General features: G+C 62.0%; 99 protein-coding genes and 1 pseudogene (2 of these 100 running past the window's edge). 56 read left to right on the plus strand and 44 right to left on the minus strand.

Annotation, left to right across the window (positions count from 1 at the left end; genetic code table 11):
- The 4 genes in view from HX814_RS12095 to HX814_RS12110 are tightly spaced (at most 52 nt apart) and all read right to left on the minus strand, a layout consistent with a single transcriptional unit that may run on beyond the window.
- Positions 1 to 269: the start of an ABC transporter substrate-binding protein gene (locus tag HX814_RS12095; RefSeq protein ID WP_010171568.1), read on the minus strand. The gene continues 931 nt to the left of window position 1, outside the view; the window shows 269 of its 1,200 coding nt (coding positions 1–269); the start codon lies at positions 267 to 269; the stop codon falls past the left edge of the window.
- Positions 256 to 1,059 carry an ABC transporter ATP-binding protein gene (locus tag HX814_RS12100; RefSeq protein ID WP_102605551.1) on the minus strand — a complete coding sequence of 268 codons (804 nt, stop codon included), beginning with the start codon at positions 1,057 to 1,059 and terminating at the stop codon, positions 256 to 258. Before HX814_RS12100 ends, HX814_RS12095 begins: the two co-directional genes overlap by 14 nt.
- Entirely contained in the window at positions 1,056 to 2,117 is a 1,062-nt protein-coding gene (locus HX814_RS12105; RefSeq protein WP_003207563.1) for an acyl-CoA dehydrogenase family protein, read from the minus strand. Before HX814_RS12105 ends, HX814_RS12100 begins: the two co-directional genes overlap by 4 nt.
- Positions 2,118 to 2,169: 52 nt before the next feature.
- Positions 2,170 to 2,730: a carboxymuconolactone decarboxylase family protein gene (locus HX814_RS12110; protein ID WP_003207562.1), complete on the minus strand. Its 561-nt coding sequence runs from the start codon at positions 2,728 to 2,730 to the stop codon at positions 2,170 to 2,172.
- Between the two features lie 102 nt (positions 2,731 to 2,832).
- Here HX814_RS12110 and HX814_RS12115 point away from each other — a divergent pair, with 102 nt between their 5' ends.
- Positions 2,833 to 3,738, plus strand: a complete 906-nt coding sequence (locus HX814_RS12115) for an AraC family transcriptional regulator (protein WP_177008552.1) — start codon at positions 2,833 to 2,835, stop codon at positions 3,736 to 3,738.
- Here the strand turns inward: HX814_RS12115 and HX814_RS12120 are convergent.
- Positions 3,729 to 4,646 carry a LysR family transcriptional regulator gene (locus HX814_RS12120; protein ID WP_177015419.1) on the minus strand — a complete coding sequence of 306 codons (918 nt, stop codon included), beginning with the start codon at positions 4,644 to 4,646 and terminating at the stop codon, positions 3,729 to 3,731. The genes HX814_RS12115 and HX814_RS12120 overlap by 10 nt on opposite strands.
- A 118-nt stretch (positions 4,647 to 4,764) precedes the next feature.
- Here HX814_RS12120 and HX814_RS12125 point away from each other — a divergent pair, with 118 nt between their 5' ends.
- From HX814_RS12125 to HX814_RS12215, 19 genes are all read left to right on the plus strand, one after another.
- Positions 4,765 to 5,760, plus strand: a complete 996-nt coding sequence (locus HX814_RS12125) for an aldo/keto reductase (protein WP_177008553.1) — start codon at positions 4,765 to 4,767, stop codon at positions 5,758 to 5,760.
- Between the two features lie 165 nt (positions 5,761 to 5,925).
- Complete coding sequence (locus tag HX814_RS12130) at positions 5,926 to 7,920, plus strand: methyl-accepting chemotaxis protein (protein ID WP_087692367.1); 1,995 nt, start codon at positions 5,926 to 5,928, stop codon at positions 7,918 to 7,920.
- An 81-nt stretch (positions 7,921 to 8,001) separates the two neighbouring features.
- Positions 8,002 to 8,457: an SRPBCC family protein gene (locus HX814_RS12135; protein WP_003207553.1), complete on the plus strand. Its 456-nt coding sequence runs from the start codon at positions 8,002 to 8,004 to the stop codon at positions 8,455 to 8,457.
- A gap of 154 nt (positions 8,458 to 8,611) precedes the next feature.
- Positions 8,612 to 9,058, plus strand: a complete 447-nt coding sequence (locus tag HX814_RS12140; RefSeq protein WP_177008554.1) for a DUF411 domain-containing protein — start codon at positions 8,612 to 8,614, stop codon at positions 9,056 to 9,058.
- A 3-nt stretch (positions 9,059 to 9,061) separates the two neighbouring features.
- The gene (locus HX814_RS12145; RefSeq protein ID WP_177008555.1) at positions 9,062 to 9,493 is read left to right on the plus strand and encodes a YqaA family protein; all 432 of its coding nucleotides are present in this window, start codon (positions 9,062 to 9,064) and stop codon (positions 9,491 to 9,493) included.
- 55 nt (positions 9,494 to 9,548) lie between these two features.
- Positions 9,549 to 10,562 carry an alpha/beta hydrolase gene (locus HX814_RS12150; RefSeq protein ID WP_177008556.1) on the plus strand — a complete coding sequence of 338 codons (1,014 nt, stop codon included), beginning with the start codon at positions 9,549 to 9,551 and terminating at the stop codon, positions 10,560 to 10,562.
- A 26-nt stretch (positions 10,563 to 10,588) separates the two neighbouring features.
- Positions 10,589 to 11,542, plus strand: coding sequence for a D-2-hydroxyacid dehydrogenase family protein (locus HX814_RS12155; protein ID WP_177008557.1), 954 nt, complete (start codon positions 10,589 to 10,591; stop codon positions 11,540 to 11,542).
- A 439-nt stretch (positions 11,543 to 11,981) separates the two neighbouring features.
- A complete protein-coding gene (gene glgA, locus HX814_RS12160; RefSeq protein ID WP_087692372.1) occupies positions 11,982 to 13,541 on the plus strand; it encodes a glycogen synthase GlgA in 1,560 nt (519 codons plus the stop codon).
- Between the two features lie 16 nt (positions 13,542 to 13,557).
- Positions 13,558 to 15,309: a malto-oligosyltrehalose trehalohydrolase gene (gene treZ / locus HX814_RS12165; RefSeq protein WP_087692373.1), complete on the plus strand. Its 1,752-nt coding sequence runs from the start codon at positions 13,558 to 13,560 to the stop codon at positions 15,307 to 15,309.
- On the plus strand, positions 15,306 to 17,390 hold the full coding sequence (malQ, locus tag HX814_RS12170; protein WP_087692374.1) for a 4-alpha-glucanotransferase: 2,085 nt from the start codon (positions 15,306 to 15,308) through the stop codon (positions 17,388 to 17,390). Before treZ ends, malQ begins: the two co-directional genes overlap by 4 nt.
- On the plus strand, positions 17,387 to 20,143 hold the full coding sequence (locus HX814_RS12175) for a malto-oligosyltrehalose synthase (RefSeq protein ID WP_177008558.1): 2,757 nt from the start codon (positions 17,387 to 17,389) through the stop codon (positions 20,141 to 20,143). Before malQ ends, HX814_RS12175 begins: the two co-directional genes overlap by 4 nt.
- Before the next feature lie 23 nt (positions 20,144 to 20,166).
- The gene (locus HX814_RS12180; RefSeq protein ID WP_003207537.1) at positions 20,167 to 20,433 is read left to right on the plus strand and encodes a DUF2934 domain-containing protein; all 267 of its coding nucleotides are present in this window, start codon (positions 20,167 to 20,169) and stop codon (positions 20,431 to 20,433) included.
- Between the two features lie 123 nt (positions 20,434 to 20,556).
- Positions 20,557 to 22,716 (plus strand): glycogen debranching protein GlgX, encoded by a 2,160-nt coding sequence (glgX, locus tag HX814_RS12185; RefSeq protein WP_003207536.1) that lies wholly within the window; start codon positions 20,557 to 20,559, stop codon positions 22,714 to 22,716.
- A gap of 1 nt (position 22,717) precedes the next feature.
- Positions 22,718 to 23,716 carry an acyl-CoA dehydrogenase family protein gene (locus HX814_RS12190; protein ID WP_102368888.1) on the plus strand — a complete coding sequence of 333 codons (999 nt, stop codon included), beginning with the start codon at positions 22,718 to 22,720 and terminating at the stop codon, positions 23,714 to 23,716.
- Positions 23,713 to 24,471 carry a PIG-L deacetylase family protein gene (locus HX814_RS12195; protein WP_177008559.1) on the plus strand — a complete coding sequence of 253 codons (759 nt, stop codon included), beginning with the start codon at positions 23,713 to 23,715 and terminating at the stop codon, positions 24,469 to 24,471. Before HX814_RS12190 ends, HX814_RS12195 begins: the two co-directional genes overlap by 4 nt.
- A complete protein-coding gene (locus tag HX814_RS12200; protein WP_177008560.1) occupies positions 24,468 to 25,067 on the plus strand; it encodes an SAM-dependent methyltransferase in 600 nt (199 codons plus the stop codon). The genes HX814_RS12195 and HX814_RS12200 overlap by 4 nt, the downstream gene beginning before the upstream one ends.
- Entirely contained in the window at positions 25,064 to 25,723 is a 660-nt protein-coding gene (locus HX814_RS12205; protein WP_177008561.1) for a glycosyltransferase family 2 protein, read from the plus strand. Before HX814_RS12200 ends, HX814_RS12205 begins: the two co-directional genes overlap by 4 nt.
- Positions 25,724 to 25,910: 187 nt before the next feature.
- The gene (locus HX814_RS12210) at positions 25,911 to 26,672 is read left to right on the plus strand and encodes a PIG-L deacetylase family protein (RefSeq protein ID WP_087692380.1); all 762 of its coding nucleotides are present in this window, start codon (positions 25,911 to 25,913) and stop codon (positions 26,670 to 26,672) included.
- A 95-nt stretch (positions 26,673 to 26,767) separates the two neighbouring features.
- On the plus strand, positions 26,768 to 29,353 hold the full coding sequence (locus HX814_RS12215) for an autotransporter outer membrane beta-barrel domain-containing protein (RefSeq protein WP_177008562.1): 2,586 nt from the start codon (positions 26,768 to 26,770) through the stop codon (positions 29,351 to 29,353).
- Between the two features lie 129 nt (positions 29,354 to 29,482).
- Here HX814_RS12215 and glgB read toward each other — a convergent pair whose 3' ends face one another.
- From glgB to HX814_RS12230, 3 genes are all read right to left on the minus strand, one after another.
- Complete coding sequence (gene glgB, locus HX814_RS12220; RefSeq protein ID WP_003207521.1) at positions 29,483 to 31,717, minus strand: 1,4-alpha-glucan branching protein GlgB; 2,235 nt, start codon at positions 31,715 to 31,717, stop codon at positions 29,483 to 29,485.
- The gene (gene treS / locus HX814_RS12225; protein WP_177008563.1) at positions 31,714 to 35,061 is read right to left on the minus strand and encodes a maltose alpha-D-glucosyltransferase; all 3,348 of its coding nucleotides are present in this window, start codon (positions 35,059 to 35,061) and stop codon (positions 31,714 to 31,716) included. The genes glgB and treS overlap by 4 nt, the downstream gene beginning before the upstream one ends.
- Positions 35,062 to 35,234: 173 nt before the next feature.
- On the minus strand, positions 35,235 to 37,232 hold the full coding sequence (locus HX814_RS12230; protein WP_177008564.1) for an alpha-1,4-glucan--maltose-1-phosphate maltosyltransferase: 1,998 nt from the start codon (positions 37,230 to 37,232) through the stop codon (positions 35,235 to 35,237).
- A gap of 205 nt (positions 37,233 to 37,437) precedes the next feature.
- Between HX814_RS12230 and HX814_RS12235 the strand changes: the two genes are divergently transcribed.
- Positions 37,438 to 37,596: a hypothetical protein gene (locus HX814_RS12235; protein ID WP_166742161.1), complete on the plus strand. Its 159-nt coding sequence runs from the start codon at positions 37,438 to 37,440 to the stop codon at positions 37,594 to 37,596.
- A 194-nt stretch (positions 37,597 to 37,790) separates the two neighbouring features.
- A complete protein-coding gene (locus HX814_RS12240; protein ID WP_177008565.1) occupies positions 37,791 to 38,627 on the plus strand; it encodes a hypothetical protein in 837 nt (278 codons plus the stop codon).
- An 86-nt stretch (positions 38,628 to 38,713) separates the two neighbouring features.
- Here the strand turns inward: HX814_RS12240 and HX814_RS12245 are convergent, their stop codons facing one another.
- Positions 38,714 to 39,208, minus strand: coding sequence for an MgtC/SapB family protein (locus tag HX814_RS12245; protein WP_087692384.1), 495 nt, complete (start codon positions 39,206 to 39,208; stop codon positions 38,714 to 38,716).
- 120 nt (positions 39,209 to 39,328) lie between these two features.
- Between HX814_RS12245 and HX814_RS12250 the strand changes: the two genes are divergently transcribed.
- From HX814_RS12250 to HX814_RS12265, 4 genes are all read left to right on the plus strand, one after another.
- Complete coding sequence (locus HX814_RS12250; RefSeq protein ID WP_003207514.1) at positions 39,329 to 39,568, plus strand: DUF3203 family protein; 240 nt, start codon at positions 39,329 to 39,331, stop codon at positions 39,566 to 39,568.
- Positions 39,569 to 39,752: 184 nt separating this feature from the next.
- The gene (gene ccoG / locus HX814_RS12255) at positions 39,753 to 41,168 is read left to right on the plus strand and encodes a cytochrome c oxidase accessory protein CcoG (protein WP_023658783.1); all 1,416 of its coding nucleotides are present in this window, start codon (positions 39,753 to 39,755) and stop codon (positions 41,166 to 41,168) included.
- A gap of 170 nt (positions 41,169 to 41,338) precedes the next feature.
- Positions 41,339 to 42,748, plus strand: a complete 1,410-nt coding sequence (mapR, locus tag HX814_RS12260) for a GntR family transcriptional regulator MpaR (protein WP_003207510.1) — start codon at positions 41,339 to 41,341, stop codon at positions 42,746 to 42,748.
- 188 nt (positions 42,749 to 42,936) lie between these two features.
- Entirely contained in the window at positions 42,937 to 43,308 is a 372-nt protein-coding gene (locus tag HX814_RS12265) for a hypothetical protein (protein ID WP_177008566.1), read from the plus strand.
- 49 nt (positions 43,309 to 43,357) lie between these two features.
- Here the strand turns inward: HX814_RS12265 and HX814_RS12270 are convergent, their stop codons facing one another.
- The 17 genes from HX814_RS12270 to HX814_RS12350 all read right to left on the minus strand — a co-directional run bounded on the left by HX814_RS12270 (position 43,358) and on the right by HX814_RS12350 (position 67,000).
- Positions 43,358 to 44,104 (minus strand): SDR family oxidoreductase, encoded by a 747-nt coding sequence (locus HX814_RS12270; RefSeq protein ID WP_008435175.1) that lies wholly within the window; start codon positions 44,102 to 44,104, stop codon positions 43,358 to 43,360.
- Between the two features lie 72 nt (positions 44,105 to 44,176).
- Positions 44,177 to 46,270: a bifunctional diguanylate cyclase/phosphodiesterase gene (locus tag HX814_RS12275; RefSeq protein ID WP_003207505.1), complete on the minus strand. Its 2,094-nt coding sequence runs from the start codon at positions 46,268 to 46,270 to the stop codon at positions 44,177 to 44,179.
- Between the two features lie 274 nt (positions 46,271 to 46,544).
- Positions 46,545 to 48,023 (minus strand): efflux transporter outer membrane subunit, encoded by a 1,479-nt coding sequence (locus tag HX814_RS12280; protein WP_003207503.1) that lies wholly within the window; start codon positions 48,021 to 48,023, stop codon positions 46,545 to 46,547.
- On the minus strand, positions 48,020 to 51,127 hold the full coding sequence (locus HX814_RS12285; protein WP_003207502.1) for an efflux RND transporter permease subunit: 3,108 nt from the start codon (positions 51,125 to 51,127) through the stop codon (positions 48,020 to 48,022). Before HX814_RS12285 ends, HX814_RS12280 begins: the two co-directional genes overlap by 4 nt.
- Positions 51,124 to 54,225, minus strand: a complete 3,102-nt coding sequence (locus HX814_RS12290) for an MdtB/MuxB family multidrug efflux RND transporter permease subunit (protein WP_087692387.1) — start codon at positions 54,223 to 54,225, stop codon at positions 51,124 to 51,126. Before HX814_RS12290 ends, HX814_RS12285 begins: the two co-directional genes overlap by 4 nt.
- Complete coding sequence (locus tag HX814_RS12295) at positions 54,222 to 55,532, minus strand: MdtA/MuxA family multidrug efflux RND transporter periplasmic adaptor subunit (RefSeq protein WP_177008567.1); 1,311 nt, start codon at positions 55,530 to 55,532, stop codon at positions 54,222 to 54,224. Before HX814_RS12295 ends, HX814_RS12290 begins: the two co-directional genes overlap by 4 nt.
- A gap of 230 nt (positions 55,533 to 55,762) precedes the next feature.
- Positions 55,763 to 56,263, minus strand: a complete 501-nt coding sequence (gene tpx, locus HX814_RS12300) for a thiol peroxidase (protein ID WP_003207496.1) — start codon at positions 56,261 to 56,263, stop codon at positions 55,763 to 55,765.
- Between the two features lie 108 nt (positions 56,264 to 56,371).
- Entirely contained in the window at positions 56,372 to 59,086 is a 2,715-nt protein-coding gene (gene metC / locus HX814_RS12305; RefSeq protein WP_177008568.1) for a cystathionine beta-lyase, read from the minus strand.
- Between the two features lie 25 nt (positions 59,087 to 59,111).
- On the minus strand, positions 59,112 to 59,759 hold the full coding sequence (locus tag HX814_RS12310; RefSeq protein WP_177008569.1) for a glutathione S-transferase family protein: 648 nt from the start codon (positions 59,757 to 59,759) through the stop codon (positions 59,112 to 59,114).
- Between the two features lie 135 nt (positions 59,760 to 59,894).
- Positions 59,895 to 60,491, minus strand: a complete 597-nt coding sequence (locus HX814_RS12315; protein ID WP_008435185.1) for a cysteine dioxygenase — start codon at positions 60,489 to 60,491, stop codon at positions 59,895 to 59,897.
- A 16-nt stretch (positions 60,492 to 60,507) separates the two neighbouring features.
- Entirely contained in the window at positions 60,508 to 61,332 is an 825-nt protein-coding gene (locus HX814_RS12320; protein WP_003207489.1) for an amino acid ABC transporter ATP-binding protein, read from the minus strand.
- Positions 61,319 to 62,011, minus strand: coding sequence for an amino acid ABC transporter permease (locus HX814_RS12325; protein ID WP_003207487.1), 693 nt, complete (start codon positions 62,009 to 62,011; stop codon positions 61,319 to 61,321). Before HX814_RS12325 ends, HX814_RS12320 begins: the two co-directional genes overlap by 14 nt.
- Positions 62,001 to 62,735: an amino acid ABC transporter permease gene (locus HX814_RS12330; RefSeq protein WP_003207485.1), complete on the minus strand. Its 735-nt coding sequence runs from the start codon at positions 62,733 to 62,735 to the stop codon at positions 62,001 to 62,003. The genes HX814_RS12325 and HX814_RS12330 overlap by 11 nt, the downstream gene beginning before the upstream one ends.
- A complete protein-coding gene (locus HX814_RS12335; RefSeq protein ID WP_087692389.1) occupies positions 62,732 to 63,943 on the minus strand; it encodes an aminotransferase class I/II-fold pyridoxal phosphate-dependent enzyme in 1,212 nt (403 codons plus the stop codon). Before HX814_RS12335 ends, HX814_RS12330 begins: the two co-directional genes overlap by 4 nt.
- Entirely contained in the window at positions 63,940 to 65,361 is a 1,422-nt protein-coding gene (locus HX814_RS12340; RefSeq protein ID WP_177008570.1) for an FAD-binding oxidoreductase, read from the minus strand. The genes HX814_RS12335 and HX814_RS12340 overlap by 4 nt, the downstream gene beginning before the upstream one ends.
- The gene (locus HX814_RS12345; RefSeq protein WP_102368875.1) at positions 65,354 to 66,160 is read right to left on the minus strand and encodes a transporter substrate-binding domain-containing protein; all 807 of its coding nucleotides are present in this window, start codon (positions 66,158 to 66,160) and stop codon (positions 65,354 to 65,356) included. The genes HX814_RS12340 and HX814_RS12345 overlap by 8 nt, the downstream gene beginning before the upstream one ends.
- 3 nt (positions 66,161 to 66,163) lie before the next feature.
- Entirely contained in the window at positions 66,164 to 67,000 is an 837-nt protein-coding gene (locus tag HX814_RS12350; protein WP_177008571.1) for a transporter substrate-binding domain-containing protein, read from the minus strand.
- Positions 67,001 to 67,239: 239 nt separating this feature from the next.
- Here HX814_RS12350 and HX814_RS12355 point away from each other — a divergent pair, with 239 nt between their 5' ends.
- Positions 67,240 to 68,100, plus strand: a complete 861-nt coding sequence (locus HX814_RS12355; RefSeq protein ID WP_371318519.1) for a LysR substrate-binding domain-containing protein — start codon at positions 67,240 to 67,242, stop codon at positions 68,098 to 68,100.
- 3 nt (positions 68,101 to 68,103) lie between these two features.
- Here HX814_RS12355 and dnaQ read toward each other — a convergent pair whose 3' ends face one another.
- The 3 genes from dnaQ to HX814_RS12370 form a co-directional block, all read right to left on the minus strand.
- Entirely contained in the window at positions 68,104 to 68,844 is a 741-nt protein-coding gene (dnaQ, locus tag HX814_RS12360) for a DNA polymerase III subunit epsilon (protein WP_177008697.1), read from the minus strand.
- Between the two features lie 70 nt (positions 68,845 to 68,914).
- Positions 68,915 to 69,367, minus strand: coding sequence for a ribonuclease HI (gene rnhA, locus HX814_RS12365; RefSeq protein WP_003207474.1), 453 nt, complete (start codon positions 69,365 to 69,367; stop codon positions 68,915 to 68,917).
- Positions 69,368 to 69,468: 101 nt separating this feature from the next.
- Positions 69,469 to 70,227, minus strand: a complete 759-nt coding sequence (locus tag HX814_RS12370) for a class I SAM-dependent methyltransferase (protein WP_008435200.1) — start codon at positions 70,225 to 70,227, stop codon at positions 69,469 to 69,471.
- Between the two features lie 65 nt (positions 70,228 to 70,292).
- On the opposite strand from HX814_RS12370, the gene gloB reads away from it, so the two are divergent.
- The 7 genes from gloB (at position 70,293) to HX814_RS12405 (ending at position 80,106) form a co-directional block, all read left to right on the plus strand.
- Positions 70,293 to 71,060, plus strand: a complete 768-nt coding sequence (gene gloB, locus HX814_RS12375; protein ID WP_003207471.1) for a hydroxyacylglutathione hydrolase — start codon at positions 70,293 to 70,295, stop codon at positions 71,058 to 71,060.
- 98 nt (positions 71,061 to 71,158) lie between these two features.
- Complete coding sequence (locus tag HX814_RS12380; protein ID WP_008435202.1) at positions 71,159 to 72,571, plus strand: lytic transglycosylase domain-containing protein; 1,413 nt, start codon at positions 71,159 to 71,161, stop codon at positions 72,569 to 72,571.
- Between the two features lie 168 nt (positions 72,572 to 72,739).
- A complete protein-coding gene (locus HX814_RS12385) occupies positions 72,740 to 74,569 on the plus strand; it encodes an extracellular solute-binding protein (RefSeq protein ID WP_008435204.1) in 1,830 nt (609 codons plus the stop codon).
- A complete protein-coding gene (locus tag HX814_RS12390; RefSeq protein WP_177008573.1) occupies positions 74,566 to 76,404 on the plus strand; it encodes an extracellular solute-binding protein in 1,839 nt (612 codons plus the stop codon). The genes HX814_RS12385 and HX814_RS12390 overlap by 4 nt, the downstream gene beginning before the upstream one ends.
- Position 76,405: 1 nt before the next feature.
- The gene (locus tag HX814_RS12395) at positions 76,406 to 77,479 is read left to right on the plus strand and encodes a microcin C ABC transporter permease YejB (protein WP_177008574.1); all 1,074 of its coding nucleotides are present in this window, start codon (positions 76,406 to 76,408) and stop codon (positions 77,477 to 77,479) included.
- A gap of 1 nt (position 77,480) precedes the next feature.
- Positions 77,481 to 78,500 carry an ABC transporter permease gene (locus HX814_RS12400; RefSeq protein WP_003207460.1) on the plus strand — a complete coding sequence of 340 codons (1,020 nt, stop codon included), beginning with the start codon at positions 77,481 to 77,483 and terminating at the stop codon, positions 78,498 to 78,500.
- Position 78,501: 1 nt separating this feature from the next.
- Positions 78,502 to 80,106, plus strand: coding sequence for an ABC transporter ATP-binding protein (locus tag HX814_RS12405; protein ID WP_177008575.1), 1,605 nt, complete (start codon positions 78,502 to 78,504; stop codon positions 80,104 to 80,106).
- Between the two features lie 71 nt (positions 80,107 to 80,177).
- On the opposite strand, the gene HX814_RS12410 is transcribed toward HX814_RS12405, so the two are convergent.
- The gene (locus HX814_RS12410) at positions 80,178 to 81,023 is read right to left on the minus strand and encodes an oxidoreductase (RefSeq protein WP_008435212.1); all 846 of its coding nucleotides are present in this window, start codon (positions 81,021 to 81,023) and stop codon (positions 80,178 to 80,180) included.
- A gap of 110 nt (positions 81,024 to 81,133) precedes the next feature.
- Here HX814_RS12410 and HX814_RS12415 point away from each other — a divergent pair, with 110 nt between their 5' ends.
- The 6 genes from HX814_RS12415 to HX814_RS12440 all read left to right on the plus strand — a co-directional run bounded on the left by HX814_RS12415 (position 81,134) and on the right by HX814_RS12440 (position 90,681).
- A complete protein-coding gene (locus HX814_RS12415; RefSeq protein ID WP_177008576.1) occupies positions 81,134 to 82,045 on the plus strand; it encodes a LysR family transcriptional regulator in 912 nt (303 codons plus the stop codon).
- 96 nt (positions 82,046 to 82,141) lie between these two features.
- Positions 82,142 to 82,672, plus strand: coding sequence for a sigma-70 family RNA polymerase sigma factor (locus HX814_RS12420; RefSeq protein ID WP_177008577.1), 531 nt, complete (start codon positions 82,142 to 82,144; stop codon positions 82,670 to 82,672).
- On the plus strand, positions 82,669 to 83,628 hold the full coding sequence (locus HX814_RS12425; RefSeq protein WP_177008578.1) for a FecR domain-containing protein: 960 nt from the start codon (positions 82,669 to 82,671) through the stop codon (positions 83,626 to 83,628). The genes HX814_RS12420 and HX814_RS12425 overlap by 4 nt, the downstream gene beginning before the upstream one ends.
- A 96-nt stretch (positions 83,629 to 83,724) precedes the next feature.
- A complete protein-coding gene (locus HX814_RS12430; RefSeq protein WP_371318520.1) occupies positions 83,725 to 86,193 on the plus strand; it encodes a TonB-dependent siderophore receptor in 2,469 nt (822 codons plus the stop codon).
- A 156-nt stretch (positions 86,194 to 86,349) separates the two neighbouring features.
- Positions 86,350 to 89,793 (plus strand): hypothetical protein, encoded by a 3,444-nt coding sequence (locus HX814_RS12435; RefSeq protein WP_177008580.1) that lies wholly within the window; start codon positions 86,350 to 86,352, stop codon positions 89,791 to 89,793.
- Between the two features lie 63 nt (positions 89,794 to 89,856).
- Entirely contained in the window at positions 89,857 to 90,681 is an 825-nt protein-coding gene (locus tag HX814_RS12440) for an AraC family transcriptional regulator (protein WP_177008698.1), read from the plus strand.
- Position 90,682: 1 nt separating this feature from the next.
- Here the strand turns inward: HX814_RS12440 and HX814_RS12445 are convergent, their stop codons facing one another.
- Complete coding sequence (locus HX814_RS12445; protein WP_003207442.1) at positions 90,683 to 91,270, minus strand: LysE family translocator; 588 nt, start codon at positions 91,268 to 91,270, stop codon at positions 90,683 to 90,685.
- A 288-nt stretch (positions 91,271 to 91,558) separates the two neighbouring features.
- On the opposite strand from HX814_RS12445, the gene HX814_RS12450 reads away from it, so the two are divergent.
- Positions 91,559 to 92,401, plus strand: a complete 843-nt coding sequence (locus tag HX814_RS12450) for an alpha/beta fold hydrolase (protein ID WP_177008581.1) — start codon at positions 91,559 to 91,561, stop codon at positions 92,399 to 92,401.
- A gap of 6 nt (positions 92,402 to 92,407) precedes the next feature.
- Here the strand turns inward: HX814_RS12450 and HX814_RS12455 are convergent, their stop codons facing one another.
- Entirely contained in the window at positions 92,408 to 93,118 is a 711-nt protein-coding gene (locus HX814_RS12455; RefSeq protein ID WP_008435219.1) for a FadR/GntR family transcriptional regulator, read from the minus strand.
- A 287-nt stretch (positions 93,119 to 93,405) separates the two neighbouring features.
- On the opposite strand from HX814_RS12455, the gene HX814_RS12460 reads away from it, so the two are divergent.
- Together HX814_RS12460 and gudD are read left to right on the plus strand one after the other, a co-directional pair.
- Positions 93,406 to 94,755, plus strand: coding sequence for an MFS transporter (locus HX814_RS12460; protein ID WP_008435222.1), 1,350 nt, complete (start codon positions 93,406 to 93,408; stop codon positions 94,753 to 94,755).
- Between the two features lie 10 nt (positions 94,756 to 94,765).
- Positions 94,766 to 96,115: a glucarate dehydratase gene (gene gudD / locus HX814_RS12465; protein ID WP_003207434.1), complete on the plus strand. Its 1,350-nt coding sequence runs from the start codon at positions 94,766 to 94,768 to the stop codon at positions 96,113 to 96,115.
- A gap of 2 nt (positions 96,116 to 96,117) precedes the next feature.
- On the opposite strand, the gene HX814_RS12470 is transcribed toward gudD, so the two are convergent.
- Positions 96,118 to 97,005, minus strand: coding sequence for an NAD(P)/FAD-dependent oxidoreductase (locus HX814_RS12470; protein WP_177008582.1), 888 nt, complete (start codon positions 97,003 to 97,005; stop codon positions 96,118 to 96,120).
- A gap of 144 nt (positions 97,006 to 97,149) precedes the next feature.
- Between HX814_RS12470 and HX814_RS12475 the strand changes: the two genes are divergently transcribed.
- Positions 97,150 to 97,599, plus strand: coding sequence for an Rrf2 family transcriptional regulator (locus HX814_RS12475; protein ID WP_008435227.1), 450 nt, complete (start codon positions 97,150 to 97,152; stop codon positions 97,597 to 97,599).
- 13 nt (positions 97,600 to 97,612) lie between these two features.
- Here HX814_RS12475 and HX814_RS12480 read toward each other — a convergent pair whose 3' ends face one another.
- Positions 97,613 to 98,230, minus strand: a complete 618-nt coding sequence (locus HX814_RS12480; protein WP_087692405.1) for a TetR/AcrR family transcriptional regulator — start codon at positions 98,228 to 98,230, stop codon at positions 97,613 to 97,615.
- Positions 98,231 to 98,375: 145 nt separating this feature from the next.
- On the opposite strand from HX814_RS12480, the gene HX814_RS12485 reads away from it, so the two are divergent.
- Positions 98,376 to 98,816: a hotdog fold domain-containing protein gene (locus tag HX814_RS12485; RefSeq protein WP_008435232.1), complete on the plus strand. Its 441-nt coding sequence runs from the start codon at positions 98,376 to 98,378 to the stop codon at positions 98,814 to 98,816.
- 357 nt (positions 98,817 to 99,173) lie between these two features.
- Here the strand turns inward: HX814_RS12485 and HX814_RS12490 are convergent, their stop codons facing one another.
- The gene (locus HX814_RS12490; RefSeq protein WP_177008583.1) at positions 99,174 to 100,376 is read right to left on the minus strand and encodes a lipase family protein; all 1,203 of its coding nucleotides are present in this window, start codon (positions 100,374 to 100,376) and stop codon (positions 99,174 to 99,176) included.
- Positions 100,376 to 100,963 carry a GDP-mannose pyrophosphatase NudK gene (nudK, locus tag HX814_RS12495; protein WP_087692406.1) on the minus strand — a complete coding sequence of 196 codons (588 nt, stop codon included), beginning with the start codon at positions 100,961 to 100,963 and terminating at the stop codon, positions 100,376 to 100,378. The genes HX814_RS12490 and nudK overlap by 1 nt, the downstream gene beginning before the upstream one ends.
- An 82-nt stretch (positions 100,964 to 101,045) precedes the next feature.
- Between nudK and HX814_RS12500 the strand changes: the two genes are divergently transcribed.
- Positions 101,046 to 101,801 (plus strand): DeoR/GlpR family DNA-binding transcription regulator, encoded by a 756-nt coding sequence (locus HX814_RS12500; RefSeq protein ID WP_003207418.1) that lies wholly within the window; start codon positions 101,046 to 101,048, stop codon positions 101,799 to 101,801.
- A 3-nt stretch (positions 101,802 to 101,804) separates the two neighbouring features.
- On the opposite strand, the gene HX814_RS12505 is transcribed toward HX814_RS12500, so the two are convergent.
- The gene (locus HX814_RS12505; protein ID WP_177008584.1) at positions 101,805 to 102,650 is read right to left on the minus strand and encodes an SDR family NAD(P)-dependent oxidoreductase; all 846 of its coding nucleotides are present in this window, start codon (positions 102,648 to 102,650) and stop codon (positions 101,805 to 101,807) included.
- Positions 102,651 to 102,781: 131 nt separating this feature from the next.
- Between HX814_RS12505 and HX814_RS12510 the strand changes: the two genes are divergently transcribed.
- The 3 genes from HX814_RS12510 (at position 102,782) to HX814_RS12520 (ending at position 105,897) form a co-directional block, all read left to right on the plus strand.
- Positions 102,782 to 103,669 (plus strand): LysR family transcriptional regulator, encoded by an 888-nt coding sequence (locus tag HX814_RS12510; RefSeq protein ID WP_177008585.1) that lies wholly within the window; start codon positions 102,782 to 102,784, stop codon positions 103,667 to 103,669.
- 98 nt (positions 103,670 to 103,767) lie between these two features.
- A complete protein-coding gene (locus tag HX814_RS12515; RefSeq protein WP_177008586.1) occupies positions 103,768 to 104,709 on the plus strand; it encodes an alpha/beta hydrolase in 942 nt (313 codons plus the stop codon).
- Between the two features lie 399 nt (positions 104,710 to 105,108).
- Positions 105,109 to 105,897 (plus strand): DeoR/GlpR family DNA-binding transcription regulator, encoded by a 789-nt coding sequence (locus tag HX814_RS12520; RefSeq protein ID WP_102368864.1) that lies wholly within the window; start codon positions 105,109 to 105,111, stop codon positions 105,895 to 105,897.
- On the opposite strand, the gene HX814_RS12525 is transcribed toward HX814_RS12520, so the two are convergent.
- From HX814_RS12525 to HX814_RS12535, 3 genes are read right to left on the minus strand one after another with little or no spacing between them, the layout of a single operon-like run.
- Complete coding sequence (locus tag HX814_RS12525; protein ID WP_087692411.1) at positions 105,855 to 106,613, minus strand: DUF72 domain-containing protein; 759 nt, start codon at positions 106,611 to 106,613, stop codon at positions 105,855 to 105,857. The genes HX814_RS12520 and HX814_RS12525 overlap by 43 nt on opposite strands.
- Complete coding sequence (locus HX814_RS12530) at positions 106,613 to 107,044, minus strand: hypothetical protein (protein ID WP_003207407.1); 432 nt, start codon at positions 107,042 to 107,044, stop codon at positions 106,613 to 106,615. Before HX814_RS12530 ends, HX814_RS12525 begins: the two co-directional genes overlap by 1 nt.
- A gap of 15 nt (positions 107,045 to 107,059) precedes the next feature.
- Positions 107,060 to 107,284 carry a hypothetical protein gene (locus HX814_RS12535; RefSeq protein ID WP_003207405.1) on the minus strand — a complete coding sequence of 75 codons (225 nt, stop codon included), beginning with the start codon at positions 107,282 to 107,284 and terminating at the stop codon, positions 107,060 to 107,062.
- A gap of 197 nt (positions 107,285 to 107,481) precedes the next feature.
- On the opposite strand from HX814_RS12535, the gene HX814_RS12540 reads away from it, so the two are divergent.
- Together HX814_RS12540 and HX814_RS12545 are read left to right on the plus strand one after the other, a co-directional pair.
- Positions 107,482 to 107,985 carry a DUF4142 domain-containing protein gene (locus tag HX814_RS12540; RefSeq protein WP_003207404.1) on the plus strand — a complete coding sequence of 168 codons (504 nt, stop codon included), beginning with the start codon at positions 107,482 to 107,484 and terminating at the stop codon, positions 107,983 to 107,985.
- 29 nt (positions 107,986 to 108,014) lie between these two features.
- Entirely contained in the window at positions 108,015 to 108,575 is a 561-nt protein-coding gene (locus tag HX814_RS12545) for a type 1 glutamine amidotransferase domain-containing protein (protein WP_003207402.1), read from the plus strand.
- A gap of 54 nt (positions 108,576 to 108,629) precedes the next feature.
- On the opposite strand, the gene HX814_RS12550 is transcribed toward HX814_RS12545, so the two are convergent.
- Positions 108,630 to 108,851, minus strand: coding sequence for a PLD nuclease N-terminal domain-containing protein (locus tag HX814_RS12550; protein WP_003207401.1), 222 nt, complete (start codon positions 108,849 to 108,851; stop codon positions 108,630 to 108,632).
- 156 nt (positions 108,852 to 109,007) lie between these two features.
- Here HX814_RS12550 and HX814_RS12555 point away from each other — a divergent pair, with 156 nt between their 5' ends.
- The 4 genes and pseudogenes from HX814_RS12555 to HX814_RS12570 all read left to right on the plus strand — a co-directional run bounded on the left by HX814_RS12555 (position 109,008) and on the right by HX814_RS12570 (position 110,900).
- Complete coding sequence (locus HX814_RS12555; RefSeq protein ID WP_008435011.1) at positions 109,008 to 109,565, plus strand: ATP-dependent Clp protease proteolytic subunit; 558 nt, start codon at positions 109,008 to 109,010, stop codon at positions 109,563 to 109,565.
- A 190-nt stretch (positions 109,566 to 109,755) separates the two neighbouring features.
- On the plus strand, positions 109,756 to 110,232 hold the full coding sequence (locus tag HX814_RS12560) for a hemerythrin domain-containing protein (RefSeq protein ID WP_003207398.1): 477 nt from the start codon (positions 109,756 to 109,758) through the stop codon (positions 110,230 to 110,232).
- Positions 110,233 to 110,402: 170 nt separating this feature from the next.
- Positions 110,403 to 110,513: pseudogene (locus HX814_RS31680) on the plus strand (general stress protein); the annotation flags it as partial.
- A gap of 66 nt (positions 110,514 to 110,579) precedes the next feature.
- On the plus strand, positions 110,580 to 110,900 hold the full coding sequence (locus HX814_RS12570) for a hypothetical protein (protein ID WP_177008588.1): 321 nt from the start codon (positions 110,580 to 110,582) through the stop codon (positions 110,898 to 110,900).
- Between the two features lie 235 nt (positions 110,901 to 111,135).
- On the opposite strand, the gene HX814_RS12575 is transcribed toward HX814_RS12570, so the two are convergent.
- Positions 111,136 to 112,104, minus strand: coding sequence for a lysozyme inhibitor LprI family protein (locus HX814_RS12575; RefSeq protein ID WP_256343955.1), 969 nt, complete (start codon positions 112,102 to 112,104; stop codon positions 111,136 to 111,138).
- A gap of 78 nt (positions 112,105 to 112,182) precedes the next feature.
- Positions 112,183 to 113,241, minus strand: a complete 1,059-nt coding sequence (locus HX814_RS12580) for a YhcG family protein (RefSeq protein ID WP_177008589.1) — start codon at positions 113,239 to 113,241, stop codon at positions 112,183 to 112,185.
- 181 nt (positions 113,242 to 113,422) lie between these two features.
- On the opposite strand from HX814_RS12580, the gene HX814_RS12585 reads away from it, so the two are divergent.
- A complete protein-coding gene (locus HX814_RS12585; RefSeq protein ID WP_003207391.1) occupies positions 113,423 to 114,079 on the plus strand; it encodes a metalloregulator ArsR/SmtB family transcription factor in 657 nt (218 codons plus the stop codon).
- A gap of 261 nt (positions 114,080 to 114,340) precedes the next feature.
- Here the strand turns inward: HX814_RS12585 and HX814_RS12590 are convergent, their stop codons facing one another.
- On the minus strand, positions 114,341 to 115,343 hold the 3' portion of the coding sequence (locus tag HX814_RS12590; protein ID WP_177008590.1) for a hypothetical protein. The gene runs 14 nt beyond the window's last position; only the last 1,003 of its 1,017 coding nucleotides appear in the window; its start codon lies off the right edge, out of view — the gene reads right to left on this strand; its stop codon occupies positions 114,341 to 114,343.

Below are 115,343 nucleotides of genomic sequence, written 5' to 3' on the forward strand. Positions count from 1 at the left end.
ATGAACGCCTCGATCACCTGGGCCCAACTGCGCAGCAGCACCGGGCGCTCGGCCTTGATGCCTTCGGCCTCGAACAGGCCATTGTTGTGGGCCACCAGCAACGGCGTGGCGTCGGTGATCGGCAAATAGCCGATGCGTACCGGTGCGTCCGGCTCACTGGCCGCCCGGGCCTGCAAGCTGCTCAGCAATGGCAAGGCTCCGGCGGCACTGAGCACGGCCGAGAGTTTGAGAAAGTCACGGCGCGAGTGAGTGAGGTCATCCAGACACATGGCAAGGCTCCAGCAGTTCAGGGGGTTGGGGGTCAGTGCGGCTCGCCCGCCGTAGGGTTTTGAGAATTTCGATGCGCAGGGTGCCAATGGCTTCCACCTGTTCTTCCCGCGGTTGCGGCAAGTCGATGCGCCATTCGCCGAGGGTCCGCGCCGGGCGGTTACCCAGTAGCAGAATCCGGTCGGACAACAGCAGCGCTTCGTCGATATCGTGGGTGATCAGCACCGCCGCCGAACCTTGCTCGCGATTGACCTTGAGCAGCAGGTGCTGCATGTCGGCACGGGTCACTTCATCCAGGGCACCGAAGGGCTCGTCCAGCAGCAATACCTGCGGCTGGCGTGCCAGGCAACGCGCCAGCGCCGTGCGCTGGGCCATGCCGCCGGACAGCGCCGCCGGGAACTGCTGGCGGGCGTGTTCCAGGCCTACGGCGTGGATCGCATGGTCGACGCGGCTGCGACGCTCTTCAGGGCTGAGGTGCGGCTGGCGGGCAAAGTCCAGGCCGAAGGCGACGTTCTTTTCCAGGCTCAGCCACGGCAGCAGGCTGGGGTCCTGGAACGCCACCGCCACCCGCGGGTGCGGGCCATTCAACGGCTCGCCCAGCAGGCGGATGCTGCCACCCTGGGGCGCTTGCAAACCGGCGAGCACCCGCAGCAGGCTGGACTTGCCAACGCCGCTGGGGCCGAGGATCGACACCACTTCGCCGGGCTGCAATTGCAGGTCGAAACCTTCCAGCACCGAGTTGCCCCCATAGCCCAGGCAAATTCCCTGGGCGTGCAATACCGCCTGGCTCATAGATTGGCCTGACGGTTCAACTCGGTGCGCAACTGCACCAGGCTCGGGGTCACGATCGGCACAAACGCCGACTCGCGCCAGCGCCGGGCAAAACCGCTGCCGTGGGCCGTCAGGTAGGCCTTGCCGCCGCTGGCTTGCAGCTCCAGTTGCACAGCGCTGGCAGCGATTTCCGCAAGGGCGATGCGCAGGCGGAACAACGGTACCGGCTCAGTGCCGAAGCGGCCGGCCAGCAGGCCTTTCTTCAGGTCGTTGACCGCCTGTTCCAAGGAGGTACGCAACACTTCCAGCTCTTCACGCAATACGGTGCGGCTGGAGCCCAGGTGATTGGCCACCTCCGCCAGCGAGCGCCGCGCCAGGCCGATGGACATGCCGCATTGCAAGCCCAGAAACGCCGGGCGCACGGCCGGCAGGAACTTGCGTGCATCCTCATGCAACAACCAGTCGCGGCTCAGCTCCACGGCTTCAAAGCCGAGGGCTGCGGTATTGCTCGATTGCAGACCCAACAGTTCCAGGTCGCGGGAACGTTGCAGCCCGGACACCGAGTCCGGGATCGCCAGGATAAACGGCGCGCCGCCCTGGGCATGCTCGATGGCGGCAGCCACCACAAACCCGTTCTTGCGCAGGTTGGTCACCCAGTGCAGGCGGCCATTGAGGTTCCAGCCGTCGTCGGTCGGCTCGGCGCTGATTTGCAGCGACTCGATGCCAGACAAAAACTTCATCGCGTTGGACAGCCCGGTCGCCCCGGCCAGCTTGCCGCTCAGCAGGTCCGGCAGCAGTTGCTCGCGCAGGCGCTGGTTCGGGCTTTGCAGCAGGTATTCGATAAACGAGCGTTGGCCCCAGCATACAAATGCCGACGCCAGGGAATGGCTCGCCACATCGGCGATAGCTTCCACCGCGCCGGTGACATCGCCGCCCAGGCCACCGAGGTCCTTGGGCACACCGATACGTAATACATTGGCCTCTGCCAGCCGTGGCAGCACTTCCTGCGGATCGCAACTGCCCACATCCAGGGCCTGCGCTTGAACATCGAGCCAACGGCTCAAGATTGGGTCAAGCATTCATGTTTCTCCTTGTTGCAGCATGTTTACCATCGCGAACGCTTGCGCGCCTTCAGCTAGCCGGTTTTTCCCAACGGTATTGCGCCAGTTCCGGGTTCAACGGGGTACGGGCAAACACGTTGGCGAAGTTGCACAGGGTGGCCAGGCTCACACCCAGAATAACCTCAAGGGCATGACCGTCGGTGTAGCCTGCCTCACGGAACGCGGTGTAGCCGGCGTCGCTGACATCACCGCGGGTAGCGATCACTTCACGGGTGAACGCGGCCAGTGTCTCATAACGCTCGTTGGGCAGTTCACCGCGCTGGCGCAGGGCGTCGATCACGTCTTCCGGCAGCTTGGCCTTGTTGCGCGCTACGGCAGTGTGCCCGGCGACGCAGAAATCGCAACCGTGATTGGTGGCGGCAATCAGTTGCACCACTTCGCGGTCGGCCAGGCTCAGGTCAGACTTGGCGTTCAGGCCCGACACGGTGATGTAGGTTTCCAGGGCTGCCGGGGCGTTGGCCAGCACCGCCAACAGATTGGGGATGAACCCGGAACCCTTCAGGGCATTTTCCAGAAAGGGCTTGGCCGCCTCAGGAGCGGTTTCCAGGGTTAGCATCGGTACGCGGGACATGGAGTGGTCTCCTCATGGATTCGTGTACCAAGTCTGTTGGTTATAAAAAATCCGCTCAATAGTCTAAAGTAGCGATTACTTGCTCTAGAGTCTTTCCGTTAGATGAATTCGTCCAGTTCACTCGTCGATTGGTTATTAGATAGCCTTGAACTCAACACCAGCCTGTTTCACGTCGGGCGTTACTGCGGCGACTGGCACGCCAGCACCCACGGCCTGGCAAGCGCGAGTTTTCATCTGGTGGTGCAAGGGCAGTGCTGGATGCACATTGACGGCGACTCGACCCCTTACCCATTGAACAACGGCGATGCAGTCTTCCTGCTGCGGGACCTGGCGTACCGCTTGTCCAGCGATGGCACTGCCGCCGGCGCCCAGGAATGCCCGCGCAAACCGATGCTGCCACTGGACAGCCAGGCCAGTGACGGCGTGGGCCTGGTGTGCGGGTTCTTTCACTTCCAGTCCGGGCTGTCGGCGATGATTGTCGACACCCTGCCCGCCTGGATCATCCTGCGGGCCGGTGATCCATCGCTGACCGCCGCGCGCAACCTGTTCGAACTGATCCTGCACGAATGCGAGCGCACGCCGGCGCCCTCGCCCGCCCTGCTGGAGCGCCTGTGCCACCTGCTGTTCCTGTATGTGCTGCGCCAACAGGTGCTGGACAACACCGACCTCGGCGGCCTGGCGGCGCTGGCTCGGCAACCGGCATTTGCCAACCTGCTGGAGCAGTTGATCGCACGCCCGGCCGAGCCCTGGACCCTGGAAAGCATGGCCGCCTGCACCGGCCTGTCGCGCTCGGCGTTCTTCAAGCGCTTCAATGAACTGTGCGGGCAGTCGCCGGGGCAAGTGCTGCTGATGATGCGTGTGCGCCACGCCTGCCAACTGTTCAAGCAGGACCAGACCGTAGCGGACGTGTCCCTCGCCGTGGGTTATCAATCGGTGGCGGCGTTTACCCGGGCCTTCCATAAGGTCACCGGCTTCCAGCCCGGCGCCTACCGCAAGGCTCAAGGTTGACGCTGCAACCCATTGCCCGGCCGGGCACACAACTCCACCAGCCAATCGACAAACACCCGCACCCGTTGCGACAGCTGGCGATGCGGCGGGTACAGCGCCGTCAGCGGTAACCTGGGCGGCGGCTGATGCGCCAGCACCTCCACCAGCGTGCCCGCTTCCAACTGGCGAACGGCGTGGTAGTACGGCGTCTGTACCAGGCCGTAACCCGCCTCACAGGCCGCCAGGTAACCATCGGCACTGTTGACCGCCACTTGCTTGGGCAGGTCGACCAAGCGGATGTCGCTGCCGATCTGAAACTCCAGGCCATAGCGTTTGCCGCTGGTGCTGGAGAAATACTCCACCACTTGATGGCCGGCCAACTCATCCAGCGTCGATGGCACGCCGAACCGCTGCAAGTAGCCGGGGCTGGCGCAGGTCACCTGATCCATCATCGCCAGCGGCCGTGCCACCAGCGACTCATCCAGCGCCAGGCCGCCGCGCAACACGCAGTCAACGCCTTCGCGGATCAGGTCCACCGGGCGGTCGTTGAGGCCGATTTCCAGATCAATCTGCGGGTAACGTGTGGTGAACTCGGGCATTGCCGGAATCACCAGGAAACGCCCGATCCCGGGCGGCATATCGATACGCAACGTGCCGCGCGGGTTTCGTCGGCTGGTGGAGAATACCGCCTCGGTTTCCTCAAGGTCCGCCAGCAGGCTCACGCAACGCTGGTAGTAGGCGGCACCGTCCAGGGTCGGGCTGACCTGGCGTGTGGTGCGCTGCAACAGTTGCACCCCCAGGTGCGCCTCCAGTTGCTTGATCAGGATGGTCACCGAGGCACGCGGCAGTTGCAGGCTGTCGGCCGCCCTGGCAAAGCCGCCCAACTCGACAATCCGCACAAACACGCGCATGGCGTTGAAACGGTCCACTGGCTGGTTTCCTTCAGGGATTATTTAGAATTTCATAATAGTGATAGTGGTTTTAGCCAGTTTATCCCGCTTTTGTCGAGGGCAACAATGGAGCCCTTCCCACACAGGAGCTGGACCCATGCACACACGTCAACTCGGCAAAAACGGCCCTCAGGTTTCCGCCATCGGCCTCGGCTGCATGGGCATGACCGATTTCTACACCACCGGCACCGACACCACTGAAGCCATATACACCCTGCACCGCGCCCTGGAGTTGGGGATCAACCTGCTCGACACCGCCGACATGTATGGCCCCCACACCAACGAAGCGCTGATCGGCAAGGCCATCGCCGGCAGGCGCGACCAGGTGTTCCTCGCCAGCAAGTTCGGCATCGTGCGCGACCCGGCGAACCCGGCACTGCGTGGCGTCAACGGCCGCCCGGAATACATTCGCGAGGCCATCGACGGCACCTTGAAGCGCCTGGGCGTGGAAACCCTGGACCTGTATTACCAGCACCGCATCGACCCCGAAGTGGCGATTGAAGAAACCGTTGGCGCCATGGCCGAATTGGTCAAGCAAGGCAAGGTGCGTTATCTGGGCTTGAGTGAAGCGTCGGCGGCTACCCTGGAGCGCGCCCACAAGGTGCATCCCATCAGCGCCCTGCAAAGCGAATATTCGTTATGGAGCCGCGACCAGGAAGACAACGGTTGCCTCGCGGCCTGCCAACGCCTAGGAATCGCGTTTGTGCCCTACAGCCCACTGGGCCGCGGCTTCCTGACCGGCGCACTGAAAAGCCCGGATGACTTTGCGGCGGATGACTATCGCCGGTTCAGCCCGCGTTTCCAGGGTGAAAACTTTGCGAAGAACCTGCTGCTGGTGGACCAGGTACAAGCCCTGGCCGCCGACAAGGGCGTGACCGCCGGGCAACTGGCGTTGGCCTGGGTGCTGGCGCAAGGGGATTACCTGATCCCGATCCCGGGGACCAAGCAACGCAAATACCTGGAAGAGAACGTCGCGGCACTGGAGGTCAAGCTGAGCCCGACCGAGTTGGCGGCGCTGGAGGCCATCTTCCCGGCCAACGCCACAGCCGGGCTGCGCTACCCGGAAGCGGTCATGCAGATGCTGGACAAATAATCCTGCCACGCCGGATCGGGGCTGGCTCGCCAGCTCCGCGCCTTAAATCCCTGCCCTGGGTTTTCTTGCACGATAGTGCCTCAAGCTCGCCCGTCCCAAGCCGATAGCCCTTCGAAGCTCTAACAAAGCCGCGTCGCACAATAAACGCTTCGTAAGGACGACCCCATGCCCTCATTGCGCTCTATCCAAGCCCGCTACACCCTGTTCCTGGTGCTGTTCGTCCTGTTGTTATTCGTCTTGACGGTGGTGGGCATCGGACAGTTGGTGGCCCCCAAGCTGCGCCACACCGAAGAACAGGTGGCCCTCAATCGCATTGCCGAAGTGGCCGAGCAGATCCAGGGCGAACTGAACAAGGTTCAGGCCCAGCAACGCAGCATCACCCAAACCATCCCGCTGCTGGACAGCGACGCCATCGACAAGGTGCTGCCAGGCCTGGTGGACCAGTACGGCGAATTGAAAGTGTTTGGCGGCGGCATCTGGCCCCTGCCCAACCAACGCACCCCGGGACGCAACAAGCACAGCACCTTCTGGCACCGCGATGCCTCGGGCAAGCTGGCGGTGAATACCTTCTGGAACAGCGACGCGGCCCCCAACTACTACGACCAGAGCTGGTACAAGGGCGGCCTCGCTTCGCCCCGCGGCCAGTGCGCCTGGGCGGCGGCCTACAAGGATGACGCCAGCCAGGAGCCACGCACCAACTGCGCGATGGCGATCCAGCGTGACGGCGCAGCCTATGGCGTCGCCACCATCGACGTGACCCTGGGCTTCTTCAACGACCTGGTGGCCAGCAAGGAAAAAGACCTCGGCGGGCAAATGCTGATCGTCGAAGGCGACGGCAAGATAATCAGCAACAGCACGCGCATCAGCGGCCCCGTGGTGTTGAAGAACATCAGCGAATTGGCCGGCACCTCGGCCTTTGCCGCCCAGGTCAGCGCCGGCCTGGCCCATCGTGATCAAACCCTGCAACGCAGCGAGTTCGACAACCAGGGCGTGGCCAGCACGTTCTTCATGCGCCCGATCGAAGGCACCCCGTGGTTCCTCGCCACTGCGCTGCCGACTTCGCTGATCACCGCCCAACGTGATGACGTACTGGGCACATTGGCGATGCTGCAAATCCCGATGATCCTGCTGTTGGTGCTGTTGGCGGTGTACGCCATCCGCCAGCTGGTGCACCGGATGACCGCGCTGAAGACCAATATCGACGCACTGTCCAACGGCGATGCCGACCTGACCCGGCGCATCACCATCCGCGCCGAGGATGAACTGGGGGCGATTGGCCATTCGGTGAACCGCTTTATCGTCTACCTGCAAAACATGATTGGAGAAGTGACCCTGGCCACCGGCGCCATGTCGTCGAGCCTGGCGCAATTGCAGCAGACGTCGGCCCAGACCAACCAGATCCTGGTCCGCCATGCCTCGGAAACCGACCAGACCGTCACGGCCATCACCGAGATGAGTTCCACCGCCGACACCGTGGCCGAGAACGCCGCCGAAACGGCTGCGTTCACCCAGCGCGCCAACGAGCACGCCGACCGTTCGCGGGTGGTGGTCGGCGAAGCTTCCCGCAGCGTCAGCGCGTTGATCGGCGAGGTCTCCAGCGCCACCCACACCGTGGAAAACATGCGCCAGGATGCCGCCCGCATCACCGAAACCCTCGGCGTGATCGGCGCCATCGCCGGCCAGACCAACCTGCTGGCACTCAACGCGGCCATCGAAGCCGCCCGGGCCGGCGAACAAGGCCGGGGTTTTGCGGTGGTGGCCGACGAAGTCCGCGCCCTCGCCGCCCGCACCCAGGCCAGCACCTCGCAGATCAATGAGATGCTGGCGCGCCTGACCACGGGCGTGAGTTCCTCGGTGACGGCCATGGAAGCCACCCAGGCCAGCTGCCAGTCTGCGGCTGACGCCACGGCCCGGGTGAACACGGGATTGGACGAGATGGCCGGCTCCGTCAGCCATATCAACAACCTCAGCACCCAGATCGCCACCGCCGCCGAACAGCAAAGCGCAGTGACCGAGGAAATCAACCGCAGCATGGTGCACATCCGCCACATGGTCGAAGAGCTGGTGCAAAGCGGCCACGCCACGGAGCACAACACCCAGAGCCTGCTGGATGCCAATGGCCGGGTTATTGCATTGATGGGTCGCTTCAAGGTGCGTTGAAAAAATAGCCTGAAAGCTCCCGTGCAATGCGCGGGAGCCGGACTATTCTGACAGTTCGCTCCGCCACACAGGAGGTGTGTCATGCACGCAGTTGAGCACCCGATCCGTCTGGAGCGGATCAGTCAGGAACGCTATATACAAGCCTCTATCGACGATGTTTACGACTACGTTACCCAACCGGATCGCTGGCATGAATGGCATCCGACATCCCTGGGCGCCGACACCGGTATCGCCGGCTCATTGCCTGCCGGTCATCGTTTCACTGAAACCATCGACCTGCTGGGTGTGCGGGTTCCCATGAGCTATCGCGTGCAGATTGCGCAGCGACCGCGGGAGTTCAAGACCGCGTTCACCTCATTGGCGGTCGATGGCTGTATTCATTATCTGCTGCAAGTACAGGGCAACGGCACGCTGTTCAAGCGCATCCTCACCTATGAAACCGAACTGCAACTGACCACCCTGCATGAGCGCATGATCGCACTGTCCAACCAGGCCCTTGATCAGCTCAAGCAGCGCCTGGAATCCCCGCCAGCCTGACAAAACCGTCATATCCCTCTCAGTTTTCCGACAGCACCAGGCGGTTATTCTGGTGCTGTCGGTTTTTCGTAAAACCTCGTAACAATCCCGGGAAACCCTTTTCCAAAAAGCAGGGAGAATGCCCCGCTGTTGCCCTTTATCCGATGAGATGACGATGAAAACCACCCTGCGACTGGCCGCACTGTCGGCCCTGCTCATGAGCACCCTGGCCCAGGCTGCCGAGCTGATCCCGATTGACGTGCACCGTGATGCCAACTGCGGTTGCTGCAAAAAGTGGATTGCCCACCTGGAGAGCAACGGGTTCAAGGTCAACGACCATGTGGAAAGCAACATGAGCGAGGTCAAGCAACGCCTGGGCGTGGCGCCGCGCCTGGCGTCTTGCCATACCGGCGTGATCGACGGCAAGTTCGTCGAAGGCCATGTGCCAGCCGACCAGGTCTTGGCCCTGCGCAAGCGCGACGACTTGCTGGGCATGGCGGCACCGGGCATGCCCATGGGCTCGCCTGGCATGGAGATGGACGGCAGCAGCGATGCCTATCAGGTCATCGGCCTGACTCGCGATGGCAAAGACGTGGTGGTGGCTGACTATCCGGCACGCTGATTGATGCTTGCCGGTTACCTGGGACTGTTTTTCGCCGCCTTCGGCGCCGCCACGCTGTTGCCGATGCAATCGGAGGCGGTGCTGGTGGGGCTGTTGATCAGCGGGCACTACAGCCTGTGGTTGCTGCTCGGGGTTGCAACGGCCGGCAACGTAGTGGGCTCGGTGGTGAACTGGCTGCTGGGCCGCTCGGTCGAGCGCTTCAAGGATCGACGCTGGTTTCCGGTCAGCCCCAGGCACCTGGAAAAGGCCCGTACTCATTACCAGCGCTGGGGCCATTGGTCGTTGCTGCTCAGTTGGGTGCCGATCATTGGTGACCCGCTGACCCTGGTGGCCGGGGTCATGCGCGAACCGTTCTGGCGGTTCCTGGTGCTGGTGACCCTTGCAAAAGGGGCGCGCTACGGGGTACTGGCCATGCTCACCCTGCACTGGATTTAATCTCCCGTTAATCCCCTCGCCACAGCATCCGGGCACTGTTCCCGGAGCTCTAACCATGTCCAAGATCCGCTCTCTGTGCGTCGCCAGCCTGTTGCTCGGCAGCGCCCTGCCCGCCTTCGCCGCCGAAGAAGGTCCGACCTACGGCCCCGAGCTGCAAGGCTTCCAATACCCGTACCCGGTAGAGCACTTCACCTTCCAGTCCCAGGGCAAATCCCTGCAGATGGGCTACATGGACGTGCCGGCCAAGGGCAAGGCCAACGGGCGCAGCATCGTGCTGATGCACGGCAAGAACTTCTGCGGCGCCACCTGGGATGAATCGATCAAGGCCCTGAGCGACGCCGGCTACCGGGTGATCGCTCCCGACCAGATCGGTTTCTGCACCTCCAGCAAGCCGGACAATTACCAGTACAGCTTCCAGCAACTGGCGATCAACACCCATCAACTCCTGGAAAAACTTGGTATTCAGAAGGCTACCCTGCTCGGCCATTCCACCGGCGGCATGCTTGCCACACGCTACGCCCTGCTCTATCCGCAGCAAACCGAACAACTTGCACTGGTAAACCCTATTGGCCTGGAAGACTGGAAGGCCATCGGCGTGCCCTACCGCAGCGTTGACCAATGGTACGAGCGCGAGTTGAAACTGACCGCCGAAGGCATCCGCCAATACGAGCTCGACACCTACTACGTCGGCCGCTGGAAGCCTGAATACGACCGCTGGGTCGATATGCTCGCCGGCATGAACAAAGGCCCCGGCCACACCCAGGTGGCGTGGAACTCGGCGCTGATTTACGACATGATCTTCACCCAGCCGGTGTACTACGAGTTCAAGGACCTGCAGATGCCCACCCTGCTGCTGATCGGCACCTCCGACAACACCGCCATTGGCAAGGACCTGGCGCCACCGGCGGTCAAGGCGAAGCTCGGCAACTACGCGGTGCTGGGCAAGCAAGTGGCCAAGCTGATTCCCCACGCCACCCTGGTGGAATTCCCGGGCCTGGGCCATGCACCGCAAATGGAAGAGCCGGCACAGTTTCACAAGGCACTGTTGCAAGGGCTGAACGCCCTTTAATCCAACCTTTTTCGAGGCATGCGTGAATGTCGGTACAGATCGCAGTGATTGATGATTGGCAGAATGTGGCCAGTGGCGTGGTGGACTGGTCAGTCCTGGCGTCGGTCGGCCAGGTGCACTTCCTCCACGATTACCCGGCGGACACCGCCACGTTGATCGAGCGTTTGCAGGGGTTCGAGGTGATCTGCGTGATGCGCGAACGCACCACCTTCGACCAGGCTCTGTTGCAAGGCTTGCCCAGGCTCAAGTTGCTGGTGACCGGCGGCATGCGCAACGCCGCCATCGACATTCCTGCGGCCAAGGCCCTGGGTATCCAGGTAGGCGGCACTGACAGTTACAAGCACGCCGCCCCGGAACTGACCTGGGCACTGATCATGGCGTCCACCCGCAACCTGCTGGCCGAAGCCAATTCCCTGCGCGCCGGGGGTTGGCAAGTGGGCCTGGGCGGCGATTTGTACGGCAAGACCCTGGGGATTCTCGGACTGGGCAGCATTGGCCAGAAGGTCGCCAAATTTGGCCAGGCTTTCGGCATGCGCGTAATTGCCTGGAGCGAAAACCTTACCCCAGAGCGCGCTGCCGAAAGCGGCGTGACCTGGGTCAGCAAGCGCGAGTTGTTTGAACAGGCGGACGTGTTGTCGATTCACCTGGTGCTCAGCGACCGCAGCCGCGGGCTGGTGGACGCCGAAGCGTTGGGCTGGATGAAACCTACGGCGCATCTGGTGAACACGGCACGCGGGCCGATTGTCGATGAGGCCGCCTTGATTGACGCCCTGGCCAATGGCCGGCTGGCGGGCGCGGCACTGGACGTGTACGCCCAGGAGCCGCTGCCAGCCGGGCATCCATTCCGCCAGTTGCCCAACGTATTGGCCACCCCTCATGTGGGGTACGTCAGCGAGCAGAACTACCGCCAGTTCTACCAGCAAATGATCGAAGACATCCAAGCCTGGGCCAAAGGAGTGCCCCTTCGCGCACTAAGCTAGTGCACACATTTCACCTCCCACTCCCCCCCGTAGCAGCTGTCGAGCCTCAGCGAGGCTGCGTCGGGCGCACTGCCGATCCTGAACCGGAGCGCGCTCGACAGCTGCTACCGGGCTCATGAAAAAAATTTGTCCTACAAAAATACCCCACAGACCCCACAGGCTCTGGGATCTGTCCTAGACTCATGACCGATGGGTCCGATCCAAAACAAAAACCCCGCAAAAAATCGAAACTTTCCAACTCTGCCACAGGTCAGGTTTAAGGTAAGGCGAGTGCTGACGGTTCATACCGAACGCCCGTCCATCCACTCTATTTAAGACTCCAGCACAACTGGCATAAGGCTTGCCAGTCTGTGTAGCGCTTGTGCGCCTGGCCGCAGGACGCGGTCAACCTTCGCTGATTGCCATATGCCATCAGCCGACCAGAACTCGGGAGAGAACTATGATCAGTGCCGCTGTAGATACTCAGGGAGAGCGTTTTAGTCAGCCGGTTGGCGGGCCGACCTCATTGGCCGACCTTCCCAACACGGTGCGGCCGGTCCCACGTGTGAATCCCAATCGCAAAAAAGTGCTGTTTGTCACTTCCGAACTGGCCGACCTGGTGAAAACCGGCGGCCTGGGCGACGTTTCCGCCGCACTGCCCCGCGCCATGGCGCACCTGCACGATGTGCGCGTGCTGATCCCCGGCTACCCGCAGGTGCTGGACAGCGACAACCCGATTCATATCATCGGTGAGCTGGGGGGCCACGCCGCGCTGCCACCGTGCAAGATCGGGCGCATGGACCTCAAGGACGGCCTGGTTATCTACGTGCTGATCTGCCCCGAGCTTTACGAGCGCGAAGGCACGCCCTACGGCGCCAACAACGGCCGCGACTGGCCCGACAACCATATCCGCTTCGCCCGCCTGGGCCTGGCCGCCGCCGATATTGCCGCCAACCTGGCGCAGATCCACTGGTGTCCGGACCTGGTGCACGCCCATGACTGGCCAGCAGGCCTGGCGCCAGCCTATATGCACTGGCGTGGGTCACGCACTCCAACGCTATTCACCATTCATAACCTCGCCTACCAGGGCGTGGTCAGCCTGGCCTCGTGCCCGGAACTGGGGATTCCCGAACACGCCTTGCAGCAAGAAGGCATGGAGTTCTACGGCAAGCTGTCATTCCTGAAGGCCGGCATGGCGTATTCCAGCCATATCACCACGGTCAGCGCCACCTACGCCCAGGAAATCACCACCCCCGAATTTGGCTGCGGTCTGGATGGCTTTCTCGCCAGCAAGACCCAGCAAGGCTTGCTCAGCGGCATTCCCAACGGCATTGATGAAAGCTGGGAGTCGTCCACCGACCCGCACCTGACCCACCCTTTCAACATTGGTGACTGGGAAGGCAAGGCACAGAACGCCGCCCATGTGCGCAACCTGTTTGGCTTGCACGACTCCACCGGCCCGCTGTTCGCCGTGGTATCGCGCCTGGTCTACCAGAAAGGCCTGGACCTGACCGAGGCGGTCGCCAGTTTCATCGTCGAAAATGGCGGCCAGATCGCGATCATCGGTCGCGGCGAGCCGGAAGAAGAGCAAGCCATGCGTGCCCTGGCCCTGCGCTTTCCCGGCCAGATCGGCGTGCGCATCGGCTTCAACGAGACCGACGCGCGCCGCATGTTCGCCGGCAGCGACTTCCTGTTGATGCCATCCCGTTACGAACCCTGCGGCCTGAGCCAGATGTACGCCCAGCGCTTCGGCTCGTTGCCGGTTGCACGCAACACCGGCGGCCTGGCCGACACCATCGAGGATGGCGTCACCGGCTTCCTGTTCAACGAATCCACTGTCGAAAGCTACGAAGCGGCCCTGAGCCGCGCGTTCAAGGTCTTCGCCTTCCCAGGCTTGCTCAACGCCATGCGTTGCCGGGCTATGGCCGCACCGTTCAACTGGTGCCAGGCAGTGGAACCCTATGCCGAACTTTATGAGCAACTGGTAGCGAAAGCGCTGGGAAGATCGGGGAAACAGTAAAAAGAGGTCTTCATAGATGCCGTCACGGACTCTGGAAACCTGGCCCCACGGCGCGATCATGCTGGATGCGGAACACACCCGCTTCGCGTTATGGGCGCCAGACGCGTTTTATGTCAGCGTTGAATTTGAGGAAGGAAAATCGGTAGCGATGCTGCCCCAGGCCGATGGCTGGTTTGTGGTGCAGCTGCAATGCCCGCCGGGCACCCGCTACCGCTACAACATCGACGGCGAACAGGACGTTCCCGACCCGGCTTCCCGGGCACAGGCCACGGACGTTCACGGCTTCAGCGTGGTGGTCGACCCCCTGGCCTATCAGTGGCGCCAAAGCCACTGGCAAGGCCGGCCGTGGCACGAAGCGGTGATCTACGAGATACACGTGGGCGTACTGGGGGGCTACGCCGAGGTCGAGAAACAACTGCCGCGCCTCGCCGAACTGGGGGTCACCGCCATTGAGCTGATGCCCATCGCGCAATTCCCCGGCGAACGCAACTGGGGTTACGACGGTGTCCTGCCCTACGCTCCCCAATCCTCCTACGGTTCGCCCGAGCAGCTCAAACAGCTGATCGACAGTGCGCACCACTATGGCCTCGCGGTAATCCTCGATGTGGTCTACAACCACTTCGGCCCCGACGGCAACTACCTCGGCACCTACGCCAAGGGTTTCTTTCGCGAAGACGTGCACACGCCCTGGGGCGCGGGCATCGACTTTGATCGCCGGGAGGTCCGGGATTTCTTCATCGACAACGCCCTGATGTGGCTGCTGGAATACCGCTTCGACGGCCTGCGCCTGGACGCCGTGCACGCCATCAACGATCCCGAATTTCTGCAGGAGCTGGCGCAAAAAGTACGCCAGCAAGTCGACACGGGGCGGCATGTGTGGCTGGTGCTGGAAAACGAATTCAACCAGGCCAGCCTGCTGGAAAGCGGTTTCGACGCCCAGTGGAACGATGACGGCCACAACGCCCTGCACGTGCTGCTCACCGGCGAAACCGACGCCTACTACAGCGATTTCGCCCAGGACCCCACGGGAAAACTGGCGCGCTGCCTGAGCGAAGGATTTATCTACCAGGGCCACACCACGCGCCACGGCCACACGCGCGGCGAGCCCAGCGGGCACCTGCCGCCCAGCGCCTTTGTGCTGTTCCTGCAGAACCACGACCAGATCGGTAACCGCGCCCTGGGCGAACGCCTGCATCAACTGTGTTCGCCCCAGGCCCTGAGCGCCGCGACGACCTTGCTGCTGATGTCGCCGATGATCCCGCTGATGTTCATGGGCGATGAAGTCAACGCCGAGGAGCCGTTCCTGTTCTTCACCGACCATCACGGCGAACTGGCCGAGGCGGTACGTGAAGGCCGGCGCAATGAGTTTGCCGACTTCGCCGCGTTCAGCGACCCCGAACGCCGCGAACGCATTCCCGACCCCAACTCCCTGCAGACCTTTCGCCGCTCGGCACCCGCCCTCGCCGACTGCGGCGACTCGCAGCTCTACCGGCACCTGCTGAGCCTGCGCCACCAACATATCGTGCCGCACCTGCCCGGCAGCATGGCCCTGGGTGCGCACGTGCTGGCAGAGGGCGCGGTCACGGCGCGCTGGCGCCTGGGCAATGGCAGCCTGTTGCAGATCGACCTCAACCTGAGCGCCGATTCTCTGAACTACCCGGCTGCCGAGCACCTCCTATTTGTGACGCAGGCCAGCGGGGCCGAACAATTGGCTCCCCTCAGCGCCCGCGTCAGCCTCACCCATTCCCCTGTTGGAGAGCACCCTTGAGCGACGCGCAATTGGAAATACTCGCCAGCCGAGCGGGCCTGGCCGTCGATTGGATCGACGCGAATGGCCGCCCGCAACATGTAAAGCCTGACGCCCTGCGCGCCGTGCTCAAAGGCCTGGGCCACCCGGCCGACAGCGACGCCGAGATCGAAGCCAGCCTGCTGGACCTCGAACGCGTGCAACAAGACAAGCACCTGCCGCCCCTGATGACCGTCGACAGCGGCGCCGGCCTGGACCTGGCGCGCTACTTCGCCCCCGGTACGCCGTGCCAGATTCACCTCGAAGACTCCAGCGTGCTGGACCTGAGCCTGGACGAGAACGCGGTGTTGCCCGGCTCGATTCCGGTCGGCTACCAACAAGTGCATATTGCCGACCAGCATTTCACCCTGGCCGTGGCACCGACGCATTGCTACACCGTCGCAGAAGCGGTCGACACCCAGACCGCCCGCGCCTGGGGCCTGAGCGCCCAGCTGTATTCCCTGCGCCGCAGCGGCGACGGCGGCTTTGGCGATACCCAGGCACTGGAACAACTGGCCCGCGCCGCCGCCGAACGCGGCGCCGACGCCCTGGCGATCAGCCCGATGCACGCGATGTTCAGCGCCGACACCGAGCGCTTCAGCCCCTATTCCCCGTCCAGCCGCCTGTTCCTCAACAGTTTGTACGCCTCCCCCGGCTGCATCCTCGGCGAACGTGCGGTGCAAACCGCCATCGAAGCCAGCGGGCTGGCCGACGAATTGAATGACCTTGAGCAACAAAGCCTGATCGACTGGCCGGCCGCGGCCAAAGCCAAGCAGCGCCTGTTGCGCACCCTGTATGACGACTTCCGCCAGGGCGACCACCCGCAACATGCCGACTTCCTGAGCTTCCGCCAGGCTGGCGGTGAAGCCCTGGAAAACCACTGCCGCTTCGAAGCCGTACAAGCCGAACGCGCGGCCAACGGCGAGAGCCTCGACTGGCGCCACTGGCCAGAGGACTGGCACAGCCCGCAAAGCCCGGCCCTGGTGCAGTTTGCCGAAGCCAATCGGGACGAAATCGGCTTCTACGCCTTCAGCCAATGGCTGATTGCCCGGTGCCTGGAACGCGCGCAACAAGCGGCGCGCGGCAGCGGCATGGGTGTCGGCCTAATCGCCGATCTCGCAGTGGGCGCCGACGGCGGCGGCAGCCAGGCCTGGAGCCGCCAGGATGAACTGTTGGCGGAACTGACCGTGGGTGCGCCACCTGACATCCTCAACCGTGCCGGCCAGGGCTGGGGTATTTCCGCGTTTTCCCCCGAAGGCCTCAAGCGCAACGGCTTTCGCGCGTTTATCGAAATGCTGCGGGCCAACTTCGCCCACGCCGGCGGCTTGCGCATCGACCATGTGATGGGCCTGCAACGCCTGTGGGTGATCCCGATGGACGCCTCGCCACGGGACGGCGCCTACCTGTATTACCCGGTGGATGACCTGCTGCGGCTGTTGGCCCTGGAGTCGAGCCGCCACCAGGCGATCGTCCTCGGTGAAGACCTCGGCACCGTACCCGACGGCCTGCGGGAAAAACTCATCGCGCGCTCAATCCTTGGGATGCGCGTGCTGCTGTTCGAACAAGACCACGGCGGCCAGTTCAAGCCGATCCTCGATTGGCCGGACAACGCGCTGGCCACCACCAGCACCCACGACCTGCCGACCCTCAACGGTTGGTGGCACAGCCGCGATATCGACTGGAATGTCCAGCTGGGCCTGATCGATGCACCCACCGTAGAGCAATGGAGCGAACACCGCCTGCGGGAACGCCAGGCGCTGCGCCAGGCCTTGAGCCAGGACCCGCAGAACTTCATCGACGAAGTGCGCAACGAAACCGACCACGTCATCGACGCCAGCGTGCGCTACCTGGGCCACACCCGTGCACCCTTGGTATTGCTGCCGCTGGAGGACGCCCTGGGGGTCGAGGAACAATCCAACCTGCCCGGCACCACCGACACCCACCCGAACTGGCGCCGCCGCCTGCCGGGCGATGCCGCCACCCTGCTCGATGACGACAATGCCGCCCGCCGCCTTGAGCTGCTGGCCGTGGCGCGCATCCAGGCCCAAGAGCGTGACCGATGAAAGCATTGACGCTTCGGGCTACCCAGCGCCTGCAATTTCATAAGGGCTTCACCCTCGACGACGCCGTGCCGCTGGTGCCGTACTTCGCCGAGCTGGGCATCAGCCACCTCTACGCCTCGCCATTGCTGAGCGCCCGCGCCGGCTCGATGCACGGCTATGACGTGGTCGATCCCACCACCGTCAATCCCGAGCTGGGCGGCGAACCGGCGCTGCGGCGATTGGTTGCGGCGTTGCGCGAACATGACATGGGGCTGATCCTCGATATCGTGTCCAACCACATGGCCGTCGGCGGTGCCGATAATCTGTGGTGGCTGGACTTGCTGGAATGGGGTCGCCTGAGTCCCTACAGCGAATTCTTCGACATTCAATGGCACTCGCCAGACCCGCTGCTCAAGGGCCAACTGCTGATGCCGTTCCTGGGCAGCGACTACGGCGAAGCCCTGCAGTCGGGTGCCCTGCCGCTGCGCTTCGACCCGCAGCACGGCAGCTTCTACGTCGAGCATTACGAACATCGCTTCCCGATCTGCCCGCGGGAATACGGCGAGCTGGTGCCCGTCAAGTCACTGGCCGATCGCTTCAGCAGCCTGGCCTACCAGCCGGACGCCTATCCCCAGGCCGCCGCGCTGAAACAGGAACTGATCGAGGCCGCCCGCGACCCCGAAACCCTGAAGGCCATCGAAGCGAACCTCGACCTCTACGACGCCCGCCAGCCCGAAGGTTTCGCCCGCCTGCACCACCTGCTGGAACAACAAAGCTATCGCCTGGCCAGCTGGCGCACGGCAGCGGACGATATCAACTGGCGGCGGTTCTTCGACGTCAACGAGCTGGGCGGCCTGCGGGTCGAACGCAGCGCGGTGTTCGAAGCGACCCACGGCAAGATCTTCCAGCTGATCAGCGAAGGCCTGATCGACGGCCTGCGCATCGACCACATCGACGGCCTCGCCGACCCGCGCGGTTACTGCCGCAAGCTGCGCCGCCGGGTGGACTCGCTGGCGAGTGGGCGGCACTTGCCGATCTTCGTCGAGAAGATCCTCGGCGAAGGCGAAACCTTGCGTGAAGACTGGCGCGTGGACGGCACCACCGGCTACGAATTCATGAACCAGCTGTCATTGCTGCAACATGACCCGAAGGGTTTCGAACCCCTGGCCGAGTTATGGACCCGCCACACCGAGCGCCCGTCTTCATTTATCGAAGAAGCCTGGCTGGCCCGGCAGCAGATCCTCAACGGTTCCCTGGCCGGGGATTTTGAAAGTGTGGCCCAGGCCCTGCTGCAAGTGGCTCGGGACGATGTGATGAGCCGCGACCTGACCCTGGGTGCAATTCGCCGCGCGTTGCAGGAATTGATCGTGCATTTCCCGGTGTACCGCACCTACATCAGCGCCCGGGGCCGCAGCGAACTGGATGACGTGTTTTTCCTGCAAGCCCTGGCCGGTGCCCGCAGCACCTTGAGCGAAGGCGACTGGCCGGTGCTCGACTACCTGGAAAAATGGCTCGGCGGCCAACCCTGGCGCGACCGCCCCCTGGGCCGCAAACGCAAGATGCTCAAGCACGCCTGCGTACGCTTCCAGCAACTGACCTCGCCGGCGGCGGCCAAGGCCGTGGAAGACACTGCGTTCTACCGCTCGGGTGTGTTGTTGTCGCGCAATGACGTGGGTTTCAGCACCGAACAATTCAGCGCCCCGCTGGAAGACTTCCACGCGGTCAACCAGCAACGACTGCGCACCTTCCCCGACAACCTGCTGGCCACCGCCACCCACGACCACAAGCGCGGCGAAGATACCCGTGCGCGCCTGGCGGTGCTCAGCGAGGCCGCCGACTGGTATGCCGAGCAGGTGGAGCAATGGCGCCCCCTCGCCGCCCGCCTGCGCAGCGATGCCAACACGCCGTCCGCGGGTGACGAACTGATCCTCTATCAGGTGCTGCTGGGCAGTTGGCCGCTGGACCTGCACCGCGACGATACCGAGGGCCTGGCGGACTATCACCAGCGCCTGTGGCAGTGGCAGCAGAAAGCCCTGCGTGAAGCCAAGCTCAACAGCAGCTGGAGCGCACCCAACGAGTTGTACGAGCAAGGTGTCGAAGCGTTCCTGTCACGGCTGCTGCTGGAGGACGCCGGCAAGACCCTGCGCGATGCCATCGGCGAGGCCGCCCAGGCCATCGCCCCGGCCGGCGCGCTCAACGGGCTGGCGCAATCCTTGCTTCGCCTCACCGTGCCGGGCGTGCCGGACCTGTACCAGGGCGATGAGTTCTGGGACTTCACATTGGTAGACCCTGACAACCGCCGCCCGGTGGACTACCCCGCACGGCAACAGGGGCTGCACACGCCGCCGGACATCGGCGAGCTGATGTTCAACTGGCATGACGGGCGTATAAAACAGGCGTTGATCAGCCAGGTCCTGGGGTTGCGCAAGGCGCATCCGCAACTGTTTCGCCAGGGCACGTACGAGCCTCTGGAAGTGGTGGGCGAACACGCCGAGCGGGTGGTCGCTTTCTACCGCGAATACCAGGGCAAACAGCTGCTGGTGGTGGTGCCACGCTGGCCTCACCGGCTGCTTGAAAACGGTGTGTATCCCCTGATCAACGCGCAGATTTGGGGCGATACCCGGGTCCGATTACCGTTCGCCGCTCCAACCCAAAATTGGAAGGGACTTTTCCGAACAGGCGCAGTCACACCAAACAAGGAGCTCATGATCAGCGCTGCCCTGGGGGATTTCCCGGTCAATGTCTTTATCAATCCTGATGATCAAGAAAGCTGAAATTTTCTGTGAGGAGCATTGCGATGAGTACTGAAGACAAACGCATCCGCGAACTGGCACATCAGATCTGGGAATCTGAAGGTAAACCCCATGGCGAGGACGCACGACACTGGGAAATGGCGCGCAAACTGGCGGAAGCCGAAGCGCTGACGCCATCCAAGGCACCGAAGGCCGCCGCCAAGGCCAAGCCAAAAGCCAAGCCCGCAGCGGCAGCGCCGAAACCGGCAGCCAAGCCGAGCGCAGTGCCGGCGGCGAAGAAGCCTGCTGCGAAGAAGCCCAAGGCCCCCTGACCCAAAGATCCTCCTGCAGGTGCGCCCGCACCGCAGGAGGCTATCCAACTACCGATATCTACCCGGCATCACGCCGGAATGGCCCCGTTCGGCCCGGAAAAACCCTTTTGCAGGAGCATCTCAATGAGCAAACCCAACAAGCCCAACTCGACGCCGGAAAACGAGCCGTCGCGGATTCGTGAAGGTTTGCCCTTCCCTCTCGGCGCGACCTGGGACGGTCTGGGGGTCAACTTTGCGCTGTTCTCGGCCAACGCCACCAAAGTCGAACTGTGCATCTTCGACGACAGCGGCGAAGTCGAGCTGGAGCGCATCGAACTGCCGGAATACACCGACGAGACCTTCCACGGCTACCTGCCCGACGCCCACCCCGGGCTGATCTACGGCTACCGCGTGTACGGTCCCTATGACCCGGCCAACGGTCATCGCTTCAATCACAACAAATTGCTGATCGACCCCTACGCCAAACAGCTGGTGGGCGAGCTCAAATGGTCCGAGGCCCTGTTTGGCTACACCATCGGTCATCCGGACGCCGACCTCAGTTTCGACGAGCGCGACAGCGCGCCCTTCGTGCCCAAGTGCAAAGTCATCGACCCGGCCCACACCTGGGGCAACGACCAGCCAGTGCGCACGCCGTGGGATCGCACGATCATTTATGAAACCCACCTGCGCGGCATCACCATGCGCCACCCTTCGGTGCCTGAGGAAGTGCGCGGCACCTGCGCCGGGCTGATGGTCGACGATGTGCTCAAGCACATTCGCCAGTTGGGTGTGTCATCGGTCGAGTTGCTGCCGGTGCACGCCTTCGTCAACGACCAGCACCTGCTGCAAAAAGGCATGACCAACTACTGGGGCTACAACAGCATCGCCTTCTTCGCCCCGGACCCGCGCTACCTGGCCAGCGGCAAGATCGCCGAGTTCAAGGAAATGGTCGCGCACCTGCACGAAGCCAAGCTGGAAGTGATCCTGGACGTGGTCTACAACCACACCGCCGAAGGCAACGAGCAAGGCCCGACGCTGTCCATGCGCGGCATCGACAACGCCTCGTACTACCGCCTGATGCCCGATGACAAGCGCTTCTACATCAACGATTCCGGCACCGGCAACACCCTCGACCTGAGCCACCCGTGCGTGCTGCAAATGGTCACCGACTCGTTGCGCTACTGGGCGACCGAGATGCATGTCGACGGCTTCCGCTTCGACCTGGCAACCATCCTTGGCCGCTACCGCGACGGTTTCGACGAGCGCCACAGCTTCCTCGTGGCCTGCCGCCAGGACCCGGTGCTGCGCCAGGTGAAAATGATTGCCGAGCCGTGGGACTGCGGCCCCGGTGGCTATCAGGTCGGCGGCTTCCCGCCGGGCTGGGTGGAATGGAACGACCGTTTCCGCGACACCGTGCGCTCGTTCTGGAAAGGTGACGACGGCCAACTGGCCGACTTCGCCGGACGCATGACCGCCTCGGGCGAGATGTTCAACCAGCGCGGCCGCCGGCCGTACAGCTCGGTGAACTTCATCACCGCCCACGACGGTTTCACCCTGCACGACCTGGTGTCCTACAACGACAAACACAACGAAGCCAACGACGAGAACAACCAGGACGGCAGCAACAACAACCTGTCGTGGAACCACGGTGTCGAAGGCCCTACCGACGACCCGGAAATCAACGCGCTGCGCCTGCGCCAGATGCGCAATTTCTTCGCCACCCTGCTGCTGGCCCAGGGCACGCCAATGCTGGTAGCCGGTGACGAGTTCGCCCGGACCCAGCACGGCAACAACAACGCCTACTGCCAGGACAGCGAGATCGGCTGGATCAATTGGGAACTGGATGAAGACGGCAAGGCCCTGCTCAAGTTCGTCAAGCGCCTGATCAAGTTGCGCCTGGCGTACCCGATCCTGCGTCGCGGGCGCTTCCTGGTGGGCGACTACAACGAAGATATCGGGGTCAAGGACGTCACCTGGCTCGCGCCGAGCGGCGATGAAATGACCATCGAGCAATGGCAGGACAGCCATGGCCGTTGCCTGGGCATGCTGATGGATGGCCGCGCCCAGGAAACCGGGATTCGCCGCCCGGGGGCCGATGCCACGTTGTTGCTGGTGGTCAATGCACACCACGACATGGTCAATTTCCGCCTGCCACCGGTGCCGGATGGCGGCTTCTGGACCTGCATGCTCGACACCAACCAGCCGGCAGTGCGTGGCCAGGAACGCTTCGATTTCGATCACGAATACGCGGTCACCGGGCGTTCGCTGCTGCTGTTTGAATTGCAGCATGAGGACGAGGTGTGACATGGCCTTGCATGAGTTTCTTCGCGGCTACCGGGATTACCCGGACACCCAGGCCCTTGGCGCTGCGCTGAGGGCTTTGGTGGAGGAAGGCCTGGACCAGTTGCCCTTGCCGGGCAGCGGGCAAACGTTGGAACGCTTCAGCCGGCTGGCGCAAGTCGCCGGCCATGACCTGCGGTTGTGCAAGTTGTTTGAAGGCCACACGGACGCCCTGGCGATCATCGCTGAACTCGACAGCCCCTTGCCGCCGGTTGGCAGCACGTGGGGCATGTGGGCGGCCGAGCCGCCCACCGCCAAGGTGCGGATCCGGCGTGACGGCCAACGTGTGCGGCTGGAGGGCCGCAAGGCCTGGTGCTCGGGCGCGGCGGTGGTCAGCCACGGGTTGCTCACGGCGTGGGATGAAGAGGATCGCCAGCAACTGGTTGCAGTGCAAATGCACCAGCCCGGCGTAACCGTCACCGATGAGGGCTGGGCCGCCGTGGGCATGGCCGCTACGGGCAGCGTTGAAGTGCTTTTCCACGACGCCGTTGGCCTGGCCATCGGCAAGCCTGGGGACTATTTGGCGCGCCCAGGCTTCTGGCAAGGCGGCATCGGCATCGCCGCCTGCTGGTACGGCGCGGCACAACGCTTGGCGGAGGCCTTGCGCGAGCAGTGCGCAAAACGCCCGGAGCCCCACGCCCTGGCGCACCTTGGCAGCGTCGACAGTGCCTTGCACAGCGCGGCCTGTGTGCTGCGCGACAGCGCCACCCATATCGACCGGCAGCCCAAGGCAGATGCCCGGCTGTTGGCACAACAGGCACGGGCCTGTATCGAAGAAACCGTCGACCAGGTGATTCACCATGTCGGCCGAGCACTGGGCGCCGGGCCGTATTGCAAGGACCCGCATTTTGCCCAGTTGATGGCCGACTTGCCGGTGTACCTGCGGCAAAGTCATGCCGAGCGCGACCTGGCCGCCCTTGGTCAACAAGTCGCCGATGAGCGCCCAGGGAGATGGGAACTATGAAGATCAATCCAATCGTCGGCCAGGGCACGCCCTTGCATGTGTGGCAAGGCTCGTCGCGACTGGCCGAGCTGCCTTGCGTAGACATTGCCGAACTGGTGCCTGAAGGCAGCCGCGCCGTGATCATCGCGCCACACCCGGATGACGAAGTCCTGGGCTGCGGCGGCCTGCTGCAAGGCCTTGCCGCGCTGGATCGCCCTATCCTGCTGATCTCCGTCACCGACGGCAGCGCCAGTCACCCCGGCTCCCGCCGCTGGCCGGTGGAACGCCTGAGCGTGGTGCGGCCGCAAGAGTCGGCGCAGGCCCTGCACCGGCTGGGATTGCCGTTGCACAGCCTGAAATGGTTGCGGGCCGGGTTCAGCGACAGCCACGTCGCCGCAGGTGAAGAAGACCTGAGCCGCTTCATCGAGCGTTACCTCAAGCCCGGCGACGTGGTCTTCACCACCTGGCGCGAAGACGGTCATTGCGACCACGAGGCCGTGGGCCGTGCCAGTGCCAAGGCGACCCGGGCGGTGGGCGCAACCTTGCTCGAGCTGCCCGTGTGGACCTGGCATTGGGCAACCCCGGAAGACAGCCAGGTGCCCTGGGATCGCGCTCGTAAAATCCCCCTGACACCTGAAGCCGTGGCCCGTAAACGGCACGCCATCCATGCCTTCGCCAGCCAGTTGGAAGGCGACCCGCAGATCGGCCTGCCGCCGGTGCTCGCGCCCTATGTGCTGGAGCGCCTGCTGCAACCTTTTGAAGTGGTGTTCGTATGAGTGTCGCCACGCCCTATTTCGACGAGCTGTTTGCCGGCAACGACGACCCTTGGGCCTTTCGGCAACGCTGGTATGAACAGCGCAAGCGGGCCCTGACCCTGGCGCTGCTGACCCGGCCGCGCTATGCCTCGATCTTTGAACCCGGCTGCGCCAATGGCGAACTGAGCTTCGAGCTGGCCCCGCGCTGTGACCGCCTGCTCTGCTGTGACACGGCACAAGCGGCGGTCAGCCTCGCACAGGCGCGGCTGCGGGGTTTCAGCCATGCCACCGTGCAGCAGAGCCGCCTGCCGCAGCAATGGCCCAGCGAAACCTTCGAGCTGATCGTGCTCAGCGAGCTTTGCTACTACCTGGACCCGAAGGATTTCGATGGGCTGATCGATCGCGCGCTCGCCTCCCTGACGCCTGACGGACAAATCCTCGCCTGCCACTGGCGCCCGATCATCGAAGGCTGCCCGCAGACCGCCGAACAGGTGCATGTGCGCCTCGGCCAGCGCCTGGGCATGCCACATCTGGCGCAGCATCACGAAAGCGATTTTCTACTGGATTTGTGGAGCCGCGACGGCACCACGGTTGCGACCCTGGAGGGACTGCGATGATCGGCATCCTGATACCCGTGCATAACGAAGAAAAACTGCTGCCCGAATGCCTGAAAGCTGCGATGGTCGCCGCCAGTCATCCGGGCCTGCTGGGTGAAGAGGTGCAGATTCTGACAGTGCTCGACAGCTGCAGCGACCGCAGCGCCATGATCGCCCGCGAATACCAGGTGCACAGCCTGGAAGTGCAGGCGCGAAACGTGGGCCACGTGCGCGGCGTGGGTGCGCGGCACCTGCTTAATAACGGCGCGCGCTGGATTTCCTGCACCGACGCCGACAGCCGCGTCGCTCCCGATTGGCTGGTGGCGCAACTGGCCCTGGGCGTGGATGCGGTGTGCGGCACGGTGACGGTGGACGCCTGGAGCGACGGCTTCGACCCGGCGGCGCAGATCCGCTATCACCAGGCCTACACCGCCCGTGACGGGCATCGGCATATCCACGGCGCCAACCTGGGCGTCAGTGCCGGCGCCTACGTGCGGGCCGGCGGTTTCGAGCCCCTGCCCTGCCATGAAGACGTGGAGCTGGTGCGCCAACTGGAGCGCTGCGGGGCCTCCATTGCCTGGAGCCACTCGCCCCAGGTGATTACCAGTGCCCGCCTGGATTGTCGCGCCCAGGGCGGCTTCGGTGATTACCTGAAGAGCCTGATGCAGGCCTCGTGAAAAAATTGCGACACCCGGCGGTGTTAAAGCGGCGATTCATAACTATCATCACTATTCCTTGCACGGCAATCCAGGGTTGGAACGCCGTCGCGCCGCGAGCGTGCAGTACCTGACGCTCGCGTACCACAAGAGCCGTCCCGTCAACGGGGTACGGCCTGCACCACCGATAAACAAGGACGTGACACCCATGAAGCCTGCACTGTTAAGTGACAACCGCCGGGGCCCCGCGCAAATCTGGAACAGCGCCCCGCAACTCGCGCAAATCCCTGCCATCAACCCCGCAACCCTGGTGCCCAAGGGCGCCCGCGTGGTGATCATCGCCCCGCATCCCGGCGATGAAGTGATCGCCTGCGGCGGTCTGCTGCAATTGCTCAGCACCCTTGAATACTCCCTGCAACTGATCTCCATCACCGACGGCAGCGCCAGCCATCCGGGGTCTACCGTGTGGCCGGCCAAACGCTTGAGCGTGGTGCGGCCCCAGGAAAGTGTCGAAGCCTTGCGCCGCCTGGGCGTGCCCCTGCACAGCCTGAAATGGATCCGCGGCGGTTTCGCCGACAACGCCCTGGCCGCGCGGGAACAGCAAATGAGCCAGTTCATTGCGCGCTACCTGCAACCCGGCGACGTGGTGTTCACCACCTGGCGCAACGACGGCAATGACGACCACGACGCCGTCGGCCGTGCCGCTGCCAAAGCCTGCGCAGTCAAGGGCGTGCGCTTGCACGAACTGCCGATCTGGGCGTGGCACTGGCCGCTTCGGGAAACCGCCGCCATCCCCTGGCAGCGCGCGCGCAAGGTGCGGCTCGACACCTGGAGCGTCGCCCGCAAGCTGCACGCCGCCCACGCCTATGCCAGCCAACTGGCAGGCGACCCGGAAATCGGCCTGGCGCCGATCTTGGCGCAGGTGCTGCTGGAGCGCATGCGCGAGCCCTATGAGATTGTATTTTTGTAGGCGCACCCACTCGTCTACACCTGTTACTTCTGACAGTAGCGAACGCTCTCTCTGTGTGGCTAGCTTGGAACACCGGCTTGCAGGGAGGGCGAATCATGAGCACGCGGTTTTCATCAGTGACGTATCTGAGCGTCTGCAGCGTGACGACGCTGTTGCTCAATTGGCCTCTCCCCGCGCAGGCCGCCTGTACGTTGGTCATAACCGCAGGCAACGACACCACCCTGTGCAGCGATGGCAGTGCTGGCGCGCTGACGGATTTACAAGGAAGCAACATCCTGGAGTTCCCCGTCGGCGGCACCGGCATCATCGTCGGCAACGTGACTTATGGCGCGGGAGATGATCGGGTCACGATGGATTCCGGCGCGATCAATGGCGCGATCAACCAAGGTGACGGAAGAAATATTTTCCAGCTGTTCAATGGCAATATCTCCGGCACGGTGACGCAAGGCGCGGGCGGTGATATTGCGCAAATCAGCGGCGGCAGCTCCGGTGCAATCTCCCAGGGTGACGGGGTTGACCAGTACTTCCAGAGCGGTGGCACCGTCGCCTCACTGGCTCAGGGCGACGGCCGTGACGAGTTCACCATGAGCAGTGGCAGGATTGTCGGCGCCTTTGAAGATGGAGATGTAGCGCTGATGACCGGTGGCAGCATCGGACGGGTCGACATGAAGCTCGACAACAACCTGTTTGACCTGCAGGGTGGAGCGATCATCGGCAACCTCGTTACTGGCTTCGGAAACGACACCATCCTGGTGTCCGGAGGAACGGTTGGTGGCAACATCAGCGTCAGCGGCGGCGACGACATCATCAACGTCAGCGGAGGGGAAATAAGTGGGCAGATCCTCGCCAGCTTTGGCAACGATGAGTTCACTTGGGAAGGCGGCGGTCTGATCCATAAGGAAATCCTCATGGGTGATGGCGCTGACAGGGGTTTCCTGTTCAACCTGACCGAAACCACCCTGGCCTCCACACCACTTCTGGATGGTGGTTTGGGTAACGACACCCTGACCTTCGACAACACCCGATCCGCCACGCCAACCCGCTATGTCAACTGGGAAACCGTCAACCTGGACAACAATTCGCGCCTGACCCTGGGCGGCGACTTCAAGCTCGGTGACAGCGCTACGGCCACCGGTACCCTGAATATTTTTGGCAGCGCCGCCCTGCAGGTAACACAGGGCAGCATCAGCCCCTTCACGGCCGGGCAACCAGCCAACCTGAAAAACGGCGGCCTGATCGACATGACCACCGGCAGTTCCAGCGCCACCGACAGCCTGACGGTCAACGGCAACTACACCGGCAATGGTGGCGAACTGGCGCTGCAATCGGTACTCGGCGCCGACGGCTCGGCCAGTGACAAGCTGGTAGTCAGCCAGGGCACGCTGCAAGGCGGCACTACCATCACCGTCACCAACCTTGCCGGCCCCGGCGCCATGACCCTGCAGAACGGCATCCAGGTGGTTGAAGCGCTTAACGGTGCCACGAGCAGCGACCTGGCGTTTACCCTGCGCGGTGGATCCGTTTCCGCAGGCGCCTATGAGTACTACCTGTTCAAAGGAGGCGTAACGCCGGGCACCGGGCAAAACTGGTTCCTGCGGTCCTCGGTGGTGGCGCCGCCGCTGCCCAACCCTGAGGATCCTGACGACCCAGTGGGCATTCTCCCCCCCGTCCCCGCCGATGGCACGCCGGACCTCCCGGGGATTTTCCCGGGAGAAGAACCCATACCCATCTATCGCCCGGAAGTCCCGGTGTATGCCGTACTGTTTCCCGCCGTGCAGCAGATGGTCCAGGGCATGCTGGGCACCTACCACGAACGCATGGGCGACCAAAGCCTGCAACGCCAACCTGGTGCACTAGCGGCCGGTTGGGGCCGGGTGTATGGCAGCAGCACGCGGCAATCATTCGCCGGCACCGTCAGCCCGTCGCTGGACAGCTCCCTGTCCGGTTTCCAGGTTGGCACTGACCTGTATGCCTGGACCAACGACGCTGGCCTGACCCAACGCTTCGGCTTCTTTGTCGGCCACAGCCGCCTGACCGGCAATGTGGCGGGCTTCAATGGCGGTTTTCAGGGCAAGGACGCCGGCAACACCACCCTGCGCGGTGACAGCCTGGGCGCGTATTGGACGCTCATCGGCGCCAACCGCGCCTATATCGATGTCGTGCTGATGGGCACGCGGTTCGATGGCCACAGTGAATCCGACCGGGGCGTCAAACTCCCAACCAAGGGCCACAACGTGCTGGGGTCTGTGGAGGTGGGAATGCCGTTTGCGGTGTCTGAACAGTGGGAGGTTGAGCCGCAGGCCCAGGTGATTGTCGATAGAAGCTATGTGGACAGCCAGAACGACGGAATCTCGGATGTCTCATTCCGCGCCGACACTAACGTCGTCACCCGTCTCGGTGTCCGCCTCAAGGGCAGCTACAGCGTGAGCGGCATGCCCCTGCAGCCTTACGTGCGTACCAACGTGTGGCACGCCAGCGCCGGGAATAACACTGTCAGGTTCAATGACAGCACGGACATCAACACCGAACAGAAGTCCACCACGCTGGACGTCAGCACCGGGGCAACGCTGCAGGTATCGAGTACGGTCAGTGTGTATGGCGAGGTGGGGTACAACAGCAATCTGGACAGTAATCAGCTGAATGGGCGAAAAGGCACGATTGGCATAAGGGTCGACTTCTAAGCCACAACACATCCCCACTGTGGGAGCGGGCTTGCTCGCGAATGCAGTGTGTCAGCCAAAAAATCTGGCACTGGTACTGCGCATTCGCGAGCAAGCCCGCTCCCACATGGGGTCTTCATCGGCTGGAAGTCAGGCGTCCGGTCGCAGGATCAGCACGCCCAATGGCGGCAGGTTCAACGACAGCGACAACGGCTGCCCATGCCTGGGCTCCTCCTCCGTAAACGCCCCGCCACCGTTGCCGAAGTTGGAACCGGCATAGGTGTCGGCATCGCTGTTGATCACCTCGCTCCAGCGCCCGGCAAACGGCACGCCGACCTTGTAGGCCTCACGCGGCACCGGCGTGAAGTTGGCCACCACCAGCACCGGCCTGCCATCCTTGCTCCAGCGCAACCAGGCGTAGACGCTGTTGATCGCATCATCCCCAATCAACCACTGGAAGCCCTGTGGTGCGTCGTCCTGGTCGTGCAGCGCGGGTTCTTCGCGATACAGGCGGTTGAGGTCGCCCACCAGTTTCTGCACGCCCCGGTGTTCGGGGTATTGCAGCAGGTACCAGTCCAGTTGCTGATCGTGGTTCCACTCGCGCCATTGGCCGAACTCGCAGCCCATGAACAGCAGCTTCTTGCCCGGGTGCATCCACATGAAGCTAAGGTACGCCCGCAGGTTGGCAAATTTCTGCCAGCGGTCGCCGGGCATCTTGTCGATCAACGAGTGTTTGCCGTGCACCACTTCATCGTGGGAAATCGGCAGGATAAACCGCTCGGACCAGGCATACACCAGGCCGAAACTCAGCTCGTTGTGGTGATGGGCACGGTACACCGGGTCCTGCTGGATGTAGTGCAGCGAATCGTGCATCCAGCCCATGTTCCACTTGTAGTTGAACCCCAGGCCGCCCTGTTGGGTCGGCTGGCTCACGCCGGGCCATGCGGTGGACTCTTCGGCGATCACCAACGCGCCTGGGGCTTCCAGGGCGACTACGTCGTTGAGGTGACGCAGGAAGTCGATAGCTTCGAGGTTTTCACGACCACCGTGGCGGTTCGGCACCCATTCACCGGCCTTGCGCGAATAGTCGCGATACAGCATCGACGCCACGGCATCCACCCGCAGGCCGTCGATATGGAAATGCTTGAGCCAGTGCAACGCCGACGCCAGCATGAAGCCATGGACTTCGGTGCGCCCGAGGTTGTAGATCAGAGTGTCCCAATCCTGGTGGAAGCCTTCCAGCGGGTTGGCGTATTCGTACAGCGCGGTGCCGTCGAATTGCGCCAGGCCGTGGGTATCGGTGGGGAAATGCGCCGGCACCCAATCCAGGATCACGCCGATGTCGGCCTGATGGCAGGCGTTGACGAAAAACGCGAAATCCTCCGGCGAGCCGAAACGTGCCGTCGGGGCAAATTGCGACAGCGCCTGATAACCCCACGAGCCGCCGAACGGGTGCTCCATGATCGGCATCAGTTCGATATGGGTGAAGCCCAACTGCTGTACATAAGGGATCAGCCGCTCGGTCAGCTCGCGCCAACTGTACTGGCGGGACACCTCGCCGACTTCATCCAGCTCGCACTGCCAGGAACCGGCATGCAACTCGTAGATCGACAAGGGTGCGCTGGGTTTCTGCCGCTCGCTGCGCGATTGCATCCAGTCGTGGTCCTGCCAGTCGACCTGCAGCGGCGAAGCGACCTTGGACGCAGTATCCGGCGGCAGTTGCGTGGCCAGGGCCATGGGGTCGGCCTTGAGCGGCAGAATCCCGTGGGCACCGAGGATTTCATACTTGTAGGCCGCGCCGGGTTGCAGGCGCGGGATGAAAATCTCCCACACACCGGACGGATGGCGCAGGCGCATCGGATGACGGCGCCCGTCCCAGATATTGAAGTCGCCCACCACCGAGACCCGGCGGGCATTCGGTGCCCATACCGCAAAACGCACGCCCTGGACACCGTCGACGCTGGTCACTTGTGCCCCGAGGCAACTGCTCAGGTCGCGGTGATTGCCTTCGGCAAACAGGTACAGGTCCATCTCCCCCAGCAGCAGTTGCTGGAAGCTGTAAGGGTCTTCGGTGATCTGTTCGCCACCGGCCCACTGGATCTTCAGCAAGTACGCCTGACGGCTGCCGAAATGCCCGACAAACAAGCCCGGCACCTGGGTCGCATCGAGGCTGCCGATGTGCTCGCCGCTGTCGCGGGCCAGGACCTGGACACTCAGTGCTTCCGGCAGGAAGGCGCGAATGAACTGGCCGCCCTGCTCGTCGTCATGGGGACCCAGGATCGAGAATGGATCATGGTGCTCGGCCCGCACCAGGGCTTCGATATCAGCAGGCTTGGGCATCACACTCAACTTTTCCTGCAGCGGTTCTTTGCTTGTAAAACTCATGACGTCTCCCCACCGCGTACAGTTTTCGATATTGGTTTCAACCCGCTGAGCAGCCCGTGCAAACCTTGCAACGGCACCGGCAACCAGCTCGGGCGATTCTCTGCTTCGTAGGCCACTTCGTACGCGGCCTTCTCCAGGCTGAACAACGCCAGCGCTGCGTCCTGGCCTTTGGCATCCTGCCAGTCATGGGCCAGTGTAGTCGTGGCAGCGTGATAGGCCTGGATAAATGCCTGCCTGGCCTCATGCAAGTAGCGATCCGCCACACGTTGCCGGGACGCATTGGCCTCGGGCGACTGGTCGACGCCCTGCACATTCACCGCCATGGCCGCCGCGTAATCAAACGAGCGCAGCACCCCGCTCACATCCTTGTACGGGCTGTGTTTGCCGCGACGCTCAGGCAACGGCCGCGCCGGTTCGCCCTCGAAGTCGATGAGGTAGGCATCGCCCTTGACCACCAGTACCTGGCCCAGGTGCAGGTCGCCGTGCACGCGAATGCGCAACCCGCCCACCGTGGCTTTCGCCAGGTCCTGAACGTGACTGGCGATGGCCTTTTTCTGCTCCAGTAAAGCACTGACCAACGCCTGATCGGCAGGGTTCAACTTGGTTTGATGCTGTTTGAGCAACTGCAAGGCGTGGTCGATTTGCGCGCCCACGTGCCTGGCCCAGCCCTGGCTGTCCTTGAGGGTTGTGACCTCGGGCTTGAACGCCTTGTTAGTGGTGGGCGCCGCCAGCACCAGGTGCATCTCGCCCAGGCGCTGGCCGAGCAAGCCGGCGAAATCCGCCAGCTCGCCAAGGGCGTTGTAGTGCTGTTCCTGCTCGGACATGGCTTCGGCCAGTTCGTCGCGAATCGCTCGCTCCAGGTTATTCTGGGTCCAGCCCCAAGCGTCGCCCTGGTTGCTCAGGTAACCCTGGGCGATCATCAGCAGGTTGTCCTGGCCATCGGCATCGTGGCGGATCACCGAGCCCAACAGCGGCGAGATATGCTCGTAGCCGGCCTCGGTCAGGTAGGCGCCCATTTCCAGCTCGGGGTGAACCCCGGCGCTGACTTTTCGGATCAACTTGAGCACCAGGCTGCCGCCCACCACCACGGAACTGTTGGACTGCTCCGCCGCGAGGTAGCGCACTTCCGACTCGTCGTTCAATTCCAGTTTGGCCAACTGCGCCGTGGGCTCGAAGCGAATCTCGCCATCGGTGGAGTCGAGGACGGTTTTGGCCTGCAGGCCTTGGATCACGCCGCGGATATAAGTGTCGAGGCTGAAGGCATCGGTCACCAAACCTACCTGACGCACTCGCCGTACACGGGCAAGCGCGAGTTGTTGCGGCAAGGCGCTGGTGAACTGGTCTTCGCCAAGGAAGCCGAACGGCAGTTGATAGCGGCTGACCTGGCCGGCGCTGGTGACTTCGATTTCACTGAGCAGCACCGGATGCTGCGGGTCGCCGAAGCGCACGCCATAAGCGATGTGCACGCTGTCGATTGCCGTATCCTTGCTGGCAAACCAGCGGCGCTTGGGCAGCCACGCCGGCAACGCATTCTGCTCCAGAGAGGTGCGGCACGGTGCTTCGAGCAATTCTTCCATGCGTTTCTTCAGCACCAGGGTGGTGAAGTCCGGGATGCTTTGCGCCGGTTCCACGTGCCAGCTTGGCATCTGGTTTTCCGCCGCCAGCACGAACCAATAGAAGCCATACGGCGCCAGGGTCAGCAGGAAATTCAGCTGGCCAATGGGCGGGAAGGCATTGCCACCGAGCATCTCCACCGGAACCATGCCGGCAAACGCCGAGAGGTCCAGTTCTGCCGCCTGGGCACTGCGGGACACGTTGGCCACGCACAGGATGATTTCATTCTTGCCATCGGCGCCTGCGTATTCGCGGGTATACGCCAGAATGCGGCGGTTGCTGGGCGAGAGCATTTTCAGGCTGCCGCGACCGAACGCCTTGGACTGTTTACGCACCGCGAGCATGCGCCGCGTCCAGTTCAGCAACGAGTGCGGGTCCTGGGTCTGGGTTTCGACGTTGACCGACTGGTAGCCGTATTGCGGGTCCATGATCGGCGGCAATACCAGGCTGGCCGGGTCGGCGCGGGAGAAGCCGCCGTTGCGGTCGATGGACCATTGCATCGGCGTACGCACGCCGTCGCGGTCACCGAGGTAGATGTTGTCGCCCATGCCGATCTCATCGCCGTAGTACAGGGTCGGCGTGCCCGGCATCGACAGCAGCAGGCTGTTGAGCAGCTCGATGCGCCGGCGGTCGCGCTCCATCAGCGGCGCCAGGCGGCGGCGAATCCCCAGGTTGATACGTGCACGGCGGTCGGCAGCGTAATAGTTCCAGAGGTAGTCGCGCTCTTTGTCGGTGACCATTTCCAGGGTCAGTTCATCGTGGTTGCGCAGGAAGATTGCCCATTGGCAATTGGCCGGGATCTCCGGGGTCTGGCGCAGGATGTCGGTGATCGGGAAACGGTCTTCCTGGGCCAGCGCCATGTACATGCGCGGCATCAGCGGGAAGTGGAACGCCATGTGGCACTCATCGCCGTCGTCGCCCTTTTTGTCCCCGAAGTACAACTGCGTGTCTTCCGGCCATTGGTTGGCTTCGGCCAGGAGCATGCGGTCGGGGTAGTTGGCGTCGATCTCGGCGCGGATCTGCTTGAGCACGTCGTGGGTTTCGGGGAGGTTTTCGTTGTTGGTGCCGTCGCGCTCGATCAGGTACGGAATGGCATCCAGGCGCAGGCCGTCGATGCCCATGTCGAGCCAGTAGCGCATCACCGACAGGACGGCTTTCATGACCTGCGGGTTGTCGAAGTTGAGGTCCGGCTGGTGGGAGTAAAAGCGGTGCCAGAAGTATTGGCCGGCGACCGGGTCCCAGGTCCAGTTGGACTTTTCGGTGTCGAGGAAAATGATCCGGGTGCCGTCGTATTTCTGGTCGTCATCGGACCATACATAGAAATCCCGCGCCGCCGAGCCGGGCTTGGCCTTGCGGGCCCGCTGGAACCATGGGTGCTGGTCGGAGGTGTGGTTGATCACCAGCTCGGTGATCACCCGCAGCCCGCGTTTATGGGCTTCGGCGATAAAGCGCTTGGCGTCGGCCATGGTCCCGTAGTCGCTGTGCACACCGCGGTATTCGGCGATGTCATAGCCATCGTCACGGCGTGGCGAGGGGTAGAACGGTAGTAGCCAGATGGTGTTCACACCAAGGTCGGCGATGTAGTCGAGCTTGGCGATCAGCCCGGGAAAATCACCGATGCCGTCGTTGTTGGAGTCGAAATACGATTTGACGTGAACCTGATAAATCACCGCGTCCTTGTACCAGAGCGGATCTTTGATAAAGGTGGCAGCCTTGGGTTTCTTCGCCATTGGAAACTCCTGGGAATTCGAAAAATTCTGCCTGAAGGAACTCGGTCAATGTGGGAGCTGGCTTGCTCGCGAAAGCGGTATATCAGTGGACCGATTCGGAGACTGACACTCCGCTTTCGCGAGCAAGCCCGCTCCCACCTTTGATCTCCAGTGGTTTGGAGATCGGTGTCGATTCAGGAAACGGTAATGCGCCAGATGCCGAATGGCTGATGCCACGGTTCGATGCGCATCCACTGGGTCTTGCCGTACCAGGTCCAGCGGTGGCCGGTCATCAGGTCTTCGCCCTGGGTCTGGGCATCGTCCGGCAAGCCCAGCTCCCACAGCGGCAACTCGAAATTGGCCTCCTGGGCGTTGAACGGGTCGAGACTCACGGCCACCAGGATAAAGTTGCTGCCATCCTCGCTGCGTTTGCCGAAGTACAGGATGTTGTCGTTCCACGCGTTGTAGAGTTTGAGCCCCAGGTGCGTCTGCAAGGCCGGGTTCTGCCGGCGGATGCGGTTGAGCTGGGCGATCTCGGCAATGATGTTGCCCGGCGCCGTGAAGTCTCGCGGGCGGATCTCGTACTTCTCCGAGTCCAGGTACTCTTCCTTGCCCGGCACCGGGGCCGCTTCGCACAGTTCAAAACCCGAGTACATGCCCCACAGGCCTGAGCCCATGGTGGCCAACGCGGCGCGGATCAAGAAGCCGGCGCGGCCGGATTCATGCAGGAAGCCGGGGTTGATGTCCGGGGTGTTGACGAAGAAGTTCGGCCGGAAGCACTCGCGCCACGGCGACTCGTTCAGTTCGCTCAGGTACTCGCTCAACTCGGCCTTGGTGTTGCGCCAGGTGAAGTAGGTGTAGCTCTGGGAGTAACCAACCTTGCCCAGGCGCGCCATCATCGCCGGGGTGGTGAAGGCTTCGGCGAGGAAGATCACTTCGGGGTATTTAGAACGCACATCGCTGATCAGCCATTGCCAGAACGGCAGCGGCTTGGTGTGGGGGTTGTCGACGCGAAAGGTCTTCACGCCCTCTTCCACCCAACCGACCACGATGTCGCGCAACTCGACCCACAGGCTGGGAATCGCGTCGGCCGCGTAGAAGTCGACGTTGACGATGTCCTGGTATTTCTTCGGCGGGTTCTCGGCGTATTTGATCGTGCCGTCGGGCCGCCAGTTGAACCAGCCCGGATGCTGTTTGAGCCACGGGTGGTCCTGGGAGCACTGGATGGCAAAATCCAGCGCGATTTCCAGGCCATGGTCGGCGGCGGCCTTGACCAGGTTGCGGAAATCCTCACGGGTGCCCAACTGCGAATGGATCGCCTCGTGGCCGCCCTCTTCGCTGCCGATGGCATACGGGCTGCCCGGGTCGTCCGGCCCGGCGGTCAGGGAATTGTTCTTGCCCTTGCGGTGGCTGCGACCGATCGGATGGATCGGCGGGAAGTACAGCACGTCAAAGCCCATGTCGTGGATCATCGACAGCCGTGAGTGCACATCGTTGAATGTGCCATGGCGCGCGGGATCGTCGGTGATCGAGCGGGGAAACAACTCGTACCAGCTGGCAAATTGCGCAGCCTCGCGCTCTACATTAATCGGATACACCGGGCTGATGCTCAAATAGGCGCGGTGATCGGCCTGGGTCATCAGGTGTGCACTGTCTTCGTGCAGGAACAACGCGACCTGCTCGGTTTCCAGCAAACCGGAGAGTTCGTGGTGCAGCAACATCAAGCGGTCACGCAGCTCATTGTCACTGCGCTCGGCGGCTTGCAAGACCTGGCTGCGGCCTTCCTGCAACTCCAGGCTGACCGGCACCCCGGCCTCGTGTTTCTTGCTCAGTTCGTAGCGAAAGCTGGCAAACGTGTCGATCCAGGCTTCGATGCAATACTCATGCGGGCCCTGGGCGGTCACGGTGAATGCGCCTTCCCAGCCGTTGTTGCCGACATCGGTCATCACCACGCTGTGCCAGCTTTCTTCACTGCGCGGGCGCCAGCGGATCATCACCGCAAGCTTGTCGTGGCCATCAGCGAACACCTTGCTGGCAACCTGCACGCGCTGGCCAACCACAGCCTTGACCGCGAACTCGCCGCCATCGATCACCGGGGTCGTGCTTTCAATCGCGATCCTTGGCAGCAACAGCGCCTGGGACAGCGGTAATGTGGAGGTTGAATCGTCTTGAGTCAGTGTTTCAGCAGTCATCGAGCATCTCCCCTTAACGCCCAGTGGACGCTCTTGTGCTTGATTCAAATTCTGAAACGACGCCACTCTCCCTGAGCAGGGCCGTCTAGGTTCCGAGCATGCCGACGAGTGAAAAGTTCAGGCGGATATCCCGCCATCGGGCGGGGAATCAAATCCACCACGCGATTGTCCACCGATAGAGCAAAGCACAAAGGAGGCCATACCGATGAATATCCCTATTCCGGCTGAAACGCCTGATCCCAATATAGATAAGCCCACATTACCGCCGACCGAACCCGACCCGGTTCCCGAGCAGGAACCGCCAGGCACACAGCCACCACCGGTGGAGGAACCACCGACGACCATGCCGCCGGTGATTGTCTGAAGAGACCGATCACAGGAAGTAAAAAGCGGAAGCTTCAGGCTTCCGCGTTTACTTGAATCTATAAGCTGCAACTTCATTCACAAAAAATTATAAAGAACTGTCAAAACCGACAGTATCAGCCGAGACGAACGCCGCCCATGATCAAAGTGCGCGACGCGCGAACAACAGAACAATAAACCTCTCGGAGATACCTCATGAAAAGAACAGCCGCCTACCTGCTGCTTTCCCTTTGCACCTTGACCGCCTGCACCACCGAACCCTCCGGCCCGCTCGATACGGAAATCGCAAGCAAATTAAACAACCGCTACCAGGACACCGCTGCTCAGTGTGCCGAAGGCGTGGCCCTGTATCACTGCAATGGGGTGCTTATTCGCGTCACTGACAGCCTCATAGCATCGCCCGGCGAGCTTGAGCGCAATGCCGCCGCATTCTCTTACCTGCGAGCCGACCTGGGTATCAGGAAGCTGTTTGCACGGGACGCTGGCGTAATAATGTCGGCATTGCCCTCCACCGCAGCGGGCCCAATCAGCGTGCGCTGCTCTTTTCCCACCAATGGTGCGACAGGTGACCGCCCGGATGGATGCGGCGAAACCTCCAGGGAGCTGCCAGGCTACCAGCGTGAATGGAGCCGGCACTGCGATGAGCAAGGCGTGGTGGATGGCCCCACCTGGATGGCCCACTTCAACAAAGTCAAACCGGCTTATTTTTTTATGTGTGCGTTTCGTGGATCGGCGCAGCAGTTTTCTCTAAGCATCACTGTCAGAAAACTGATGCCGGCAAACTATATTGAAGATTGGAATGAAGTCGTCACCTCAGCCTGGACAGTGTCCGAGATTGATAACGTCCCCTTCCAGGCTTTCTTCTATAACGCTGCCAACTTGCCAGGAAGAGATGCGGCCAAGAAACTTCAGCGCGAGTATTACGGCTATACGCAGCGCCTGCTTCCGGTGGTTCGTGTTGACTTGCTCGCTCAAGACCAACGCATATTCGCGTATCACAAAGAAGATCAAATCACCATTCCGGTACAGTGATCAATACAGCAGGAGCGTGAAGTTGCACACGCCTCGACATCACGCTGTCAGCCCATTCACGCGCGACCTGATGAAACATACGGCGACTAATTCTTTTCCAATAGCCTGACGATTCTTGGCATCACACTGAACACCGCCAAGGCCAACAACGTGCTGAGTACCGCCGTGGATTCCCGCCCCATTCCCGCCGCCACCCCAATGGCGGCGGTCATCCACAAGCCGGCGGCGGTGGTCAGGCCTTTGACGTGCTGACCCTCCTCGTCTTCCTTGCCCTTTAGGATGGTGCCGGCGCCAAGAAAGCCGATGCCCGCGATCACGCCCTGCAGCACTCGGCTCATGGCGTCTGCCTGGGAGCCGGACATGCTCGGCACCAACACGAACAGCGCGGCGCCCAGGGCCACGAGCATGTGGGTGCGTACCCCGGCGGCCTTGCCTTTCTGTTCGCGCTCGTAACCCAGGATCCCGCCCAATATCGCCGCAATCAGCAGCCGAACGGTGATTTGCGTGAGTTGCCGGGCATCGCCGATATCGGCAAATTCCGCTTGCAGGGTTACCCAGACTTCATGCCACCAGGCGTCCATGGACGTTTCCTTGTTGGGGGTCGATAGAACATGGACAGCATCGACCGTCAGTCAGTTGCGCAGAACCATTGCCTGCGCATCCCACCCTAATCAGTAATAGCCCACAAAAAGGAGATCGATATGCCCGTACGTATCGAAGGTCAGCAATGTTTCTTCACCGTCGATGTGGACGGCCACGAGAAACAACTGGAAGCCACCCATGTCACGGTCGAAACCGACAGCGAGAAATCCATGTCGTTCGTGAAGCTGAACGGTGACCGCACCTATATCACCGAAGCCGAAGCCGACGCATTGACCGTAGCGGGTGCCAAAGACGGCCGTAAGCACTTGAAAGCTACCGACGGTGATTCGGTGATTTGATTGACCTGGATCAGCCCCGCCTCAAAAGCGCTGCACCCCGCGCACCACCGGGTGCAGCACATTGTCGCAGGCATGCACGGGCGGCCCATCTGATCCGCTTTTTATCGCCATACCTGAGTCTGTTATGCAAACAGAGCGCCGGTCATAGTTCATCTGCCTGATGGAGGCTGATGAGCGAAAGACCATGAGCGATAGAATCCCCGTCCGAACCGTAGAAGTGTTTGAGCCTGCACATCCAAAGAAGATGAAGGCCAAATCCAGCGACAACCTGATTCACACCCGCAGTTTTACCGGCCTGTTCCGTACCTTGCGCGTGGCAGGCGCAGGCTTTCTGTTCCTGGCATTTTTCGGCACCGTGTGGCTGAACTGGGGCGGACGGCAGGCGGTGTTATGGGACCTGGCTGAAAGCAAATTCCACATCTTCGGTGCCACGTTCTGGCCCCAGGATTTCATCCTGCTGTCGGCGCTGTTGATCATCTGCGCGTTCGGCCTGTTCGCCATCACCGTATTCGCAGGGCGTGTGTGGTGTGGCTATACCTGCCCGCAAAGCTCGTTTACCTGGTTGTTCATGTGGTGCGAAAAGGTCACTGAAGGCGAGCGAAACCAACGTATCAAGCTGCAAGCTGCGCCCTGGAGCCTGGACAAGCTGGCGCGGCGCTCGGCCAAGCACACGCTGTGGCTGGGGATCAGCGTGCTGACCGGGCTGACATTTGTCGGCTACTTCACGCCGATCCGGCCGCTGGCCGAGGAGCTGCTGACCTGGCAGATGGGTGGCGTAAGCCTGTTCTGGGTGCTGTTCTTTACCGGCGCCACCTACATCAACGCCGGCTGGCTGCGTGAAGCGGTGTGCATGCACATGTGCCCGTATGCGCGGTTCCAGAGTGTGATGTTCGACAAGGACACCCTGACCATTTCCTACGACGTAGCCCGCGGCGAGAACCGTGGCCCGCGCAAACGAGACGTGCAACCGGCGGACGTCGGCCTGGGTGATTGCATCGACTGCCAGCTGTGCGTGCAGGTATGCCCCACCGGCATCGACATCCGTGACGGCCTGCAAATGGAATGCATCGGCTGCGCCGCGTGTATTGATGCCTGTGATTCGATCATGGATAAAATGGGCTATGCCCGCGGCCTGGTCAGCTACACCTCTGAGCATCAGTTGCAAGGTGGCAAGACCCATCTGCTCAGGCCACGCCTGATCGGCTACAGTGCCGTGCTGCTGGTGATGATCGGCGCGCTGGTGGTGGCGCTGGTGGAACGCCCGATGGTGTCGCTGGACGTGACCAAGGACCGGGGGATGTTCCGCGAGAACAGTGACGGCTTGATCGAGAACATCTACAGCCTCAAGGTCATCAACAAGACCCAGCAGCGCCAGGATTACCGCCTGGAGCTGATGGACGGCGACGGCTTCCAGCTGCAGGGCAAGACCGAGATCAGCCTGGCACCAGGTGAGATTACCGATGTGCCGGTGTCGGTGGCGATGACCGCAGAGAAGCCGGCCAGCAGTTCGCAGACGATCCGCTTCAAGGTCTCGGATGTGGATGAGCCGTGGATTTACAGCGCGGCGGACAGCCGGTTTGTGGCGCCATTGAATCGCTGAGCCCAAGCTTTCAGCAACACTGGAGATCAAATGTGGGAGCGGGCTTGCTCGCGAAAGCGGTGTGCCAGTCAATGGATACATCAACTGAAAGATTGCTTTCGCGAGCAAGCCCGCTCCCACCGTTTGATCTGTGTTCAATCAGAAAAATTTGTTCAAAGCACTGAGCCCCAATGAAACGCTACGAAAAATTCGCCGACGACATCGCAGAACTGATCCGCTCCGGCGTGCTCGGGCCCGGCCAGCGCGTGCCTTCGGTGCGTTATGCCAGCCAGACATACGGTGTCAGCCCGTCCACGGTGTTCCAGGCGTACTACCTGCTGGAGCGACGCGGGCTGATCCGCGCCCGGCCGCGCTCCGGGTACTTCGTCAACACCCATGCGCCCAGCCCGTTTTCCGAGCCGGTGGTGAGTGCCCATGTGCACGAGTCCACCGAGGTGGACGTCAGCGAATTGGTGTTCTCGGTGCTCGATTCCATCAAGGACCCGCAAACCGTGCCCTTCGGCTCGGCCTTCCCCAGCCCGACGCTGTTCCCGCTGCAACGCCTGGCCCGTTCCCTGGCCAGCGCCAGCCGGGAAATGGACCCGCGCATGGTGGTCACCGACATGTCGCCGGGCAACCCGCAACTGCGCCGGCAAATTGCCTTGCGCTACATGGTGGGCGGGCTGATGCTGCCCATGGAAGAACTGTTGATCACCAACGGCGCCCTTGAAGCACTGAACCTGTGCCTGCAAGCCGTGACCGAGCCGGGCGACCTGGTGGCCATCGAAGCACCGGCGTTCTACGCCAGCCTGCAAATCCTCGAGCGCCTGAAACTCAAGGCGGTGGAAATCCCCGTACACCCACGCGATGGCATCGACCTCAAGGTGCTGGCGCAAAGCCTGGAGCGCTACCCGATCAAGGCCTGCTGGTGCATGACCAGTTTCCAGAACCCGATGGGCGCAACCATGCCCGAGGCCCGGAAACAGGAACTGGTGGAGTTACTGCGCAGCCACCAGGTGCCGCTGATCGAAGACGACGTGTACGCCGAGTTGTACTACGGTCAACAGGCGCCCAAACCGGCGAAGGCGTTCGACACCGAAGGCCTGGTGATGCATTGCGGCTCGTTCGCCAAGAGCCTGGCTCCGGGCTACCGCATCGGCTGGGTCGCCGCCGGACGTTATGCGCAGAAGATCGAGCGGCTGAAGTTGATGACGTCGCTGTGTGCCTCGATGCCCGCCCAGGCGGCGATTGCCGATTACCTGCAACACGGCGGGTACGACCGGCACCTGCGTAAATTGCGTTACGCGCTGGAAGAACAGCAAAGCGCCATGCTCGCCGCCATCGCGCGCTATTTCCCGGCGCAGACACGGGTCAGCCAGCCTGCCGGCGGGTACTTCCTGTGGCTGGAATTGCCGGAACAAACCGACTCGTTGAAGTTGTTCCAGATGGCGCTGGCCCAGGGCATCAGCATCGCACCGGGACCGATCTTCTCGCCGACACAGCGCTTCAGGAACTGCATTCGCTTGAACTACGGCAGCCCGTGGGATGAGTCGTGTGAGAAGGCGATGGAGACGCTGGGGAAGATTGTGCGGTCGTTTTAACCTACGGATGGGAACCGTAGCCGGGCTAAGAACCACACAGGAGTGCGCTATTTCTTACGATAGAAAGAGCGCATTCACTTGGTTCACATCAGAGATGCCTTATGACTATTTCTTCAGCTGCCGGCCTGCGACCCCTTCCCGTTCCTCCCCACTATATGCGTGCCGCAGAGCAGCAACAGGTGCGCGAAATGACAGGCGCTACCGGGCGCCCCGCGGGAGATCATCGATCGAGTGACCAGATTACCGAACAAAGCCCTGTGCTGAAGAACTTCCTGGATAACCGCGACCACTACGAAGTGAGCGATGACCTGAAGCGCCAGGTGGGTGACTGGAGCACGGCCAACCAAGACCCGGACTCTCGCGCCGACGCCACCTACAACCTGGATAAGGTACTGCGATTTATCGACAACGTGGACGATCTCAAATTAAGCGCCAGCCATAGCCGCAACGGTGTCCTGGACGGTTTTTCGAATCACGGCTACGCCATTCATCCAGACTCGGAGGCCAGCCTGCTCAAGGCGTTTTCCCTCAGGGGCTATGAAGCGCTGCGCGGCGCCTGATACCTGGGCTGTGGCGAGCGGCGTGCCCCTCGCCACAGGCGGTACAAAACTACCGACCGCCCGCCAGGTCAAGAAAGGTTCCCGTCGCATAGGACGCCTTGTCCGAGAGCAGCCAGATAATCCCTTCCGCGACTTCCTCTGCACGCCCGCCACGGGCCATGGGGATGCCCGGTTCAAGCTTGCTGACCCGATCCGGGTCGCCGCTCAGGGCGTGGAAGTCGGTGAAAATAAACCCGGGACGCACGCCATTGACCCGGATCCCCTCGCCCGCCACTTCCTTGGAGAGCCCGAGAGTGAAGGTATCCAGCGCGCCCTTGGACGCGGCGTAATCCACATATTCCCCCGGCGAGCCCAACCGCGCGGCGGCCGATGAAACGTTGACGATGCTGCCGCCCTGCCCGCCATGCTTGGGCGACATGCGCAGCAGCGCATGCTTGGCACACAGGATCGGCCCCAGCACATTGGTCCTGAGGGTCTTCAGGATGCGGAACTCGGACATCTCATCGACCCGCGACTTGTGCCCGACGGTACCTGCGTTGTTGACCAGTGCCGTCACCCGGCCCAGTTCGGTATCGACCCGGTGGAACAGGCCAATCACTTCGTCTTCAATGCTCACATCAGCCCGCACGGCAATCGCCTGGGCGCCGAGGGCACGCACTTGCTCAAGTACGCGGTGGGCGGCGTCTTCATCGGCCTGGTAATTGATACAGATGCGATAGCCCTGGGCGGCGGCCAGCAGCGCCGTGGCGGCGCCGATCCCACGACTGCCACCGGTGATGACGACGACTTTGTCCATGTGTAAGGTCTCCTGGTTCAACGTGAGCTGATGGATCCAATACTACCTGCGCCCTGCAGGTTTTGCATGGGCTCACATCACCGAATGCACACTCACCACCTGCTCGGCGCGCTGGATGTCGGCCATGAAACCCTCGGCCGGCAACGGATGCCCCAGCAAATACCCCTGAAGCGAATCGCAGCCCAGCCGGGTGAGGAAGCTCTGCTGTGAGTCGGTCTCTACACCCTCGGCCACAATACGCAGGCCCAGGGCCTGACCGAGGGCAACGATGGCCGAGACGATGGCGGCGTCGTCGCTGTCGTGCTCCAGGTCACGCACGAAGCCCCGGTCGATCTTCAGCTCATTGGCCGGCAGGCGCTTGAGGTACATCAGGCTCGAATAGCCGGTACCGAAGTCGTCGATGGACAGGTCGACGCCCATGTCCGAAAGCTTCTGCAACACCGTCATGCTCGCGTCGGCATCGCTCATGGCGGTGGTTTCGGTGATTTCCAGGGTCAGGCTGTTGGCTGGCAAGCGGTGGCGTTCCAGGGCAGCGGCGACACTCTTGACCAGCCCGGCGTGGCAGAACTGCAACGCCGACAGGTTCACGGCAATGCGCCAGTCGTGATAGCCCTGGGCATACCACACCTGCATCTGGCGGCAGGCTTCGTTGAGTACCCATTCGCCGATGGGGATGATCAGCCCGGTCTTTTCCGCCAGCTCGATAAACTTGTCCGGCAACAACAGGCCTTGTTGCGGGTGCTCCCAGCGCAGCAGCGCCTCGGCACCGACCGGGCGGCCGCTGATGGCGTCGAACTTGGGCTGGTAATAAAGCCGGAACTGCTCGTGCTCCACGGCATTGCGCAAGTCCTGCAGCAGTTGCAGTTGCTTGCGCGCATTGGTGTTCATCGACACGTCGAAAAAGCTGTAGCCGTTCTTGCCCATGCCCTTGGCGTGATACATCGCCGCGTCTGCGTTCATCAGCAGTTCCTGGGGCGTGGCGCCGTTGCCGGGGAACAGCGCGATGCCGATGCTGGCGGAGATTTTCAGCTCATGCTCGGCGACGTGGAAGGCCTGGTTGATCATGCCCACCTGGCGCTCGGCCAGGCGCAACGCATCGTCGGGCTGGCCCAATTGCACCAGCAATACAAACTCGTCACCGCCGATGCGGGCCAGGGTGTCCTGGCTGCGCAAGTCTTCGCGCAGGCGCAGGCCGACTTGCTGCAACAGCTGGTCGCCCATGTGGTGACCAAAAGCGTCATTCACCGGCTTGAAGCCGTCCAGGTCGATAAACATCAGCGCGAAGCAGCCGCCCTCTTCGTTCACCCGCTGTATCGCCTGCTGGATCCGGTCGGCGAGCAGGGTGCGATTGGGCAAGCCGGTGAGCATGTCGTGCAGGGCCAGGTGGGTGAGTTCCTGGTTGGCCTGGGTCAGGGAGTCGGCCAACACCGCGGTGCGGGCTTCCAGGCGGGCATCGGCCAGGGAGGTCAGCAGCGCGATGATCAACACTGCCAGGGTGGTGACCAGCACCAGGTTATCCAGACCCTTGCCACTCAAGCCGTCCAGGGCCGCGCCGCAGAAGCTGCCATCGGCGAAACGCGCGGCGGCCATGCCGGTGTAGTGCATGCCGACAATCGCCACGCCCATCACCATCGCCGCCCCGCCTCGGGCCAACCGCACATACGGCGTGTTGCGCCGCAGGTTGAAGGCAATCCACAACGCCGCCGCCGACGCACCCACGGCAATCAGCAACGAGGCGGTGAACAGCGTGGGGTCGTAGTCGATGCCGGGGGTCATGCGCATGGCGGCCATGCCAGTGTAGTGCATGGCGCTGATGCCGGCGCCCATGATCAATGCGCCAAATGCCAGTTGCCACGCCGGCAAACGCGGCTGGCTCACCAGCCACAAGGCAAAACCGCTGGACAGGATCGCGATCAACAACGACAGCGCCGTGATGCCGACGTCATAGCCGAGGCTGATGGGCAGGCGGAAGGCGAGCATGCCGATAAAGTGCATCGACCAGATCCCCACGCCCATCGCCAGCGCGCCGCCGCCCATCCACAGGTACACCGCGCGGCCCCTGGCAGTGGCGATGCGGCCGGTCAGGTCCAACGCCGTATAGGATGCAAGGATCGCGACGAACAGGGAAATCAGGACCAGGGCGGGGGAATAACTACCGGTGAGCATGGGACTTCTCGTGACCTATGGGCCGAACGGCATCCGTGCCGGGCTGAAAAGTCAGGGATTGTAGCGAGAATAAATCTTGTACACCTGAAATATTGTCGTATAGCCATCATTCAAAATTTGACGCCAATCCGCTGGCTCAAAAACACCGCAGAACCCTTGTGGGAGCGGGCTTGCTCGCGAAAGCGGCGGGTCAGTTCATACACAGTTGACTGACCCACCGTTTTCGCGAGCAAGCCCGCTCCCACACAAGCCGGTACACCAGCCAGAGCGGGGTTTACTTCTTGTCGCTCAGCTGCATTTGGCCATCCCAACCACCGCCCAGTGCAGCGATCAATTGCACACTGGCAACCAGCCGGGTTTGCAGCAGGGTCAGCACCGTACGCTCGTTGCTCAGGGCGGTGGCTTGCACGGTGACCACATCGAGATAGGCGATCAACCCGGCCTTGTATTGGTTCTGGGTCAGGCGCAGGGATTCCCGGGCCGCTTCGAGGGCCTCGTTACTCACGACCGCCTCGTCTTCCAGGACCTTGAGCTGGACCATGTAGTTTTCCACCTCGCGGAAGCCGTCGAGTACGGTCTGGCGGTACTTGGCCACGGTTTCATCGTAGGACGCCTCGGCGCGGTCAACTTCGGCCGAACGCTGGCCCCCGTCGAACAGGGTCATGGCGAGTTTCGGCCCCACCGACCAGAAGCGGTTCGGCAGGCTGATCCAGTCGGCGTAGGTGCTGCTGGAATAGCCGCCGGCCAGGCTCAGGGTCAGGTCCGGGTAGTAAGCGGTCTTGGCCACGCCGATGTTGGCATTGGCCGCGATCACCGAGCGCTCCGCCTGGGCGATATCCGGGCGGCGCTCCAGCAGTTGCGACGGCAGGCTCACCGGAATCTGCGGCAGCGCCGGAATGTCCTTGCTCACCGCCAGGTTGAAGTTGGCCGGCGGCACACCGATCAGCACGGCAATTGCGTTTTCCAGCTGCGCCCGCTGCCAGATCAGGTCGATCATGCTGGCCTGGGTGCTTTTCAGCTGGGTCTGGGCCTGGGCGATGGCGTCCTTGCCCGAGACACCGGCGCGGTATTGGTTCTGGGTCATCTGCAGGGAGCGCTGGTAGGTGTCCACCGTGGCCTGCAGCAAACGGGTCTGTTCGTCCATGACCCGCAGTTGCAGGTAATCCTGCACCAGTTCCGATTGCTGGCTCAGGCGCATCGCCGCAAGATCCGCCGCGCTGGCTTCGGCGCTGGCTTCATTGGCTTCCAGGCCCCGGCGCAGTTTGCCCCAGATATCGGCTTCCCAGCTCACGCCCAACTGGGTGTTGAGGGTGTCGCGAATACCGCTGCTGGAGCTGCTGAGGCTGGCATTACTGCTGCCGGTACCCTGGCTGGCCCGGCTTTTCGAGGCACTCAGGTCAACCGTGGGGAAGAACGCCCCACGGGCACTGCGCACCTGCGAGGCGGCCTGGCGATAACGCGCCTCGGCCTGGGCCACGGTCTGGTTGGAGCTGTTGAGTTTTTCTACCAGCTCATTGAGTTGTTTGTCGCCGTACAGCTCCCACCAGGCGCCCCGGGCCAGCGAGTCGCTGGGCGCGGCCTGGCGCCAGCCCTGGGCCTCTTTGTACTGGGCAGGCTCGGTCAATTCGGGGCGTTTGTAGTCCGGGCCGACGGCGCAGGCGCTGAGCATCACGCCGCACAGGGCCAGGCTCAGCAGCTTTGAGCCGCGAGTCATCGCCAGACGTTGCACGGTGGGAAACGTTGAATCGGTCATAGCGCAGTGTCCAGGGCAGCATCGGTACGCACTCCGCGCCAACCGTTGAAACGGTGGCGCAGGCGGTCGAGATAAAGGTAAACCACAGGCGTGGTGTAAAGGGTCAGGATCTGGCTGAACACCAGCCCGCCGATAATCGTCAGGCCCAGAGGCTGGCGCATTTCCGCGCCTTCGGCCGTGCTGAGCAGCAGCGGCACGGCGCCAAGAATCGCCGCCAGCGTGGTCATCAGGATCGGGCGCAGCCGCACCAGGCAAGCGGCGCGGATCGATTCCAGCGGGCTCATGCCGTCCTTGCGTTCCAGTTGCAGCGCAAGGTCGATCATCAGGATCGCGTTTTTCTTCACCACCCCGATCAGCAGGAACAGCCCCAGCAGCGAGATCAGGCTGAACTCGCCCCCCAGCAGGTAAATCGAAAGCAAGGCGCCCACCCCCGCCGACGGCAAGGTCGACAGAATGGTCAGCGGGTGGATATAGCTCTCATACAGAATCCCCAATACCAGGTACACCGCCACCAGTGCACCGAGGATCATGAACGGCTGGCCTTTCTGGGTGGCAGCGAAGGCGTCGGCCGTACCGGCCATCTTCGCGATCACCTCTTCCGGCAGGCCGACCTTGGCAATCGCCCGCTCAATGGCAGCCGTGCCCTGCTCCACCGTGACGCCGGGCGACATATCAAAGGCAATGTTTTCCGAGGCGAACTGGCCTTCATGGCTGACCCGGTCGTCCGCCAGGCTGTTCTCATAGTGAGCGATGGCCGACAGCGGCACGCGCGCACCGGTGGACGTGATCACCTGCATCTGATTGAGGGTGATCGGGTCCTGGGCGTACTTCGGATTGACCTCCATCACCACCTGGTACTGGTTGAGGCTGTCGTAGATGGTGGAAATCTGCCGCTGACTGTAGGCGTTGTTGAGCACGGCAGTGACCATGTCCATGTCAATGCCCAGGCGCTTGGCCTGGTCGCGGTCGACAATCAACGTCACCTGGGCCGCCCCACGTCCTTCACGGGCATCGATGGCGGTCAGCTCCGGCAGCTCACGCAACGCGGCAACCACTTTCGGGTACCACAGGCGCAGGGCCGCCAGGTCGCCGCTCTGCAGGATGTAGGAATACTGCGAGGTGGTCTGGTCGCGGCCGCCGCCGAATTGCAGGTCCTGGTCAGCCATCAGCATCAGGCGCCCGCCGGGCACCAGTGGCACATTCTTGCGCATGCGCTCGATCACCGCCTGGGCAGAAATCTTGCGTTCGCTGATGGGCTTGAGCCGCACCAGCATCACCGCGTTGTTGGTGCCGCTGTTGCCGCCAATAAAGCCTGCCACGCTCAACACCGCGGGGTCCTGCAGGACGGCCTTGCGGAAAATTTCCATCTTCGGCTGCATCACACTGAATGACAGCCCGTCGTCGCCACGCACAAAGCCGATCAGTTGCCCGGTGTCCTGCTGGGGCATGAAGGTTTTCGGCACCACCACATACAGCGCGACGTTGACGCCGATGGTCACCAACAGGCTGAGCAGCGTCAGGCGCTTGTGACGCAGCACCCAGTCCAGGCTGCGGGCGTAGCCTGCCACCATGCGGTCGTTGATCTTCTGGCTCCAGCGCTGCAAGCCTGTTTCCTGGCCTTTGACATGGGGCTTGAGCCAGCGGGCGCAGAGCATCGGGGTCAGGGTCAGCGACACCACCAGCGAGACGATGATCGCCGCTGCCAGGGTGATGGAAAACTCGCGGAACAGGCTGGTAACGATACCGCCCATGAACAGGATCGAGAGGAACACCGCCACCAGCGAGACGTTCATTGACAGCAAGGTGAAGCCGACTTCCTGGGCCCCCAGGTACGCCGCCTTCATCGGCGGCACACCCTCGTCGATGTGCCGGGAAATGTTCTCCAGCACCACGATGGCATCGTCCACCACCAGGCCGGTGGCGAGGATCAGCGCCATCAGCGACAGGTTGTTCAGGGAAAAGCCGAACAGGTACATCACTGCAAACGTGCCCACCAGCGACACCGGCACCGCCAGGGTGGGAATCAGCGAGGCGCGGAAGTTACCGAGGAACAGGTACACCACCAGGATCACCAGGGCCACGGCAATCAGCAGGGTCATCTCGGCTTCGTGCAAGGTGGCGGTGATCACTGGCGAACGGTCCATGGCCAGGTTCAGCTTGACGCTGGACGGCAACACCGCCTGCAAGGCCGGCAGTTGTGCCTTGATCTGCTTCACCGTCTCGATGATGTTGGCGCCGGACTGGCGGTTGATCACCAGCAGCACCGCCGAGTCATTGTTGAAGAAGCCGCTGTTGTAGCGGTCCTCGACGCCGTCGCTGATCTTCGCCACATCCCCCAGGCGCAAGGCCGCGCCATTCTGGTAGCGGATCAGCAGCGGTTCGTAGTCCTTGGCCTTTTCCAGCTGGTCGTTGGCCTGGATCTGCCAGTTGCGCTGGCTGTCCTCCAACGAACCCTTGGGCCGGCGCACGTTGGCATTGGCGATGGTATTGCGCACATCGTCCAGGGCCACGCCGTACTGGTCGAGGGCCTTGGGTTCCAGTTCGATACGCACGGCGGGCAACGAGCTGCCGCCGATCTGCACTTCACCCACGCCCGGCACCTGGGACAGGCTTTGGGACAGGATGGTCGAGGCCAGGTCGTACAGCTGGCCCTTGGGCAACACGTCCGAGGTCAGGGACAGCACCATGATGGGCGCCTGGGACGGGTTGATCTTCTTGTAGGTGGGCATGCTGCGCATGCCACTGGGCAGCAGGTTACGCGAGGCGTTGATCGCCGCTTGCACTTCCCGCGCCGCGCCGTTGATGTCGCGATTGGAGTCGAACGCCAGGATCACCCGGGTCGAACCCTGGCTCGACGAACTGCTCATGGTGGTAATGCCGGCAATCGCGCCGAAGGAACGCTCCAGCGGCGTGGCCACCGTAGACGCCATCACCTCGGGGCTGGCCCCCGGCAAGCTGGCCGACACCACGATCACCGGGAAATCGATCTGCGGCAATGGCGACACCGGCAACAGGTTGAAGCTGACGCCGCCCAGCAGCATGATCGCCAGGCTCAGCAGCATGGTGGCTACCGGCCGGCGAATGAAAGGTCCGGACAGGTTCATGACTCAACCGGCTCCAGGCGCACCGGCTCTTTGCGCCAGCGACGGCCGAGGCGGTCGAAATACAGGTAGATCACCGGGGTGGTAAACAGGGTCAACACCTGGCTCACCAGCAACCCGCCCACCATCACCAGGCCAAGCGGCTGGCGCAACTCGGCGCCGGAGCCGGTGGCGAGCATCAACGGCACGGCACCGAACAGCGCCGCCAGGGTGGTCATCAGGATCGGCCGGAAGCGCAACAGCGCCGCCTGGTAGATCGCGGTTTGCGGGTCCAGGCCCTGGTTGCGCTCAGCGTCGAGGGCAAAGTCGATCATCATGATCGCGTTCTTCTTCACGATGCCGATCAGCAGGATGATGCCGATGATCGCGATCATCCCCAGGTCGTTGCCACTGAGCAGCAAGGCCAGCAAGGCGCCCACCGCTGCCGACGGCAGGGTCGAGAGGATGGTGATCGGGTGGATGTAGCTCTCGTAGAGCACCCCGAGCACGATGTACATGGTCACCACCGCCGCCAGGATCAGCAGCAAGGTACTCGACAGCGAAGCCTCGAATGCCTGGGCCGCGCCCTGGAACTGGGTCTGCACGCCCACCGGCATGCCGATGTCTTTCTGGGTCTGGTTGATCAGGTCGACGCCCTTGCCCAGCGCCACGCCGGGGGCCAGGTTGAACGACATCATCACCGCCGGGAACTGACCGATATGCGCGATTGCCAACTGGGCCTGGCGCTGTTCCACATGGGCCAGGCTCGACAGCCGCACCTGGCCACCGTCGGTGGTTTTCACATGGATCTGGTTCAGGGCGTCCGGGCCGAGGGTTTCACCGGACTGGGCCTGCAATACCACGCGGTACTGGCTGGCCTGGGTGTAGATGGTGGATATCTGCCGCTGGCCGAACGCGTCGTACAGCGCGTCGGTGATGGTCGACACCGACACGCCAAGGCGCGATGCGGCGTCACGGTCGATCACCAGGTACACCTGCAGGCCCTTGTCCTGCAGGTCGCTGGCGACGTCGGAGAGTTCCGGCAACTGGCTGAGGGCGTGTACCAGCTTTTCACTCCACAAGGCCAGCAGCTCGGCGTCCGGCGAGGACATGCTGAACTGGTACTGGGTACGGCTGACGCGGTCTTCGATGGTCAGGTCCTGCACCGGCTGCATGAACAGGCGAATCCCCACCAGCTTGTCCAACTGCGGCTGCAGGCGCGTGATGATCTGCGCCGCGCTCAGGTCCCGTTCGCCGTGGGGCTTGAGGTTGATCAGCAGGCGACCACTGTTGAGGGTGGCGTTATCACCGTCTACCCCGATATAGGACGACAGGCTCTCCACCGCCGGGTCTTCGAGGATGATCTTCGCCAGTTCCTGCTGGCGCTGGCTCATCGCCGCAAAGGAAATCGACTGTGGCGCTTCGGAAATGCCCTGGATCACGCCGGTGTCCTGCACCGGGAAGAAGCCCTTGGGCACTACCATGTACAACACCACGGTCAGGCCCAGGGTGGCGATGGCCACCAGCAGGGTCAGCGGCTGATGCCTGAGCACCCACTGCAACTTGCGCCCGTAGGCCTCGATCAGCCAGTCGATCCAGGCGCCGCTGGCCTTGTAGAAACGGCCCTGCTCGTCCTCTTTCGGCTCACGCTTGAGCAACCGCGCGCACATCATCGGCGTCAGGGTCAGGGACACCACCAGGGAAATCAGGATCGCCACCGCCAGGGTGATCGCGAATTCACGGAACAAGCGCCCCACCACGTCCGCCATGAACAGCAGCGGGATCAATACCGCGATCAGCGACAGGGTCAGGGAAATCAGGGTGAAGCCGATCTGCTTGGCGCCCTTGAGCGCCGCATTGAGCGGTGTATCGCCTTCCTCGATGTAGCGGGAAATGTTCTCCAGCATCACGATGGCGTCGTCCACCACGAAACCGGTGGCGATGGTCAGCGCCATCAGCGTCAGGTTGTTGATGGAGAAACCGGCGAGGTACATCACGCCGAAGGTGCCCACCAGGGACAGCGGCACGGCGATGGAAGGAATGATGGTCGCGCTGAAGCGGCGCAGGAACAGGAACGTCACCATCACCACCAGGGCAATGGCGATCAGCAATTCGTGTTGTACATCCTTGACCGAGGCCCGGATGGTCTGGGTACGGTCGGTAAGCACCGTCACGTCCAGGCCCGCCGGCAGGTTGTCGGTGATGCTTGGCAACAGCGCCTTGATGCGGTCCACCACCTCGATGACGTTGGCCCCGGGCTGGCGCTGGATGTTCAGCAGGACCGCCTGGTTTTCGTTGGCCCAGGCCGCGAGGCGTTCGTTCTCGGCGCCGTCGACGATCTGCGCCACATCCTTGAGCCGCAACGGCGCGCCGTTGTTGTAGGCGAGGATCAGTTCGGCGTATTCCTTGGGCGAGACCAACTGGTCGTTGGCGTCGAGCATCGACACCCGCGTGGGGCCGTCAAAGTTACCCTTGGGCTGGTTGACGTTGGAGGCGGCGATCAGGGTGCGCACATCCGACAGGTTCAGGCCGTTGGCCGCCAGGGCCTCGGGGTTGACCTTGATCCGCACCGCCTGGCGCTGGCCGCCGGCGATGCTGACCATGCCGACGCCGCTGATCTGCGCGATCTTCTGCGCCATGCGCGTGTCGACCAGGTCATTGAGCTTGGGCAGCAACATGGTCTTGGAGGTGATGGCCAGGGTCAGCACCGGGGTATCCGCCGGGTTGACCTTGTTGTACACCGGCGGCGCCGGCAGGTCCTTGGGCAGCAGGTTGGTGGCGGCGTTGATCGCGGCCTGCACCTGTTGCTCGGCGACATCCATGTTGATGTCGAGGTTGAAACGCAGGGTCAGCACCGAGGCGCCGCCGGAGCTGGTGGACGCCATCTGGGTCAGGCCGGGCATCTGCCCGAACTGACGCTCAAGGGGCGCCGTGACCGCGCTGGTCATTACGTCCGGACTGGCGCCGGGGTACAGGGTCATCACCCGGATGGTCGGGTAATCCACCTGGGGCAAGGCCGAGACCGGCAGCAGGCGATAAGCGATCACGCCGGCCAGGACAATGGCCAGCATGCTCAGGGTAGTGGCTACCGGGCGAAGGATGAACAGCCGCGAGAGGTTCATGCGCCGCCCTTTTGCGCCTTGGCGGCATCAGCCGGGCCTTGTTGCGTCTTGGCTGCCGGCTGGCCCTGGAGGTGTTCGGTCGGCGTGGTCGGCACTTCAGTGCTGTCGTTGACCACTTCAATGTCGCTGCCGTCCTTCAGGCGGTCGGTGCCTTCCAGCACCACGCGGTCGCCGGCGGCCAGGCCTTGCTTGACCACGGTGTTGTCGCCGTCGGAATCACCGATCACCAGCGGACGCACCTTGACCTTCTTGTCGCCATCGAGCACGTAGACGAAGGTGCCGGTATTGCCGAACTGAATCGCTGCCGACGGCGCCAGCACCACGTTGTGCAGGGTGTCGGCCAGCAAGTGCACGTTCACGAACTGGTTGGGGAACAGCGCCTGGTCCTTGTTATCGAACCGCGCCTTGAATTTCAGGGTGCCGGTGGTGACGTCGATCTGGTTATCGAGGCTCTGCAGCACGCCCGTGGCTTTCACCGCGACATCGCCACGGTCCCAGGCTTCCACCGGCAGCTTGTTGCCGGCGTGATAACGCGCCAGCACGGTTTCCAGGGTGTTTTCCGGCAACGTGAAGACCACGCTGATGGGTTGGGTCTGGGTGATCACCGCCAGGAAGGTGGTGTCGTTGGCGGCGACGAGGTTGCCCACGTCCACCTGGCGCAGGCCGACACGACCGGTGATCGGGGCGCGGATCTTGGTGAATTCGAGGTTGAGCTTGGCGTCATCCACCGCGCCCTGGTTGGTCTTGACCGTGCCCTGGTACTGCAACACCAGTGCTTCGGCGGTGTCCAGGGTCTGCTTGGCGATACTGTCCTGGGCATACAGGTCGCGATAACGCTGCACGTCGACCTGGGCGTTTTTCAGCTGGGCCTGGTTCTGCAGCAACGTGCCCTGGGCCTGGAGCAAGGCATTCTGGTAACTGCGCGGGTCGATTTCCGCCAGCAGGTCACCGGCCTTGACCATCTGCCCCTCTTCAAAGGCGATCTTGACCAGCTCTCCGCCAACCCGGCTGCGCACATTGATGGTGTTGAGTGCCGTCACCGTACCCAGCGCCTTGTAGTACACCGGGAATTCGCCCAGCACCGCCGGCGCCACACGCACCGGCACCGGGCCAGTAGAACCCCCAAAGCCCGGGCGCATCATCCCCGACTTGCCGGCATGCCCGGCGGGCTTCTTCTCGGCGATGTCCTTGTGGCTCGTGCCAGGCCAGAACTTCCAGCACAGGCCGGCAATGACCAGCAGCACGAGGAGGCCGAACAGCCAGCGGCGGGAGTGACGAGGGGTGGATTGCATGGAGTGATCAACCATTGGGTGCGAGAGCTTCTTCTTCGGGAGGCTGAAAGATAAGCACTGGGGCGCGTTAAGAAAAGCGCCTTTACCGGCTATTTACCTTGGATTACAACTTTTAACTTCTGTGCTTAGTCCATTCGCTATCTGGCTAAGCCTCTGAAGCACAAATAAAAACGGCCTGGACTAGGCCAGGCCGTAATACTGCATCACGCGTGTTACTGCAAAACGACAGTAATGCGTAGTAACAGTTACTTCAAAACAGCCAGGGCTGCCTCGTAGTTCGGCTCTTGGCCGATTTCGCTGACCAGTTCGCTGTGCAGCACGTTGTCGTTCTCGTCCAGTACCACGACGGCACGGGCGGTCAGGCCTTTGAGCGGGCCATCAGCAATCGCAACACCGTAGTCGACAGCAAAGGCTGCCTCACGGAAGTCCGACAGGTTCTTCACGTTTTCCAGGCCTTCGGCACCGCAGAAACGCGCCTGGGCAAATGGCAGGTCGGTGGAAATGCACAACACTACGGTGTTGTTCACGTCGTTGACCTGGGCGTTGAACTTGCGAACCGAAGTGGCGCAGGTCGGGGTATCAACGCTTGGGAAAATGTTCAGCACTTTGCGCTTGCCGGCGAAAGTCGCCAGGGTCGCGTCAGACAGGTCGCCGGCAGTCAGGGTGAAGTCTGGCGCCTTGGCGCCGACTTTCGGCAAATCGCCTTCGACCTGGACAGGGTTGCCTCGGAGGGTAACTTGAGCCATGAACGGAATCCTTCTAGTGGTGGTAGTGAAACGAATTTCAGGTGCCGAAGTTAAACACAAAGTTCGATGGGCACCTATGGGCGGACGCAAATTGTCATGGTGCAAGGCTCAACGCCCCGCCGCCACGAACCCGCGCTGCAGATCCTCGATCAACGCCTCCACATCCTCCAGCCCCACATGCAGGCGCACCACCGGGTTCAATCCACGGTCGGCGGCGTTCTGGCGATCCTGTGTATCGGCCAGGGTCACCAGGCTTTCAAAGCCGCCCCAGGATGCGCCCAGGCCAAACAGCTGCAGGCCGTCGATAAACCGTTCGACGTAGCCGGCATCCGCGCGGTCGAGTTCGAAGGACAGCAAACCGTTGCTCCCGCTGAAGTCACGCTTCCACAGCGCGTGGCCAGGATGCTCCGCCAGTGCCGGATGAAACACCCGCTTGACCTGCGGCTGCGCCTGCAACCACTGGGCAATCTTCAACGCCTGGCGCTCGTGCACGTCCAGCCGAGAGGCCAGGGTGCGTGCGCCACGCAGGATCAGGTAGGCATCGTCGGCACTCACTGCATTGCCAAAGGTATCGCTCATTTTCGCCAGGGCCGGCCATGCCGCTTCGGTGGTGCAGACGCTGCCCATCATCACGTCACTGTGGCCGCCAAGGTACTTGGTCAAGGCCATGATCGAGATGTCGGCACCCAGCGCCAGCGGTCGGTACAGGTACGCCGAGCCCCAGGTGTTGTCCACCGCCAACAGAATGCCCCGCGGCTTGCACAGTGCGGCTAGCGCGGGCAGGTCACACAGCTCATACAGCAGCGAACCCGGCACTTCGGCGTAGACCATTTTGGTGTTGGCCTGCAGTTGCGCTTCCAGGCCGCTGCCGTCCGGGGCGAAATAGCTGACTTCGATGCCGAATGGCTGGAGGAACTCCCGGGCCAGTTTGCGCACCGGCGAATAGACGGCGTCGGTGATCAACACATGGTCGCCGGGCCGCAGGTAGGCCAGGAACGTCTGCGCCGCGGCGGCGAGCCCGGTGCCATACAGCCGTGTGCGATAGCCCCCCTCAAGTTCGGTGACCAGGTCTTCAAGGGCAAAAGCGGTGGGATTGCCGCGTGCGCCGTAACTCAGGACCCGCTCACTGTCGCGTCGGGAGCGCGCGTCACGCATCTGGGCCAGGTTGTCGAACAGCACGGTGCTCAGGCGGGTGATCGGTACGTTCACCGCCCGACCACCATTGCCGCCTTCGGTACGCGCCGCGTGAATCAGCCGGGTGCGCACCCGTGACGCGGGCAACAATGGCTTGAGACTGGCGATTTCCGCTTCGCTCATCTGTGCCAACAGGCCAATTTCCCAGGCGAGATATTGGCGGGCAGCGTCCTTGTTGCCGCTGTGACGGTCGTGGGTGAAGAACAGGAAGTCGATGCACTGGTTGTCCGGAGGCGTTTGCGCATCCTCGATCACCGGCAAACCGGCCGCAACCCACGCGGAATAGCCGCCGTCGAGCAAACGCACATCGCCGCCCAAGCCCAACGCAGCAAAAGCGGCCAGTGCCGGATCATCAGCCAGCAGCACCAGTGGACGCCCACCCGCGGTCAACCGCGAACGAATCGACCAGCGCGAACCGACAATCCGGCCCTTGCGATGGATCGTGCTCGGGCGCAGGTCCACCAGGTCCACGGTGCCGTCCTTCAGCGCCTCGGCCAGCGCCTGCACCGAGATCAGCGGCAGCGCGTCAAAGGGCACGGCCTCCTTGACCTCCAGCGCCAATCCACTGTGGACGCCACCCTCCAGCACATACGCCTCATGCCCCAACTGCCGCAGCCAACTGGCGACAATCGGCGCACGCACACCATCACTGTCCAGCAGCACCACCCGTGCCTGACGCACGCCGATGTACAGGTCGGTGGACTGGATCAATTGCCCGCCCGGCGTGTGTTGCGCCCCCGGCAAACTGCCGGCGGCAAATTCTTCAGCGGTACGCACATCGCACAGGAACAGGCTACGGGCCGGGTCCGCCGCCCATTGCCGGACCTGCTCCGCCTTGACACTGACCACCCCTGCCCGCTCCGCCAACTGCCGGGCAGCTTCGCGCTGCCGGCCCAGATCCGTCGAGACCTGGTCGGCATAACGCCGAGTGCTGCCATGCTCCAGCTTGAAGTCCGCCAGGTACCAACCCTGGGTACCGTTTTCCAGGGCATAAACCGGGTTCTTCACCCCGAGGTTGATCAACGTCTGGGCGCCGATAATGCTGCGGGTACGCCCGGCGCAGTTGACCACGATCGGCGTGGTTTCATCCGGCACCAGGTCGTGCACGCGGTAGCCCAGCTCACCATTGGGGCAGCAGATCGAACCGGGAATGGTCATCTTGCGGTATTCATCGAACGGCCGACCGTCCAGCACCACCAGCGGCTCGCCCGTGGCCTGCCAGTCCGCCAGTTGCTGCGCGGTGACGTGGGGTGTGTGGCTGGCCTCTTCCACCAATTCGCCAAAGGCTTTCGACGGCACATGCACCCCGGCGAACAACTGCAAACCCGCCGCCTGCCAAGCGTTCGCACCACCTTCCAGCACATGCACATGGCGGTAGCCCAGCGCTTGCAAACGCAGTGCCGTGCGCGCAGCCACATCGCCGCCGTCCTGGTCGTAGATCACCAGGCGCACCCGGGGATTCGGTGCCAGGCGCTGCACCTCCAGTTCCAGGCGGCTATAGGGCAGGTTCACCCCGTGAAACAGGTGGGCCTCGCCGTATTGGCCGTGCTCGCGTACGTCGAACAGGGCGATTTCCTGGCCGTCAAACAGCCATTGTTGCAATTGCCCGGGTGTGATGGTCTGGCTCATGGAAGTCCCGCAAAAAATAGATGGGTTACTGCAAGGCCAGCGAACGCTCGCCGGCGGCCACTTCACGGCCCTTGGCATAGGCCCGCTGGACTGCCGGGCGCGCCTTGATGCGCAGACGCCAGGCCTGGATGTTCGGGTAGTCCGCCAGGTCCTGGCCTTGGCGCAGGGGCTGGATCCACGGGAAGATCGCCATGTCGGCCACCGAGTATTCGCCCGCCACATACGGCACCTCGGCCAGGCGCTGCTCCAGCACCCGATACAGGCGCGTGGCTTCGGCGTTCAGCAGGTCCAGGGCAAAGGGAATCGGTTCCGGGGCCTTCTCCTTGAACAGCTGCAACTGGCTCAGGTACGGGGTGATATGCCCTACCTGCCAGAACAGCCATTCCTGGACCTTCTGGCGCTCGGCGGTGCCGGCGGGCGGCAGGAAGCGCCCGGCCTGGTCGGCCAGGTAGTTCAGGATCGCCCCGGACTCGAACAGGCTCAGGGGTGCTTCAAGGCGGTGGTCGACAATCGCCGGAATCCGCCCATTCGCACTGATGCGCTGGAAGCTTTCCTGCTTCTGCGCGCCTTCGCGGATGTTGACCGGAATCAGGCGGTACTCCGCCTCCAGCTCTTCCAGCAGGATGCCGACTTTCAGGCCGTTGCCCGTAGGCCAGTAATACAGATCAATCATAAAAAACCCTGGATGAACGCGGATCTAATTGTAGGAGCGGGCTTGCTCGCGAATGGGGTGTGTCAGCCAATGAATGCGTTTCTGACCCACCGCATTCGCGAGCAAGCCCGCTCCCACATTTGATGTGTGTTGTGCTCAGGAATAGGCCCGGATTGAAGGCGCCATCTGCGAGGCGTTGTAGTTGAGGATCCGGCCGTCTGCTTCAACGCCGTAACGGCCATTGAGGGATTCCAGCGGCAAGCCGTACAGGTGGAAATGCAAGGTCGCCTGCTCACCCTCAACGCGAATCCCGTGCAGGTCTTCACCGAGGAACGAGATAGAGGTGCCCGGCTGCACGACGACTTCTTTCTCAAGGGTCAGGGTGGTGAAGCCTTCCTCACGCCCTTCATCGTTGCGGCCATACACGTAGTTGATTTCCTGGCCTTCAACGGCACTGATGATCGCCCAGGTTTCGTGGTTGTGCGGGAGGGTGCTTTTGCCCGGCAGCAACGAGTTCAGGTACAGGGTGGGCGTGTCGCCGTCGTCGTTCAGGCGATAGCGGAACGCGGTACTGCCCTGGCCCGGCACCGGCGCGGGGAATTCGCTGAAGTTGAACAGGTCCCGGCGCTCGGCCAGGGTTTCCAGCAGCCCGACGATTTCCACCAGGGCCGCGCGGTCTACGCCACGCTGGTTGATGACGCGGATCTGCTGCAGGAAGTCTTCGATAACGGCGGCACGGTTTGCGGTACTCATGACGAGGTTCCTCTTGTTAGACGGACAGGGTGTAGCGACTCAGGTTGGTCAACAGGTACGGATCATTGGCGATCGGCGGCCGACGGCCGGGATCACCCAAGGCATGGCGCAGGAATTCCTGGGTCCGTTCACTGGTGGGGCGCTGGAAGATCTGCTCGGCGCTGCCGTGCTCGACGATCACGCCGTTTTCGGTGAAATAGACGATGTCGCTGATCTCTTCGGCAAAGCGCATTTCGTGGGTCACCAGCACGCAGGTCATGCCTTCTTCGGTCAGCTCGCGAATCACCGTCAGTACTTCACCGACGGTTTCCGGGTCCAGGGCCGAGGTCACTTCATCGAACAGGATCAGCTCGGGGCGCATCGCCAACGCCCGGGCAATCGCCACCCGCTGCTGTTGGCCGCCGGACAATTGGCCCGGATAGGCATCGGCCTTGTGCTCCATGCGCACCTTGGCCAACAACGCCCGGGCATCTTTCTCGGCATCGGCACGGTTGCGACCGAGCACCTTGCGCGGGGCGATCACCAGGTTTTCCAGCACGGACAAATGCGGGAACAGGTTGTATTGCTGGAATACAAAACCCACACGCTTGCGCAACTCGATGCGCTGGGCTTCCTGGGTCAGCGTATCGACCCGGGTTTCGCCCACGCGAATGGTGCCGCGCTGAGGCTGCAACAGGCCGGTGATGCAACGCAGGATGGTCGACTTGCCCGAGCCCGACGGGCCGATGATCGACACCGCCTGGCCGCGATGCACGTCGAGGTCGATGCCCTTGAGCACCCGGTTGTCACCGAACGACAGCTGCAAATCCCGCAGGCTGACCAGGGGTTCAATAGAAGGCATAACGGCGCTCCAGGCGTTGGGTCAAACGGGAAATCGGGTAGCAGTAGGCGAAGAACAGGACCAACAGGCTGAGGTAGATCACCACGGTAAAGCCGGTCATGTTCACGGTGTTGCTGGCGATCTGTGCGGTGTCGATCACGTCGTGCACGCCCACCAGCGACGCCAGGGCGGTGCCCATGGTGACCACCGCGTAGAGGTTCATCCACGGCGGCAACATGCGCTTGAAGCACTGGGGCAGGATGATCGAGCTGAATATCTGGCCGCGGGTAAATGCCAGTGAGCGCGCCGCTTCCCATTGGGTGCTGGGGATCGAGCCGATGGCGCCGCGAAAGATCTCCGCCACGTTGGCGCTGGCCGGCAATGCCAGGCCAATCGTCACCTTGACCCAGTCCGGGAACGACACGTAGCTGCTGCCGATATGGATCTCGAACGGGAACACGTAGGTGGTGAAATAGATCAGCACCAGCCACGGTGCATTGCGGAAAACCTGCACCCAGATCCGCGCGGGCAACCGCAGCAGGCGCAGGGGTGACAGGGCCAACGCGCCCACCATCAGGCCCAGCAGCGAGCCGAGACCAATCGCCACCAGGCTGATCAGGATGTTCTGGCCGAAACCAGTCACCAGCGCCGGCGACCATTGCAGCAACGCCGACAGCACCGGGAATGAATCAATGGCCATAGCCGGGCATCCTCAGGCGCGCTTCCAGCCAGCGCCCCACACAATTGACGGTAAAACTCAGCAAGCCGAAAAAGCTCAGGATCAGAATCATCAGCTCCAGCACGTTGTCGCTCTGGGTCCATATCATGATCGAGGCGTAAGTGATGTCGCCCACGGCGATGGCCGAGGCCACGGCGGTCATTTTCACCAGGTCGATCAGGTTGTTGATCAGCGACGGCAGCGCGAAGCGCAGGGCCAACGGCAACTGCACATTCCACAGCAATTGCCGACTGCTGAACGCCAGGGAGCTGGCGGCTTCCAGGGTCACGGCGGGCACCGCTTCGATGCCGGCGCGCAGGGCTTCGGCGTGGAACGCGCCCTTGTGCAGAGAAATCACGATCACCACCCAGGCAAACGGCGTCAGCGGGTTGGCCGCGCCGACGGCCTGGGTCAGCAGCATGTTCAACACCAGGAATGCGCAGTACAGCTGCACCAGGGTCGGCGTGTTGCGGGTGACTTCGATAAACACCCGCGCCGGTTTGGCCAGCCACGGGTTGCCGGAAGTCAGCAGCGCCGCCAGGCTGATCCCGGCCAGCAGGCTGCCGACGATGGTGAACAGGCACAACAGCACGGTGGTCAGCGCGCCCTGCTCCAGGGTGCCGCGCTGATAGGCATCCAGCAGGAAGCTGTAGTTGAGGCCGATACCGGCGGCCCAGTGCACAAAAAGCTCCAGCCAATGACTCATTCGACGCCCCGCAGCTTGCCGCAGGCGACAGCGATACGGCGGCCGGCCTCGGCCACGCTGTCGGTCGCCGTGGCGATGGACAGGCGAAACCACGGCGACAGGCCGTAGGCACTGCCCGCTACTCCGGCGACGCCCTCCTCCAGCAAGTACGCGACGACATCGCCGTCATCGTTCAGGCACTGACCGTCCGGGCGATAGCGACCAAGCAACCCGGCGCAACGCACGAACACGAAAAAGCCGCCCTGGGGTTCGAGTACTTCCAGGCCCTCGACGGTGCCGAGGGCCATCATCAACAGGTCCCGGCGCAGTTGATAGGCCGCTACCTGCTCGGCCAAAAAGCCCAGCCCGCCGGTGAATGCAGCCAATGCAGCAGCCTGGCCCACGGAGGAAGCACCGGAGGTGGATTGCGACTGAACAACCGCCATTGCATGGGTCAAGGCCTGCGGCCCGGCGCCGAAACCGATGCGCCAGCCGGTCATGGCGTAGGTCTTGGACACGCCGCCCACCAGCAGGCAACGGTCCTGCAAATCCGGCGCAACGTTCAGCAGGCTCTGGGCCGGGCGACCGTCGAAGCGGATGTGTTCGTAGAGTTCATCCAGCAGCACCAGCACCTGGGGATGGCGACGCAGCACCTCGGCCAGCGCGTGCAGTTCAGCCTCGCTATACACCGCACCGCTCGGGTTGCCCGGGCCGTTAAGGATCAGCCAGCGGGTGCATTGATTGATGTGCTGCTCCAGCTGGGCGGGCAGCAGTTTACAGCCCTGCTCCAGCCCGCACTCGATAAAAACCGGCTCGCCACCGTTGAAGCGCACGCTGTCGGGGAACGACGGCCAGTAAGGCGTCGGCACCAGCACTTGATCGCCGTCGTCGAGGGTTGCGGCGAAGGCGTTGAAGATGATTTGTTTCGCGCCGTTGGCGATCACGATATTCGGCAGCGAATAGTCCAGGTGGTTTTCTTCGGCCAGTTTTCGCTGCACGGCCACGCGCAAGGCTTTTACCCCGGGTGTCGGCGTGTACTTGGTGGCGCCCGCAGCAATGGCTGCGCAGGCGGCTTGCTTGATGTGCTCCGGGGTATCGAAATCCGGCTCGCCGGTGGTCAGGTCCAGAATGTCGCGGCCGGCGTCACGCAGTTCCGTGGCGCGGGATTTGGCCGCCGCATTGGCCGACAGCGACACGCGCTGCACCCGCTTGGACAAGCGAACGGTCATGGCTGCACCTCAATGACTTTGCCGGGATTGAGCAGGTTTTTCGGGTCGAGGGCCCGCTTGATGCGGCGCATCAGGTCCAGTTCCACCGGGCTTTTGTAGCGGCCCAGCATGCCGACCTTGCGCTGGCCAATCCCGTGTTCGGCGCTTATGGAGCCGCCGTGGGCATGGGCGCTGTCGTGTACCAGCAAGCTCAATTCGGCGTAGTTGCGCATGTGCTCGTCAACCGTTGAATCCAGCGGATGAGCCACGTTGTAATGCAGGTTGCCGTCCCCCAGGTGCCCGAACGTGAAGTTGCGAACACCGGGGAAATGCGTCTGCAACAGCGCATCGGTATGGGCGACGAAGGCGACGATTTGCGAAATGGGCACCGAGATATCGTGCTTCATATTGCGTCCGGCACGCTTCTGCGCTTCGCTCATGTTCTCCCGCAGCAGCCATAGCGCTTCGCTTTGCGCCAGGCTTTCGGCGATCAGTGCGTCGGCCAGCAGTGCCTGTTCGAAGGCTTCACCGAGGACCGTTTCGAAGGCTTCGCGGGCGTGGGTTTCACCGTGGTTATCCGACAGCTCCAGCAAGGCAAACCAGGGTTGGCTGGCGTTGAGAAATGGTTGCGGGCCCTCGGGAAATTGCTCGCGCAACAACGCCAGGCAATCGGCGCTGAGCAATTCGAATGCAGTGAGGTTTGCACCAAAACCGGCGCGGGCATGGGACAGGAACGCCACCGCCTGGGCCAACTCGTCAAACGCCAGCAGCGCTGTCGCCTGGGCCTTGGGCAGCGGGAACAGCTTCAGGGTCGCGGCGGTGATAATCCCGAGGGTACCTTCGCTGCCCACGTACAAATCCCGCAGGTCGTAGCCGGTGTTGTCCTTGCGCAACCCTCGCAGGCCATTCCAGATTTCGCCTTCGGCGGTCACTACTTCCAGGCCCAGGGTCAACTCGCGGGTGTTGCCATAACGCAGCACGGCCGTGCCGCCTGCATTGGTGCCAAGGTTGCCGCCGATGGTGCAACTGCCTTCGGCGCCCAGACTCAATGGAAACAGGCGATCGGCTTCACGGGCCACGTCCTGGATGTTTTGCAGGATGCAGCCGGCTTCGACGGTCAGGGTGTCGTTGTCGGTATCGATCACGCGCACCCGGTTCATGCGCTCGAGCAGCAACAATACCGCGCGGCCGCTGGCATCCGGTGTGGCACCCGCCATCAGGCCGGTGTTGCCGCCCTGGACCACGATGGGCGCTTCCAGGGCGACACACGCACGCACCACGGCGGCCACTTCCTCGGTGTTGGCCGGGTGCACCACGGCGATCACCTGGCCGGTGTAGCGGCCCTGTTTGTCGGTCAGGTACTGGGCGGCGTCTTCGCTGCGCTGCACATGGGCGGCGCCGAGCAGTTGTTGCAGGGTGGCGAATAGCGCTTCACTCATGGCTGTACTGCTCGTGCAGATCACGCAGGGCTTGGGACGGAGCCATGCCGGTACGTTCGCCGAGGGCGATCAACCAGCCGCTGCGATGCCAGTCGCGCACGATGGCGTCGAGCCTGGCCTGGGTGTCGTGTTCGCCTTTGCGGATCCAGATCACGGATTTGGACGGGATCAAATCCCCCGGCAACGGGATCTCGTAGCCGGACCATTCGGCATCGCCGAGCAGCGCGTGCATGGTCGGGCTGACGTGCACCGCCGCCACACAGCCATTGCCGCGCAACGACAGCAGGGATTCGGACTGGCTGCGGAACGCCTTGATCTGCGCGCCGTAGGTTTCCTGCAACGGCTTGATGAAGTTGCTGCCCTGGGACACGCACACCGGCTTGCCCTTGAGGTCGGCCCACTGGGTGATGCCGGCGCCTTTGCGGATCAACGCCGCGCCGCCGACTTCTTCATAGGGCGTTGGCACGTAGTCGAGAATCTCGGCGCGTTCGTCGGTGTACTGCATGTTGGCGATCAGCACGTCGACCTTGCCCTGTTGCAGGAACTGCACGCGGTTGGGCGCCAGTACCGAAACGGTCCTGGTCTCCACTCCCAGCGCCTGGCCCAGGCCCTTGGCCAGTTCGACGTTGTAGCCCAGGTGTTCGCCGGTCTTGGGGTCGATGGTGCCAAACGGCGGACCGCTGAGGATCACGCCGACGCTGATGGCGTGGCGTTGCTGGATCTTGTCGAGGGTGGCGTCGGCGTGGGCCAGGCTGGCGCACAGTGCCAGGCCCAAGGCAGTCAGGGTTCTCAATGTCATGTGTCAGGCGCCCTTGAACTGTTTCTGCAACTCCACCAGCGCCGGGGACGCCGGGGTGATGTGGTTGCGGGTCTGGGCTTCGATCAGCCAGCCGCTGCGGTGCAGGTCCTTGACGATGGGGTCGAGTTTGGCCTCGGTGTCGCTCTCGCCACGGCGGGTCCAGATTACCGATGGCGCCGGGTTCAGCTCGGGACTGAGGGTGCGGTAATCCTTCCATTCGGCGCTGTCGTTGATCAGCGGGTTGACCAGGGTGGAGTCATGCACCGCAGCGACGCAGTTGTTGCCGCGCAGGGCCAGCAGGGATTCCGAAGAGCTCTTGAAGGCCTTGATCTGCGCGCCCAGTTCGGTCAGCGGCTTGACGTAGCTGCTGCCCTGGGAGGTGCACACCGGCTGGTCCTTGAGATCTTCCCAGCGGGTGATCTTGCTGTCCTTGAGTACGGCAGCAGTGCCGCCGATCTTGTAGAACGGCGTCGGCACGAACCCGAGGATCTCGCCACGCTCGGCGGTCCATTCCATATTGGCGATCAGCAGGTCGACCTTGCCCTGTTGCAGGAACTGCACACGGTTGGCCGGCAATACCGGCACCAGCTGCACCTCGGCGCCCAACTGACGACCCAGCTCGTTGGCCAGGTCGACGTTCAAGCCCCTGGGCTTCTGGGTGGTGGGGTCGATGCCGCCAAACGGCCCGCCAGACAGCAGCACGCCGACCACCAGCACATGGCGCTGCTGGATCTTGTCCAGGGTCGCATCGGCCTGAGCCACTGCGCTGCCGCCCAGGGCGATCAACGCGCCCAGGACCACAGGCAACCTTCGTTTTACCGCCGCGCGCACAAACCCCATGGAACTCCCCTCATTAGCGATCGGCGTACCCCGACCTGATGTGGGGGCATGCTAGGGAGAGTGCCGGGCTAACGGAAATTCAAATATCTAATATCGTTATAACTTCCCGTATATGGACGCGCTGATTTTTGGCCATATACTCGAATTCATTAGCCCTCGTAAAAACCCGGCGCGACAAAACATAAACATCTGTAATGTTTATCTTCGCACCCTTGATATAAAAACGCCCTGGAATGGCCATGTCGACCCTCGATCTTGAACTGCTCCGCACCTTTATCGCCGTGGTCGACCACCACAGCTTTGCCGAAGCCGGCACTCACCTGGCACGCACACAATCTTCCGTCACCCAGCATATGCAGCGTCTGGAACAACAAGTGGGCGTCAGCCTGTTTGAAAAACGTGGCCGGCAAAAACAACTGACAGAACCCGGGATGCAACTGTTGCGGCATGCGCGGCAGATGCTCTCGCTGAATGACGATGCACTCAATTCCCTGCGGGAAAGCAGCCTCAGCGGCGTACTGCGTATCGGCTCGCCCCACGACATCGCCGACACCATCCTGCCGCCGATCCTCAGCCACATCGCCCGCTCGGCACCGCGCCTGCGCCTGGAGATCGACGTCGGGCGCAGCCCGTTCCTGATGGATGACCTGCACCGGGGCAAGGTCGACATGGTGATTTCCACCCGCGCCGATGCCAACCTGGAGGGTTTTGCGCTGCGCACCTCGCCGGTGTGGTGGATTTGTTCGGCGCAATACATTCACTCGCCAAGCGAGCCGCTGCCATTGATTCTGGTGGATGAGCCGAGCATTTATCGGCGCTACGCCCTTGAGGCGCTGGAACGGGCGAATACCCCGTGGCGCCAGGCGTACCTGGCATCGAACCTGATCGGTATCAAGGCGGCAACCCGCGCAGGGCTCGGCGTGACCCCACGGAGCATGGAGATGCTCGGGCCGGATATGCGGGTATTGGGGGAAAACGATGGATTGCCGAGGATGCCGGAGGTCACGTACTACCTGTGGATCCGTCCGAACACGGCGAACCCGATTGCGCGCAAGGCATATGACCTGATCAGGGCCAGCCAGGGGCTGGCGCTGGGGTAAAGGTTATTGCTGGGTCAATTGGGTCCACAACGCGGGTGCGCCGGCAGACTTGGCAATCGCCTCGAGGCGCGCTGCATGCTCGGCCATGTCCTGCTCGCTGGCACGAATGATCGTAGTGGGCTGGCGATCCGCTGGCAGGCGGCGGATTTCCGAAGGACGATTGCCCGAGCCTTCCGCCGAACCATTGCCGTCCGAGGCATTACCGGCCAGGGACAGGCTGGTCTGGCCACCGGTCATGGTCAGGTAGACGTCAGCGAGAATCTCGGAGTCGAGCAACGCGCCGTGGAGTTCACGGCCGGAGTTGTCGACGCCATAGCGTTTGCACAATGCGTCGAGGCTGTTGCGCTGGCCCGGGTGACGCTCACGCGCCATCATCAAGGTGTCGAGGATCGAGCAGTGCCGGGTGATATCGGCCCGGTCGGCCTGCCCCATCAGCGCGAATTCGTTGTTGATGAAGCCAACGTCGAACGCCGCGTTATGGATGATCAGTTGCGCGCCGTTGATGAACTCAAAGAACTCATCCGCCACTTCGGCAAACCGTGGCTTGCCCACCAGGAATTCGTTGGTGATGCCGTGGACGCCGATGGCGCCTTCGTCACTTTCCCGATCCGGTTGCAGGTAGACGTGGAAGTGCCGGCCGGTGAGGCGGCGGCCCATCAGTTCGACACAGCCGATTTCAATGATCCGGTGGCCGTCGGTCACCGGCATGCCGGTGGTTTCGGTATCGAGTACAACAGATCGGATGGCCATCAGGGTTCAGCTCTCAACGGTTTGGTACATTTCAAAGGGCGGGATCTTAACACGTCAACCGGCATCAGCTCTGTTTGTAGCCGCGCACTTCATCCACACCGCGGTTGGCCAGTTGGTCGGCCCGCTCGTTGCCGGGATGGCCGATGTGCCCGCGCACCCATTTCCAGGTGATGTTGTGGCGATTGCATTGCTCATCGAGCAATTGCCACAGGTCGGCGTTTTTCACCGGCTCCTTGGCCGCAGTCTTCCAGCCGCGCTTCTTCCAGTTGACCATCCACTCGTTGATGCCCTTCATCACGTACTGGGAGTCGGTCACCAGCAATACGTCGCAACGGCGCTTGAGCTCTTCCAGGCCACGGATCGCGCCCATCAGTTCCATACGGTTGTTGGTGGTGTTGGCTTCGCCGCCCCACAGTTCCTTCTCCACGCCCTTGCACACCAGCAAGGCGCCCCATCCGCCGGGGCCGGGGTTGCCCTTGCAGGCGCCATCGGTGAAGAGTTCTACGGTATCGGTCATTTCACTGTCCATTAAAGCGGGATCCATCAAAGCGGGTTGCCGATAATCGACCGACAAGTGCCCGAGGTCGAGAGGCTCGACCTGAAATCAAAAAGGTATGTTTACTGTTCGCTCTGCTTGCGATTGACCTTGGCCATCGGCATCGGCACCAGCTTGCCCATCGGCTCGCGACGCACCTGGCGCACCGGGCGCAGGCCAACGACGATCTTGCGCGCCACCAACAGGTAGAAACCCCCGCCGGACAATTGCCAGGCACCGGCCCTGCGTTCCCAGCCGGCCAGCCGGCCTTGCCACTTGGCAGACGCAAGCGGCGGACGATAGCACCCGAAGCGGCGTTTCTCCAGCGCAAAGCCCAGCAGGTTCAACCAGTCGCCGACTCGCGACGGCGAGATGCAGCGCGCCTGGCGCAGCCCGTCATGGGCGAACACATGGCGCAAGCCCCAACTGCTCCAGGGGTTGATGCCAATGATCAGCAAATGGCCACCAGGGCGCACGCTGCTGGCTGCTTCGCGCAGCAAACCGTGGGGCGACAGGCAGAAATCCAGGCCATGCTGCATCACCACCACATCGGCCGCATGCTCGCTCAACGGCCAGGCCTGCTCCTCGCAGACGATTTCAACCCCCGGCAGCGGCGCCCCCAGGCGCACATTGCGTTGCACCTGGGGTGCCGACGGCGGGGTTTGTGCCGACGGCCCGTAATGCACCAGGTAACCACCAAAGAACCGACCCAGCTCGTCTTCGAGCATGCGCCGTTCTTCATCCAGTAAAAATTGCCCGACAGGCCCGGACAGCCATTCACGGGCGGCACCGATCAGTGCCAGCCACTCGGGATCGGCCTGGGCGAACGCTTTATCAGTCATTGCATTCTCCAACGCGCCAAGAAGCTCTAAGATGCACCAATGTGTTCAGCTTGGCGAATCAAAGAATGATACAGATCAGTGCCCTGCCCGCCTTCACCGATAACTACATCTGGTTGTTACAGGATCAGCCGAACAAGCGCTGCGCGGTGGTCGATCCCGGTGATGCCGCGCCCGTGCTGGCCTGGCTCCAGCAGCATCCCGAGTGGACCCTCAGCGACATCCTGGTGACTCACCATCACCATGATCATGTCGGCGGCGTCGAGCAACTTAAAAGTGTTTCAGGCGCCACGGTCTACGGCCCGGCAAATGAAAAGATCCCGGCGCGGGACGTGGCACTCCAGGATAACGACCGCATCAACGTGCTGGGTTGGGACTTCGAGGTGTTTGCCGTACCCGGCCATACCCTGGGGCACATCGCCTTTTATCACGAGGGCGTGCTGTTCTGTGGCGACACCCTCTTCGCCGCCGGTTGTGGCCGCCTGTTCGAAGGCACCCCGCAGCAAATGCACACTTCACTGGAACGCCTGGCGGCCTTGCCGGCCAACACGCTGGTGTACTGCACCCACGAATACACACAAAGTAACCTGAAATTCGCCCAGGCCGTGGAACCGCATAACGCGGATATCGCCGAACGGGTGGAGAACGTGCGGCAACTGCGGGCGAACGGCCAGATAACATTGCCTTCGACTTTGGCCCTGGAAAAACGCACCAACCCTTTTCTGCGGACCTCTGAAACATCCGTTAAAGAAAAAGCGGACGAACGGAATGGCCGCGATAACCGGGCCGGGAGTGAGGTGTTTGCTAGCTTGAGGTCGTGGAAAGATACGTTCTAAGCGCGCGGAATTTAGTACGTAATTTCTGAATGGTTGACCGCAACCCACGCGCTTTCTAGAATCGCCCGACATTTTTGCCCGGAACTTACTTCCAGCCAATGTCGTCATCTATTCGTAAAACCAACCATTCAGACGCATTGACCCGCCTGGCTCAAGCCGTGGCGGTGGCTGTGTCCGCTACTCTGGCGGGCTGCCAATCGACCCATTTTGCCGCACAATCCACCGTGCAACCCAAGCCAAACCTTACCGCCAAGATCAAGCAAAAACCCCTTTGGCTATCAGAGAAGCCAAGCCCGGAAGTGCCCCAGGATGTCTGGGAACGCATGCGCCGGGGCTTTCAATTGCAGGACGGGTTAGGCGTCAACCCGCGCATTGAACAGCAACGATTGTGGTTTGCCAGCAACCCATCCTTCCTCGAGAACGCCGGCGAACGCGGCAGCCTCTACATTCATTACATCGTCGAACGCCTTGAAGAACGCAACATGCCGCTGGAGCTGGCGCTGCTGCCAGTGATTGAAAGTGCCTACAACCCAATGGCCTATTCCCGCAGCGATGCGGTCGGCCTGTGGCAGTTCGTTCCCGCCACCGGGCGCTATTTCAACCTGCGCCAGACCCGCGCCTACGACGGCCGCCGCGACATCACCGCCTCCACCACCGCCGCCCTGGACTACCTGACTCGCCTGCATGACATGTTCAACGGCGACTGGTTGCTGGCCCTGGCGGCTTACAACGCCGGTGAGGGCACGGTCAGCCGAGCCATCGAGCGTAACGAGAAGCTCGGCTTGCCGACGGACTACTGGAACCTGCCACTGCCCCAGGAAACCAAGGACTACGTGCCCAAGTTCCTGGCGCTGTCCCAGGTGGTGCTGGCCCCCGAGGCGTATGGCGTCAACTTGAACCCGATCGCCAACACGCCGTACTTCGAAGTGGTAGAAATCAAGACCAGCATGGACCTGTCACGGGTCGCCGCGCTGGCCGAGATCGACGAAGACGAACTGTTCCAGCTCAACCCGGCCTTGAAACAGCGCACCACCCTGGACGGCCCGCAGCATTTGCTGGTGCCGACGTCCAAGGCGCAGTTGCTGGCCAGCAGCCTTTCGGCGATGAAGCCCGAAGAATTGCTGAGCATGCGCCCGAAAAAGCCGGTGTTCGACGACGTTGAGCACAAGGCCATTGCCGGTCGCACCCGCAACTACAAGGTGCGCAGCGGCGACAACCTGACGCTGATCGCCAAGGCCAACAAGGTCGATGTACATGACCTGCAGCGCTGGAACAAGCTCAACGGGCAGGCGCTCAAGGTCGGCCAGACCCTGGTGATGCAGGACACCCGCAAGCTGGTGGCCAAGGCCGACAGCAAGAAGCCGGTGCAGTACAAGGTCAAGAAAGGCGATTCGCTGTACATCGTCGCCAAGCGCTTCAACGTCGAGATGCAACATCTCAAGCGCTGGAACCCACGCACTGGCCAGGCCCTGAAACCTGGGCAGATGCTGGTGGTTTCCGGGCCGCGCTAAGCAGCAAACACGAGGGGGAACTGGCAACAGCTCCCCCTTTGTTCTTCACCCTGCCAACCCCCATCCAAGCCTGTAGTCTCCCTCCTGCGGCGCCAGCCTTTTTCCAATCGGAACAAGCTGTTACTGTACGGTTCATAAAGCCCAAGCCGCCTGGATCGGATCCCTGACTTGAAGCGTCCCCTCCTTCTACTAATAAGTCTGGCCTTGAGCTTTTCCGCGAACGCGACCATTACCGAGAGCCACGGTTATGCGCAGTTCGGCACGCTCAAGTACCCGGCCAAATTCACCCACTTCGACTGGGTAAACCCCGCAGCGCCCAAGGGCGGCACCTTGCGGGTCATGGCGTTTGGCACGTTCGACACCCTCAACCCGTACACCTTCAAGGGTTCCAGCCCGGTTTCCACCGCCAATTTCCTGCAATATGGGGTTAACGAGCTCAATGAGCCGTTGATGGTCGGCACCGGCCAATATGCCCCTTCCGGCGATGAACCCACCTCCAGCTACGGCCTGATTGCCCAATCGGTGGAATACAGCGAGGACCGCAGCTGGGTAGTGTTCAACCTGCGCCCTGAAGCGCGGTTTCACGATGGCAAGCCGATCACCGCCTACGACGTGGCGTTTTCCTATCGCACGCTGCTGACCGAAGGTCACCCGCAGTACCGCACCAACCTGCAGGAAGTGGCCCGGGTCGACATTCTTAACCGGCATCGCATTCGTTTTGTGTTCAAGCGCGCCGGCAACCCGTTGCTGATCCTGCGCCTGGGCGAGCTACCGGTATTGCCCCAGCATTACTGGAAAAACCGCGACTTCAAGGCCACCACGTTCGAACCGCCGCTGGGCAGCGGGCCTTACCGCATCAGCAAGGTCAGCCCCGGGCGACAACTGGTGTTCGAGCGGGTCAAGGATTACTGGGGCAAGGACCTGGCGGTCAACCGTGGTTTGTATAACTACGACAAGGTCGAGGTGGAGTTCTACCGAGACAGCGACGTGGCCTTCGAAGCGTTCAAGGCCGGCGAGTTCGATATCTATATCGAGCACCAGGCGAAAAACTGGGCCAATGGCTACAACTTCCCGGCGGTCAACCGCGGCGATGTGATCAAGGCGCAGATCGCCCACCAGATACCGACCCAGAGCCAGGGCCTGTTCATGAACAGCCGGCGCCCGGCCTTCAGCCAGGCCAAGGTCCGCGAAGCGTTGGGGCTGATGTTCGATTTCGAGTGGACCAACCGCACCCTGTTCAGCGGCGCCTATAAACGCAGCCTCAGCTATTACCCCAACAGCGAATTCTCCGCTACCGGCGTGCCGACCGGCCATGAGTGGCTGATGCTGTCGCCCTATCGCGACCAACTGCCGGCCAACCTGTTTACCCAGCCCTTCAGCCTGCCCCAGACCGACGGTCGCGGCATTCCTCGCGACACGATGCGCCGCGCCCTCGCATTGTTGGCGGACGCCGGCTGGAAGCTGTCCGGGCAACGCTTGCTCAACAGTGACGGGCAGCCGCTGAGGCTGGAGATTCTGCTGGTGAACCCGAACCTGGAGCGCATCCTGCAGCCCTATGTCGAGAATCTGACAAGCATCGGGGTCGATGCCCGCTTGCGCACGGTAGACCGCGCACAGTACAAACAACGCCTCGATCAGTTCGACTTCGACATGATTCTGATGACCCTCAACCAGACCCTCAGCCCCGGCCTTGAGCAGTGGCAGTATTTCCACTCCAGCCAGGCGGGGATCAAGGGCAGCAAGAATTACGCAGGCATCGCCAACCCGGTGGTCGACCACCTGCTGGACCAACTGCTGGCGGCGCAAACCCGTGAAGAACAGTTGGCCGCAGGCCGGGCGCTGGACCGCGTCCTGCTGTGGCAGCACTACAGTATTCCCAACTGGTACCTCAACTATCATCGCCTGGCGTACCGCAACCGGTTCGCCTTCGTCACCACGCCGCCCTACAGCCTGGGCCTGAGCGCATGGTGGCTGAAAGCTTCGGAGAAAGCCCAATGATACCTTTGCGTACTGCGATCCTTGGCAGCCTGCTGTTTTGCGCCGCGGCCAATGCGGCCCCGCAACATGCCCTGACCCTCTACAACGAACCGCCCAAGTACCCCGCCGATTTCAAACACGTCGACTACGTAAATCCGGATGCCCCCAAGGGTGGTACCTTCCGCGTATCCAGCATGGGCAGCTTCGACAGCCTCAACCCATTCATCAGCAAGGGCGTGCCGGCAGATGATATCGGCCTGATCTACGACACCCTCGCCCAGCAAAGCCTGGACGAACCCATCACCGAATACGGGCTGGTGGCCGGCAAGATCGAAAAGGCCCCGGACAACAGCTGGGTGCGCTTCCACATCCGCCCCGAAGCGCGCTTCCACGACGGCCACCCGATCCGTGCCGAAGACGTGGTGTTCAGCTTCCAGACGCTGATGAAGGACGGCTCGCCGATCTTCAAGACCTACTACGCCGATGTCGACGAAGTGATCGCCGAAGACCCGCTGCGGGTGCTGTTCAAGTTCAAGCGCACCAACAACCGCGAACTGCCGCTGATCCTTGGGCAACTGACAGTGTTGCCCAAGCATTACTGGGAGGGCCGCGACTTCTCCAAGGGCAACCTGGAGATTCCGCTGGGCAGCGGCCCGTACAAGGTGGCCGAGGTCAAGGCCGGGCGTTCGATCCGCTACGAGCGGGTCAAGGACTACTGGGCCAAGGACCTGCCGATCAACAAGGGCTTCTACAACTTCGATTACCGGGTCACCGATTACTACCGCGACAACACCGTGGCCCTCGAAGCCCTCAAGGCCGGGCAGTTCGATTACTGGCTGGAAATCAGCGCGAAAAACTGGGCCAATGCCTACAACACCCCCGCCGTCACCCAGGGCCGCCTGATCAAGGAAGAAATCCCCAACGGCAACCCCACCGGCATGCAGGGCTTCGTGTTCAACACCCGCAAGCCGATGTTCCAGGACGTGCGAGTGCGCAAGGCCATCAGCCTGTTGCTGGACTTTGAATGGAGCAACAAGCAACTGTTCAACGGCGCCTACACCCGCAGCCGCAGCTATTTCGAAAACTCCGAGATGGCCGCCACCGGCCTGCCCGGCCCGGATGAGCTGGCGATTCTTGAACCGCTGCGGGACAAGATCCCGCCCCAGGTGTTTACCGAAGCCTTCGAGCCATCGAAGACCGACGCCAGCGGCATGATCCGCACCCAGCAGCGCGAGGCCTATCAACTGCTGCAAGAGGCCGGCTGGAAGATCGTCGACGACAAGATGGTCGACACCACCGGCAAGCCGGTGACCATCGAGTTCCTGCTGGCACAGACCGAGTTCGAACGCATCCTGTTGCCGTTCAAGCGCAACCTGGCAGACCTGGGGATCGACCTGGTGATTCGCCGGGTCGACATCTCGCAGTACATCAACCGCATCCGTTCGCGGGACTTCGACATGGTGGTGGGCAGCTTCCCGCAATCCTCATCGCCGGGCAACGAGCAGCGCGAGTACTGGAAGTCATCCAGCGCCGACAAGCCCGGCAGCCGCAACTACATCGGCCTGAAAGACCCGGCCATCGACCAGTTGGTGGAAGAACTCATCGACTCCGACTCGCGCAAGAGCCTGGTGGCCCACGCCAAGGCCCTGGACCGCGTGCTGCAGTTCGGCTACTACGTGATCCCCAACTGGCACATCAAGACCTTCCGCGTGGCGTATTGGGACCACCTCGGCCATCCGAAGGTCTCGCCACGGTATGACGTCGGCACCGCCACCTGGTGGAGCAAACCCGACGTGAAACCTGCGATAACCGTGGACACCAACCAGAGCGCCGATCCGGCGAGCGGGGGCGACTGAGATGCTGGCCTATATTTTTCGTCGACTGCTGCTGATCATCCCGACCCTGTTCGGCATTTTGCTGATCAACTTTGTGATCATCCAGGCCGCCCCGGGTGGCCCGGTGGAGCAGATGATCGCCAAGCTCGAAGGCTTTGAAGGCGCCACCAGCCGGATTGCCGGGGGCGGCGCCGAAGTCTCGGTGGCCGGTTCCAGCTACCGCGGCGCCCAGGGCCTGGACCCGGCGCTGGTGAAGGAAATCGAGAAGATGTACGGCTTCGACAAGTCGGCGCCGGAACGCTTGTGGATCATGGTCAAGAACTACGCCCGGCTGGATTTTGGCGACAGCTTCTTTCGCGATGCGAAGGTCATCGACCTGATCAAGGAAAAGATGCCGGTGTCCATCTCCCTCGGATTATGGAGCACCCTGATCATGTACCTGGTGTCGATCCCCCTGGGGATCGCCAAGGCTACGCGGCACGGTAGCCACTTCGACGTGTGGACCAGCTCGGCGATCATCGTCGGCTACGCGATCCCGGCGTTCCTGTTTGCGATCCTGCTGATCGTGGTGTTCGCCGGCGGCAGTTACTTCGACTGGTTTCCGTTACGCGGACTCACGTCCAACAACTTTGATGAATTGAGCTGGGGCGGCAAGATCCTCGATTACTTCTGGCACCTTGCCCTGCCGGTGACCGCCCTGGTGATCGGCAACTTCGCCACCATGACCCTGCTCACCAAAAACAGCTTCCTCGACGAGATCAACAAGCAGTACGTGGTCACCGCCAAGGCCAAGGGCCTGACCAACCACCGCGTGCTGTACGGCCATGTGTTTCGCAACGCGATGCTGCTGGTGATTGCCGGCTTCCCGTCGGCCTTTATCGGCATCTTCTTTACCGGCTCGTTACTGGTGGAAGTGATCTTCTCCCTCGACGGCCTGGGCCTGATGAGCTTTGAAGCGGCGATCAACCGCGACTACCCGGTGGTGTTCGGTACCCTGTTTATCTTCACCCTGCTGGGATTGGTGGTGAAGCTGATCGGCGACCTCACCTACACCCTGGTCGATCCGCGCATCGACTTCGCCAGCCGGGAGCATTGAGATGAATCTATCCCCCCTCAATCGTCGCCGGTTCGAGCGTTTCAAGGCCAACAAGCGTGGCTGGTGGTCGCTGTGGCTGTTTTTGATCCTGTTCGGCCTGAGCCTGGGCGCCGAGCTGATCGCCAACGACAAGCCGCTGGCGGTGCACTACGACGGCGACTGGTACTTCCCGGCGCTCAAGCGCTACCCCGAGACCACCTTCGGCGGCGAATTCCCGCTGGAAGCCAACTACAAGAGCCCGTATATCCAGGAGCTGCTCAAGGCCAAGAATGCCTGGACCTTGTGGGCGCCGATTCCGTACAGCTACCAGAGCATCAACTACGACCTGAAAGTTCCGGCACCGGCCCCGCCGTCACGGGACAACCTGCTGGGCACCGATGACCAGGGCCGCGATGTGCTGGCGCGGGTGATCTACGGCTTCAGGATTTCCGTGCTGTTTGCGCTGACGCTCACCGTGCTCAGCTCGATCATCGGCGTGATCGCCGGCGCGTTGCAGGGCTTCTACGGTGGTTGGGTCGACCTGGCCGGCCAGCGTTTCCTGGAAATCTGGTCCGGCTTGCCGGTGCTGTACCTGTTGATCATCCTCGCCAGCTTCGTGCAACCCAACTTCTGGTGGCTGCTGGGGATCATGCTGCTGTTTTCCTGGATGAGCCTGGTTGACGTGGTGCGCGCCGAGTTCCTGCGCGGGCGTAACCTGGAATATGTGCGGGCGGCGCGGGCGCTGGGGATGCAGAACGGCGCGATCATGTTCCGCCATATCCTGCCCAACGCCATGGTCTCCACCATGACCTTCATGCCGTTCATCCTGACCGGCGCCATCGGCACCCTCACCGCGCTGGACTTCCTGGGTTTCGGCCTGCCGGCCGGCTCGCCGTCCCTGGGTGAACTGGTGGCCCAGGGCAAATCCAACCTGCAGGCGCCGTGGCTGGGCATGAGTGCGTTTGCCGTGCTGGCGATCATGTTGAGTCTGCTGGTGTTTATCGGCGAGTCCGCTCGCGATGCCTTCGACCCGAGGAAATGAGATGAATCAGGACAATCTGATCGAAGTCCGCGACCTCTCCGTCGAGTTCGTCGTAGGCAACACCCACCAGCGTGTGGTGAACAACGTCAGCTTCGATATCAAGCGCGGCGAAACCCTGGCATTGGTGGGCGAAAGCGGCTCGGGCAAGTCGGTCACGGCGCACTCGATCCTGCGCCTGTTGCCCTACCCGCTGGCGCGTCACCCGTCGGGGACGATCCAGTACGCCAACCACGATTTGCTGACCCTGAAAGAAAAGACCATCCGGCATATCCGCGGCAACCGGATTGCGATGATTTTCCAGGAGCCGATGACCTCGTTGAACCCGCTGCACTCCATCGAGAAGCAGATCAACGAAGTGCTCGGCCTGCACAAGGGGCTTACCGGCAAGGTGGCCACCAAACGCACCCTGGAGTTGCTGGAACTGGTGGGCATCCCCGAGCCCCACAAACGCCTCAAGGCCCTGCCCCATGAGCTGTCCGGCGGCCAACGCCAGCGGGTGATGATCGCCATGGCCCTGGCGAATGAGCCGGAGTTGCTGATTGCGGACGAACCGACCACGGCACTCGACGTCACCGTGCAGCTGAAGATCCTGGAGCTGCTCAAGGAATTGCAGGCGCGCCTGGGCATGGCGTTGCTGTTGATCAGCCACGACTTGAACCTGGTAAGGCGCATTGCCCACCGGGTATGCGTGATGCAAAAAGGCTGCATCGTCGAGCAGGCCGAATGCGAAAGCCTGTTCCAGGCGCCGCAGCACCCTTACACCCAGGAGCTGCTGGCAGCGGAACCCAGCGGCGGCCCCGCCACCAATGAAGTCGGCCCGCCGTTGCTGGAAGTCGATGACCTGAAGGTCTGGTTCCCGATCAAGAAAGGCTTCCTGCGCAATACCGTCGATTACGTCAAGGCGGTGGATGGCATCAACTTCAGCCTGCCCCAGGGCCAGACGCTGGGCATCGTCGGTGAAAGCGGCTCGGGCAAATCCACCCTGGGCCTGGCAATTTTGCGGCTGATTGCGAGCAAGGGCGGCATTCGCTTCGAAGGCCATCAGATGGACAAGCTCAGCCAGCAACAGGTGCGCCCGCTGCGCCGGGAAATGCAGGTGGTGTTCCAGGATCCGTTTGGCAGCCTGAGCCCGCGCATGTGTGTGAGCGAGATCGTTGGCGAAGGCCTGCGTATCCACAAGATGGGCACTGCCGCCGAGCAGGAAGCGGCGATTATCGCCGCGCTGAAGGAAGTGGGCCTGGACCCGGAAACCCGCAATCGCTACCCCCACGAATTCTCCGGCGGCCAACGCCAGCGCATCGCTATTGCCCGCGCACTGGTGCTCAAGCCCCGGCTGATTTTGCTGGATGAGCCGACCTCGGCCCTCGACCGTACCGTGCAGCGCCAGGTGGTGGAACTGCTGCGCAACCTGCAGGCCAAGTACAACCTGACCTACCTGTTCATCAGCCACGACCTGGCGGTGGTCAAGGCCTTGAGTCACCAACTGATGGTGGTAAAACACGGGCAGGCGGTTGAACAGGGAGATGCACCCGCGATCTTCGCCAACCCCCAGCATGCCTACACCCGGCAGCTGCTGGAGGCGGCGTTTTTGGTGCCCGGCCCCTAGCAGTAGAACCACCGTAGCAGCTGTCGAGCCCCAGCGAGGCTGCGGCTCGACAGCTGCTACGCCATTGGGTGTCAGAAATCGGTTGAGGCCGACAGTTCACGCCAGGCGGCGGTCTCTTCCTTGACGTAAGCCAGCTTGTCCTCAATCGCCTGCAACGTATCGGTGCCCAGGGCCAGGCGCATCGGCGGATGCGGCGCTTCCACCAGCTTGATCATGGCCACTGCCAGCAGCTCCGGGTTACCCGGTTGCTGCTGGTTGTAGACCTTGGCCAGCTTGCGCACCTCGCCGGACGTGGCGGCGTAGTCGTCGATGATCAAGGGTGACTCCACCAGGGAGTTGCCATCCAGGAAGTCGGTACGGAAATAACCCGGCTCCACCACCGTCACCTTGACGCCCAAGGGTGCCAACTCTGCGTGCAGCGCCTCGCTCAACCCTTCAACGGCAAACTTGGTCGAGCAGTACGTGCCGAACCCCGCACCCGAACGGAAGCCGCCCACCGACGAAATATTGATCACGTGCCCGCTGCGCGCCTGGCGCATGAACGGCAATACACCGCGGGTGACATTGAGCAGCCCGAACACGTTGGTTTCATACAAGCGGCGAACCTCATCGGCAGACGCCTCCTCCACCGCGCCCAGCAGGCCAAAACCGGCATTGTTGACCAACACATCAATGCGCCCGAAGTGCTCAATGGCGGCACGGGCAACGTCGGCAGCCTGGGATTCGTCGGTCACGTCCAGTTGCACCGCCAGCAGCCCGGGTTGCTCACCGAAGCGTTCGGTGACGGTATGGGCGTTGCGGGCCGTGGCCACCACCGCATCACCGTGGGCCAGTGCTGCCGCGACGATTTTCGCGCCGATGCCCCGGGAAGCCCCGGTTACCAGCCAAACACGCTTGAAGGAATGTGCCGTTGTCATGATCCGTACCTGATGGAGTGAATGTGAAGCCACGGTACGCTGAGGCATTAGCCTGAAAAACCGTCTCGTGCTACAAGCACTCTGAAACAGAATTTCATAATGGCTGACCGATGAACCTTGATCCCTTCAATGGCTTGACCGAATTTCTCGCCGTGGCCGAACTGAAGAGCTTCACCCAGGCCGCTGCACGCCTCGGCGTAACACCGACGGCGGTCAGCCATGCGGTGAAAACCCTGGAGAAGCGCACGGGTGTGGTGCTGTTCCAGCGCACCACGCGCCGGGTAGCGTTGACCGAGGCCGGCATGACGCTTTACAGCCGCCTGCGCCCCGCCGCCGGGGAGATTGACGAAGCGCTGGCGGCCCTCAGTGGCTACCGCGACCGGCCCATGGGCACCCTGCGGCTGACGGTGCCAAGGTTGTCGGGCAAGTTGCTGATCGAGCCGTTGATCCCGCGTTTTCGCGAGGCCTTTCCCGATGTGGTACTGGATATTTCCCTCGACGATGCCACGGTGGACCTGGTGACCGAGGGCTTCGACGCCGGTATTCGCCTGGGGGAATCCATCGACAAAGACATGGTTGCCGTGCGCCTGACCCCGGACCTGAACTGGTCGGTGGTGGGCTCTCCCGCCTATTTTGCCAAGGCCGGCAAGCCGACGACGCCGGAAGCGCTCACGGCCCATCAAACCATCGGTTATCGCTTCCTGACCTCGGGCATGGCACACCGCTGGGAATTCGAGCGGGCGGGCCGGGAATTTACGGTCGGCGTTCAAGGCGGGTTGATCGTCAATGACCGCAACCTGATGATCGCCGCCGCGCGGGCCGGCCAGGGCCTGGCGTACGTGAGTGATTTCGAGGTCATGGAGGACCTGGCTTCAGGCGCACTGGAGCCCGTGTTGCAATCTTTCGTACCGCCAAGCAGCGGGCTGTACCTGTATTTCCCCGCCCGAACCCAGAGCCAACCGAAACTGCGCGCCTTTATCGACCTGGCCACCGCATGGATTGCCGAAAAGCGTGGGCTCTGACAACGCCGCAAAAGCAAACCAATATCATTTGCGCAGTGCCCGGCCCTTTGGTTTAATCGCGACCAATTCTTATTTACGCCAAGGCTTCTGCGCCACATGGATACTGTGTCGACCCCGTCCACCTCGTTCAGCGACCTCTACGGCAATCACCATTCCTGGCTGCTGGGGCTGCTGCGCCGGCGCCTGAGCAATCGCTGGGATGCGGCGGACCTGGCCCATGACACCTTCATCCGGGTACTCAAGCGCCCGCCGGCCGACGCCGATGAGACGCGGGAGCGCTCCTACCTGGCCACCATCGCCCGGGGGTTGTGCATTGATCACTGGCGCCGGCGCCAACTGGAACAAGCGTGGCTGCAAAGCCTCGCGGACCGGCCCCAAGCCCTGCAACCGTCGCCGGAGCAGCGGGCAATCATTGTCGAAACCCTGTACGAAGTGGACGCCATGCTCGCGCGGCTGCCCCACAAAGTCCGCGAGGCATTCCTGCTGGCGCAGTTGCACGGCCTGCCCTACAAGCTGATCGGCGAACAGCTCGGGGTAGGCGAACGGATGGTGAAAAAATACCTGGCCCAGGCGCTGCTGCATTGTGCGGTGCTGGAAGCCGAACTGGACGGGATGCTCGTGGAGTGAACAGCCCCGGAAAGCTCAGCCATGCCAGCCTTGAGCAAGCGGCCCAATGGTACGTACGCCTGCAGGATCAGCCAGAGGCTGCCCAGCACTGGCAGGCATGGCTCGGGCAAAGTCCGGAACACCAGGCCGCCTGGGGCTATGTAGAACGGGTCAGCCAACGCTTTGCGCCGTTGGCCGAGCAATCCCACAGCGCCAGCCGTGCGTTGCGCAGCTCTCGGCGCCAGACGCTCAAGACCCTGCTGGTGCTGTGTGCCGGTTCAACGTTGGCCTGGGGCACCTGGCGCAACACCGCCCTGCCCCGGTTGGTGGGAGGCTGGAGTGCGGATTACGCAACCGCCGGCGGTGAAACCCGCGAAGCGCTGCTGGACGATGGCAGTCGCCTGTGGTTGAACGCCTTGAGCGCCCTGGATGTACGTTTTGACCGGGTCCAGCGCTTGCTGCACCTGCGTTTCGGCGAAGTGCTGATCGAGACCGCCAAGGACCCGAACCGCCCGTTCCTGGTGGAGACCCAACAGGGCCGCCTGCGCGCCCTGGGCACCCGCTTCAGCGTGTTGCAGGACGGCGACAGCACCGTGCTCAATGTGTTTGAAGGTCGGGTCGAAGTGCGCACCGCCGCCAGCCAGCAACAACGAATCATCGAGTCCGGGCAACAAGTGGCCTTCACCCGCGATGGGTTCAATCTCCATTCACCCGCATCCGCCACCCGTGAGGCCTGGAGCCGTGGCGTACTGCTGGCCGACAACCTGCCGCTTGGCCAACTGGTCGCCGAACTCAATCGTTTTCGCCCCGGCCACCTGGGTTGTGATCCAGCCGTGGCGCAATTGCCGGTAATGGGTTCGTTCCCCCTCAAAGACAGCGACCACGCACTGCGCCTGCTACAGGCCGCGCTGCCGATTCAGGTCGACACGCTCATGCCGTGGTGGGTCACGGTCAGGCCCAAACACCCAGGCGCATAAAAACTATCAGCCGTCAGTTCCCTTTTCCAAAACTCGTTCGGTAAACCCTGCAGATGCTTTCAATTCGCCGATCGATTTGATCCAAAGGGAATGTTCATGTCGCAACCCGTTCGCTTCACTTTGCGCCCGCTGGCGCTGGCCGTTACTGCTACCTTGTTGTGCCTGGGCGCGCTCGACGCGCAAGCCGCCGAGTCACCGTCGACTCAGGAAGCGGCCCGCCACTACACCATCGCCGCGGGTTCGTTGGTCAACGTGCTGAACAGCTTCGCCGAGCAGTCCGGGATCTTTTTCGCCGGCCACAACAGCCTGGCCAGCGGCAAAACCAGCCCGGGCCTCAACGGCAGCTACACCCCGGCCAGCGGTTTGCAACGGCTGTTGCAAGGCAGCGGCTTGCAGGCCGTGCCCCAGGGCAACAACGGCTACGTGCTGGAGTTGGTCCCGGCCAACACCGGCGCCCTGGAACTGGGCGCCACCACCATCTCCGGCGAAGGCCTGGGCGCCACCACCGAAGACACGCACTCCTACACCACCGGCGCCATGGCCTCGGCCACCGGCCTGGCGTTGTCGATGCGCGAGACGCCGCAGTCGGTAACAGTGATCACCCGCCAGCAAATGGACGACCAGGGCTCCACCAGCATCGCCGACACCCTGCGCCGTGCGCCCGGTGTGAGCGTGCAGAACTACGACAGCGAGCGCTGGGAGTTTTCCAGCCGCGGCCTGCCGATCACCAATTTCCAGTACGACGGGGTCAACTCCACCTACGACGGCGTGTATGACTACGGCACCACCAGCACCGACATGGCGGTGTATGACCGCCTGGAAATCATCAAGGGCTCAGCCGGCCTGATGTCCGGCTCCGGCGATCCTTCGGCCACGGTCAACCTGATTCGCAAAAAGCCCACCCGGGACTTCAAGGCGTCGGTCACGCAGACCTTCGGCTCGTGGGACAACTACCGCACCGAAGGCGATATTTCCGGGCCTTTGACCGACTCCGGCAACGTGCGCGGGCGCTTCGTCGGCGTGTATCAGGATCGCCAGTCGTACCTGGACCACTACCAGAACACCAAGGATATCGCCTACGGCATCCTCGAAGCCGACCTGACGCCGGACACCCTGCTGACCTTCGGCATCGACCAGCAGGACACCCGCTCCCGTGGCGCCAGCTGGACCGGCTTCCCGATGTACTTCAGCAACGGTTCACGCACCGACTTCTCGCGGTCCTTCAACCCGGCCGCCGACTGGAGCCGTCGCGACTTCCAGAACCAGACCCTGTTTGCCTCGGTGGAACAAAAGCTCGCGAACGACTGGTCGCTGAAAGTCAGCCTTGACCGCAAGCGCAGCCAGCACGATACCCTGCTCGCCTCCGCCAGCGGCGGCAACCCGGACCCGGTCACGGGCGACGGGATGTACATGTTCATGGGCAAATACAAGGGTGACCAGGTGCAAAACACCCTGGACATCAACCTCAATGGCCCCTTCAGCCTGTTCGGGCGCGAGCATGAATTGATCATGGGCTTCATGGCCACCCGCTCGAAGCAGGACGTGCCGGTGTACGGCTCGATCTACCCGCCCGTGGGCGGCAGCATTTACGACTGGCGCGGCGAATACCCGAAGCCTGACATTCCCCGCAGCGGCCAGAACGACATCGTGCAACGCCAGACCGGCGCGTACCTGGCCACGCGCTTGAAACCCACCGATGACCTGTCGGTGATCCTTGGCACCCGCGTCAGCAACTTCAGCGGCACCGACAACACCGACTTCTACGACCCGACCAAGGCCGACAACCGTTTCACCTACCGCCAGACCGGCGTCGTCACGCCCTATGCCGGTATCGTCTACGACCTGAATGACATCTGGTCGGTGTACACCAGCTACACCAAGATCTACAAACCGCAAAACAGCAAGGACGCCGACCGCAAGTTGCTTGATCCGATTGAAGGCGACACCTACGAAGCCGGGCTCAAGGCCGCTTTCTTCGACGGCCGCCTGAACGCCAGCTTCGCCGCATTCCGCATCGAACAGGACAACGTTGCGCAGTACGTTTCCGGGTTTGAGACCGACTCGGTGTATCGCCCGATTGCCGGCGCCACCACCAAGGGCTTTGAAGTCGAACTGGCCGGTGAAGTGCTGGACGGCTGGAACGTCTCGGCGGGCTACACCTACCAGCACAGCCGTGACGCCAACGGCGATTACGTCTACGGCTCTGTGCTGCAAACCACCACGCCCCAGCAAGTGGTGCGGTTGTTCAACACCTATCGCCTGCCCGGCGCCCTGGAGAACCTGACCGTGGGTGGCGGCGTGAATTGGCAGAGCGAGTTCTTCGGCAATGTGTTCCAGCCCGATCCCAACGACTCGGTGAATTTCGGCCACAACTCACGCATTATCCAGGACAGCTACTTCCTGGTGGACGTCATGGCGCGCTACCGCTTCAACGAGCACTTGAGCACCACGCTGAACGTGAAGAACCTGTTCGACAAAAAGTACTACACCGGCCTGGGCAACTTCGGTACCGGTTTCTACGGCGAGCCGCGCAGCCTGCAATTGGCGACCCGCTGGGATTTTTGAGCCCAAACGCCAGACTGCCGTAGCGCCCGCAACGGCAGTCGACTCGGGCTACATCCCATCAGGAAGGTACGTCTTTTGTTCTGGCCCGGCCCATCCGACGATGCAGGCTCCGGTCGCCCATAGCACGTGGGCGACCTTGCACAGAGCCTGAACGCCATGGATGACTTACCCTTTCTGTCCCACCTGTTGAAGAATATTTCTCCCTCCGCCCTGGACCTGATCAAGCACCAGGCATTGCGCCTCAAGGACGATCAAGTGCTGATCGCCGAACTGATCGCCGGTTTGATCAGACTGGTTGCCCAAGGCACCACCCCGGCAACCGAACCCATCTTGATCAGCGTGCCGGAAAATACCATGCTCGGTCGCTGGGTGCGGCTCTTCTGTGACGCCATCGGCCGCCCGGCCTTCCGTGAGTGGGCCTCACGCCATGACCTGGAACTGGCGAGCCTGGTGTTTCGGGGCGGCGATCTGCAGGCCACGATCCTGGAAGGCACGGTCAAAACACCGTACACCTTCACCCTGGACAAAGACTCTGATTGGTGGCGCGTCGCGAATCCGATCCTGGAGGTGGTGCAGATTATCGATACGGTCAACGCCGGCTTGCCATTCATGGAAAACCTCGTCGAACCTCATTCGAGGACACTGCCTCTGAACCTGGTATTGCCCTTCTATGGCTACCCGGTACCGACCAATCATTTGCAGGCTCAGGTGATTCTCGAAGAGATCCATACCCTCGACACGCTGCCCGGTGTCGATGAAAGCGGGCGGCTCAAATCCACCCTGCGCAAGCGCTTGACCGAAGAGCAGCGGGATTACCAACAACTGGCCGATGCGCTGCAGACGCTCCTGGAACAAAGTACAAACGGCAGCCCGCCTTTCGATTGGCTGCAGCTCTACCTGCAACGATGCACGCTGGACTCGGACTCAATGTTGTCGAGCACCTTAAAGTACGCGGCACAGCTGCTTTACGCCGTGACGCAGGGCGAAGAGTTCGCGAGCCTCAACCCTGCCAGTCAAGGCGCTGCCCCCACTTACCGCTATTCCGTCGACCAAAAAGTAGTGATCGCCGTGACCGACGGCCGCGAGGCCAATACCTCACCTCTGGATCGCTCCAACAACTCAGCGCTGAATCAGCAATGGGATGAGCTGGAGCGCCTGGCCAATCTCGCCCATACCGACATATTGCCGGACGCCAGCCTCAGCCTGGCCGCGCTGATGACGGTGTATCGGCTACCCCGTCCTGCCAGTGCAGGGGACGTTCAGGTCCTGGTGGAACAACTGCGCGCCACCAGCGCAGCGACGTTTCCCTATGTCAGCTCGGCCGCCCACTCGTTGGTGGCCGTCAGCAAACACATGCGCCATATCGCAGTCCTCAATGACCGTTACACCATGCAAGCAGCACTCAAGTCGATCACCCTCGATACGCAGCTCACTAGCACCCTGGACATGACGTTCAACCTGGCGGCTGACTCGCCCTTTGCCATGCTGGTGGACAAAGGGGCGCAACTGCTCGCAGGTTTGCGCCAGGAATCGGCCTTTCAACGCGTGAGCGCCACCCGCCAATTCAACCTTGCCCGGGTGTATGTACTGAACGCGGACGGCGAACTCAGTGGTTACGCGCTGGACGATGCGCCCAAGGTACTCACCCGTGCGGACACACCGCTTTCAAGCCTGACCTCGATGGCCGAACCCCTGTTGGAACTGGCCCGCCAATCCGGCGGGCGCATCAGCACCAATGGCCAGGTCAGCTTGCGCCAGTTACTCAACCTCTACCAGATGGCGCTACCGGCTACCCGTGACGAAGCCCATGCCACGGCACGCATCCTGCGCATCCCGACAACCAAACAGCCACGCCACGGCAACTACTGGCGGGCATTGCAGGTGATGCCACTGCTGGCGGCGCAACGCAAACAGGTGCTGCAGACCGTCGCCGCCTTCCTGCCCAACCAGGACGTAAAACTGTTCGACTACCTGAGCGAAACAATCGTCGGCGAAAAAAACCGTGACCAGGTGCGCGCCGAGGCTGATCTGCTGCTGCACCAACTATTGGCATCGCCCCCGGCCCAGGCACTGGCCGCGCGGCTATCGGAAACCGTGGGCTGGTACGGTGAACACGCCAGCGCTGCAAACACCCGTGCCAGCAGAAACGCACTGTTGTTTGCCGCACTGATTCTCAGCCTGGACGCGAATGCTGGTAAGCAGCGGGCCACTGTCGCCGGCTATGACCTGACCGATTCCTACAACTGGGGCCTGACCTTCCATGAAGTCCGTAACGCCGTAGAAGCCATGGTCCAGTTCAAGGTCCTGCGCACCAGCGCCGTACCCATGGCCGCGCACCTGTTGCTGGCGGGCATCGCCCCGGAATTCCTGGTGCGGGACATCCCTGATGAGGTGTCGTACATGAGTTCCCATACCTGGGTACATTTCAAGCAATACGTGGACCTGATCGAAGCTGAAACACCGGGTGCATCACGGGCCATGCGCTTCACCGACTTCATGGCGGTGATCTACTTCATCATGCCCTCCCGCCGGGTTCGCCGAGGCAGTCTGCCGATCGTCGACTGGGCCGTGGCCAACGGAGTACTGGCCAAAAACGTTGATGGGCACAGTACCACGCAGAAGAATCGCGCCATTGCCGCGTTGAACGAGCAGCTCAACCAGTTGCAGATCAGTTCCGAGTTGAAGAAGAACGGGCATACCAGCCTGTATGAGATAGCCTTGCAGGATCTTCAGCGGGTGTTTGCCGGTAGCACCGATCTGGAGCGAATGGTCATACAATGGCAGGCCAGGCCTGGTAACCGCTCGGAGCCGGATATCGCCGCCAATACCGCCGTTTCCCTGGTTCAGTTGCACATGGCAGGCAAGCTGACCAAAGGCACAACGCAATGGCGCTCGACCCTCAAGGACGTTGATTTCGCCAGCATGGCGTCACGGTTCGATGAGTTGGGGTCAATCCATTCCACTTTCGCGGCCGAGTTCGAGAAGCGCTACACGGCGGTGCGCGCCGCGCTGCTACAGTCGATCGTGTATTGGATGTCACAACTGCCCCTGCTTAGCCGTAAAGGCATGGAATATGGCAGCCTGGAATTCCATCGCCTGCAAACGTCACGCACCAGTGCTGGCGGGCAGACATCGGGCATCGGGAGATTCGGGGTGCTGGTGTTGTGCAGGTACGCCGGCGACAAGCGCTTCTACGAATTTCTCCCAAAGCAACTGAAGGTTGCCCCATTACCGGGCCTGACCCTGCAAATATTCGAACAGGCCCTGCGCACCGGCAATACCCAAGGCAGCCCGCTGCCGATCGATTGGTCAGCGTACGCGCGCGGCACCATTCCCAACGGGCAGCAACACGCGACGGTCATTGCCCAACGTTTTGCCGAGCTGCCTGCCGTCTATGGGCCGGGCCCTGTGGTACCCAACACCTTCACCTCGCCACGCAGCCTGGCCATTGCCAGCATCGTGATTGACCAGCACTTGCTGGTAGGCGCCGATGAGGCGCGAGCGGCGGCGAACCAACCCCTTTCCCTGGCAGACGCCATCAACGGCGTAGATCCGCGGATCGGTTTCCTGCGCAGAATGGAACCCGAAACCATGAAATGAAACGTTGCAGGCCGGTTTCTGTGTAATCATTCACTGCATTGTTTCCCGGTGAGACTTGTAGTGATGCGATCGCCCCTCGAACCGACTGCCCCGTCCTTCTGGCGCGACGAACGCCTGCCGTTCATTGAGGCTCGCACCATCGCCGACGGGCGGAAGGTCTGCTACACCCGCCACGCCCACGAGCACTTTTCCATCGGCGCGATCACGGGCGGGCAGAGCCTGTACATCCATGGGGCATCGACCTTCAAGATCAGCACCGGCACCGTGGTCTTGATGAATCCCGGGGATGTCCACGCCTGCAACCCCATTGATGATCTGCCCTGGTCCTATCACATGCTGTATATCGATACGGCCTGGCTGACCGACCTGCAGCACCAGTTGGGTTTCAGCAACGACCAGGACTTTCGTCCGTTCACCGCCACCCACACCACGGATGTCGCGCTGTACCGCGGGCTGAACGAGCTGTATGAGGTGCTGGTGGACAACCACGCCGAACACCTGCACAAGCAGAGTGCGGTGGTGAGTTTTTTCACCGAGGTGCAACAACGCCTCAACCCGTCGGAGACCCCGGTGCGCGAGGTCAATCACAAGCTGGAGCGGGCCGCCGACTATATCCGCGAACATTGCACCGAGGCCCTGAAGCTCGAAGACATTTGCCAGGCGGCTGAACTGTCGCCGTCGTACCTGATTCGTGCGTTCAAGCAGTATTACGGCATGACGCCCCACGCATTCCTGGTCAATCGCCGTATTCAGTTTGCCCGCACCCAGTTGCGCAGCGGCCAGTTGATCGCCGACGTCGCACTGGCGGCCGGCTTTTCTGATCAGGCGCATTTCCAGCGCACGTTCAAACAGCACCTGGCGGCGACGCCCGGGCAATATCGCGGCTGAATCAGGCCAGCAGCAGATACCCCACGCTGGCCACCAACAAGGCGGCCATCGAGCGATTGAACAGGCGCATGCCCTGGGGATTGCTCAGGTAGCGGCGCAGGAACGTCCCGGCGTACGCCCAGCACGCCACCGACAAGTAGCAAATCACCAGGTAGATCGTCGCAAACAGCCAGACTTGCTGCGCATCGCCATCGGCGACAAACAGCCCCATGCCTGCCACACACGCCAGCCAGGCCTTGGGGTTGAGCCATTGCATGATCGCCCCATAGAGCATCGACGGTGCCGCGGCCGTGCCTTCAGCGTCCAGGCGCCCATCGTCCACTGCCAGCTTCCAGGCCATGTACAACAGGAACGCCACCCCGCCCCATTGAATCAGTTGGGTCAGCAGCGGCCAGCGCACCAGCACCTCATGCAGCCCCAGGCCAATCAGCACCAGCAGCAAGGTGAATCCCAACGCGGCTCCAGCCACGTGCTTTTGACTGGCGGCAAACCCAAAGCGCGCCCCCGAACTGATGGCCACCACATTCACCGGTCCCGGCGTGATGGAGGTGGCCAAAGCGAAAGCGGCCATGGAAATGATCAAGCTCATTGCAATTCCTTTTTGTTGTGCGGGTATGAGCTGAACCTTAAGGGGAGGACGGATCGCGGTATTGAAGAAAATGCCCCTGCCGGGAATGACCGAAAAAACCATCAGTTGAAACCCTTAGCCCACCCGCTGCAAAAGACAAATTTATTCCATTGATATAACTGTATTTTTCTCTTTCCAAAGGGCGTTTTTGATAGGAAAAAATGCGTGTTTCCCAAGGTAGGCACGGTGCTAGAGTCGAGCGCACATCTGGCCGGATGACCTCAACCTGCTCACAAAAAAGGAATCGCCATGTCACGTCGCTTATTGGCAGCTGCCTGCCTGTTGCTGTCCCTCTCCGGGGTTCAGGCCGCGGAACGCTGGGAAACCCTTCCGCCCACCCCGGCGCCGATTACGGGGGCCAAGACCGGCTATGCCGCCGTCAATGGCATCAAGGTCTACTACACCAAGACCGGGCATGGTTCGCCGGTCATCCTGCTGCACGGTGGCCTGTCCAATTCCGATTACTGGGGCAACCAGGTCAAGGCGCTGGCCGCCAAACACACGGTCATCAGCCTCGACAGCCGTGGCCACGGGCGCAGTTCCCGGGACGAGAACCCCTTCGGTTACGACTTGATGGCCGATGATGTGGTCGCCGTACTCGACAGCCTGAAAATCCCCCGCGCCGATATCGTCGGCTGGAGCGACGGCGCAATCATCGGTATCGATCTTGCCCTGCGCCATCCCGACCGTATCGGCAAGGTGTTTGCCTTTGCCGCCAACACCCAGACCTCCGGGGTCAAGGATGGCGTAGAGAAAAATCCGACCTTCGCCGCCTTCATCGAGCGCGCCGGCAAGGAGTACGCCAGGCACTCGCCGACGCCAAAAGAGTACGACGCCTTCGTCGAGCAGATCAGCCATATGTGGGCCAGCCAACCCAACTGGACCGACGCGCAACTGGCGTCCATCAAGACTCCGATCCTGATTGTCGACGGCGACCACGATGAGGCGATCAAGCGAGAACACACCGAATACATCGCGGCGACCATTCCGGGAGCGGGCCTGCTGATTCTGCCGAACACCAGCCACTTCGCATTCCTGCAGGACCCGACGCTGTTCAATGCCGCGCTGCTGGACTTCCTGGACAGCAAATAGCCCCGCCTACTCTCCTGTCATCCGCTCCAGGCTGTTGCTCAAGTGCAACAGCATGGCGGCCCGGGCCGCGTCCGGGTCCTGGCGGCGGATGGCTTTCAGGATCGCCTCGTGCTCAAGGTTCGCCAGGCGCCCCAGCTCCATCAGGTCCGCGTCGCCGCGTTCCTCGGCATTGATCCGGGTGCGTGGGATTACCGAGTGGCCCAGGTGATAAATCACGTCGGTGAAATAGGTATTGCCAGTGGCCTGGGCGATCAGGCGATGGAAGCGCACGTCAGGCTCAACGGCACTGTCGTTGTTGGCCAGCGAGTCCTGGTAATCATCCAGTGCCTGGCGCATCTGCTGCAGTTGTTCATCGGTACGGCGCAAGGCTGCCAGGGCGGCTGCCTGGGTTTCCAGGCCCATGCGCAGTTCAAGAATGCCGCGCACGCTGGCGGCGGTGTCGTGGGTCAGGTGCAGGCCGTGGCGCTCGTCGCGCTCCAGCACAAAGGTGCCGACACCGTGGCGGGTTTCCACCAGCCCGGCGGCCTGCAATTTGGAAAGCGCTTCGCGCACCACCGTGCGGCTGACGCCGTACTCGCCCACGATGGCCGACTCCGACGGCAGCTTTTCACCCGGCGCCATCTGCCCCAGGAGAATCTGCTGGGTCAGCGCGGTGACGATGTCGTGGGCAAGGCCCGGGGAGCGCTTGCGATGAGGTGCCGAGCTGGGGTTTTGCATCAGGAATTCCGTTCTGGGGCGCCTGGCAATACTAGCATTCTTAGACGAGCCAACTTGTATGACAACAAACAAATACCTGTAGGAGCGAGCTTGCTCACGAAAAAACCTGCAGCACCGCAAACATTCAAGAATACCGCGTATTCATTGAAGATTTTCGCGAGCAAGCTCGCTCCTACAAAGGGTTGCCATCTCTGAAAATGCAGTTGTATGATGTCTATCAAGTTGTCAGACATCTCTGACAACCCAAATACGTCCCCGCACAACAATAATCAGTGGGAGTTTGACCCGTGACCCCTTCCAGCCCTGCGACAGCTGCGCCTGCCACCGACCCGGTCCTGGCCCGCGCGATCAAGAAGGTGAAGAGCCATGTGCTCCCACTGTTCGTGATCATGTTCATCGTCAACTACATCGACCGCGTCAACATCGGCTTTGTGCGTACCCATATGGAGCACGACCTGGGCATTGGTGCGGCCGCCTACGGCTTCGGCGCCGGGTTGTTTTTCATCGGCTACGCGCTGTTCGAAGTGCCGTCCAACATGCTTCTGCAAAAAGTCGGCGCACGCATCTGGCTGACCCGCATCATGTTCACCTGGGGCATCACCGCGACGTTGATGGCCTTTATCCAGAACGAAACCCACTTCTACATCCTGCGCTTCCTGCTGGGCGTGGCCGAAGCCGGCTTCTTCCCCGGGGTGATCTACTACTTCACCCGCTGGTTGCCCGGTGTCGAACGCGGCAAGGCGATTGCAATCTTCCTCAGCGGCTCGGCCCTCGCCTCGCTGATCTCCGGCCCCTTGTCCGGCGTGCTGCTGCAAATCACCGGGCTGGGCCTGCATGGCTGGCAGTGGATGTACATCATCGAAGGCATGGCGTCGGTGCTGCTGTGCTTTTTCGTGTGGTTCTGGCTGGACTCCAAGCCCCACGACGCCAAGTGGCTCAGCCTTGAAGAAAAGGATGCGCTGGTGGGCGAGATCGACCGCGAACAGCGCGAGCGTGACGCCGCCACCACGGTCAAGCCGACCCTGGGCAAGCTGCTCAAGGACCGTCAGATCATGCTGTTCTGCGCCCTGTATTTCTGCATCCAACTGACGATCTATGCCGCCACTTTCTGGTTGCCGAGCATCATCAAAAAGATGGGCGACCTGAGCGACATCCAGGTGGGCTTCTACAACTCCATCCCGTGGTTGATCTCGATCATCGCGATGTACGCCTTCGCGGCACTGGCAGGCAAATTCAAGTTCCAGCAAGCATGGGTCGCCGCGGCACTGTTGATCGCCGCCGTGGGCATGTTCCTCTCCACGACCGGCGGGCCGATCTTTGCCTTTATCGCCATCTGCTTCGCGGCGATCGGCTTCAAGTCGGCGTCCTCGCTGTTCTGGCCGATTCCCCAGGGTTACCTGGATGCACGCATCGCCGCAGCGGTGATCGCATTGATCAACTCCATCGGCAACCTCGGCGGGTTTGTCGCGCCCACCACCTTTGGTTTCCTGGAACAGACCACCGGCTCGATCCAGGGCGGTTTGTATGGCCTGGCGGGCACTTCGATCCTTGCGGCCATCCTGGTGTTTTTCGCCAGGACACTGCCCGGCCCGACCACTAGCAGCGTGCTGCAACCCGCCCCCGTCTTGAGCAAATAAGGACTACACGATGAACACAGAACACCAGCACCACGCCAACAGCGCCCCGGTCGTTACCGGCCTGCAAGTCATCCCGGTGGCCGGCCACGACAGCATGCTGCTCAACCTCAGCGGCGCCCACGGGCCGTTTTTCACGCGCAATATCGTGATCCTTACCGACAGCGCCGGCCGTACCGGCGTCGGTGAGGTACCCGGCGGCGAACGCATCCGCGAGACCCTGGAAGACGCCCGCAGCCTGGTGATCGGCAAGCCCATCGGCCAGTACCAGAGCATCCTCAATGCCATGCGCCAGACCTTCGCCGCGCGGGATTCGGCGGGCCGGGGTTTGCAGACGTTTGACCTGCGCATCACCATCCATGCCGTCACGGCGATGGAAGCGGCACTCCTGGATTTGCTCGGCCAATTCCTCGAAGTCCCGGTGGCGGCCCTTCTCGGCGAAGGCCAGCAGCGCGACGCGGTGAAGATGCTCGGCTACCTGTTCTACATCGGTGATCGCCAGCAAACCGACCTGGCCTATCGCAGTGAAGACGATGCCGAAGACTGGTTCCGCCTACGTCATGAACAGGCCATGACGCCCGAAGCCATCGTGCGTCTGGCAGAGGCGGCCAAGGCGCAATACGGCTTCAATGACTTCAAGCTCAAAGGCGGCGTACTGCGCGGCGGCGACGAAATCGAGGCGGTGACTGCACTGGCCGAACGCTTCCCCGATGCGCGCATCACCCTGGACCCCAACGGCGCCTGGTCACTGAAAGAAGCCATCGCCCTGTGTCGCGACCAGCATCATGTGCTGGCCTATGCCGAAGACCCTTGCGGCGCGGAAAACGGTTACTCCGGGCGCGAAGTCATGGCCGAATTCCGCCGTGCCACCGGGCTGCCCACCGCCACCAACATGATCGCCACCGACTGGCGGGAAATGGGGCATGCGATCCAGTTGCAGTCCGTGGATATTCCCCTGGCCGACCCGCACTTCTGGACCATGCAGGGCTCGGTGCGCGTGGCGCAGATGTGCCACGAATGGGGCCTGACCTGGGGCTCGCACTCCAATAATCACTTCGATATTTCCCTGGCGATGTTCACCCAGGTGGCCGCCGCCGCGCCGGGGGAAATCACGGCCATCGACACCCACTGGATCTGGCAGGACGGCCAGCGGTTGACCAAGGCTCCGCTGAAGATTGTCGACGGCCACATCAAGGTGCCGGCCAAACCGGGCCTGGGCGTGGACATCGACATGGACGCCGTGGCCCACGCCCATGAACTGTACAAAGGCATGGGCCTGGGTGCGCGCAATGACAGCGTGGCGATGCAGTTCATGATTCCGGGCTGGACGTTCGATAACAAGCGGCCGTGCCTGGTGCGCTGACCTCAGCTGAAGATCATCGAAAAGTGCGCGCCCACCCCGGCGCGCACACCCTCGCCGACCGCCAGCGCCACCGAGCCGCCGGCCAGGTTGGCATCGCCGCAGGCAAACACACCGGGCACGGTGGTCTGGCGCATCTCGTTGGTCAGCAGGTAGGGCCCGGTCGGCCCTTCGACAAACTCACAGCCCAACTGCTCGGCCAATGGGCTGGCCATGCGCGTACGGGACAGGGTGAAAATACCGTCCAGCACGATCATCCGCCCGTCTGCCAATTCCACATCCGCCCGCTCACCGACAATCCGCCGCACCGCCGAGCTTTCGACGCTGACCCCACGCCGATCCAGTTGCGCCTGCTGCTCGGCATCCGGCACAAATGTACCGTTGGTAAACAGCGTGGTGGTGCCCCAGTCCGGCAGCAGCATCGCGTGATGCATGGCCAGTGGCGACGTCGCCAGCACGCCGATGCGGCCTTGATCCAGTTCATAGCCGTGGCAATACGGGCAATGGAACACATGCTTGCCCCAGCGCTCCTTCAACCCCTCGACCTCGGGTAACTCATCCACCACGCCGGTAGCGAGAATCAAGCGTTTAGCGTTGAACTCACCCTTGCAACGGGTTTGCACCACGAAGCCATCCTGGTTTCGAGTCGCTTCAACGGCGGTGTCCTGCACCCAGGTCACCGTCGGATATTCCATCAACTGCCCTCGCCCTTCGGCAGCGATCAGCTCCGGCGGCTGGCCATCCTGGCTGAGGAAACCGTGGGAAGTGGCCGCAAACCGGTTGCGCCGCTGCCCGGCGTCAATCACCAGCACCTTGCGCCGAGCCCGCGCCAGTTGCAGCCCGGCAGACATTCCGGCGTAGCTGCCGCCGACGATAATAACGTCGTAAACCATGAAGATGACCTCTCTGGTGGCCCTTGCATCGGTTGCCGGGCACTCACGACACACCATAAGTTACATAAAAATACCTCGTCAAGCGTCTCGCAACTCCAATCGTTACGAACGATACTTTCGGGCAGGAAATCCAGAGGCTTGCAGATGAGAAACGACACCCGGCTTTCGCGCATGCTCCATGTGCTGATCCACATGGGCCGCCACGAGGAACGCGCCACCTCGGAGACCATCGCGCAGATGCTTGGTACCAACGCGGTGGTGGTACGCCGCACCCTGGGCCTGCTCAAGGAGAAAGGTTATGTGCGTTCGGAAAAAGGCCATCAGGGCGGCTGGATGCTGGGCAAGCCGCTGAGTGAAATCACCCTGCTGGACATCCACAATGCCCTTGGCACGTCGTCGATCTTTGCCGTCGGCCTGTCCACCGATCATCCGCAATGCCTGGTGGAACAGGCCGTCAATGCGGCGCTGAACCAGGCGTTTGACGATGCCCAGGCGTTGCTGCTGCAGCGTTTGGGAGAGGTGACGCTGGCACAGTTGGCGGATGATTTTGACGAGCGCTATCGGGTGGCGATAACGCCCGCACCCTGTGCGTGATGCACGCGACGCCCTAAGCGCCGCCTACCGAGCGCCACGCTGCCTCGGCCAGGGTTTCCCGGTACACCCGAGGGCTGCTGGCCGAGCGCCCGGCCAGCCAGGCACGGCAGTAGCTGTCGGCCTGGCCGATGATCAGTGATGGCAAGAGTTCGGCGGGCACCTGGCTGAGCTGATCACCCCGTCCAGGCAGCACCATCCACTCCTTCAGCATCGCGTTGCGCGCCTGATTGCGGCTTTCCAGTTCAGCGGCGAACGGGCCCTTGGTCACCGCGAAATGCGCGTGGTACTGAAAGCGCGCCCACTGCGGTTCGCTGTCTACCCAATCGACATAGCTGTGGACCAGTGCGTACACCCCCTCCTTCGCCGTTTTGGCCGATTCAAGGTAGCGCCCACGCAATTCGGCCTGATCCTCCAGCGCGGTAAAAAACAGCGCGGCGACCAGGCCTTCCTTGTTGCCGAAGTGATGATAAATGGCGCCGACGCTGGTATCGCAGCGCGCGCGGATCATCTCGATGGTGGTGGCTTCAAGGCCCTGCTCGTTGAACAGGTCCAGGGCTGCCTTGAAGATATCGCGCTTCAATTCGGCCCTTCGGCCAGGGAAGCAACGCTGAAGCAGATCCGGGGTTTGCATGCTGAACAGGAACTCAGTCAGTGAAGAAGAATAAGCCCGGGCAGCTTGACAGATTTCCCATGGGCAGAATACTGTTCCGTTACAGAACATTATTCTGTAACGGAACAAGATTCCGTAAAATTCATTTAATCAGCGAGGCAGCACCATGAGTCAGGCCCTGAGCATGTTCAACAGCGTTGGCCCCGAAGCGTTCAGCAAACTGGCGTGCCAGATGGCGCCCTACTTCAGCACCATCAATCCGTTGATGACCCAGTTGCGTCCGGGGTTTGCCTCGGTGGAAGTGCCGTTCAGCAAGGCCATCACCAACCACCTGGGAACGGTGCACGCCATTGCCATGTGCAACGCTGCGGAGTTGGCGGCGGGAACCATGACGGACGTTTCCGTGCCGGCGGGTGCGCGGTGGATTCCCAAGGGGATGACGGTGGAGTATCTGGCCAAGGCCAAGAGCAGCGTGACGGCGACGGCCAATGGCGAAGGTATCGACTGGCAAACGGCGGGTGACAAGGTGGTGCCGGTGGAGATGCTGGATGCGGAGGGGAAATTGGTGTTTACCGCGCGGATTATCATGAATGTGAAATTGGGGTGATGGGGTTGGGGGCATATCCGTTGCTGCGGTTATGGCCGCTATTGGGTTGCGCTCTCACAGCGGCCTACCAGCCGGCTTGAGTGGGGTGAAGCAACCGCAAAATCAAAGGCGGACACGGTCCAAATGTGGGAGCGGGCTTGCTCGCGAAGGTCGTTAACGATGACGTGGGTATCCTGATTCAACGTGGCGCTCTCAGGTTTTTCGCGAGCAAGCCCGCTCCCACATAAAGCGGCGGAGGCAGCTCCATTTACTTGCTTTGGGCTGGGCCGGCATTCCGGCTTTTGCAAAGTGACTCGCTGTAAGAGCGAAACCATAAGTCGCCGTTACCTGAATAACGGATATACCCCCCCCAAAAAACTACCCCCCACAATTCCCACCAATCACCTCCCCCGCAAACGCCTTACGCACAAACGGCGTCGAGTCCACGAGCGAACCATTGACCGTAGCGGAGTGATCCAGCTCAGGATAAAAATGCCATTCAATCCGGTCCCCGACCTTGCACGCATCCCTGACCAGCGCCTTTTGCCCAGGCACAAACACATCCTGATCCCGCCCCCCCGTACCGACAAAAACCGGAATATCCGTCTTCAACGTCGGATACGCCGACTCACGATAAACCTTGTCGAGCGCCTCTTTCGGCGACCGCTTGAAACTGTCATTGAAGCTGAGCCCATCAGCCATCACCCGCTGCTCAATGGCATGCAAACAATCCCGCCGGCTGCTCTCAAACGCAGGCACTGCACGCTCGCTCAAGTAATCCGCAGCCACAAACCCAGGATCAAACAACGTGACAGTACTCAGCCGCAGCAAGTTATAGGCAAAGGTCGGCACCACCGAACTGCGGGCCTTTTCCAACTCGGCACCGTCTCCCGTTTTATGGGCAGCCGCGTAAGGCGTACCGGTCGCCACCACCCCCACGATATCCAACTCGGGCGCATAGTCTTTCGCATAGACCGCCGTGGCAAACGCAGCACGGCCACCCTGTGACTGCCCAAACACCACCACACGTTTGGAGAGTTCGAAACCACCCGCCCCTACCGCGCGAATGCTGTCGAGCACCCCATAGGCGAGCGGACTGGTCAGCCCATACGGATGCAGGCCAGGCGTCCCAAGCCCCTGGTAATCGGTAGCGACAATCGCGTAGCCCTGAGCCAGCCAATAATTGAGATAGCGCGTATCCCGAGGGCTGCGACCGGCGAACGACGGCGCGCAGATATCGGCACTCCCCACCGTGCCGTGGGCCCACGCCATCAGCGGCCAGCCACCCGGCGGCGGTGTGCCCTTGGGCAGGAACAGCGCACCGGAAACGACAATCCGTTTATGGGTATCGAGACCGTCGGTGGACGTGTACAGGATGCGAATATTCTGCCCCGCCTCGGCCAGGCTTTGCTGTTCGGTCAACGGCTCGCTGCGCAGCATCCGCCCGGGTGACGCGGGCACCTTGTCCGCCCAGGTATAGAACGCGGGAACACCACCATCACCGACGGGTGTTTGCGCAGCGCTCACACCACTGCATCCCGCCAGCAATACCGCCAGCGCAAGCGATAACCGACGCGACATCACCAGCCCTCTTTCAACATCCGCAATTCAAGGTACTGCAACAACATGATGGTCTTGCCGTCGACGATCTCGGCACTGTCCACCATGGCCAGGGCCTCCTCGAATCCCAACTCCAGCACTTCGATATCCTCACCTTCATCCTCCAGCCCGCCGCCATCACTGACTCGGTCGCCAGGCTGATATTCGCCGATGAAAAAGTGAATGCGCTCGGTCACCGAGCCCGGGCTCATGAAGGCCGAATAGATCTTTTCTACATGGCCCACACGGTAGCCCGTCTCTTCTTCCGCCTCCAGGCGAATGCGTTCCTCGGGGCTGGCGTTGTCCAGCAGGCCGGCGGCAGACTCGATCAGGTAACCGTGGTAGCCGTTAACGTAGGTAGGCATGCGGAACTGGCGAATCAGCAACACCGTGCGCCGCTCGCGGTTGTACAGCAGGATCGTCGCGCCATTGCCCCGGTCATAGATCTCCCGGGTCTGGGACTGCCAACTGCCGTCGCGGCGGCGCAGGTCAAAGGTGTACTTTTTCAGCACATACCAATTATCCGAGAGCAGTTCTTCGGCGTGGATGCGGACGGGACTGTTTTCCATGGCAGGACCTTTTTGTCTTGTGTTATTCAGCATGTCGTGCAAAATCGTGCACAGTCAAGAAAAAACGTGCAGGAAGCTTCCGATGCTGACCCAACAACGTAAACAACACCTGCTGGATACGCTGCGCCGCGACGGCCGGCTGATTGCCAAGGAGTTGAGCCAGGCACTGGAGGTTTCCGAGGACACGATTCGGCGTGACCTGCGGGAAATGGCCAAGGAAGGTTTGCTGCTGCGGGTGCACGGCGGCGCCTTGCCGGCATCCCCCGCGATGGCTGATTTTTCGGTACGGGAACACTTGGTACCCGAGGAAAAAATCGCCATTGGCCGGACGGCTGCACAACTTGTGCAGCCCGGCCAAGTGGTGTTTATCGATGGCGGTACCACGTGCCTGCAACTGGCCCATCACTTGCCGGCGGACCTGAATGCCACCGTGGTCACCCACAGTCCGTCGATTGCCATGGCCCTGGTGGATCATCCGCAGATTGAAGTGATCATGCTCGGCGGGCGGCTGTTTCGCCACTCACTGGTGGGGGTGGGGGCGGCCACGCTGGAGGCCATCGGCCGGGTCAATGCCGACCTGTATTTCATGGGGGTGTGCAGCGTGCACCCGAATGCCGGCCTGTCTACCGGCGATTATGAAGAGGCAGTGGTCAAGCGCGCGTTGTGTCACGCGGCCGCAGAAACCATCGTGCTGGCCACCTCGGAAAAGCTCAACACCGCGTCGCCCTACCAGGTGGTGGAGCTGGCACACGTCAGCGCGATCGTCGCATTGGCCAGTACGCCGCGTGCCCTGCTGCAACCCTATGAAGCTCAGGGCCTGACGCTTTACCTGGCGTGACCGTCAACAGTCCTTGATGGCTTGCCATGACGCGGCGACTTGCGCAGCGTCCGAGGCGTTGACCCGCGCCAGGTCAACCGGATACTCGACCCCCGGATTTTCAGCGAACCGCGTGGCGGTGAACTGACCGTTGCTGGCACGCAGGATATAGCCGCTGTCCTGGCACGCAGCCGAAGCCAGGAAGATCACCCCAGGCGTGACCCATTCCGGCTTGAGGTTGTGCGGCTCGCCGGTCACGCCCCACATGCGGGTCTTGGCCACGGGTGAGATGGCATTGACCAGGATCCCGGCCTCCGCCCCTTCCCCGCTCAAGGCATTCATGATCCCCAGTTGCGCCATCTTCCCCGCGCTGTAGGCCGCCAGGCCCGGCTGGACGTAGCGCGTATACATCGCACGGTCGGAGGTGGTCAGCACAATGCGGGGTGCGGCAGATCGCGTGAGGTGCTGCCACGCGTGTTTGCACAGCCAGATCGGTGCATAGACATTGACGCCCATGGCCCGCCGGATGAAAGCCTCGTCGGCGGCCTCGATGGGCTGATAGCCGACCCAGCCAGCATTGTGGATCAGGATATCGAGCTGCCCGAAATGCGTGATGGCGCACTCGATCAGCGCTCGACACCCCGCTTCGCCGGACAGGTCACCCGCGTGGCCAACCACCCGCAGGCCTTCACCCTGCAGCGCCAGCGCGGCCGCCTGTACCACCTGGGGATCAGCCCCATCGCCGAGGGTGTCGGCACCGATATCACTGATTACCACCTGCGCGCCGAGTCGCGCCAACTCGCGCGCATAGCTGAACCCCAAGCCACGGGCGGCACCGGTCACGATTGCGGTTTTACCTGTAAAGTCCATCGTCGCGTTCTCCTGATAGGCACTCCACCCTAACAACCCGTGGCCGTCCTGTTTAATACTGAAAAACAGCGATATTGATACCTGCGTCGTATCAAGCCCCACACCGCCATCTACCTGAAGGAACAGCCCAGATGATCGAAACCCGCCTGTTGCGCCAGTTCGTTGCCGTTGCCGAAGCGCTGCACTTTCACCAGGCCGCAGAGCGCCTGAATATGGCGCAGCCAGCGTTGAGCCAGGCGATCAATCGCCTGGAGGCAAAGTTGGGGTTTACCCTGCTGCAGCGTGACCGACGTGGCGTGAAGCTGCTGCCAGCCGGGGCGGCGTTTCTTCAGACGGCCTACACCGTCCTCGGGCAATTGCAGCAAGGCATTGAGCAAGCCCGGCAGGTGTCCCAGGGAACCGCCGGCACGCTCACCATCACCTCGGTGTCGATCACCGGCTATCCGTGGTTGCTGGATACCCTCAGGCAGTTTCGCCTGGCGTTCCCCAGGGTTCAGTTGGTGATCAAGGAAATGCCCTCTGCCAACCAGGCCAAGGCCTTGTTGAGTGGTGATACCGATATCGCTTTTTTGCGCTACCTGCCAGGCCAGGCAGATAACATCGAATCCCGGCTGCTGCTGGATGAACCGATCCTGCTGGCGCTGCCCGCAGACCATCCGAATGCGGATGACGCCGCTATCGAGCTGAAGGACTTTGCCGGCGCCGATTTTGTGTTCACGCCCCAGGCATTGGGCAGTGGCTATCACCACCGGTTGATCGCTTTATGCGAGGCCGCGGGCTTCTCTCCAAGGGTGGTCCAGGAAGCCGATCAATTACCCACCCTGATTGGCCTGGTGGCGTGCGGGTTTGGTGTGGCGCTGGTGCCGCAATCCATTGCCCGTTCGATGCCCCGTGACAAGGTGGCGTTTGTGCCCCTCGCCGCCGCGCCCTCCAGCATCGGGCTCTACCTCAACTGGAACACCAGCAATTCTTCCCCCTTGGCCGGGCACTTCTTTTCTCTGCTGGACGAGGCGATGTAATACTTTGCAAGCAATGTCCGGTGACGACCGTCTGAATATTTCCTGCGCGGCCAGGGCATCTGTTAAAACCCGTGCTTCGCCTGTGTCCTGGAACCTTCATGTCTTCACGTTTTCTGTCCCGTCTCGGCCTGCGCTGGTTTCCCCTGCTGTGCATGGCCGCCCTGATCATCGGCCTGCCCGTGGGTTGCGCCGTGCTGCAACACAAGGAACGCGAGTTGCTGTTTCGCGTGGAGCCAGGCACTGCCAGCTGGTACAGCGGGTTGCCGCGTGATGTGCAGGAATTCGACCTGAAACCCGCGAGTTTCAAGGCAGGGCAGAATATTCATGGCTGGTGGTGGCCAGCGGCACAGAAGGACGCGCCGGCAATTCTCTACCTGCACGGCGTGCGCTGGAACCTCACTGGCCAACTGTTTCGCATCGAACAGCTGCGGGCCCTGGGCTTTTCCGTACTGGCCATCGACTACCGCGGCTTCGGCCAGAGTCGAGGCGACCTGCCGTCGGAAACCAGCGTGTACGAAGACGCGCGCATTGCCTGGGAGCGCTTCCAGGTGCTGCAACCCGATCCTGCCAAGCGCCTCATCTACGGGCACTCCCTGGGTGGCGCGGTGGCCATCGACCTCGCGGTGGAGCTGGGCAAGCAGGCAGCGGACAATCAGGTGCCGCCGCCGGTGCGCGGACTGGTCATCGAGTCCACCTTTACCTCCCTGGCAGATGTGGCCACAGCAGTAGCCAATACGTCATTGCCGGTGCGCTGGCTGCTGTCGCAGAAGTTCGATTCCATTGACAAGATCGCTGATATCCACATGCCGCTGCTGGTGGTTCACGGGCTCGCCGATGCCTTCGTGCCACCGCGCTTCAGCCAGCAACTGTTTGACGCCGCACAACAGCCGAAACATCTGTTGCTGGTACCCGGTGCCACTCATAACGACAGCATGCGACTGGCCGGCAGCAGTTATCGCCAGGCGTTGGACAGCCTGATGCAATCGAAGCGCGCCACTCAGGTTGCCGGGCCCTCCACCGGGCGCCCAAACGACTCGTAAATCTGCATTTCGGCACCGGTTTCGCCGGTGCCTGTCAAGGCGCAAAGCCTGCCCATACTGGCCATAAACAGCGACTGATCAAATATTAACCGCAGGTTAAATCGCCATACCCGCCGGGCTCAAGCGAAGTTATCCACAGAGATACCCACGGTTTTCGTGGACAACTCTTTTTACTTTTTTACGATTATTTTGCTCGGTAATGCCCTGCTGGAAAGCTTGGCGGCAGCAAAATCTCCTGCATCACTTCGCGAATCGAAACATGGGGTTCGGTACCGGACCGGGTGTGGTTTTTTCCATGGTGCTCAGCTCACTCGGCAGGGCATCACCGACACCCCAACCCATTGCGTTTGCGCCTAATGCTGATTAATCTCGCATAAACACGCATCAACGAGCAAAAACATGCATAACAGCCATGCTGCCATCGACCTGCCCTCCCTGCGCAAACAGAAAATCCTGTTGCTGCTGGAGCGCGACGGTAAAGTCACTGCCTCGGAGTTGGTGGAGCATTTCGCCGTTTCCCAGGACACCATTCGCCGCGACCTTGGCGAACTCGCCTCCGCCGGTCTGCTGCAACGCGTGCATGGAGGTGCGCTGCCACGGCCCAAGGACACCGGCAAGGATTTCTTCACCCGGTTTGGCGAAACCACCGCGACCAAACGCCACCTGGCGCAACTCGCCGCCGATCGCGTGGAGGACGGCCAGATCGTGCTGTTCGACTCCGGTACCACCACGCTGCAAATCGCCCAGTCACTACCGCATTCCATCAAGCTGACCGCCGTCACGCACTCACCGATGATTGCCATCGCGTTGTCCGAACATCCCAATGTGACGGTGATCCTTGCCGGTGGCCAACTCAACCCGGTGACCATGGCCGCTAGCGGGCATGAAGCATTGCGGCTGATCCAGGGCATCAAGGCCGACCTGCTGTTCACGGGTGTGTGCGCACTGCATCCACAGGTCGGTATCAGCTCGTTGCACTTCGAGGAAGTGGCGGTGAAACAGGCTATGCTCGACAGCGCCTCCCACGTGGTGGCAGTCACCCTGGCCGACAAGCTGGGCGCCGTGGAGCCATTTGTGGTGGCGCCGTGCAGCCGCATTCATACCCTGATTACCGAGTGGCACGTGCCGCCGGGCAGCGTCGAGGCTTATGAATGCCTGGGGCTGGAGGTGATGCAAGTGGATGCCTGAGGGGCGAGCATCGCTTGGAGGGCAAGCGCATCGACCAGCGCATGACCGCTGGCCGTATTATCGAAAATACACCAGGTCGGAATGCCCTCCTCCAGGGAGGCTCTCAATACCTCGGCCAGCGCGCACAAACGCTCGGTTTCGTAAGCGCTGTGATAGATACGCGGCGAACCATGCAGGCGCCAATAACGCACGCCTTGCCAACCTTTCGGTACATCCCCATAAGCGATCACCGGCGGGTCGGCGGCGACCCGCCCTATCTGGTAATCCTGCAAAAGCCCGCCGGCCTGCGCCCAACTGGCGTGTCGCGGCTCCAGCACCACAGGCCCAGGGAAGCGTTGACGCAAGGCTGTGAAAAAGCCGCCGGCAATGATCGGGTCGTAGCTTAAAGAAGGCGGCAATTGCACCAGCAGGCAGCCCAGGCGGTCGCCCAATTGCAGGCACTGTGCAAGGAACTCATCCAATGCCGTATCGCAGTCACGCAGACGTAATTCATGGGTGATGTACCGTGGCAGCTTGACCGAAAAACCAAAGCCCGACGGCACTGACTGCGCCCATCGTTCGTAGGTCTGCGGGCGATGGGGGCGGTAGAAGGAACTGTTGATTTCAACCGCATTCAAGCACGCGGCATAACGTTGCAGATGAGTGCCCTGCCGGGGAAACCGTGGCCATTGCTCACGAGGCAGGCTCCAACCGGCACAACCGAGAAAAATCGGCATCAGAACAACACCGACGCCGCATCCCTCATGAAAATCTCCACCGTCTTCGGCCCGACGCCCTCGAACGCATTCAAGCGTTTTTCAAACTCCCCACGGTCGGCACTGGCATCGTGGATATGGCTGATCCTGCCCGCGTACTCCGCATTCAACTTGCTGCTGAGGTCGAGCAGGCGTTGCGCGGTGCTTTCGTCGTAACGCACGTAATGCGCCTCACCGAGCATGGCCACCAGTTCGCGGGAGGTGCAGTGTTGCAGTTTGCGCGGGGTGTCCCGGCCATGCTTCACCACAATCACCTGATAGGCCTGCGCCGCGATCTGCGCCTGAATGCGCTTGCCCATCAGGAAGCTGGCGACAAACCACTTGAACAGTGCGTTGTCATCACCGGGCTTGAGCTCAATACCCAGTTCCCCGGCGCTGATGGATCGCCCCATGACTGCCTCCGTTCTTCACTGACCCAGCTTGCGCTCGGCCTTGGCGGCTTGCTCGTTGATCTGCTCGGTTTGCCGTTGTGTGTCCTTGATGGACGTCGGCGTGATCACCTTATCGATGGTTTCTGTCTTGGGATTGGGACGCTGTAAAGAGCTATCCTGGTCGGCAGCCTGGCGACCTTTCTGCGCCTGTTCAGAGCTGATCGCATCAGGGGTTTTGTCGGCGGTTTTTTCAGTGCCCATGGGGATTCTCCTGCGGTTCAAAGGTCAGGCTCCAGCGCGGAGCCGTTATGCAGCAGAGCCCAAGGTTTTTCGATAGTTCAAGGAAATTGCCTCGGGTGCATGCGCCGAAAAATGGGGCAAATTAATTTAAACCTTTTGCGCTGCCCCCCCCTCAACAGTCAGGTAACGGCATCGCGCCACTCTTCAGGAGAAGCATCATGAAGCACTTGCTGATGAAACAAATGGGACTGACCTTCGCGCTGGCCGCGGGCTCGATGGGTGTGGCCATGGCCGCCACTTCCAATGACTTCGTTGACGCCGCAGCCCAGGGCGGCATCACCGAAGTAGAAGCCGGCAAACTGGCGCTGGAAAAGAGCGGTGCCGCTGATATCAAGGCGTTTGCCCAACACATGATCACCGACCACACCAAGGCCAACCAGGAGCTGACGGCCCTGGCGACGAAGCTCGACATCAAGGTGCCCGACGATGCCAGCCTCACCGACAAGGCCAAGAAAATGATCCTGGAAATCCGTGAAGAGTCCTTTGACAAGGCTTACGCCGACAACCAGGTAAAGGCCCACGAAGACACCGTGGCCCTGTTCAAAAAAGAAGCCGCCTCCTCGGATAACGCCGAACTGAAGGCTTTTGCCGAGAAGACCCTGCCGACTCTCGAAACCCATCTGAAGATGGCCAAGGAGTTGCAGTCCCAGCACGCCAATTAATCATTGACCCACTCAGGAGACACTCGACCATGAGTTCGCAACTGCACGGCAAGAAGATTCTGATCATCACCTCCAACACCGGTATCGAGCGCGACGAGTTGCTCAAGCCGCTGGAAGCCCTGCGTGGTTTCGGCGCCACGGTGACCCACGGTTCCAGCAAAGGTGGCAGCACCCAGACCTTTCTCAAGGACACCGAGAAAGACAGGACGGTAGAGTCCGACGCCAAGCTCTCGGACCTGCACGGCAGTGACTTCGATGCACTGGTCATCCCCGGGGGCACCGTCAATGCCGACACCTTGCGCCAGGACGCCGATGCACTGCGGCTGATCAACGACTTCGTCAAGGCCGGGAAAACCGTAGCCGCCATCTGCCATGGCCCTTGGGCCCTGATTGATGCCGGCGTGATCGGCGGCAAGACCCTCACCTCCTACAAAAGCGTGCGCACTGACCTGGTCAATGCCGGCGCAGCAAACTGGGTGGATACGCAGGTGAAGGAATGCCCGGCCAATGGCTGGACCCTGATAACCTCGCGCACGCCCGACGATTTGCCGGCGTTCAACGAGGCCATTGCCAAGACACTGGCGGCCTGACGCCCGCCAATGCAAACAGGCGCCCTCGGGCGCCTGTTTTTTTTCGATTCTGTCTTAGCCTTTGCCATGCTCAGTGGCATGTGTCGCCCGGTTCACACCCTTGGGTCCAAACAGCGCCCAGAGGATCAGCCCCAACAGCGGCATGAAGATCAGTACCACCAGCCATAAACCCTTGGTCTCCCAGCCACTGCCACTGCGCAGAACGCTGTTGATCGCCCACAGTTCCAGCAGCACCAGAATCACCGCCAAGCCAATCCAGACATATTCGATTTGCATGATTCATCCTCCTGAGGTCGTATGCGTTAGGTCAAGCAACGCGCCCGAGGGTTCATTAAAATTGCAACGGATGGCTCTCGCCCAACGGTTGCGGCACACGGGCCGTAACCTTCTAGACTCAAACGGACACTACCTTTTACCCCTTGGAGGCCCGGGATGACCGAGCACATCATCCACTTTCACTGCCAGATCGATCAGGGCACCACCGAGCGCTTTCGTGATTGCTGCCTGGACGCGATCGATCAAGGCGCCAGTTCGTTGCTGTTGAACCTGTCGACCACCGGCGGCAGCACCAATTTCGGTTTTACCCTCTACACCTTCCTCAAGTCCCTGCCGGTGCCGCTGTGTGCGATCAATGCGGGCAATATCGAGTCCATGGGCATCATCATGTTCCTGGCGGCAAACCGCCGGATCACCACGCCACACTCGCGCTTCCTGATCCATCCGATGAACTGGTATTTCAACCAGAACTCGGTAGACCACCAGCGCCTGCGGGAATACCTGTCGAGCCTGGACAACGACCTGGCGCGCTACGTGAAAATCTACGAACTGGAAACCGCCAGCGCCGAAACCCACCTGGATATTTTCAAGTGCCTCTCGGCCGAGGAAAAAGTCATCGCCGCCCACGAGTCACTGGCCTACGGGATTGCCCATGAGGTCGAGCAGATCGTGTTTGCCGACGACATCAAGCACTGGAAAGTCAGCGGCGGCTAGGCATTGTTTAATGCATGCAAGCCACCACTCGACCGTGCAACCTGCACGACCAGAGCCGCTTTTTATCACACATAACCTATTGTTTTATAAGCAGATAAATATTTTGTTCAACTTGGTACAACTCATGCTGTAGAGGTCTGCACAGGCGGGCAATTCGACCCGCCCTTTCGCTACCCGTGAGGTGTCACCCATGAATGCCATTGATCTTCTCAAGGCCGACCACGAACGCGTCAAAGCCATCCTGAACCAGCTCAGTGAATCGACCGAGCGCGGCGTAAAGAAGCGCACTGAGCTCCTGGCCAAGCTGGAAATGGAAATCAGCCTCCACACCCGCCTTGAGGAAGAAATCCTCTACCCGGCTTTTCGCAAGGCCGGCGGCAAGGATCAGGAAATCATGTACCACGAGGCCAAGGAAGAACATCGCACTGTCGACTCCCTCGTCCTTCCGGACCTGAAGCAGACTTCGCCCTCCACCACCGAGTTTTCCGGCCGGGTGAAAGTCGTCAAGGAACTGTTGGAGCACCATATCGAGGAAGAGGAAAGCGAGATGTTCCCACAGGCCAGGAAGCTGTTGGGCAAGGCCTTGCTGGAAGAGCTGGGCGCGGAGATGGAAGCGATGAAAGCCGCGCACAAGAAAGCGCCTGGCGTTAAGCCAATGGCGGCGTGATGTCCATTCGTCGCATGCCGGGAAACTTTTTCAAACTTTGATTTGGCTGCCGGCTTCCCAATTAGGCAACACCATTGATTCGCTCATCATTGAGGGTTTTGAAAATGGCTAACAGTGGAAAAACTACCCCAGGCGCTGGTCAAAAGGACCAGCAGGAAACCACCCGGAAAAGCGGCGGCCAGGGTTCAGGCGGCAATTTCGCCAATGACCGCGCAAAGGCGTCTGAGGCCGGTAAGAAAGGCGGGGCTCACAGCCACGCCCCAGGCTCCAAGAAGTCTTGATTGAGGCGTCGCCGAAGCCTGGATGTGCTCCGGGCTTCGGTCCCCATCGCCAAGAGGGATTGAGTCATGAAGACCAGCATTTCCCAAAGGATCGTACTTGTCGCCAGCCTGGCGCTCGTTCTGTATGCCCCCGCCTACGCAGCCTTCGGCGACAACACTGCCCCCGAGGCGCCCGCCCTGGGCGGCAACAGCGCTCCTGGCTCGGCACTGCCGCCCGGCACCTATCCCAGCAGCCCGTCCGGGGCTGACAGCAGTGGCAACAAGGACGCTGAAACGAAAGCACCTGCACCGTCTAAAACCGTGAAGAGCACGCGCCATAAAGGCACCTCGACCCAGCATCCCGGTACCAAGACCGGCAAAAAGGCCGTGCCAGAATCGGGCAGTTGACCGATTAGTTCTCGCTGGGGCCGCCGATAAAGTCCAGGCGCAGGTTCATCCACTGCCGAACGATTTCCCGGGCTGCTTGCCTGGCATCAGCAGCAGAGAAGCCGCGCTCGCGTTGCAGCCAGTCACTCGTCGCTTGCCGTGCGGGCTCAATGGCGGCCAGCGCTTGCTGGCGTTGCCTGGCAGGCCACTGTTTATCCGCGCCCCAGTTGCGCAGGGCTGATTCCGGGTCCTGGGACTACGCTGCGGTGCCTGGCTGGAGAAACAGCCGAGGCGAAGCGGTGGCCTTGAGGGAAAGCGTGTTCCAGTCGGCGTAGCTGGCAAAGCGGATGGTGCCTTCGTTCTGCGATGCAGTGGACAAAGGCGCGGTAAACGAATCGTCCAGCCGCTTCCAGGCCGGCTGTGCAAACAGATCACCCTGAGGGGCACAAATCGGCGCAAAGCTGTCGCGGGTGGAGCCGTACAACGACCCGAACGACTCATATGCAACCTCGCCCTGCCGGCTAAAAACGAAACAGTGCACATACGGGCGTTGGTCGGCGTACATCTCATACTGTTGGCGCTCGATCATCATGCGCAGCAAGGTCAACATCACCCGGTCACGGCTGACAGCAGGATCATTCTGCAGGTCCTGCCAGATCGACCAGGGAAAACTGTCTTCCTTGAGTGCTATGAGAACCTGCTTGCGATTCTCCTCTGCCTCATTCTCCGTAACGCCACTATCAGGTTCAAAACGCTGCAGGTAGACCAACCAGGCGGCGGCCAGATCGTTCATCGGGTAGCGCCGAAGCCCTTCTGCTGCCTGGGCCGGATGGTACGGAATACTGGCAATGATTGCGTCAAGGGCTGCGGTGTCTTTGTGAGTGATGGTTCCCACCTCGACCACTCTCTGGCTCAGTTGGGATTGCAGGCAGCCGGGCAATTGTTCGGGGGTACCGGCACACGCGTTGCGAGTCTGCAACCACGTGCGCTGGCCACGGCGCAATTCGTCGCGCTGGTCGGGTGCCAGTTTGGCCATTGCCTGGCTGTAGTACAGGCCCAGCGTAGTGTCGAGTTCGCTTAATTCAGGGCTGGCGCAAATAGCCTTTTCCACCGTGGTGGAGGCCTTTTTACAATCAAAGGACGCGCCACTGGCAGGCATCCCCGCGCCCATCAGCACGCCAGTGAGCAACAACATTGGATAGGCAGAATGAATACGGCGGGCCATGGCTTTCCTAGGGTGAGTTCCTTTCAAGGCGCTTATTGTGCCGACGCGATTGCCAATGTCCAGTCTGTCGGCACTGTCCTACGAAGCACTCGCCATGGAAGGGCGATCACTTGCCAGTTCTCGCTCAATCTGTTCGATGCTCGGCAAGCTGGTTTGCAGCTCTGCAGGCAGAGATTCCACCAGTTGATACTCGGCAACACCAATGGGGCGCGAACTGTCACGCAGGGCGTATTCGGCCACTACTTCGTTCTTGCTCTTGCACAGCAGCAGGCCGATGGTGGGGCTGTCCTGTGGGTGCTTGAGCTGGGCATCTACCGCCGCGAGGTAAAAGCCCAGCTGCCCCAGATGGTCGGGTTTGAATTTGCCGGCCTTGAGTTCGATCACCACGTAGCACCTCAGCTTGAGGTGATAAAACAGCAGGTCGACGAAAAACTCCTCGCCTCCCACGTCCAGCAACACCTGCCGACCCACGAAGGCAAAACCGGCGCCCAGCTCCAGCAGAAAATCGGTGACATGTTTGACCAGGGCGTTTTCGATTTCACGTTCCTGCGCGTCAAGGGTCAGGCCGAGGAAGTCGAAACGGTAAGGATCCTTAAGCGATTCGCGAGCCAGGTCGGATTGCGCCTTGGGTAGCAGCCCCTCGAAGTTGCTGACCGCATTGCCGCTGCGCTCCAGCAGGCGACCCTCGATTTGCATCACCAGGATGTTGCGCGACCAGTTGTGCTCGATGGCCTGGGCGGCGTACCAGCGGCGTGTTTCAGGACCGGGCAGCTTATCCAGCAGCGCCAGTTGGTGATACCACGGCAATTGTGCAAGCACCCCTTGCACAAACTCCCCGTCCGGCCACGCCTCCGCAAATGCGCGCATGTACTTCAGGTTACGCGGCGAGAAACCCTTCATTTCCGGAAACGCCGAACGCAAATCCTGCGCCAGCCGCTCAATCACCTTGCTCCCCCAGCCCTGCCGCGCTTGCCGGGTCAGAATATCCTGGCCGATTTGCCAGTACAGCAACACCAGCTCGCGGTTTACCGCCAGGGTAGCGCGTTGCTGGGCGGAGTGGATTCGCCCCTTGAGGTCGGTCAGCCAGTCGCTGTATCCCTCGGGTGGTGTGGTCAGGCTATCGGGGGTCTCACGCATTCCTTTCTCCCTCATGGGTTCGGCAGGCGGTCGATGGTAGCGAGGGGACAATCCGGAATGGGCCAGCAGAATGCTTTCGATACAAATCAACTGGAACCGTACCTTCAGGCGCATCAAGGGGTGCCTCAACATGCGTGCTGTGGTCAAATGAGCCGGTCACTTCCATGGTTATTCCCGATCTATGAACGCCACACCCACCGACGACAGCCAGGCATCCACCGGGGACCGCATCCTGTTCCTGCTCAAGACCCGTGGTCCGCTGAAAACCACGGACCTGGCTGCACTGCTGGAAATCACCTCCGAAGCCGCCCGCCAGCAAATCCAGAAGTTGCAGGTCGCGCAGTTGATCGTCGGTGTATCGGCCCCCATCTCGGGTGCCGGCCGGCCCTCGTTGAAGTGGACATTGACCGAAACCGCCCAAAGCAAATTCCCCGATTCCCACAGCGTACTGACGTTGCACCTGATCGAGTCCATTGAAGGAATTTTTGGCAGCGAAGGCGTGGAAAAAGTCATCGCCAGCATGGAAGCGACGGCCAGGCACGAATACACCCAGGCCTGCTCCGCCGCGTCGACCTTGCGGGAGAAAGTCGAGATCCTGGTACAGATTCGCGAACGCGCCGGGTACATGGCGCAGATGGAGCCGCTGGACGATGGCTGGCTGCTGGTGGAGAACCACTGCCCGATCTGCGTCGCCGCCCGTAAATGCCAAGGGTTCTGCCGCTCGGAACTGCAGATCTTCCAGGCAGCCCTGGGCGATGAGAATGTGGTGGAGCGGCGCGAGCATTTGATTTCCGGGGACCGGCGCTGCGCCTACAGCATCCAGCCCCGCCGCCTGTAAGAAAGAGGCTGCGATGGGCTGCGCAGCAACCGTAATTCCAGCGCCGCAGTGTCCCGGATACACCAACGGTTCAGGATTCACGAGCGCTGCGCAGTCCATCGCAGCCTAAGCCTCACGCCGTACTCAAGCCCATTGCAGGAAGGACAGATTCCGGAGTAGTGGCGCAATGCCCATCAACCATATAACCAAGCAAGATCTTTGATAATACGTTGAGTGCTTTGAATTACACAAGCCAATACTTTTTACGGTGCCGTAAACAGCCTAAACCCTGACCCCCAGCATGCCGCTGGTAATGATGATCGTGACTATGGCGCCCATGCCAATCACCAGCCAGGTCAACAGCGAACTGCGTGACTCGCTGACATTGTGATTACGCAATACACCTCGCAAACCACAACCCAGATGCCCAATCAGCAGGAACACCGCCAGCGAGTAATGCGGCAGCAGCCGAATGCTCCATGGATCCGCCAATAACCCTACGGGCTCGGCCACGGCCCAGGCGTAATCGGTGTCGGTGCCGAAGTAACGCGCCAGGGTAAACACCGAGTTGATATGGGACGCGATAAACAGCGAGAGATAGGCGCCGGAGGCGGTTTGTAACGCGTCCAGCAGGTCGGCACGCGTGACGGTCTTCGGGCGAATCAACACCAGCCCGCTGAGAATCTGAAAGAAAAACGTGACAATGATCACCGGCTCCAGCCAGCCATTGCGATACACCCGTCGCAGCACGTCCATCACCGACTTATGCACATCGGTACCCAGTACACCCAGGAGGTGGTTGAACAGGTGCGGCGCGAGAAACACCAACAGGATCGCCACCGAGGCGATGCCGTGGGCGACACGCAGCTTGATATAGGTCTTGTCCAAGGTCACCAAGCTGATGCTCGGGCCCGTTGACGACACCATCGCAAAAAAGCCCGCCAGCGCCAGCCACAGCCCGCTCCATACCGCGATGTCGTGGCCCTCGATTTTCATCAGGTACAGCAAGACGCCCATAAGCGTGTACGCAGGAGGCGCAGCCACCGCCAGGCACGACAAGCGTCGCGCCAGGACCAGGCGTGCGCTCATGACCGGTTGAACACCGGTGACATACACACAGGCAAACGCCAACAGCGGCACCGCATAGGCACTCAGGATCAGCGCCAGGACGACCGGGGTGCCGGCGCCTGCCACATGCGCCTGGTTACTCCACGCCAGCGCCCACGGATAATACAGCGCCGCGGCGAACGGCAGCAGCCACAGCCATTCCAGCCAGGGTTTGATA

Origin of the sequence: Pseudomonas sp. C8002, from assembly GCF_013385765.1 — a bacterium.
In the GTDB taxonomy this organism is placed as follows: domain Bacteria; phylum Pseudomonadota; class Gammaproteobacteria; order Pseudomonadales; family Pseudomonadaceae; genus Aquipseudomonas.

Coding starts and splice junctions, on each gene's coding strand:
- HX814_RS12325 (WP_003207487.1), bottom strand. CDS start 62,011: ATGGCCATTGATTCATTCCCGGTGCTGTCGGCGTTGCTGCAATGGTCG.
- HX814_RS12100 (WP_102605551.1), bottom strand. CDS start 1,059: ATGAGCCAGGCGGTATTGCACGCCCAGGGAATTTGCCTGGGCTATGGG.
- HX814_RS12435 (WP_177008580.1), top strand. CDS start 86,350: ATGGATGACTTACCCTTTCTGTCCCACCTGTTGAAGAATATTTCTCCC.
- rnhA (WP_003207474.1), bottom strand. CDS start 69,367: ATGACCGATACCGTAGAACTCTTCACCGATGGCGCCTGCAAGGGCAAC.
- glgA (WP_087692372.1), top strand. CDS start 11,982: ATGATCAGTGCCGCTGTAGATACTCAGGGAGAGCGTTTTAGTCAGCCG.
- HX814_RS12190 (WP_102368888.1), top strand. CDS start 22,718: ATGGCCTTGCATGAGTTTCTTCGCGGCTACCGGGATTACCCGGACACC.
- HX814_RS12470 (WP_177008582.1), bottom strand. CDS start 97,005: ATGGTTTACGACGTTATTATCGTCGGCGGCAGCTACGCCGGAATGTCT.
- HX814_RS12245 (WP_087692384.1), bottom strand. CDS start 39,208: ATGGACGCCTGGTGGCATGAAGTCTGGGTAACCCTGCAAGCGGAATTT.
- HX814_RS12440 (WP_177008698.1), top strand. CDS start 89,857: ATGCGATCGCCCCTCGAACCGACTGCCCCGTCCTTCTGGCGCGACGAA.
- glgB (WP_003207521.1), bottom strand. CDS start 31,717: ATGAGTTTTACAAGCAAAGAACCGCTGCAGGAAAAGTTGAGTGTGATG.
- HX814_RS12265 (WP_177008566.1), top strand. CDS start 42,937: ATGACAGGCGCTACCGGGCGCCCCGCGGGAGATCATCGATCGAGTGAC.
- HX814_RS12250 (WP_003207514.1), top strand. CDS start 39,329: ATGCCCGTACGTATCGAAGGTCAGCAATGTTTCTTCACCGTCGATGTG.
- HX814_RS12580 (WP_177008589.1), bottom strand. CDS start 113,241: ATGCGTGAGACCCCCGATAGCCTGACCACACCACCCGAGGGATACAGC.
- HX814_RS12560 (WP_003207398.1), top strand. CDS start 109,756: ATGAATGCCATTGATCTTCTCAAGGCCGACCACGAACGCGTCAAAGCC.
- HX814_RS12110 (WP_003207562.1), bottom strand. CDS start 2,730: ATGTCCCGCGTACCGATGCTAACCCTGGAAACCGCTCCTGAGGCGGCC.
- HX814_RS12285 (WP_003207502.1), bottom strand. CDS start 51,127: ATGAACCTGTCCGGACCTTTCATTCGCCGGCCGGTAGCCACCATGCTG.
- HX814_RS12480 (WP_087692405.1), bottom strand. CDS start 98,230: ATGCAAACCCCGGATCTGCTTCAGCGTTGCTTCCCTGGCCGAAGGGCC.
- HX814_RS12485 (WP_008435232.1), top strand. CDS start 98,376: ATGAGTCAGGCCCTGAGCATGTTCAACAGCGTTGGCCCCGAAGCGTTC.
- HX814_RS12400 (WP_003207460.1), top strand. CDS start 77,481: ATGAATCTATCCCCCCTCAATCGTCGCCGGTTCGAGCGTTTCAAGGCC.
- HX814_RS12420 (WP_177008577.1), top strand. CDS start 82,142: ATGGATACTGTGTCGACCCCGTCCACCTCGTTCAGCGACCTCTACGGC.
- HX814_RS12290 (WP_087692387.1), bottom strand. CDS start 54,225: ATGAACCTCTCGCGGCTGTTCATCCTTCGCCCGGTAGCCACTACCCTG.
- HX814_RS12240 (WP_177008565.1), top strand. CDS start 37,791: ATGAAAAGAACAGCCGCCTACCTGCTGCTTTCCCTTTGCACCTTGACC.
- metC (WP_177008568.1), bottom strand. CDS start 59,086: ATGAGCCAGACCATCACACCCGGGCAATTGCAACAATGGCTGTTTGAC.
- HX814_RS12350 (WP_177008571.1), bottom strand. CDS start 67,000: ATGGGGTTTGTGCGCGCGGCGGTAAAACGAAGGTTGCCTGTGGTCCTG.
- HX814_RS12140 (WP_177008554.1), top strand. CDS start 8,612: ATGAAAACCACCCTGCGACTGGCCGCACTGTCGGCCCTGCTCATGAGC.
- nudK (WP_087692406.1), bottom strand. CDS start 100,963: ATGGAAAACAGTCCCGTCCGCATCCACGCCGAAGAACTGCTCTCGGAT.
- HX814_RS12310 (WP_177008569.1), bottom strand. CDS start 59,759: ATGATTGATCTGTATTACTGGCCTACGGGCAACGGCCTGAAAGTCGGC.
- HX814_RS12510 (WP_177008585.1), top strand. CDS start 102,782: ATGATCGAAACCCGCCTGTTGCGCCAGTTCGTTGCCGTTGCCGAAGCG.
- HX814_RS12540 (WP_003207404.1), top strand. CDS start 107,482: ATGAAGCACTTGCTGATGAAACAAATGGGACTGACCTTCGCGCTGGCC.
- HX814_RS12515 (WP_177008586.1), top strand. CDS start 103,768: ATGTCTTCACGTTTTCTGTCCCGTCTCGGCCTGCGCTGGTTTCCCCTG.
- HX814_RS12500 (WP_003207418.1), top strand. CDS start 101,046: ATGCTGACCCAACAACGTAAACAACACCTGCTGGATACGCTGCGCCGC.
- HX814_RS12445 (WP_003207442.1), bottom strand. CDS start 91,270: ATGAGCTTGATCATTTCCATGGCCGCTTTCGCTTTGGCCACCTCCATC.
- HX814_RS12215 (WP_177008562.1), top strand. CDS start 26,768: ATGAGCACGCGGTTTTCATCAGTGACGTATCTGAGCGTCTGCAGCGTG.
- HX814_RS12380 (WP_008435202.1), top strand. CDS start 71,159: ATGTCGTCATCTATTCGTAAAACCAACCATTCAGACGCATTGACCCGC.
- HX814_RS12200 (WP_177008560.1), top strand. CDS start 24,468: ATGAGTGTCGCCACGCCCTATTTCGACGAGCTGTTTGCCGGCAACGAC.
- HX814_RS12395 (WP_177008574.1), top strand. CDS start 76,406: ATGCTGGCCTATATTTTTCGTCGACTGCTGCTGATCATCCCGACCCTG.
- HX814_RS12195 (WP_177008559.1), top strand. CDS start 23,713: ATGAAGATCAATCCAATCGTCGGCCAGGGCACGCCCTTGCATGTGTGG.
- treS (WP_177008563.1), bottom strand. CDS start 35,061: ATGGCGAAGAAACCCAAGGCTGCCACCTTTATCAAAGATCCGCTCTGG.
- glgX (WP_003207536.1), top strand. CDS start 20,557: ATGAGCAAACCCAACAAGCCCAACTCGACGCCGGAAAACGAGCCGTCG.
- ccoG (WP_023658783.1), top strand. CDS start 39,753: ATGAGCGATAGAATCCCCGTCCGAACCGTAGAAGTGTTTGAGCCTGCA.
- HX814_RS12280 (WP_003207503.1), bottom strand. CDS start 48,023: ATGACCGATTCAACGTTTCCCACCGTGCAACGTCTGGCGATGACTCGC.
- HX814_RS12145 (WP_177008555.1), top strand. CDS start 9,062: ATGCTTGCCGGTTACCTGGGACTGTTTTTCGCCGCCTTCGGCGCCGCC.
- HX814_RS12105 (WP_003207563.1), bottom strand. CDS start 2,117: ATGCTTGACCCAATCTTGAGCCGTTGGCTCGATGTTCAAGCGCAGGCC.
- gudD (WP_003207434.1), top strand. CDS start 94,766: ATGAACACAGAACACCAGCACCACGCCAACAGCGCCCCGGTCGTTACC.
- HX814_RS12210 (WP_087692380.1), top strand. CDS start 25,911: ATGAAGCCTGCACTGTTAAGTGACAACCGCCGGGGCCCCGCGCAAATC.
- HX814_RS12570 (WP_177008588.1), top strand. CDS start 110,580: ATGAAGACCAGCATTTCCCAAAGGATCGTACTTGTCGCCAGCCTGGCG.
- HX814_RS12525 (WP_087692411.1), bottom strand. CDS start 106,613: ATGCCGATTTTTCTCGGTTGTGCCGGTTGGAGCCTGCCTCGTGAGCAA.
- HX814_RS12550 (WP_003207401.1), bottom strand. CDS start 108,851: ATGCAAATCGAATATGTCTGGATTGGCTTGGCGGTGATTCTGGTGCTG.
- HX814_RS12490 (WP_177008583.1), bottom strand. CDS start 100,376: ATGTCGCGTCGGTTATCGCTTGCGCTGGCGGTATTGCTGGCGGGATGC.
- HX814_RS12370 (WP_008435200.1), bottom strand. CDS start 70,227: ATGACTGATAAAGCGTTCGCCCAGGCCGATCCCGAGTGGCTGGCACTG.
- gloB (WP_003207471.1), top strand. CDS start 70,293: ATGATACAGATCAGTGCCCTGCCCGCCTTCACCGATAACTACATCTGG.
- HX814_RS12180 (WP_003207537.1), top strand. CDS start 20,167: ATGAGTACTGAAGACAAACGCATCCGCGAACTGGCACATCAGATCTGG.
- HX814_RS12175 (WP_177008558.1), top strand. CDS start 17,387: ATGAAAGCATTGACGCTTCGGGCTACCCAGCGCCTGCAATTTCATAAG.
- HX814_RS12555 (WP_008435011.1), top strand. CDS start 109,008: ATGACCGAGCACATCATCCACTTTCACTGCCAGATCGATCAGGGCACC.
- HX814_RS12530 (WP_003207407.1), bottom strand. CDS start 107,044: ATGGGGCGATCCATCAGCGCCGGGGAACTGGGTATTGAGCTCAAGCCC.
- HX814_RS12520 (WP_102368864.1), top strand. CDS start 105,109: ATGCATAACAGCCATGCTGCCATCGACCTGCCCTCCCTGCGCAAACAG.
- HX814_RS12205 (WP_177008561.1), top strand. CDS start 25,064: ATGATCGGCATCCTGATACCCGTGCATAACGAAGAAAAACTGCTGCCC.
- HX814_RS12135 (WP_003207553.1), top strand. CDS start 8,002: ATGCACGCAGTTGAGCACCCGATCCGTCTGGAGCGGATCAGTCAGGAA.
- HX814_RS12235 (WP_166742161.1), top strand. CDS start 37,438: ATGAATATCCCTATTCCGGCTGAAACGCCTGATCCCAATATAGATAAG.
- HX814_RS12155 (WP_177008557.1), top strand. CDS start 10,589: ATGTCGGTACAGATCGCAGTGATTGATGATTGGCAGAATGTGGCCAGT.
- HX814_RS12320 (WP_003207489.1), bottom strand. CDS start 61,332: ATGCCTTCTATTGAACCCCTGGTCAGCCTGCGGGATTTGCAGCTGTCG.
- HX814_RS12585 (WP_003207391.1), top strand. CDS start 113,423: ATGAACGCCACACCCACCGACGACAGCCAGGCATCCACCGGGGACCGC.
- HX814_RS12390 (WP_177008573.1), top strand. CDS start 74,566: ATGATACCTTTGCGTACTGCGATCCTTGGCAGCCTGCTGTTTTGCGCC.
- HX814_RS12405 (WP_177008575.1), top strand. CDS start 78,502: ATGAATCAGGACAATCTGATCGAAGTCCGCGACCTCTCCGTCGAGTTC.
- HX814_RS12455 (WP_008435219.1), bottom strand. CDS start 93,118: ATGCAAAACCCCAGCTCGGCACCTCATCGCAAGCGCTCCCCGGGCCTT.
- HX814_RS12345 (WP_102368875.1), bottom strand. CDS start 66,160: ATGACATTGAGAACCCTGACTGCCTTGGGCCTGGCACTGTGCGCCAGC.
- HX814_RS12545 (WP_003207402.1), top strand. CDS start 108,015: ATGAGTTCGCAACTGCACGGCAAGAAGATTCTGATCATCACCTCCAAC.
- HX814_RS12355 (WP_371318519.1), top strand. CDS start 67,240: ATGTCGACCCTCGATCTTGAACTGCTCCGCACCTTTATCGCCGTGGTC.
- HX814_RS12130 (WP_087692367.1), top strand. CDS start 5,926: ATGCCCTCATTGCGCTCTATCCAAGCCCGCTACACCCTGTTCCTGGTG.
- HX814_RS12330 (WP_003207485.1), bottom strand. CDS start 62,735: ATGAGTCATTGGCTGGAGCTTTTTGTGCACTGGGCCGCCGGTATCGGC.
- HX814_RS12505 (WP_177008584.1), bottom strand. CDS start 102,650: ATGGACTTTACAGGTAAAACCGCAATCGTGACCGGTGCCGCCCGTGGC.
- HX814_RS12150 (WP_177008556.1), top strand. CDS start 9,549: ATGTCCAAGATCCGCTCTCTGTGCGTCGCCAGCCTGTTGCTCGGCAGC.
- mapR (WP_003207510.1), top strand. CDS start 41,339: ATGAAACGCTACGAAAAATTCGCCGACGACATCGCAGAACTGATCCGC.
- HX814_RS12415 (WP_177008576.1), top strand. CDS start 81,134: ATGAACCTTGATCCCTTCAATGGCTTGACCGAATTTCTCGCCGTGGCC.
- HX814_RS12340 (WP_177008570.1), bottom strand. CDS start 65,361: ATGAGTGAAGCGCTATTCGCCACCCTGCAACAACTGCTCGGCGCCGCC.
- HX814_RS12335 (WP_087692389.1), bottom strand. CDS start 63,943: ATGACCGTTCGCTTGTCCAAGCGGGTGCAGCGCGTGTCGCTGTCGGCC.
- HX814_RS12535 (WP_003207405.1), bottom strand. CDS start 107,284: ATGGGCACTGAAAAAACCGCCGACAAAACCCCTGATGCGATCAGCTCT.
- treZ (WP_087692373.1), top strand. CDS start 13,558: ATGCCGTCACGGACTCTGGAAACCTGGCCCCACGGCGCGATCATGCTG.
- HX814_RS12410 (WP_008435212.1), bottom strand. CDS start 81,023: ATGACAACGGCACATTCCTTCAAGCGTGTTTGGCTGGTAACCGGGGCT.
- HX814_RS12315 (WP_008435185.1), bottom strand. CDS start 60,491: ATGAGTACCGCAAACCGTGCCGCCGTTATCGAAGACTTCCTGCAGCAG.
- tpx (WP_003207496.1), bottom strand. CDS start 56,263: ATGGCTCAAGTTACCCTCCGAGGCAACCCTGTCCAGGTCGAAGGCGAT.
- HX814_RS12575 (WP_256343955.1), bottom strand. CDS start 112,104: ATGGCCCGCCGTATTCATTCTGCCTATCCAATGTTGTTGCTCACTGGC.
- HX814_RS12475 (WP_008435227.1), top strand. CDS start 97,150: ATGAGAAACGACACCCGGCTTTCGCGCATGCTCCATGTGCTGATCCAC.
- HX814_RS12450 (WP_177008581.1), top strand. CDS start 91,559: ATGTCACGTCGCTTATTGGCAGCTGCCTGCCTGTTGCTGTCCCTCTCC.
- HX814_RS12275 (WP_003207505.1), bottom strand. CDS start 46,270: ATGCTCACCGGTAGTTATTCCCCCGCCCTGGTCCTGATTTCCCTGTTC.
- HX814_RS12295 (WP_177008567.1), bottom strand. CDS start 55,532: ATGGTTGATCACTCCATGCAATCCACCCCTCGTCACTCCCGCCGCTGG.
- HX814_RS12270 (WP_008435175.1), bottom strand. CDS start 44,104: ATGGACAAAGTCGTCGTCATCACCGGTGGCAGTCGTGGGATCGGCGCC.
- HX814_RS12230 (WP_177008564.1), bottom strand. CDS start 37,232: ATGACTGCTGAAACACTGACTCAAGACGATTCAACCTCCACATTACCG.
- HX814_RS12125 (WP_177008553.1), top strand. CDS start 4,765: ATGCACACACGTCAACTCGGCAAAAACGGCCCTCAGGTTTCCGCCATC.
- HX814_RS12430 (WP_371318520.1), top strand. CDS start 83,725: ATGTCGCAACCCGTTCGCTTCACTTTGCGCCCGCTGGCGCTGGCCGTT.
- HX814_RS12115 (WP_177008552.1), top strand. CDS start 2,833: ATGAATTCGTCCAGTTCACTCGTCGATTGGTTATTAGATAGCCTTGAA.